The organism is Shewanella sp. M16 (assembly GCF_018224605.1).
Lineage (GTDB): Bacteria > Pseudomonadota > Gammaproteobacteria > Enterobacterales > Shewanellaceae > Shewanella > Shewanella oncorhynchi.
In genome coordinates this window covers 57,672-164,005 of the sequence record NZ_JAGTUL010000009.1, presented here as the reverse complement: position 1 = coordinate 164,005, position 106,334 = coordinate 57,672, and the positions used below count along the sequence as shown (strand labels likewise).

General features: G+C 45.5%; 96 protein-coding genes (1 of these 96 only partly in view). 40 read left to right on the top strand and 56 right to left on the bottom strand.

Annotated elements, in window-relative coordinates:
- Positions 1-196: 196 nt before the first annotated feature.
- The 5 genes from KFE26_RS08535 to KFE26_RS08515 all read right to left on the bottom strand — a co-directional run bounded on the left by KFE26_RS08535 (position 197) and on the right by KFE26_RS08515 (position 2,584).
- Entirely contained in the window at positions 197-436 is a 240-nt protein-coding gene (locus tag KFE26_RS08535; protein ID WP_212600156.1) for a hypothetical protein, read from the bottom strand.
- Between the two features lie 285 nt (positions 437-721).
- Positions 722-952: a DUF4926 domain-containing protein gene (locus KFE26_RS08530; RefSeq protein ID WP_212600155.1), complete on the bottom strand. Its 231-nt coding sequence runs from the start codon at positions 950-952 to the stop codon at positions 722-724.
- A 118-nt stretch (positions 953-1,070) separates the two neighbouring features.
- Positions 1,071-1,418, bottom strand: coding sequence for a hypothetical protein (locus KFE26_RS08525; RefSeq protein ID WP_212600154.1), 348 nt, complete (start codon positions 1,416-1,418; stop codon positions 1,071-1,073).
- A gap of 73 nt (positions 1,419-1,491) precedes the next feature.
- Positions 1,492-1,953, bottom strand: a complete 462-nt coding sequence (locus tag KFE26_RS08520; protein ID WP_212600153.1) for a hypothetical protein — start codon at positions 1,951-1,953, stop codon at positions 1,492-1,494.
- A gap of 22 nt (positions 1,954-1,975) precedes the next feature.
- Positions 1,976-2,584 (bottom strand): hypothetical protein, encoded by a 609-nt coding sequence (locus tag KFE26_RS08515; protein WP_212600152.1) that lies wholly within the window; start codon positions 2,582-2,584, stop codon positions 1,976-1,978.
- Between the two features lie 308 nt (positions 2,585-2,892).
- Between KFE26_RS08515 and KFE26_RS08510 the strand changes: the two genes are divergently transcribed.
- Positions 2,893-3,852, top strand: a complete 960-nt coding sequence (locus KFE26_RS08510; RefSeq protein ID WP_212600151.1) for an integron integrase — start codon at positions 2,893-2,895, stop codon at positions 3,850-3,852.
- A gap of 225 nt (positions 3,853-4,077) precedes the next feature.
- Here the strand turns inward: KFE26_RS08510 and KFE26_RS08505 are convergent, their stop codons facing one another.
- Positions 4,078-4,260, bottom strand: a complete 183-nt coding sequence (locus KFE26_RS08505) for a hypothetical protein (RefSeq protein ID WP_212600150.1) — start codon at positions 4,258-4,260, stop codon at positions 4,078-4,080.
- A 748-nt stretch (positions 4,261-5,008) separates the two neighbouring features.
- Here KFE26_RS08505 and KFE26_RS08500 point away from each other — a divergent pair.
- Positions 5,009-5,473, top strand: a complete 465-nt coding sequence (locus KFE26_RS08500; protein ID WP_105251417.1) for a chemotaxis protein CheX — start codon at positions 5,009-5,011, stop codon at positions 5,471-5,473.
- A 424-nt stretch (positions 5,474-5,897) separates the two neighbouring features.
- On the opposite strand, the gene alr is transcribed toward KFE26_RS08500, so the two are convergent.
- A complete protein-coding gene (gene alr / locus KFE26_RS08495; RefSeq protein ID WP_212600149.1) occupies positions 5,898-6,974 on the bottom strand; it encodes an alanine racemase in 1,077 nt (358 codons plus the stop codon).
- 103 nt (positions 6,975-7,077) lie between these two features.
- Positions 7,078-8,484, bottom strand: a complete 1,407-nt coding sequence (dnaB, locus tag KFE26_RS08490) for a replicative DNA helicase (protein ID WP_105251415.1) — start codon at positions 8,482-8,484, stop codon at positions 7,078-7,080.
- A gap of 125 nt (positions 8,485-8,609) precedes the next feature.
- On the opposite strand from dnaB, the gene KFE26_RS08485 reads away from it, so the two are divergent.
- A complete protein-coding gene (locus KFE26_RS08485) occupies positions 8,610-10,808 on the top strand; it encodes a S46 family peptidase (protein ID WP_212600148.1) in 2,199 nt (732 codons plus the stop codon).
- A gap of 533 nt (positions 10,809-11,341) precedes the next feature.
- Here KFE26_RS08485 and rplI read toward each other — a convergent pair.
- From rplI to rpsF, 4 genes are read right to left on the bottom strand one after another with little or no spacing between them, the layout of a single operon-like run.
- Positions 11,342-11,794 (bottom strand): 50S ribosomal protein L9, encoded by a 453-nt coding sequence (gene rplI / locus KFE26_RS08480; RefSeq protein WP_113939970.1) that lies wholly within the window; start codon positions 11,792-11,794, stop codon positions 11,342-11,344.
- A gap of 36 nt (positions 11,795-11,830) precedes the next feature.
- Positions 11,831-12,058: a 30S ribosomal protein S18 gene (rpsR, locus tag KFE26_RS08475; protein WP_006083042.1), complete on the bottom strand. Its 228-nt coding sequence runs from the start codon at positions 12,056-12,058 to the stop codon at positions 11,831-11,833.
- 12 nt (positions 12,059-12,070) lie between these two features.
- Positions 12,071-12,376, bottom strand: coding sequence for a primosomal replication protein N (priB, locus tag KFE26_RS08470; RefSeq protein WP_105251411.1), 306 nt, complete (start codon positions 12,374-12,376; stop codon positions 12,071-12,073).
- A gap of 8 nt (positions 12,377-12,384) precedes the next feature.
- Complete coding sequence (rpsF, locus tag KFE26_RS08465) at positions 12,385-12,780, bottom strand: 30S ribosomal protein S6 (RefSeq protein ID WP_105251410.1); 396 nt, start codon at positions 12,778-12,780, stop codon at positions 12,385-12,387.
- 213 nt (positions 12,781-12,993) lie between these two features.
- On the opposite strand from rpsF, the gene KFE26_RS08460 reads away from it, so the two are divergent.
- Together KFE26_RS08460 and KFE26_RS08455 are read left to right on the top strand one after the other, a co-directional pair.
- The gene (locus KFE26_RS08460; protein ID WP_212600147.1) at positions 12,994-13,737 is read left to right on the top strand and encodes a YdiY family protein; all 744 of its coding nucleotides are present in this window, start codon (positions 12,994-12,996) and stop codon (positions 13,735-13,737) included.
- A gap of 242 nt (positions 13,738-13,979) precedes the next feature.
- Positions 13,980-15,422, top strand: coding sequence for an MFS transporter (locus KFE26_RS08455; protein WP_212600146.1), 1,443 nt, complete (start codon positions 13,980-13,982; stop codon positions 15,420-15,422).
- A gap of 148 nt (positions 15,423-15,570) precedes the next feature.
- Here the strand turns inward: KFE26_RS08455 and rlmB are convergent, their stop codons facing one another.
- From rlmB to zapE, 8 genes are all read right to left on the bottom strand, one after another.
- On the bottom strand, positions 15,571-16,311 hold the full coding sequence (gene rlmB / locus KFE26_RS08450) for a 23S rRNA (guanosine(2251)-2'-O)-methyltransferase RlmB (protein WP_028759536.1): 741 nt from the start codon (positions 16,309-16,311) through the stop codon (positions 15,571-15,573).
- A complete protein-coding gene (gene rnr, locus KFE26_RS08445) occupies positions 16,312-18,735 on the bottom strand; it encodes a ribonuclease R (RefSeq protein WP_212600145.1) in 2,424 nt (807 codons plus the stop codon).
- A gap of 39 nt (positions 18,736-18,774) precedes the next feature.
- Positions 18,775-19,431: a flagellar protein MotX gene (motX, locus tag KFE26_RS08440; protein WP_105251405.1), complete on the bottom strand. Its 657-nt coding sequence runs from the start codon at positions 19,429-19,431 to the stop codon at positions 18,775-18,777.
- Positions 19,432-19,543: 112 nt separating this feature from the next.
- The gene (locus tag KFE26_RS08435) at positions 19,544-20,839 is read right to left on the bottom strand and encodes an adenylosuccinate synthase (protein ID WP_212600144.1); all 1,296 of its coding nucleotides are present in this window, start codon (positions 20,837-20,839) and stop codon (positions 19,544-19,546) included.
- Positions 20,840-20,911: 72 nt separating this feature from the next.
- Positions 20,912-21,100 carry a DUF2065 domain-containing protein gene (locus KFE26_RS08430; protein WP_212600143.1) on the bottom strand — a complete coding sequence of 63 codons (189 nt, stop codon included), beginning with the start codon at positions 21,098-21,100 and terminating at the stop codon, positions 20,912-20,914.
- A 138-nt stretch (positions 21,101-21,238) separates the two neighbouring features.
- Positions 21,239-21,631 (bottom strand): 30S ribosomal protein S9, encoded by a 393-nt coding sequence (gene rpsI / locus KFE26_RS08425; RefSeq protein WP_006083052.1) that lies wholly within the window; start codon positions 21,629-21,631, stop codon positions 21,239-21,241.
- 14 nt (positions 21,632-21,645) lie between these two features.
- Positions 21,646-22,074, bottom strand: a complete 429-nt coding sequence (gene rplM, locus KFE26_RS08420) for a 50S ribosomal protein L13 (RefSeq protein ID WP_105251403.1) — start codon at positions 22,072-22,074, stop codon at positions 21,646-21,648.
- A gap of 290 nt (positions 22,075-22,364) precedes the next feature.
- Positions 22,365-23,477, bottom strand: a complete 1,113-nt coding sequence (zapE, locus tag KFE26_RS08415; protein ID WP_168825494.1) for a cell division protein ZapE — start codon at positions 23,475-23,477, stop codon at positions 22,365-22,367.
- Between the two features lie 412 nt (positions 23,478-23,889).
- On the opposite strand from zapE, the gene degQ reads away from it, so the two are divergent.
- Together degQ and degS are read left to right on the top strand one after the other, a co-directional pair.
- Positions 23,890-25,242, top strand: a complete 1,353-nt coding sequence (gene degQ, locus KFE26_RS08410) for a DegQ family serine endoprotease (RefSeq protein ID WP_212600142.1) — start codon at positions 23,890-23,892, stop codon at positions 25,240-25,242.
- A gap of 115 nt (positions 25,243-25,357) precedes the next feature.
- Positions 25,358-26,440: an outer membrane-stress sensor serine endopeptidase DegS gene (gene degS, locus KFE26_RS08405; RefSeq protein WP_212600141.1), complete on the top strand. Its 1,083-nt coding sequence runs from the start codon at positions 25,358-25,360 to the stop codon at positions 26,438-26,440.
- 97 nt (positions 26,441-26,537) lie between these two features.
- Here the strand turns inward: degS and murA are convergent, their stop codons facing one another.
- The 7 genes from murA to mlaF are packed head-to-tail and all read right to left on the bottom strand — an operon-like array spanning position 26,538 to position 31,169.
- On the bottom strand, positions 26,538-27,797 hold the full coding sequence (gene murA / locus KFE26_RS08400) for a UDP-N-acetylglucosamine 1-carboxyvinyltransferase (RefSeq protein WP_105251399.1): 1,260 nt from the start codon (positions 27,795-27,797) through the stop codon (positions 26,538-26,540).
- A gap of 9 nt (positions 27,798-27,806) precedes the next feature.
- Complete coding sequence (locus KFE26_RS08395; RefSeq protein ID WP_006086065.1) at positions 27,807-28,064, bottom strand: BolA family protein; 258 nt, start codon at positions 28,062-28,064, stop codon at positions 27,807-27,809.
- A gap of 19 nt (positions 28,065-28,083) precedes the next feature.
- Entirely contained in the window at positions 28,084-28,368 is a 285-nt protein-coding gene (locus tag KFE26_RS08390) for a lipid asymmetry maintenance protein MlaB (protein ID WP_105251398.1), read from the bottom strand.
- Positions 28,365-29,027, bottom strand: a complete 663-nt coding sequence (locus KFE26_RS08385) for a phospholipid-binding protein MlaC (protein WP_105251397.1) — start codon at positions 29,025-29,027, stop codon at positions 28,365-28,367. The genes KFE26_RS08390 and KFE26_RS08385 overlap by 4 nt, the downstream gene beginning before the upstream one ends.
- A gap of 11 nt (positions 29,028-29,038) precedes the next feature.
- Positions 29,039-29,512: an outer membrane lipid asymmetry maintenance protein MlaD gene (gene mlaD / locus KFE26_RS08380; protein WP_028759401.1), complete on the bottom strand. Its 474-nt coding sequence runs from the start codon at positions 29,510-29,512 to the stop codon at positions 29,039-29,041.
- Between the two features lie 56 nt (positions 29,513-29,568).
- Positions 29,569-30,354 carry a lipid asymmetry maintenance ABC transporter permease subunit MlaE gene (gene mlaE, locus KFE26_RS08375; protein ID WP_006083062.1) on the bottom strand — a complete coding sequence of 262 codons (786 nt, stop codon included), beginning with the start codon at positions 30,352-30,354 and terminating at the stop codon, positions 29,569-29,571.
- On the bottom strand, positions 30,351-31,169 hold the full coding sequence (mlaF, locus tag KFE26_RS08370) for a phospholipid ABC transporter ATP-binding protein MlaF (RefSeq protein ID WP_063882287.1): 819 nt from the start codon (positions 31,167-31,169) through the stop codon (positions 30,351-30,353). Before mlaF ends, mlaE begins: the two co-directional genes overlap by 4 nt.
- A gap of 643 nt (positions 31,170-31,812) precedes the next feature.
- Between mlaF and KFE26_RS08365 the strand changes: the two genes are divergently transcribed.
- The 11 genes from KFE26_RS08365 (at position 31,813) to mgtE (ending at position 40,249) form a co-directional block, all read left to right on the top strand.
- Entirely contained in the window at positions 31,813-32,790 is a 978-nt protein-coding gene (locus KFE26_RS08365) for a KpsF/GutQ family sugar-phosphate isomerase (protein ID WP_168825500.1), read from the top strand.
- Complete coding sequence (kdsC, locus tag KFE26_RS08360; protein ID WP_028759542.1) at positions 32,790-33,341, top strand: 3-deoxy-manno-octulosonate-8-phosphatase KdsC; 552 nt, start codon at positions 32,790-32,792, stop codon at positions 33,339-33,341. The genes KFE26_RS08365 and kdsC overlap by 1 nt, the downstream gene beginning before the upstream one ends.
- Positions 33,338-33,898: an LPS export ABC transporter periplasmic protein LptC gene (gene lptC, locus KFE26_RS08355; protein ID WP_105251394.1), complete on the top strand. Its 561-nt coding sequence runs from the start codon at positions 33,338-33,340 to the stop codon at positions 33,896-33,898. The genes kdsC and lptC overlap by 4 nt, the downstream gene beginning before the upstream one ends.
- Positions 33,885-34,439: a lipopolysaccharide transport periplasmic protein LptA gene (gene lptA / locus KFE26_RS08350; protein WP_105251393.1), complete on the top strand. Its 555-nt coding sequence runs from the start codon at positions 33,885-33,887 to the stop codon at positions 34,437-34,439. The genes lptC and lptA overlap by 14 nt, the downstream gene beginning before the upstream one ends.
- The gene (lptB, locus tag KFE26_RS08345) at positions 34,436-35,167 is read left to right on the top strand and encodes an LPS export ABC transporter ATP-binding protein (RefSeq protein ID WP_105251392.1); all 732 of its coding nucleotides are present in this window, start codon (positions 34,436-34,438) and stop codon (positions 35,165-35,167) included. Before lptA ends, lptB begins: the two co-directional genes overlap by 4 nt.
- 107 nt (positions 35,168-35,274) lie before the next feature.
- On the top strand, positions 35,275-36,753 hold the full coding sequence (locus KFE26_RS08340) for an RNA polymerase factor sigma-54 (protein WP_212600140.1): 1,479 nt from the start codon (positions 35,275-35,277) through the stop codon (positions 36,751-36,753).
- Between the two features lie 28 nt (positions 36,754-36,781).
- Positions 36,782-37,069 (top strand): ribosome hibernation promoting factor, encoded by a 288-nt coding sequence (hpf, locus tag KFE26_RS08335; RefSeq protein WP_028759468.1) that lies wholly within the window; start codon positions 36,782-36,784, stop codon positions 37,067-37,069.
- A gap of 2 nt (positions 37,070-37,071) precedes the next feature.
- The gene (gene ptsN, locus KFE26_RS08330; RefSeq protein ID WP_006083071.1) at positions 37,072-37,515 is read left to right on the top strand and encodes a PTS IIA-like nitrogen regulatory protein PtsN; all 444 of its coding nucleotides are present in this window, start codon (positions 37,072-37,074) and stop codon (positions 37,513-37,515) included.
- Positions 37,512-38,366 (top strand): RNase adapter RapZ, encoded by an 855-nt coding sequence (gene rapZ / locus KFE26_RS08325; RefSeq protein WP_105251390.1) that lies wholly within the window; start codon positions 37,512-37,514, stop codon positions 38,364-38,366. The genes ptsN and rapZ overlap by 4 nt, the downstream gene beginning before the upstream one ends.
- The gene (locus KFE26_RS08320; RefSeq protein ID WP_006083073.1) at positions 38,353-38,628 is read left to right on the top strand and encodes an HPr family phosphocarrier protein; all 276 of its coding nucleotides are present in this window, start codon (positions 38,353-38,355) and stop codon (positions 38,626-38,628) included. Before rapZ ends, KFE26_RS08320 begins: the two co-directional genes overlap by 14 nt.
- Before the next feature lie 256 nt (positions 38,629-38,884).
- Positions 38,885-40,249, top strand: a complete 1,365-nt coding sequence (gene mgtE, locus KFE26_RS08315; RefSeq protein ID WP_113939980.1) for a magnesium transporter — start codon at positions 38,885-38,887, stop codon at positions 40,247-40,249.
- 79 nt (positions 40,250-40,328) lie between these two features.
- On the opposite strand, the gene KFE26_RS08310 is transcribed toward mgtE, so the two are convergent.
- Both KFE26_RS08310 and KFE26_RS08305 read right to left on the bottom strand, forming a co-directional pair.
- A complete protein-coding gene (locus tag KFE26_RS08310) occupies positions 40,329-41,165 on the bottom strand; it encodes a molybdate ABC transporter substrate-binding protein (RefSeq protein ID WP_212600139.1) in 837 nt (278 codons plus the stop codon).
- Positions 41,166-41,430: 265 nt separating this feature from the next.
- Positions 41,431-42,120 carry an OmpA family protein gene (locus KFE26_RS08305; protein ID WP_212600161.1) on the bottom strand — a complete coding sequence of 230 codons (690 nt, stop codon included), beginning with the start codon at positions 42,118-42,120 and terminating at the stop codon, positions 41,431-41,433.
- 672 nt (positions 42,121-42,792) lie between these two features.
- Between KFE26_RS08305 and KFE26_RS08300 the strand changes: the two genes are divergently transcribed.
- Positions 42,793-43,026: a transposase gene (locus KFE26_RS08300; RefSeq protein ID WP_168825505.1), complete on the top strand. Its 234-nt coding sequence runs from the start codon at positions 42,793-42,795 to the stop codon at positions 43,024-43,026.
- A 738-nt stretch (positions 43,027-43,764) separates the two neighbouring features.
- On the opposite strand, the gene KFE26_RS08295 is transcribed toward KFE26_RS08300, so the two are convergent.
- The gene (locus tag KFE26_RS08295) at positions 43,765-44,625 is read right to left on the bottom strand and encodes a PA4780 family RIO1-like protein kinase (RefSeq protein ID WP_028759534.1); all 861 of its coding nucleotides are present in this window, start codon (positions 44,623-44,625) and stop codon (positions 43,765-43,767) included.
- Between the two features lie 335 nt (positions 44,626-44,960).
- The gene (locus tag KFE26_RS08290; protein WP_212600138.1) at positions 44,961-45,275 is read right to left on the bottom strand and encodes a hypothetical protein; all 315 of its coding nucleotides are present in this window, start codon (positions 45,273-45,275) and stop codon (positions 44,961-44,963) included.
- 180 nt (positions 45,276-45,455) lie between these two features.
- Between KFE26_RS08290 and KFE26_RS08285 the strand changes: the two genes are divergently transcribed.
- The gene (locus tag KFE26_RS08285; protein ID WP_113939984.1) at positions 45,456-46,004 is read left to right on the top strand and encodes a DUF2799 domain-containing protein; all 549 of its coding nucleotides are present in this window, start codon (positions 45,456-45,458) and stop codon (positions 46,002-46,004) included.
- A 55-nt stretch (positions 46,005-46,059) separates the two neighbouring features.
- Here KFE26_RS08285 and KFE26_RS08280 read toward each other — a convergent pair whose 3' ends face one another.
- On the bottom strand, positions 46,060-46,818 hold the full coding sequence (locus KFE26_RS08280; protein ID WP_212600160.1) for a phosphatase PAP2 family protein: 759 nt from the start codon (positions 46,816-46,818) through the stop codon (positions 46,060-46,062).
- Between the two features lie 224 nt (positions 46,819-47,042).
- Here KFE26_RS08280 and KFE26_RS08275 point away from each other — a divergent pair, with 224 nt between their 5' ends.
- Positions 47,043-48,995: a GGDEF domain-containing protein gene (locus tag KFE26_RS08275; protein ID WP_212600137.1), complete on the top strand. Its 1,953-nt coding sequence runs from the start codon at positions 47,043-47,045 to the stop codon at positions 48,993-48,995.
- A 161-nt stretch (positions 48,996-49,156) separates the two neighbouring features.
- Here the strand turns inward: KFE26_RS08275 and KFE26_RS08270 are convergent, their stop codons facing one another.
- The 5 genes from KFE26_RS08270 to KFE26_RS08250 all read right to left on the bottom strand — a co-directional run bounded on the left by KFE26_RS08270 (position 49,157) and on the right by KFE26_RS08250 (position 54,731).
- Complete coding sequence (locus KFE26_RS08270) at positions 49,157-49,678, bottom strand: hypothetical protein (protein WP_212600136.1); 522 nt, start codon at positions 49,676-49,678, stop codon at positions 49,157-49,159.
- 105 nt (positions 49,679-49,783) lie between these two features.
- Complete coding sequence (locus KFE26_RS08265; protein WP_212600135.1) at positions 49,784-50,614, bottom strand: hypothetical protein; 831 nt, start codon at positions 50,612-50,614, stop codon at positions 49,784-49,786.
- 97 nt (positions 50,615-50,711) lie between these two features.
- Positions 50,712-51,425, bottom strand: a complete 714-nt coding sequence (locus tag KFE26_RS08260) for a LysE family translocator (protein ID WP_028759343.1) — start codon at positions 51,423-51,425, stop codon at positions 50,712-50,714.
- A 134-nt stretch (positions 51,426-51,559) separates the two neighbouring features.
- Positions 51,560-52,402: an AraC family transcriptional regulator gene (locus tag KFE26_RS08255; RefSeq protein ID WP_212600134.1), complete on the bottom strand. Its 843-nt coding sequence runs from the start codon at positions 52,400-52,402 to the stop codon at positions 51,560-51,562.
- Between the two features lie 271 nt (positions 52,403-52,673).
- Positions 52,674-54,731, bottom strand: coding sequence for a TonB-dependent receptor (locus tag KFE26_RS08250; RefSeq protein ID WP_409437982.1), 2,058 nt, complete (start codon positions 54,729-54,731; stop codon positions 52,674-52,676).
- A gap of 327 nt (positions 54,732-55,058) precedes the next feature.
- Here KFE26_RS08250 and KFE26_RS08245 point away from each other — a divergent pair, with 327 nt between their 5' ends.
- Positions 55,059-55,874, top strand: coding sequence for a hypothetical protein (locus KFE26_RS08245; RefSeq protein WP_212600132.1), 816 nt, complete (start codon positions 55,059-55,061; stop codon positions 55,872-55,874).
- Positions 55,875-56,021: 147 nt separating this feature from the next.
- Here KFE26_RS08245 and KFE26_RS08240 read toward each other — a convergent pair whose 3' ends face one another.
- Both KFE26_RS08240 and KFE26_RS08235 read right to left on the bottom strand, forming a co-directional pair.
- Entirely contained in the window at positions 56,022-56,984 is a 963-nt protein-coding gene (locus KFE26_RS08240) for a hypothetical protein (RefSeq protein ID WP_212600131.1), read from the bottom strand.
- Between the two features lies 1 nt (position 56,985).
- Positions 56,986-57,372 (bottom strand): PadR family transcriptional regulator, encoded by a 387-nt coding sequence (locus KFE26_RS08235; protein WP_105251375.1) that lies wholly within the window; start codon positions 57,370-57,372, stop codon positions 56,986-56,988.
- 411 nt (positions 57,373-57,783) lie between these two features.
- Between KFE26_RS08235 and KFE26_RS08230 the strand changes: the two genes are divergently transcribed.
- From KFE26_RS08230 to KFE26_RS08220, 3 genes are all read left to right on the top strand, one after another.
- Positions 57,784-58,410, top strand: coding sequence for an excalibur calcium-binding domain-containing protein (locus tag KFE26_RS08230; RefSeq protein ID WP_212600130.1), 627 nt, complete (start codon positions 57,784-57,786; stop codon positions 58,408-58,410).
- A 111-nt stretch (positions 58,411-58,521) separates the two neighbouring features.
- Complete coding sequence (locus tag KFE26_RS08225) at positions 58,522-58,698, top strand: hypothetical protein (protein WP_212600129.1); 177 nt, start codon at positions 58,522-58,524, stop codon at positions 58,696-58,698.
- Positions 58,699-58,732: 34 nt separating this feature from the next.
- Positions 58,733-59,077: a co-chaperone YbbN gene (locus KFE26_RS08220; protein ID WP_212600128.1), complete on the top strand. Its 345-nt coding sequence runs from the start codon at positions 58,733-58,735 to the stop codon at positions 59,075-59,077.
- Positions 59,078-59,096: 19 nt separating this feature from the next.
- On the opposite strand, the gene KFE26_RS08215 is transcribed toward KFE26_RS08220, so the two are convergent.
- From KFE26_RS08215 to KFE26_RS08205, 3 genes are all read right to left on the bottom strand, one after another.
- Positions 59,097-59,612 (bottom strand): NifB/NifX family molybdenum-iron cluster-binding protein, encoded by a 516-nt coding sequence (locus tag KFE26_RS08215; RefSeq protein ID WP_212600127.1) that lies wholly within the window; start codon positions 59,610-59,612, stop codon positions 59,097-59,099.
- On the bottom strand, positions 59,609-59,905 hold the full coding sequence (locus KFE26_RS08210) for a DUF134 domain-containing protein (RefSeq protein ID WP_212600126.1): 297 nt from the start codon (positions 59,903-59,905) through the stop codon (positions 59,609-59,611). Before KFE26_RS08210 ends, KFE26_RS08215 begins: the two co-directional genes overlap by 4 nt.
- Positions 59,906-60,435: 530 nt before the next feature.
- The gene (locus KFE26_RS08205) at positions 60,436-61,950 is read right to left on the bottom strand and encodes an ATP-binding cassette domain-containing protein (protein WP_212600125.1); all 1,515 of its coding nucleotides are present in this window, start codon (positions 61,948-61,950) and stop codon (positions 60,436-60,438) included.
- A 327-nt stretch (positions 61,951-62,277) separates the two neighbouring features.
- Here KFE26_RS08205 and KFE26_RS08200 point away from each other — a divergent pair, with 327 nt between their 5' ends.
- Entirely contained in the window at positions 62,278-62,529 is a 252-nt protein-coding gene (locus tag KFE26_RS08200) for a DUF2999 family protein (RefSeq protein ID WP_006083102.1), read from the top strand.
- A gap of 159 nt (positions 62,530-62,688) precedes the next feature.
- On the opposite strand, the gene KFE26_RS08195 is transcribed toward KFE26_RS08200, so the two are convergent.
- Together KFE26_RS08195 and KFE26_RS08190 are read right to left on the bottom strand one after the other, a co-directional pair.
- Entirely contained in the window at positions 62,689-63,075 is a 387-nt protein-coding gene (locus KFE26_RS08195) for a carboxymuconolactone decarboxylase family protein (RefSeq protein ID WP_212600124.1), read from the bottom strand.
- 146 nt (positions 63,076-63,221) lie between these two features.
- The gene (locus KFE26_RS08190) at positions 63,222-63,797 is read right to left on the bottom strand and encodes a hypothetical protein (RefSeq protein ID WP_212600123.1); all 576 of its coding nucleotides are present in this window, start codon (positions 63,795-63,797) and stop codon (positions 63,222-63,224) included.
- Positions 63,798-64,719: 922 nt separating this feature from the next.
- On the opposite strand from KFE26_RS08190, the gene KFE26_RS08185 reads away from it, so the two are divergent.
- Entirely contained in the window at positions 64,720-66,324 is a 1,605-nt protein-coding gene (locus tag KFE26_RS08185) for an ATP-dependent endonuclease (protein ID WP_212600122.1), read from the top strand.
- Positions 66,317-67,384 (top strand): UvrD-helicase domain-containing protein, encoded by a 1,068-nt coding sequence (locus KFE26_RS08180; RefSeq protein ID WP_212600121.1) that lies wholly within the window; start codon positions 66,317-66,319, stop codon positions 67,382-67,384. The genes KFE26_RS08185 and KFE26_RS08180 overlap by 8 nt, the downstream gene beginning before the upstream one ends.
- A gap of 592 nt (positions 67,385-67,976) precedes the next feature.
- Here KFE26_RS08180 and groL read toward each other — a convergent pair.
- Together groL and KFE26_RS08170 are read right to left on the bottom strand one after the other, a co-directional pair.
- Positions 67,977-69,614, bottom strand: a complete 1,638-nt coding sequence (gene groL, locus KFE26_RS08175) for a chaperonin GroEL (protein ID WP_011847850.1) — start codon at positions 69,612-69,614, stop codon at positions 67,977-67,979.
- A gap of 57 nt (positions 69,615-69,671) precedes the next feature.
- Positions 69,672-69,962: a co-chaperone GroES gene (locus KFE26_RS08170; RefSeq protein ID WP_006086113.1), complete on the bottom strand. Its 291-nt coding sequence runs from the start codon at positions 69,960-69,962 to the stop codon at positions 69,672-69,674.
- Positions 69,963-70,187: 225 nt separating this feature from the next.
- Here KFE26_RS08170 and KFE26_RS08165 point away from each other — a divergent pair, with 225 nt between their 5' ends.
- On the top strand, positions 70,188-71,555 hold the full coding sequence (locus tag KFE26_RS08165; protein WP_212600120.1) for an MATE family efflux transporter: 1,368 nt from the start codon (positions 70,188-70,190) through the stop codon (positions 71,553-71,555).
- Between the two features lies 1 nt (position 71,556).
- Here the strand turns inward: KFE26_RS08165 and KFE26_RS08160 are convergent, their stop codons facing one another.
- Complete coding sequence (locus KFE26_RS08160; protein WP_113940006.1) at positions 71,557-72,546, bottom strand: LysR family transcriptional regulator; 990 nt, start codon at positions 72,544-72,546, stop codon at positions 71,557-71,559.
- A 128-nt stretch (positions 72,547-72,674) separates the two neighbouring features.
- Between KFE26_RS08160 and KFE26_RS08155 the strand changes: the two genes are divergently transcribed.
- From KFE26_RS08155 to KFE26_RS08145, 3 genes are all read left to right on the top strand, one after another.
- Positions 72,675-73,757: an efflux RND transporter periplasmic adaptor subunit gene (locus KFE26_RS08155; protein WP_113940007.1), complete on the top strand. Its 1,083-nt coding sequence runs from the start codon at positions 72,675-72,677 to the stop codon at positions 73,755-73,757.
- A 3-nt stretch (positions 73,758-73,760) separates the two neighbouring features.
- A complete protein-coding gene (locus tag KFE26_RS08150) occupies positions 73,761-76,847 on the top strand; it encodes an efflux RND transporter permease subunit (protein ID WP_113940008.1) in 3,087 nt (1,028 codons plus the stop codon).
- Positions 76,848-77,543: 696 nt separating this feature from the next.
- On the top strand, positions 77,544-78,530 hold the full coding sequence (locus tag KFE26_RS08145; protein WP_249195623.1) for a DUF3187 family protein: 987 nt from the start codon (positions 77,544-77,546) through the stop codon (positions 78,528-78,530).
- 282 nt (positions 78,531-78,812) lie between these two features.
- On the opposite strand, the gene KFE26_RS08140 is transcribed toward KFE26_RS08145, so the two are convergent.
- The gene (locus KFE26_RS08140) at positions 78,813-79,397 is read right to left on the bottom strand and encodes an FxsA family protein (RefSeq protein WP_113940009.1); all 585 of its coding nucleotides are present in this window, start codon (positions 79,395-79,397) and stop codon (positions 78,813-78,815) included.
- A 225-nt stretch (positions 79,398-79,622) separates the two neighbouring features.
- Here KFE26_RS08140 and cutA point away from each other — a divergent pair, with 225 nt between their 5' ends.
- The 5 genes from cutA to KFE26_RS08115 all read left to right on the top strand — a co-directional run bounded on the left by cutA (position 79,623) and on the right by KFE26_RS08115 (position 86,281).
- Positions 79,623-79,946 (top strand): divalent-cation tolerance protein CutA, encoded by a 324-nt coding sequence (gene cutA, locus KFE26_RS08135; RefSeq protein WP_212600119.1) that lies wholly within the window; start codon positions 79,623-79,625, stop codon positions 79,944-79,946.
- Positions 79,943-81,778, top strand: coding sequence for a protein-disulfide reductase DsbD (locus tag KFE26_RS08130; protein ID WP_212600118.1), 1,836 nt, complete (start codon positions 79,943-79,945; stop codon positions 81,776-81,778). The genes cutA and KFE26_RS08130 overlap by 4 nt, the downstream gene beginning before the upstream one ends.
- A gap of 181 nt (positions 81,779-81,959) precedes the next feature.
- Positions 81,960-83,615, top strand: a complete 1,656-nt coding sequence (locus KFE26_RS08125) for a cation:proton antiporter family protein (RefSeq protein WP_173246987.1) — start codon at positions 81,960-81,962, stop codon at positions 83,613-83,615.
- Positions 83,616-83,910: 295 nt separating this feature from the next.
- Positions 83,911-85,056 (top strand): galactokinase, encoded by a 1,146-nt coding sequence (gene galK, locus KFE26_RS08120; protein WP_028761840.1) that lies wholly within the window; start codon positions 83,911-83,913, stop codon positions 85,054-85,056.
- Between the two features lie 190 nt (positions 85,057-85,246).
- Entirely contained in the window at positions 85,247-86,281 is a 1,035-nt protein-coding gene (locus tag KFE26_RS08115) for an aldose epimerase family protein (protein ID WP_212600117.1), read from the top strand.
- Positions 86,282-86,414: 133 nt separating this feature from the next.
- Here KFE26_RS08115 and KFE26_RS08110 read toward each other — a convergent pair whose 3' ends face one another.
- Both KFE26_RS08110 and KFE26_RS08105 read right to left on the bottom strand, forming a co-directional pair.
- Positions 86,415-86,819 (bottom strand): hypothetical protein, encoded by a 405-nt coding sequence (locus tag KFE26_RS08110; RefSeq protein WP_105251357.1) that lies wholly within the window; start codon positions 86,817-86,819, stop codon positions 86,415-86,417.
- Between the two features lie 490 nt (positions 86,820-87,309).
- The gene (locus tag KFE26_RS08105; protein WP_212600116.1) at positions 87,310-88,311 is read right to left on the bottom strand and encodes an NAD(P)H-quinone oxidoreductase; all 1,002 of its coding nucleotides are present in this window, start codon (positions 88,309-88,311) and stop codon (positions 87,310-87,312) included.
- 409 nt (positions 88,312-88,720) lie between these two features.
- Between KFE26_RS08105 and KFE26_RS08100 the strand changes: the two genes are divergently transcribed.
- Positions 88,721-91,837: a M9 family metallopeptidase gene (locus KFE26_RS08100; protein WP_212600115.1), complete on the top strand. Its 3,117-nt coding sequence runs from the start codon at positions 88,721-88,723 to the stop codon at positions 91,835-91,837.
- Between the two features lie 158 nt (positions 91,838-91,995).
- Here the strand turns inward: KFE26_RS08100 and KFE26_RS08095 are convergent, their stop codons facing one another.
- The 4 genes from KFE26_RS08095 to KFE26_RS08080 form a co-directional block, all read right to left on the bottom strand.
- The gene (locus tag KFE26_RS08095) at positions 91,996-93,813 is read right to left on the bottom strand and encodes a sel1 repeat family protein (RefSeq protein ID WP_212600114.1); all 1,818 of its coding nucleotides are present in this window, start codon (positions 93,811-93,813) and stop codon (positions 91,996-91,998) included.
- A gap of 199 nt (positions 93,814-94,012) precedes the next feature.
- Positions 94,013-97,084: an efflux RND transporter permease subunit gene (locus KFE26_RS08090; protein ID WP_212600113.1), complete on the bottom strand. Its 3,072-nt coding sequence runs from the start codon at positions 97,082-97,084 to the stop codon at positions 94,013-94,015.
- Positions 97,084-98,298: an efflux RND transporter periplasmic adaptor subunit gene (locus tag KFE26_RS08085; RefSeq protein WP_212600112.1), complete on the bottom strand. Its 1,215-nt coding sequence runs from the start codon at positions 98,296-98,298 to the stop codon at positions 97,084-97,086. Before KFE26_RS08085 ends, KFE26_RS08090 begins: the two co-directional genes overlap by 1 nt.
- Before the next feature lie 296 nt (positions 98,299-98,594).
- Positions 98,595-99,950, bottom strand: a complete 1,356-nt coding sequence (locus tag KFE26_RS08080; RefSeq protein ID WP_212600111.1) for a leucine-rich repeat-containing protein kinase family protein — start codon at positions 99,948-99,950, stop codon at positions 98,595-98,597.
- Positions 99,951-100,160: 210 nt separating this feature from the next.
- Between KFE26_RS08080 and KFE26_RS08075 the strand changes: the two genes are divergently transcribed.
- Positions 100,161-101,594, top strand: coding sequence for a LysM peptidoglycan-binding domain-containing protein (locus KFE26_RS08075; protein ID WP_212600110.1), 1,434 nt, complete (start codon positions 100,161-100,163; stop codon positions 101,592-101,594).
- A gap of 176 nt (positions 101,595-101,770) precedes the next feature.
- Here KFE26_RS08075 and KFE26_RS08070 read toward each other — a convergent pair whose 3' ends face one another.
- On the bottom strand, positions 101,771-102,892 hold the full coding sequence (locus KFE26_RS08070) for a sterol desaturase family protein (RefSeq protein ID WP_212600109.1): 1,122 nt from the start codon (positions 102,890-102,892) through the stop codon (positions 101,771-101,773).
- Positions 102,893-103,142: 250 nt separating this feature from the next.
- Positions 103,143-104,513 (bottom strand): DUF4397 domain-containing protein, encoded by a 1,371-nt coding sequence (locus KFE26_RS08065; RefSeq protein ID WP_212600108.1) that lies wholly within the window; start codon positions 104,511-104,513, stop codon positions 103,143-103,145.
- A 372-nt stretch (positions 104,514-104,885) separates the two neighbouring features.
- Between KFE26_RS08065 and KFE26_RS08060 the strand changes: the two genes are divergently transcribed.
- Positions 104,886-106,334, top strand: the 5' portion of a protein-coding gene (locus KFE26_RS08060) for a DEAD/DEAH box helicase (protein ID WP_212600107.1). 1,269 nt of this gene lie beyond the right edge of the window; only the first 1,449 of its 2,718 coding nucleotides appear in the window; the start codon lies at positions 104,886-104,888; its stop codon lies off the right edge, out of view.

The window sequence follows — 106,334 nt, the reverse complement described above, 5'->3', positions numbered from 1 at the left end:
GTCTTGCTCTATAACGTTATAGGCTAACCCTAAAAGCATGATAAAAGCTGCTGCAAAATAATAAAAAATACTTATTTTCATTACACTTCCTTTTAATTTAGATTCGATGATCATTTACTACTAACGCAAAGCTTTGGGGCGGCTAAAGCGAAGCGTAAGCCGTCCCAGCCACGACAGTGGCGACAACAGCGCCTTGTTAGGGGCCACGTTTTTTACCACCAAATTCAAGCTCTTGCTTTACTTCATATAAAAATGCTTCGATCAACTCGTAAGGCAAAGGACTTTTATGAAAGTGAATTTTGGCTTTTTTATCGGTATAACTCACCAATTCAGCTTCCAGTATCAAGCCTTGATCATCCGTGCATTCCAAACTCAGATGTTCAAATTCGTTTGCACTTGTCACCACGAGGTTGTACTCAATTCCGTTGACTCTCATGTGCCCCCTAACGCCGAGCTAAGCGGCAGTTTTTAAGTTGTAGTTTTGTGGAATACTTTTGCGCAGCAAAACCACAAAACTGCGACTTAAAAACTGTCCAGCACACGAAGTGTGCGGTGCTTGAGCGACTTGTTAAAAATTGGCTTTTGGCACCCATTAGAAATTAACCGACCGCACAAAGCGAAGCTGCCACAAAAAACTATTATTAATTTAATAAAAATTGCAAATTTTTGGCATTTTTTGGCAGTGCTTTTTAAGCAGTACCGCTAAGAAATTCAGCACGAATTATAAAAGTAACATATTAATTTCTGATGGTTCGAATGTTACCAGCCATTGAGTGATTCCTTCTTTGTTGGAGCATTCCAGTTCATAACCCAAACAAGGCGTTGAATATACTTCAACAATTGTTGCTATGTCTCCGACTTTAGGTGCACGAAAGTCAAACTCAGCTTTTAAAGCTTTAGCTGGGTTTAATAACTCAACAATTTTCACCACATCGTATTGCTTAAATTGCACGATCCAGTTCCTTTTTAACGCCGCCATAAACGGCACAAAATAGCTGGCTATACTTGGCGACGAAGGAGCACAAGCCAGCTGTTTTGTGTCCGCGTTTTAATGGCCTTGTTAGGTGCCTTTACCCAATTTTTGCTAGTGCTTCTTGAGCTGCTACCATAACAACATTCCATTTAGGGTCTTTTAATAGCTCATCAATAGATTGATTCTCGCTATTAATATTTCGCTCAAAAAGTTTTGTAAACTGCCAGAGGATTAATTTTTCATCCGCAGTGAAGCTTTCAGATATTAAACCAGGCCCTTGAGGTAAGGAGTCCATAACTAAATCATCAAACCACCAACAAACAAATTCGCTTTTATAGTCGATGTATTCAACTTTTGATGCAAATTCTCTCTGTCTCGACGGAGACGATAAAAAGCTCAAAATGTCTAGGCACGAATTTCTGAATTCTGAAGCAATACTATCCATAGTGACCTAACGCCGCAAGCAGCGGCGAGCGTTAGCGAGTCCAGCACCGAAGGTGCGATGCTGACTTGCCTTGTTATGCATATTCATGTTTAGAGCCTATAAATGATTCGGAGTCAGACCAAGCCAAATACTCATGTTCGAGTTTTGCAAACTCCAAGAACAGTTTGCTAAGGCGATTTATTGCAGCAGGCTCTGTTTGAATGCAAAACTCAAAGACTTCTCGGTAAGGTAAATCTCGGTTATTACAAAACCTGATTTGAATTGCAGAGCTACCGCGCGAGTTTGTAGTAAACACCTGTAACCGGAAATAATACGCGAACCTATCTTCTGGCTTCTCGGAGCCAATTTCATACAGAAATATATCACCAATTTGTCGGGGAAACGTTGCTAATCTCTTGCCAATTTCTGTTAGAGCATCGGCATTATCGTAATACTCAAAACGAGATTTTATGTTCCCATTTGAAACATCCCATACCAACTGAACGTGATATGGCTCTTCATAAGGAATTCTCTCAATTCTTAGATAATTACTCATAGCACCCTTGATGCATAACGCTTTACTCAGCGGCTGCGTTAGCAGTCCGATGAAGTAACTTGTTAAGGTCCTGGCTACGCAAATATGCTGCCAGAGTCTTGTAATTATTTAGATGTTCTGCTGAATAGGCTGGTAAAATATACAGCCCTAGACTAGCGATCAACTCGAACATTTCCAAACAATCCTTCTGATTTTTATATTTAAAGTGAATTGTCCAGTTGTCCTCGAACCAAAGTTCAATACCTAAGCGCACAAATACTAAATTGGTTGCATAAACAGCATCAAACAGGTTTGCAACATATAAGCCTAAGTCATCACTGCCAACAAAACGCGAAAACTGCAACTTTTGCTTAGAATTGCGGCCAATGTACTTATATTTAAGCGGTTTTTCCAACTCAACAAGCTGGGTAAAAAACCTTTTAATGATTCCGTTCCAAGCTCTTATCTGATCATCAGTTGCATCAGCAATAATACTTAAAGAGTCAGTTTCATATAGCCAATGATCAAATACAGTTACCGCTGCACAGCTAAAATCCTCTGCGGTACAATCTTCGTTGTACTTCAACAGAAATGAAAACTTTCTAGAAAGTTCTTCATTTTCATTTTTAGACAGATTACGGAAATTTCTCATTAGGCCTTAACATTTTATTAGTGCGCATGCGCGTTTACCTCGTTGGACCAGTGAAAACGCGCACAGTTAACTACTTGTATTGCAAATAACTTATCAGCTTCTCTTCAAATATACTATCTGGAAAAACGCGCATGCGCGTTTTTCCAAACCTATTATCTCAAATCGCAAACACATAACATATTGATATAAATTAATTATATGAATTAGCACACGTACAAACGCGCAAAATTTTTTCACTATTTTCCTTGATATCCGGGAATTTCAAATAATACTGTATAAAATAACAGTATTTAAGAGCGAGGGTTATCATGAGTCTAAAAAGCCCATTTCTAAGCGGTCTTCAAGAAGAAATGCGTATGCGTGGTTACAGTATTAGAACGGAAAAAACGTATTTGTATTGGATCAAAGCATTCATTAACTTTCACGACAAGCGTCACCCAGAAACAATGGGAACGGAAGAAGTCACACAATTTTTAACCTTCCTTGCCAATCAACGAAATGTGGCAATCAACACACAAAAAATTGCACTTAATGCATTAGCCTATTTGTATCAGAAACATTTGCACCATGAGCTTGGGGATTTAGGTTTTTGCTATGCCACTAAACAGAGACATTTACCGACAGTGTTATCCCCATTGGAGATCTCATCGATATTAAATCAACTTCATGGACGAGACAGACTAATCATTGAGCTGCTCTATGGTAGTGGACTGAGAGTGTCAGAATGCCTCCGGTTACGTATCCAAGACATTGATATTGAGAGCGGTTCGCTGACCGTTAGAGACGGTAAAGGACATAAAGATAGGCAAACCATCCTCAGCCATAGATGCGCAGAAAAGCTCACTACATATATTGAAAAGGCTATTAAGACTCAACAGGATGACAACCTTCAAGGTATAGGTCCATCTCTGCCAAATGCATTAGAACGCAAGTATCCCAATGCGTTTAGACAACACGGGTGGATGTTTATTTTCCCTTCTAGCACAACCTGTATCAATCCTTATACAGGAACACTTTGCAGGCATCATTTACATCAAAGTGTTATTCGTAAAGCGCTCGGGAATGCCGTGCGTAGTATTCAAATGAATAAACGCGTCACCTGCCATACGTTTAGGCATAGCTTCGCAACCCATTTGCTTCAAGCTGGTCGTGATATAAGAAGTGTTCAAGAGTTACTGGGCCACAATGACGTTAGTACCACACAAATCTATACACATGTACTTGGCAAACATTTTGCGGGGACAACTAGTCCATTAGACACATTATAAATGTCAGAGTCCTTTCGAAACTCAGTAGCATTACTAAAATTTGGTCTACTTACCGCTTGTAGAGTTAATTGTCAGTAGCCCCGATAACACGGAATGGGGCATTTTCGTGCCAGCGGAGCTCAGACAGACACGTTGATGGACAGAAATGCGCTTGGCTCAGCCTATAATCTAAATTTGTTTAACTACATTTGAAATCTAACTGACCTAAACCTAACGGGGCCCCAATCATTTAACGGTGCCCCATTGATAACAAAACAAATCACTAAGCCCCCACATGGCTCCCATACTCGCTTGCAGCCCGCTGAAAACAATAAAATCAGTCCAATCCAACATGGGCGCAATGGAAAATGTTCTATCAATTGGAATAGTTGATATAACTGGGGTTTTACTCATTTTAGATTGAATCATTACTCTCACATTCTATTAAGCGGTTTTCACACATTTGTGCATTGGTCTAATTGCTAAGTATCCTGTGAGGTATCCCAAATTATAAGATTGAGCGCTCAAGATGGTGTTCCCAGTAATTGACTCGCAAACACGTACTGAACAACACACTACAAATGCGTCGTTAGGGTGAAGCAAAAAGTGAGACAGTTTACAGCGAACATCGTACTTTTACAAAGTCAGCTAAGACACTCAAGGCCAAGACGCCTTTTTGATAGCACTCCACAATGCCGAAAATAGCCATATAAAATGGGATTACGTAAGACGCGATGGGATAGAGAGTTGAGTAGCAACGCCTTCTCACAAGTTCAAGTGCAAATAAAAGTCGAGTTACTCCATAAAAAGGCTAAAAAACTTTGCAGCATCGGCACTCATGAGCCACTATGAATGGGGCTAATGCAGCCGATATATTGCCATTTTTTGTATGTATGAGACGTAAAACAACGCTATTTGACGATAAGCGTCTTCCAAGCAAACTTATGAACCATCATACAAAACGGTCTAAACAATAAAGGACACGGTTATATGGAGCTTTAACTGCCTATAACTCAGATAAATGATAAGAATATCTTTAAATTAGCCTCACATTTATAGCTGTCTCATCTAAGCTGATAGAGTGTGATCAAGATTGCTGTCGATAAGCAACTTTTCTAATAGCCTTAAGCAATGCCATTACTCCATGGTTTAGGCTCAAAAGAGGACAAACTTAGGCATGAACGTTAATTTTATTAATCCTTTCCTCCAATCTTTGCTCAATGTCATATCTACGATGGCGAGCATGGATTTGACGCCGGGCAAACCCCAAATCAAAGTAGATAACTTAGCAAAGGGTGATGTATCCGGCCTAATAGGTCTTGTTGGACCCCAAACAAAAGGATCACTGTCGATTACCTTCGAACAAAAGCTTGTTTTGCAGATAATGCAGAATATGCTGGGCGAAAACCCGGGTAAAATTAACGAGGAAGTGACTGACTTAGTAGGCGAAATTACGAATATGGTGACTGGTGGCGCAAAAAATCTTTTGGGTCAAAAAGGCTATGAATTTGAAATGGCCACTCCTATGGTCGTATCAGGAAAAGGCCATACTATTTCCCATAAAGCTAATGGCACTAAGATTATCATGCCATTTACAAGCCCGCATGGTACTGCTTATATTGAAATATGTTTTGAAAACTAATAGCTAAAATGCACCAAGCCAGTCAGCTCAAAATACATTAACTATCCTGTCGCTCTGGATCTTATGTTTCATTCGCTTATTTAAAGCCAGATAACAAAGATCAGAACGGCTGGTTTACCGTAAACTGAATTGAGGTATTTTTATCGTCTATTTTGCCGCCTAACACCAGTTCAGCACAGCTTCATCCTCAGGTCTAAAATATATTGCGTCGCCAACGGTGAACTGCAAACCACTATTTTGTTTATCTCAGCCCTACAGGTTCGACACTTCTCCCGCTAACAAATAACTATAATTCATAGTGTTATTTGCAGTAACCATTCGTGTAGTGGCAATTATTCATCCTGACACTTTACATAAAAGAAAACGGTGTTTAATCACCATTTTCTTGCTAAAAAGTGTCCCAGAATAATTCCATTTGTCAGAGTTAAGCTAAGCAAACAGCAACCCTTGGCGTAAGCTTAGTGACTAATTCGTAAGCGATAGTGCCGATATGTTCAGCGACTTCCTCCACGGGTAATGCCTTACCCCACAGCAATGCACTATCCCCAACTTTATCTTGCGCACCTTGACCTAAGTCAACAGTCAACATGTCCATAGAAACACGGCCGACTATGGGTACGCGGCGACCATTGACCCACACGGGTGTGCCTTCCGGTGCATTGCGAGGATAACCATCACCATAACCAATCGCCACGACACCTAAACGGGTATCTTGCTTCGCGGTCCAGAAACAACCATAGCCGACTGGCTGATTGGCTTTATGATCCCGTACCGCAATCAACTGTGATACTAATTCCATCGCAGGAACTAGCCCGTGATTCGCACCGCAATCACCAGTAACAGGAGATACGCCATAGAGTGCAATACCAGGACGGATCCAATCGCCTTGGCTCTGAGGCCAATACAAGGCACCAGCAGAGTTTGCTAAGGTTCTAAATCCGGGCAAGCCTGCCGTTAACGTATTAAAAGCCGCCATCTGTACTGAGGTATAAGTGTTATCTGGCTCATCTGCACAGGCAAAATGTGTCATCAAATGGATCGGTTTTGCCACATTGGGACAGGCCATTAACCTTGCGTAAACCGTTGAAAATTGTTCGGGCGTAAAACCTAAACGATGCATGCCTGAATCCACTTTAAGCCAGACAGTGACGGGTTTTGACAACACAGTTTGCTCTAACATCTCAAGCTGAGAACAGTGGTGCACTACAGTGTCAATATCATGCCCGACGAGTAACGGGAGATCGGTGGCGCGGAAAAAACCTTCTAGTAATAACAAACGCGCTGTCACGCCGCCCGCTCGTAATTCTAAGGCCTCATCCAATCGTGCTAGGCCAAAGCCATCGGCACTGACTAAACAATTAGCGACATTCAATAATCCATGACCATAACCGTTCGCTTTAACGACGGCCATCACACGACTCGCTGGTGCCTGTTGACGCAACGCAGCGAGATTGGTTTGCAGTGCACTACTGCTAATTTCTGCACGGGGAAAAGGGTTCAAAATTTACCTTGTTTACTCAGGAAATAAAAAGTCACGGATATAAAAAAATACATCAATACAGCTCATCTTCTGCAAACGCAAACTGACTGTTTTTAAACGTCAATTAATCTTCTTCAAACTGCGGCCCAGCATAATTATCGAAACGCGAAAATTGCCCTTGGAAAGTGAGCCGCACCCGACCAATGGGGCCGTTACGTTGCTTACCAATGATGATTTCTGCCGTGCCTTTATCTTGAGAATCGTTGTTATACACTTCATCGCGATAAATAAACATGATGAGATCCGCATCTTGCTCGATAGCGCCTGATTCACGTAAATCCGAGTTAACAGGACGTTTATCGGCCCTTTGTTCGAGCGAGCGGTTAAGCTGCGACAGAGCAATAATCGGGATTTCCAACTCTTTGGCTAATGCTTTCAGCGAGCGTGAAATTTCAGAAATTTCTAAGGTACGGTTATCTTTTAAGGCGGGCACCTGCATTAACTGCAGATAATCTATCATGATCATAGATAAACCACCGTACTCACGGGCGATACGACGCGCGCGGCTACGGACTTCTGTCGGGGTTAATCCCGAACCATCATCAATATACATTTTGCCTTGCTCAAGCATGATCCCCATGGTCGATGAAACCCGCGCCCAATCTTCATCATCGAGCTGACCAGTACGGATTTTGGTTTGATCAACACGACCCAAGGAGGCCAGCATACGCATCATAATCTGTTCTGACGGCATCTCGAGACTGAAGATAAGTACGGGTTTATCTTCATTCATTGCGGCCTGTTCGCACAAGTTCATCGCAAAGGTGGTTTTACCCATAGAAGGACGCGCCGCAACGATAATCAAGTCGCCAGACTGGAAACCAGCGGTCATCTTATCCAAATCGTTAAAGCCGCTCGAAACTCCAGTCACACCGTTATGGGGGTTGTTATAAAGCTGCTCAATCTTATCGACGGTTTTTTCCAGAATGGTTTTAATGCCTTCGGGACCTTCATTAGCATTGGTTCGCATCTCGGCGATCTTAAATACTTTACTCTCAGCAAGGTCGAGTAATTCACCCGAGTCCCGACCTTCTGGGTTATAGCCAGCATCGGCAATCTCATGTGCGACGCGGATCATGTCACGCACTACGGCGCGTTCACGGACGATTTCGGCGTAGGATAAAATGTTACCCGCACTTGGGGTATTTTTCGCAATCTCACCTAAATAGGCAAAACCGCCGGCATCTTCTAATTGATTCTCAACTTCGAGCTGTTCAGAAACAGTGATCAAATCGATCGGTTGCCCTAAATCGACCAATCTGTGCATGGCAGAAAAGATCATCTTATGTGAGCGAGAGTAAAAATCCTCTTTTACGACAGCCTCAGCTACCCTGTCCCACGCTTCGGCATCTAACATCAAGCCGCCTAATACCGATTGTTCAGCCTCAATTGAATGCGGTGGCAGCTTGAGTCCATCAAGCTGCAAATCTCTTGGCTTACTTTTAGGCTTAAAAGCACCTTGTTGTGACATTAACGCTCCCGATTTCCAACAACTTAACAAAATATGATATAAAACCCGCGTCAAGCAAACAGGATGTTTACACTCGCCTGTTATTTCATTCCAACGGACACTCTAACAATCAATAAGGAAAGAACATGCGTATTGCATTGGTTGCGGCCTTAGTACTGACATCCGGCATAGCAACTGCCGACGAAGGACAATGGCAACCTTATCAAATGCCTTCAATTGCAGACAAACTCAGTGAACGCGGAATCGATATTCCGGCAGAAAAACTGACCGATCTGACAAGTTATCCAATGAACGCCGTGGTTGGGCTGGGCTATTGTACCGCCAGTTTTGTCTCCCCCCAAGGGCTAGTTGTGACAAACCACCATTGTGCCTACAAGGCGATACAATATAACACTAAGCAAGAGCATAACTACCTAGAACAAGGCTTTTTAGCAACATCGATGGACAAGGAACCCTCTGCCGGTCCTAACGAACGTTTATACATCACAGAAGCAGTGACCAATGTCACCGCGCAAATCAATAAAGACCTCAGCCAAGACCCGCTAAGTCGTTACGAAGACATCCAAAATCACAGTAAAGCGCTCATCAAAAGCTGTGAAGCCGATGCTAACTATCGTTGTAATGTGCGCAGTTTCCATAACGGCTTAGAATACTACTTAATCAAGCAATTGATGATCCGCGATGTGCGCTTAGTCTACGCACCACCTGAAAGTGTTGGGGGCTATGGTGGCGATATTGATAACTATGAATATCCACGCCATTCGGGTGATTTTGCCTTCCTACGGGCTTATGTGGGTAAAGATGGCAAACCTGCCGCGTATAGCGACGATAACATTCCTTACCAACCAAAGAGCTACCTTAAGGTCAATGCCGATGGCGTAAAAGCCGGTGATGGCGTGTTTGTGGCGGGTTACCCAGGCACGACTAGCCGTTACAATCTGACCAGTGAACTTAAATTTGCCAGTGATTGGTTGTACCCAACCCAAGCTAAGCGCTATCAATTACAGATTGATACTATCGAGGCTATGGGACAAAAAGATGCCGATATCGCCATTAAGTACGCAGGTAATATGGCCTCAATGGCCAACCGGATGAAGAAACTCAACGGCCTATTAGCGGGTTTTAAAGCAACGGATATCATTGGCATTAAGCAAAGCCGTGAAGATAATTTTTTAGCTTGGCTTAAACAAAACCCTAAGCTAAATCAAAATCTCATTGCTGAGTTAGAAGTGTTACTCGCCGAGCAACAACAAGCATTCCAAAGTAATTACTACTTTACCAATGCTCAATCTAGCACATTGTTAACCGCAGCAAACAGCCTCTACCGTCTTGCTAAAGAAAAACAAAAGCCCGATGCCGAGCGTGAGCAAGGCTACCAAGAACGTGATATTGCTATGCTAAGCTCACGTCTTAAACGTATCGATTCAAGTTTTGATGTCACTGTTGATAAGACTTTGTGGCTACAGGATTTAAATGCTTACCTTAGCCAATCAAATCGCGTAGCAGCACTCGATGAGATGCTAAATGTGAACACGAAAGATGCCGATCTCGCAGCTAAACTCGATGGTTTGTACTCACTCACTACGCTCACAGACCAAGCTAAGCGCCTTGCGTGGATGAATGCCGATGCTAGCGCTTTCGAAACCAGTGCAGATCCCTTTATTCGTTTAGCCGTAGCACTTTACGACACGAATATGGCACAGGAAAAATCAGAAAAAATCTTAGACGGCAAGCTATCTAGTGCTCGCCCTGATTATATGGCGGCTGTGATCGAATACTACAAAGCAAACAACTGGCCAGTCTACCCTGACGCCAACGGTACGCTACGGATCAGCTATGGCATGGTTGATGGTTATCAATCACGTGATGCGCTCTATAAACAGCCGTTTACTCGTCTTGATGGCATAGTCGCAAAACACACAGGCGTTGAGCCCTATAATGCGCCGAAAAAACTCCTCGATGCGATTAGCGAACAACGTTTTGGCGATCATCTGGTGAAGTCGGTTTATCAAGATCCCCGAAGCTGGATTTGCAGACTCTTCTCTTGTTTAGATAAACCAGAGGAATTTAACTCAGTACCGGTTAATTTCTTATCCAGCGTGGACACCACAGGTGGTAACTCTGGTTCACCAGTCTTCAACGGAAAAGGTGAGTTAGTGGGCCTTAACTTCGACTCAACCTATGAAGCTATCACTAAAGATTGGTTCTTCAACCCAACCATCACCCGTGCAGTGCACGTGGATATTCGCTATATCCTGTGGATGATGGATGAAGTGGACCATGCCGATAACTTAATCCAAGAATTGGATTTAGTGAGAAATTAATACTCTGAGCCAAACACGGATTTAACCCATCTAGTCAAAAGCCGCTCACTGTCATGACAGTGAGCGGCTTTTATTTGGGCTAGTATTTTAAAGGCGGATACGCTTTGAGACTGAATGAGTAGACATATCACTTGCCGCATTATACCAATCGTATTAAATATCTGTTAATTCAGCGGGAGTTCAAAGCGCTTTAGACAAGGCGAAGGCTTGAAGGCATAGTGGTGCTCTGTCGAAAGCCTTAAACGCAGTATAAAGCGCTTTGCCATGCCGTTAACATCAGCCGCCCTTCGGGAGCCTCACAGGTATCCCACTCCCGTGTTGCATTGACTTAAAAGGGAATAACCATTTCTGCGTCAATGCGCCTTGGATTGAGATGCCTGTGAGGCTCTGAACTGATTAGATATTTAATGTGATTGGTATTAATCCATCGCAAACCAATATCAAACCATATTGACCACAGCTAAATACTGAATTTCAGCCATAAAAAAACACCGCCGAAGCGGTGTTTCTCTTAAGATTAAAGCAAGGAGTAATTAAGCTTCTGCAACGATAGAAACTTTAACAACAGCTTTAACTTCAGTGTGTAACTGAACTTCAACTTCGAAGTCGCCAGTAGTACGCAGAGCGCCTAATGGTAAACGAACTTCTGATTTAGCCAGCTCAACACCAGCAGCAGTCACTGCATCAGCGATGTCACGGTTGCCAACTGAACCAAACAGTTTGCCTTCATCACCCGCTTTAGAAGCAATAACAACAGCTTCCAGTGCAGTGATTTTCTCAGCACGTAGGTTAGCAGCAGCTAATTCAGCAGCTAATTTAGCTTCTAATTCAGCGCGACGAGCTTCAAATACTTTAACGTTGCTTTCGTTAGCAACAACAGCTTTACCTTGTGGCAAAAGGTAGTTACGAGCGTAACCAGCTTTAACAGTAACTTGGTCACCCAAGTTGCCTAGGTTAGCGATTTTATCAAGCAGAATAACGTTCATTATCAAATCCTCTATATTCGATTAGGAATACTGCAATTACTGATGTAAATCAGTGTATGGCAGTAGAGAAAGATAACGAGCACGCTTGATAGCGCGAGCTAGTTGGCGCTGATATTTAGCACTAGTACCAGTGATACGGCTAGGAACAATCTTGCCGCTTTCAGTGATGTAGTTCTTTAAAGTAACGATATCTTTGTAATCAATTTCTGCAACACCTTCAGCGGTGAAACGGCAGAACTTGCGACGACGGAAATAACGTGCCATGTTGACAGTCTCCTAAGTTTTCAATTCGACATTTTCGGCATGGATGACTAAGCGGTTCTGACCATTACGCCCCTGTTGAAGCGTCATAAAGCCTTGCACTTGTACTTCCACACCTGCTTTCAGATCTTCTGCGACGCTTTCAAAGCGTGGGCCACTCAATATCACTTGAATTTGTACGTAGACGTTGCGGAGCATTTCGGCTTCATAACGCTGCGATTTGTGTTCCAACATAATCACACTGTGTGCAATACCTGCTGGGCTTTTAAAGCGTCTTGAACGAGTTATCGTTCCTGACAACACCAAGTTATTGGTGGTCACAGATTACCTTACTCAGCGATTTCTTCAGCGTGAGCTTCATCATATGAGCGTTCGCCAGCTGGGCCACGACGTGAATCGCGCTCATCTCTAGCTCTAGCCATTGGAGATGCTTCAGTAACGGCAACTTTAGTACGCATTACCATGTTACGCAGAACTGCGTCGTTGAAACGGAAAGCTGTTTCTAGCTCTTCGATCGTCTCTGCTTTAGCTTCAACGTTCATCAGAACGTAGTGAGCTTTATGCAGGTCAAGGATTGGGTAAGCCAGTTGACGACGGCCCCAATCTTCTAAACGGTGGATTGTGCCGTTAGCTTCGGTGATAACACCTGTGTAACGCTCAATCATACCTGGTACTTGTTCACTTTGATCTGGGTGAACCATAAATACGATTTCGTAATGACGCATTTATTGCTCCTTACGGTTATGTAGCCTCGGTATTGGCTCAGTCAAACCAAATGGAGGCAAGGAACGAAAAATAGTGACTGATTTGAGCGCGAGATAGTACAGAAAGCAAGCCAGAAACTCAAGCAATAACTTTGCCTCGCCAATCAATACAGGTATGATGGCGGCTCGCCTACATTCGGACGTCTGAAATCAGCTAACCAAGAATAAAACATAATGCTAAAAGTTATTGCGCCAATCAGTTTGTTTTTCCTTTCATTTCCTGCGCTTGCGCTTGTTCCACCTGATTATCAGGAACCGCCCAGCGATTTTACCGCGGAAATCGAAGCTGGCTTGCAACTGAACACAGGCAATACCGAATCCAGCAGTTTTAATGGTCGAACCCAACTGATTTACGATACAAAGCAAACCAAGCAAGAAGCCACACTAAAAGCCTATTTTGCCTCAGAAAAAAGTCAAACAACCTCCGAAAAATATGAGCTACAGTTACAATCGAACTATAAACTGACTAAGGGTTATGTCTTCGGACGTGGTGATTTTACTTGGGATCAATTCGGTAGTTACACACAAATATCAACGCTTTCGAGTGGTTACGGTTTCAATGCTATCAGTAGTTATAAAACAAAACTCAGTCTCGAGTTCGGCCCAGGTTATCGATATAACTTACCTGCAGAATCGATAACCATCCCCAGCCCTGATGCCGAAAAAGATGTCATTCTTCGTACCGCTGCCAAATTCTCTCAAAAACTACAGGAATACAGCAGTCTCAATGCCGATCTCACCGCGGAAGTGGGCGAGAACAACAACACCCTCACCTTAGATATGAACTATAAAAATCTGGTGTTCCAAGATTGGGCATTTAAGATCGGTATGAACATCAAATACACTGAAGTGGTACCAGAAGGAAGCCAGCCCATGGATACCATCACCACCTTCAACTTGCTTTACACTTTTAGATAACTCCTTTTAAAAAATACGAAAAAATACATAGAGTAACATGACGCTCACAGCCTACTCGGCTGGCGTCTATGTGAATGCTTCACAAGCATCCCCTTGAGTTGTTCCGACATAATTCAGTGATTTTTTGAGCAGAAATGCGCAATTAATCAAGATTTACCAACAATTTGCAACACAACATAAACACTAACCCCTGATATACTCACTCCTCATTATCAATCTAGTTTGTGTTTTCGGAGTTGTATATGACTAATCCGCTGCGCACTTTCGCCTCTTTATATAGCACCACGTTATTAATGGTATTAGCCGGCGGCTTGCTTACCACCTATCTTGGGCTCAGGCTCTCAGTGATGAATGTGCCACAAATATGGATTGGCGGCATGATGTCGGCCTACTATGTTGGCCTAGTGGCAGGCTCTAAGATTGGTCATCGACTTATCGCTCAAGTGGGTCATATCCGCGCCTTTGTCGCCAGTGCTGGCATAGTCGCTGCATCGGCATTAGGCCATGCACTCGTGGATGAGCTAGCGGTTTGGCTGCTCCTCAGACTCGTGGTCGGCATGGGGATGATGTGCCAATACATGGTGTTAGAAAGTTGGCTTAACGAACAAGCCGAAAGTAACCAAAGGGGCACAGTGTTCGCGAGTTATATGATCGTATCTTACTTCGGCTTGATCTTAGGCCAAGGTGCAATCAGTATCTTCCCCGAATTAGGTCTAGAGCCACTACTGCTTATCGCAATTTGTTTCTCACTCTGTATCGTACCGATTTCACTCACGCGTCGTCTTCACCCTGCGCCTTTGGTCCCAGCTCCACTCAAAATTGCCCATTACTGGAAAAAAGCGCCGCAGGCACTCACAACCATCGCGATTGGTAGCATGATAGTGGGTTCGTTTTATGGTCTCGCGCCCGCCTATGCTAGTAACTTAGGTTTGCCGCCTGAAAAAGTCGCCACTTATATGACGGCAACGATTTTAGCGGGGTTACTGGCACAATGGCCTATGGGGAAACTGTCCGACATTATGTCCCGCAGCCGCCTTATTCGTATCAACTGCATATTACTCGGCATCTTAGCCTTAGCCATCGCCTTAACGCCCTATCATCCGGTGATTTCGCTGGTGATGACATTCTTCTTTGGTATTTTAGGTTTCACCTTCTATCCACTCGCTACGGCACTGGCTAACTCACGAGTCGAACAGAATGAGCGGGTCGGTTTATCTGCCACCATCTTATTAACCTTCGGCTTAGGGGCTAGTATCGGTCCACTGATCGCCTCAACGTTGATGCAATGGCTTGGCAACAGCATGTTATATGGCTTTATGTCTGCCTGTACCTTGATCCTGTTTGTGCGGCTACGTTACGTGCATTCGCAGCAAAAAGTCGAAACCAATGTCACCCAAGATTACATAATGGCGACGGGCGACCTAGTCTCTTCACCACTGGCGGCGGCGCTTGACCCAAGGGTTGATGTTGAATCGATTCAAGAGCATATGACGCCCAGTGCTAACCTAGATGAATCTGAGCATGATTTAGGGGCTGATGGCGTCGATGACGATATTATCGACGAAAATGACAGTGATGAGGAGCAACTCGCCTTCAGTTTCGATATCGAACAAGCAGAGCCAGAAGCCGTTCTAACGGATGAAGCCGATAGCCATCAGGTTAACCTAGACAAAGCACTGACATAAAAAGGCCAACAAAAAAAGACCGATTAACTGTTTAAAATTAATCGGTCTTTTTATTACTGCAAGTGCTAACTACAACAAATAGTTACTGCAACAAGTCGTTACTGCAAGCCTGATACCGCATGTGCGATATCAGACTTGCATGAGCGTATTAGCTGCGGCGTTGACGCACAGCTTCAAATAAGCAAATACCGGTCGCAACCGATACGTTCAAGCTAGACACACTTCCGGCCATAGGGATAGAGATCAGTGAATCGCAAGACTCACGGCTTAAACGGCGTAAACCTTTATCTTCCGCACCCATGGCAATCGCCAGTGACCCTTTAAGATCGGCTTGATAAAGCTCGCAATCTGCCTCGCCCGCCGTACCCACAATCCATACACCTTTATCCTGCAGGTGACGCATAGTGCGCGCAAGATTAGTCACTTGGAATAAAGGCACTGTTTCCGCAGCGCCACATGCCACTTTACTCACAGTCGCAGTTAAGCCAACTGAATTGTCTTTAGGCACGATAATACCTTGTACGCCAGCCGCATCGGCATTACGTAGGCAAGCGCCTAAGTTATGGGGATCAGTCACACCATCCAAGATCAACAGGAATGCTTGCTCAGTGTTAGCAAGCAGCACATCTAAATCTTGCTCATTCAATACTTTCGCCGCTTTAACGCGCGCGACTATGCCTTGATGTTGGCTGCTTTCCGCTTTGTCATCTAAGGCTTTACGAGAAGCGACTTGAATCGTCGTTCCAAAGGCTTTTGCCTGATCGGCCAGCACAGTTAAGCGCTCATCGTCACGACCTTGTAACAGCCACAACTCAATAATGCGCTCAGGGCTGTGTTTTAACAGGGCTTCAACTGCGTGGATCCCAAAAATAATATCTTGTTTTTTCATTTATTTCTTTCTCGTGCTCCGCTTAGCGGCTTTTGGCTTTTTAGCCGGATCTTTTACTGCTGCTTTTTTAGCTTTAGTGCCAGCTTTGGCCTTAGGTTTGGTTTTGCCTGTTTCAGCCTTGGCGCTAGATGCCGCGGTTTTGCCTGCTTTACCTTGCTTAGCGCCTTCACGATTAACGCGCTCACGGGCTGTCATCGGCTTATCACGGCTGGCAGATGCTTTACGCTTACCACCTTTGCCGTCATCACCCAGCATAACCAAATCAATCTGTCTGTCATCTAAGTTGACTGCAGCAACCTTAACCGTCACAGGATCGCCGACTTGATAAACTTGACCTGTGTGCTCACCGATAAGACGTTGACGCATAGGGTCGAATTGGTAGTAATCGCTACCTAGACTTGAGATATGCACTAAGCCATCGATAAACAGTTCATTTAAGCGCACAAACAAACCAAAACTGGTCACGGAGGCAATCACAGCTTCAAAGGTATCACCGACGTGATCTTGCATAAACTCGCACTTGAGCCAATCGCTAACATCGCGAGTCGCTTCATCGGCACGACGTTCTGTGGTCGAACACTCTTCGCCTAATTTGTCGAGCTCATCGAGCTGATAGTGATAGCCACCATCCTGCGTCCACTTCTCAGTAGCTTCGCCTCTTTCCTTCGCCAGTAAATAACGGATCACACGATGTAACACTAAATCCGGATAGCGGCGAATGGGCGAGGTAAAATGCGCATATTCTTCTAAAGCCAAACCGAAGTGACCTTCATTATCCGGGGTGTAAATTGCCTGACGCATAGAGCGCAGTAACATCACTTGGATAAGTTCAGCATCAGGGCGGTCGGCAATTTGCAGCATTACGTTCTGGTAATCTGACGGCGTTGGCTCAAGTCCGCCAGGCATAGTCAAACCACGCTCAGCAAGGAACTCTTTAAAGTTCGCCAACTTTTGCTCAGATGGCGCTTCATGCACTCGGTACAGCACGTCGCCTTTGTGTTTCTTCACAAATTTAGCCGCAGATACGTTGGCTAAAATCATGCATTCTTCAATGATTTTATGGGCTTGATTACGGCCACGCGGCACGATTTTATCAATCTTGCGCTGCTCATTGAAAATAAACTGCGTTTCCATGGTTTCAAACGCAATCGCACCACGCTCGGCCCTTTGCTCATCGAGCGCTAAATACAATGACTGTAAACACTGCAAATGCGGGAACAAAGCCTCGTGCTCAGGCGCAATGGGGCCGCCTTCTAACATTGCTGCCACTTGGGTATAAGTGAAACGGGCATGGGAATACATCACAGCCGGATAAAACTTATAACCTGATAACTTACCTTTAGCCGATACGGTCATCTCGGCGACCATACATAAACGGTCGACGTGGGGATTAAGCGAACACAGACCGTTGGAGATTTTCTCCGGCAGCATAGGGATCACTTGTGATGGGAAATACACTGAGTTACCACGGGCACGCGCTTCGGTATCTAAGGCAGAATCGGTACGCACATAATAACTGACGTCGGCAATCGCAACCCATAAACGCCAGCCGCCACCGGCTTTTTTCTCCGCATACACGGCATCGTCAAAATCGCGAGCGTCTTCACCGTCGATAGTCACTAATGGCAGATGACGTAAATCCACACGGCCGACTTTATCGGCGTCGGTTACTTCATCGGGAATACGGCGCAGTTTCTTCTCAATCACAGGTGACCAAGTATGGGGTAAATCATAATTACGCAGGGCAATTTCGATTTCCATCCCCGGCGCCATTTGCTTACCGAGCACTTCAGTCACTTTACCCGCAGCCTTAACAAAACGGCCAGGGCGACGCGTTAATTCAACCACCACCACATCGCCTTGGCGGGCGCCGTTGCGATCTTCATTCGCGACTAAAATTTCTTGGGTAATACGCTTATCATCGGCAATGACAAATGCCATACCGCTATCGACATGATAACGGCCAACAATTGCGGCACTTCGCGGCTGGATCAGACGAACCAAACGCGCTTCGCGACGGCCACGACGATCTGTGCCCGCTTTTTGCGCCAGCACTTTATCACCGTGGAAATACATCAGCATGTCGCGGTTCGAAATAAATAAGTCATCACCGCCTTCATCGGGTTTGAAAAAGCCGAAGCCTTCTCTGTGTCCGAGCACAGTGCCGGGGATCAGATCCATTTTCTCGGGTAAGCCATAGCTCTGCCCACGAGTGAACACCAGTTCGCCATCGCGTTCCATCGCACGCAGGCGACGGCGCAAGGCCTCAAGTTGTTCTTCCTCTTGGATGTTTAACGCCGCGGCAATGCTGTCACGAGTGATAGGTGATTTTTGAGAACGTAAGTAATCGAGAATATACTCACGGCTTGGGATAGGGTTTTCGTACTTATCCTGTTCACGCTCAAAATGAGGGTCTTTGATCATTCAATATCCAAATAATGTGTCTCTAGATTAAGAGACCACTTAACGGGTTCGCAACTGTTCTTGCTGGGCCCGCGCCACTGCACTGGGGGGCATTTTAGCTGCTAACACCTGCAGTAAAGACAAGGCTTTTTTCTTAGTCGCCTCATCCGCAAATACATCGTTATATAACCAGTGATAGGCCATCTCGTAATCCCTAGGACTACCATAACCTTCACCAAATAAACGAACTAACATCATACGAGCGGATAAACTGCCACTTGCAGCCGCAGGCAGTAAATAATGCACTGCTCTGTCTTTATTACGGATGACAAATTTCCCACTCTGATAATACTCGGCAAGCTTTAACATCGCTTCTGAGCTACCTTGTTCGGCCGAGTCACGTAACAAAGCAATACCCTTCACAGGGTTAGCCTTCACACACGTTCCATGATTGAGCATTTCGCCCCAAAGAAATTGATATAAAGGCTGTTTTAAGACTTGGGCTCGCGCCTCAATGTCTTGGACTAACTGGCAATCATCACGTTTCACTTTCGCTAAGTATTGATTGCTACGGATCAAATCAAGCAATTGATCTTGACTATAAATATCCACCGCCTGCGTTTCAGCAAAGCACATTGAAGATACTAAAGGCAGTAGCGCAACGAGTGCTGTACGTAGCATAACGACTCTCAATGACAGTAGGATGAATACTTGCATCGGCAGTATAACCTATTTCTTGAGCTTGAGCTGAATTTCTAACCGCAGAATGAAACAGAGAAAGGCATAAAGAAGCAGAGAAAAAGGCCGTGAAACACGGCCTTAACAGATCTTAATTGAACGGATTAACCAAAATCATGGTTTCGTTACGATCAGGACCCGTAGAGATAATGTCGATTGGTGTTTCTAATAACTCTTCAAGACGCTTGATATAATTGATCGCTGCTTGAGGCAGTTGCTCAATTGATGTCGCGCCAAAAGTCGACTCGCTCCAACCCGGCATAGTTTCATAAACCGGCGTAACCAGTTCATAACCTTCAGCGGCCAGCGGAGTGACTTTAGAGATAGTGCCATCAGGATTCTGATAACCGACACAAATCTTCACTTCTTTCAGACCATCAAGTACATCTAACTTAGTCAAGCAGAAGCCGCTAACACTGTTGATTTGAACTGCGCGGCGCATTGCCACAGCATCCAACCAACCTGGACGACGCTTACGACCCGTTGTCGCACCGAACTCATGACCTTTAGTACCTAAATGATCACCGACTTCACATAATAGTTCAGTTGGGAATGGACCTGCACCCACGCGAGTGGTGTAAGCCTTCATGATACCTAAGACATAGTCTAAGTGACGCGGACCAAAACCAGAACCCGTCGCAACACCACCAGCAGTGGTATTTGAAGAGGTTACAAATGGGTATGTTCCGTGGTCAATGTCGAGTAATGTACCTTGAGCGCCTTCGAACAGAATTGGCTCACCGGCTTTACGCGCAGTATCCAATAGTTCAGTCACATCAACACACATGCTCTTCAGATAATCGGCCATACCCAAAGCATCTGCTAGCGTTTGCTCGTAATCAACCGCTTCGACTTGATAGTACTCTGTCAGCATAAAGTTATGGTATTTCATAACTTCTTTCAGCTTTTCAGCAAACAGTTCAGCATTGAACAGGTCGCCTACTCGCAGACCGCGACGAGAGATCTTGTCTTCATACGCAGGTCCAATACCACGGCCAGTTGTACCAATAGCTTTATTACCGCGCGCTTTTTCACGGGCAATATCAAGGGCACAATGGAAGGGAAGGATCAGCGGACACGCTTCAGAGATCAACAGACGTTCCTCAACAGGAACTCCACGATCTTTCAGCATGTTGATCTCTTTCATCAGGGCATCAGGTGCAAGCACCACACCGTTGCCAATAATGCATTTCACATTATCGCGCAAGATACCCGATGGGATCAGATGAAGAACGGTTTTTTCACCGTCGATAACCAAGGTATGACCAGCATTGTGGCCGCCTTGATAGCGAACTACATATTTTGCCTGTTCTGTTAGAAGGTCGACAATCTTACCTTTTCCTTCGTCACCCCATTGGGTGCCGAGAACAACTACGTTTTTGCCCATTATTTGCTGCAAGGTTGCGGTTAAAAAAGAATTTTAACAGATCTTAGTTAATAAGGGCAAGCAGGCTATTTTTCATGCAAAAATAACCCAAAGAACGACTCCAGCCGTGACTAATGCCCCACCAAGTCGCCGGATAACTTGCTGATTTTGATGGGAGAGTTCATTTAAATAACGACGCCATTTATTTGGGAATAATAATGGCCCAAGGCCTTCCAAAACCAACACAAGTGCCACTGCTAGCATAAAAATCTGAAAAGTCATGCTTACCTCAAACTCACTCGCTTAATATAAATTTATTGTATATCAGCATACTCCAACCAAAGAGTTTTCTTATACCGTCAATTTTTAGCCAATAAAAAACCCAGCACAGGCTGGGTTTTTTGATATTCCAAAAACGAATTAACGCTTAGAGAATTGTGGCTTACGACGTGCTTTACGTAGACCCACTTTCTTACGCTCAACTTTACGAGCGTCACGGGTAACGAAACCAGCAGAACGTAGTGATGGACGCAGTGCTTCATCTAATTGCATCAGAGCACGGGTAATACCGTGACGGATTGCGCCTGCTTGGCCAGTGATACCACCGCCTTTAACAGTTACATAGATGTCCAGCTTGTCAGTCATTTCAACTAACTCTAAAGGTTGACGAACAACCATACGAGCAGTTTCACGACCAAAATACTGATCCAAAGGACGTTGATTTACAACGATGTTGCCACTACCTGCTTTAGCGAAAACGCGAGCTGTAGAGGTTTTGCGACGGCCAGTGCCGTAGTACTGAGTTGCAGCCATTTGCTTAATCCCGTTTAGATATCAAGAACTTGAGGTTGTTGTGCAGTGTGGTTATGTTCTGCGCCAGCGTAAACTTTCAGTTTACGGAACATGGCACGGCCCAGAGGACCTTTTGGTAACATACCCTTAACTGCTTTCTCGATGATCATTTCTGGCTTTTGCGCTTGCAGCTTTTCAAAGCTGATTTGCTTAATGCCACCAGGGAAGCCTGAATGCGAGTAGTACGTTTTGCCTTTCGCTTTGTTACCAGTAACAGTCACTTTTTCAGCATTAACAACGATGATGTAATCACCGGTATCAACGTGTGGAGTGTATTCTGGCTTATGCTTACCGCGTAAACGGACAGCGATTTCAGTAGCGATACGACCTAAAGTTTTGCCGTCTGCGTCGACGACGAACCAGTCACGAGTTACAGTTTCTGGTGTAGCAGTAAAAGTCTTCATTATTACAAAAACCCAAAGTTAATTTTCTGTCTCACATGCTGTCTGCATTTGCAAACAACACAAAATTGCCTTTTAGTACCCCTTCGAGCACCGACTTCGGCTTACAACTTCCGCCCAATTGGCGGAGTAACGTGGGCAGGTGGCGGAGTATAGACAAAGCTGAGTTAAAAATCACCTGATATTTTGATAAAAATTATAAAATATCGACCAATCGGACTTGTCATCCTAAGGATTAACAAGCCTCTGGTGATTTAAGGCCGCAGCTAATGCAAAACTCTTACACTACTGGGTTACGGCAGGTGTTCGGTTTTTAAATAATCGTGGGATTGCATCTCAATTAAGCGTGAACGGCAACGCCTAAATTCGAAGTTAAGCAAACCATCGGCATAAATATCTTCGAGTGGCACTTGAGCCGATACAATCAGCTTTACATTGCGCTCGTAAAATTCGTCGACCATAGCTAAAAAACGTCTGGCGATGTCATCGCCAGTCAAAAAGGCGCCCATTTGTTCTATGCCACTCACGAGAACAGTGTGATAAATCCGCGCAAGTTCCATGTAATCACGCTGGCTTCGTGGACCATCACAGAGCGCTCTAAAATCGGCCAACAATACGCCCTGCGCCTGCTGCCGAATACTAATACTGCGGCCTTCTATTTCGATGTCACCAGTAAGCACCTCAGACTCAGGCGCTAACTGACTAAAATAACGTATCAGATTGGCATCAGCTTGTGCATCTAACGGATGATGATAAATCTCTGCTTGCTCAAGGGTACGCAATCGATAGTCAATGCCAGAATCCACATTGAGTACTTCACAATGTTGATTAATTAGGGCTATCGCAGGTAAGAAACGTGCGCGCTGTAAGCCATTTTTATATAAGTCGTCGGGGATAATATTCGAGGTTGCAACCAGCACAACGCCTTCTTTAAATAACGCTTGAAACAGCGTACCTAATAACATGGCATCGGTAATATCAGAGACAAAGAATTCATCGAAACAGATAACGCGATATTTTGCAGCCATCTTTTTCGCAATCACCAACAAAGGATCGCGAACGCCTTTTAACTCGTCCAAATCTAAATGCAATTGATGCATAAAGCGATGGAAGTGAGCCCGCAATTTTTGTTCACCAGGCAAGGCATCAAAAAAAGTATCCATCAGGTAAGTTTTACCGCGTCCAACTCCGCCCCAAAGATACAGGCCTTTAGGTGATGCTGGTGCCGATTTTAAGCCTAATGCGCTAAACAATTTCCCAACAATAGAACTCGGCTCTTCTGCCGTAGTTAAGTCTTCATAGACGCGTTGTAACGCCTTAACGGCAATTTCTTGAGCCGGATCATGGGAAAAACCGTCACGGGTAAGATCTTTTTGATAATGCTGCCAAGGGCTTAACTGAGGCACGTTTAAATTCTCTTATGTCCTTTATTAAAACTGTGACGATATTAGCACGGCCAATATGACGCAGGATATATTAATGCAGAATACGACTTTTACCTTAACGCTAAACTGCATACAAACGTCTAATAAGCATCTATGCTGTAGGTCATTTTAATCGGCAAAATCCACTGATATTAGGGCTTGAAAAATCCTAATCTCGCCCACAGATTTCTGTTCAGCAACAAGTATAAAACAGCCGACAAAATAGGCTAAAAAAATTAACATTTATTAATATAATGAACTTTTTCAATAAGGTGCGAGTCAGAGTGATTACCTAGGCAAATAGCCGGTACCGATACAGATTTGATCTGGCACTCGCACGATTGCTGATGCATTACATCCAGATCTTTCAACCCTTATTTGGAGTTATGAATAGATGAAAACAAAATTATCTGTACTTTCAGCCGCAATGTTAGCCGCGACCCTGACTATAATGCCTGTCGTCTCACAGGCCGCCATTCCACAGACGGTTGAGGGACAATCCATTCCAAGTCTTGCGCCTATGCTTGAGCGTACGACGCCCGCAGTCGTATCAGTAGCGGTAACGGGGACTCATGTTTCTAAGCAAAGAGTACCTGATGTTTTCCGTTACTTTTTCGGCCCTAATGCGCCACAAGAGCAAGTGCAAGAACGTCCTTTTAGAGGCTTAGGCTCAGGCGTGATTATTGACGCAGAAAAAGGCTATATCGTCACGAACAACCATGTGATTGACGGTGCTGATGATATTCAAGTTGGTCTTCATGACGGCCGTGAAGTAAAAGCAAAACTGATTGGTACTGACTCAGAGTCAGATATCGCATTATTGCAAATTGAAGCAAAAAATCTCGTCGCAATCAAAGCCTCTGATTCCGATGATTTACGCGTAGGTGACTTTGCCGTTGCCATTGGTAACCCCTTCGGTTTAGGTCAAACCGTCACCTCGGGCATTGTTAGTGCTTTAGGCCGGAGCGGCTTAGGCATTGAAATGCTGGAAAACTTTATTCAAACCGATGCCGCGATTAACAGTGGTAACTCGGGTGGCGCACTCGTCAATCTTAACGGCGAGTTAATTGGGATTAACACCGCAATCGTAGCACCGGGCGGCGGTAACGTCGGTATTGGCTTTGCCATCCCAGCTAATATGGTGAAAAACCTCGTGGCACAAATTGCCGAACACGGAGAAGTACGCCGCGGTGTATTAGGTATTTCGGGACGTGATCTCGATAGCCAACTCGCCCAAGGTTTCGGTTTAGACACTCAACACGGTGGCTTCGTGAATGAAGTAGCCAAGGGCAGTGCCGCAGAGAAGGCCGGTATAAAAGCAGGTGATATTATCATCAGCGTTGATGGCCGTGGTATTAAGTCATTCCAAGAACTGCGGGCTAAAGTCGCTACTATGGGTGCAGGTGCTAACGTTGAGTTAGGACTCATCCGTGACGGTGATAAGAAAACAGTTAAAGTGACCTTAGGTGAAGCGAGCCAAACCAGTGAAACAGCAGCTGGTGCCGTGCATCCTATGCTGCAAGGTGCGTCCTTAGAAAACTCATCTAAGGGCATTGAAATTACCGATGTCGCACAAGGCTCACCCGCGGCCATGAGTGGCTTATTAAAAGGAGATGTAATTGTCGGTATTAACCGCACTGCGATTAAAGATCTTAAAACACTGAAAACACAACTTAAAGATCAAGAAGGTGCCGTTGCACTGAAGATAATGCGTGATAAGAGCATGTTGTATTTAGTCCTACGTTAATCGACAAAATAGGCCATTTTTTCTGCCACAGATAAGCATAGGGAGCCTAGGTTCCCTATGCTTACATCGATTAAACATGTTAATCTAACTCACCTTTTTCTAGATCCATCCTGCCATGACTATAAAAGACACTCTGTTATATCTCGGTAAAGCCACCCTTTTCGGCCTTATCATGGCGGCCATGTTTTTATTGGTGACACGTTATTTCGATAACCAATCCCTCGGTAGTAGTCTGCTACAAACCCGTGCCAACAACACAGTCGAGCTATCCTTTGCCAAGGCGGTACGCCGTGCAGCTCCTGCTGTTGTCAATATTTATAGCCTCAGCATAGATCAGAATCGGCCGCTTAATTCAGGCTCACTTCAAGGTCTAGGTTCTGGGGTGATAATGAGTAAAGAAGGTTATATTCTCACTAATTATCATGTCATTAAGAAGGCCGATGAGATTGTTGTCGCCCTGCAAGATGGACGCAAATTTACCTCTGAAGTGGTTGGCTTCGATCCTGAAACCGATTTATCGGTACTTAAAATTGAAGGCGATAACTTACCAATTGTCCCCGTTAATCTCGACAGTCCGCCTCAAGTCGGTGATGTCGTACTAGCTATTGGTAATCCCTACAATTTAGGCCAGACCATTACCCAAGGCATCATCAGTGCCACGGGGCGTAACGGCTTAAGTTCAGGTTACTTAGACTTCCTACAAACCGATGCAGCGATTAATGCGGGTAACTCGGGTGGCGCACTCATTGACACTAACGGCAGCCTTATTGGTATCAATACCGCAGCATTCCAAGTGGGTGAAGAAGGCGGCGGCCATGGGATTAACTTCGCTATCCCGATTAAATTAGCCCACAGCATTATGGGTAAGTTGATTAAAAACGGCCGCGTGATCCGTGGTGCTTTGGGTATTTCAGGTGAACCTATCAACCCTGTCATTGCACAAATTCTCAATCTGCCCGATTTAAAAGGTGTAGTCATTATGGGTGTCGATCCAAATGGCCCAGCGGCCCGTGCCCAGCTAATGCCAAGGGATGTGATTATTAAATACGATGGTGAAGATGTGCCAGGCGTTGAAATGCTAATGGACCGCATCGCTGAAACCACACCGGGTAAGAAAGTGATGATGACTGTGATACGCCAAGGTAAACAACAAGAGTTGCCTGTGATTATCGATGAGAAGGTTGTGATCGATAACTAGAGCGTCACTCAACATTGCGAGCTCAACTGCAGAAAACAAAAAACCAGCTTTTAGCTGGTTTTTTAATGATTCAAAATTAGCTTAAGTCAGTAACAGATCACTGAATACGCACAACCTGTGCGCCTAAACCTTGAAACTTATTCTCAATATGCTCATAGCCACGATCTAAGTGATAGATACGATCGACAATCGTCTTACCATCGGCCACTAAGCCTGCAATCACTAGACTCGCTGACGCACGTAAATCCGTCGCCATTACCTGAGCACCACTTAAAGATTCAATCCCTTGAATGATGCAGGTATTACCTTCAAGCTCCATGGTAGCGCCCATACGGATAAGTTCGGGCACATGCATAAAACGATTTTCGAAGATAGTCTCAGTTATGGTTGCCGTGCCTTGCGCTAAGGCATTGAGTACACAAAACTGCGCCTGCATATCGGTTGGGAAACCAGGATAAGGTGCCGTCTTGATATTCACCGCCTTCGGACGTTTACCCTGCATATCGAGCTCAATCCAATCTTCGCCCGTAGTAATCGTCGCGCCTGCATCTTCAAGTTTTGCGATAACCGACTCCAGTGAAGCAGGATCGGCTTTTAAACAACGAATGCGACCACGGGTCACCGCAGCGGCCACCAAAAATGAACCGGTTTCGATACGATCTGGCATGACTCGGTAATTGCAGCCCTGTAAACGCTCAACACCTTGGATACGCAATGTCGCACTGCCTACACCAGTGATTTTTGCACCCATGGCAATTAAGCAATTAGCGAGATCGATCACTTCAGGTTCGCGGGCCGCGTTTTCAATCACGGTTTCGCCATCGGCCAATGCTGCGGCCATCAGTAAGTTTTCGGTGGCACCAACACTCACCATGTCCATAAAGATATGTGCGCCTTTAAGACGACCATCAACACGGGCCTTGATATAACCTTCTTTCACTTCAATCTTGGCGCCCATCATTTCGAGGCCATGTAAGTGCAAGTTCACTGGTCTTGCGCCAATGGCACAGCCGCCAGGCAATGACACGTCAGCAGTACCATAACGAGCCAATAACGGCCCTAAGATCAAGATAGAAGCACGCATGGTTTTCACTAGATCATAGGGAGCGCAAAACTCATTCAGATTAGTGGTAGAAATGCGGATCTGTCCGTCACCGAGTTCAGTAACTTCAGCGCCGAGACAGCGTAATAACTTACAGCTCGTACTCACATCACGCAGATTGGGTACGTTAGAAACCACAAAATCGGTTTCAGCCAATACACCCGCCATCAGAATAGGCAAAGCTGCATTTTTAGCACCCGAAATAATCACATCACCGGCAAGCGGGGGGCTTGCCTGAATTGTTAGTTTATCCACTTTTCCTCACTAGCTAGGCATGTTGAAAACTTTTTCGCGTTTCCATTGAGTCGGCGTGAAAGTTTTGATCGTTAATGCATGTAATTCACCGCTGGCAATGTGTGCCGTCAACGGTGCATAAATGGCTTGTTGCTGTTTGACTCGGCTCATACCATCGAAGCATTCACCTACGGCGATCACTTTATAATGGCTACCATCCGAGCTAGCGTGAACTTCTTCAAGCCCTAACGCATCACGTAAAATCTGTTCGATTAAGCTGCATTCCATGAAATCTATTACCCTATTCTCAATGCGCTTCTTCGGTAAAGAAGGCATCTAAATCATATAAATCAATTAGTTTTTTAAGTTGTGGTGAAGCAGAACTCAATACAAGTTGGCTGCGATGTTCACGCACTAACGCCAGCAAAAATGCCATGCCAGCGCTATCACTGTATTCGAGCCCAGACAGAGACAATATCTGGGTTGACTCATTTAGCAGTTGTTGCCGCTGTGGCCAAAGTGTAATGACATCGGCTTGGGTTATGCGCCCTTTGAGATGACAAACTGTCCCCTGTTGCACAAATTCAATCACGACTGTGACTTCCCTGATTTAGCCTTCATGACCACTTTCTCTTTTGTGCGATCTTCGAGCATCTTAATCACTGGATCGATACCCTGTTGGCGAATTAGATTAGAGATTTCCGACTGCTTAGAAGACAGTAAGCTCACACCTTCGGCAACTAAATCAAATGCCTTCCATGAGTCATCCTTTAAACGGCGCGCCTTAAACAACAGTTTAATCGGTGGGCGACCGGCTTCGATGATCTGCACGTTTACATCGACCATTTTCTCTTTGCTGAAATCAATCCCAGGTGAGAATTCCACTTTTTGATTAGTATATTCAGTAAAGGCTTGAGCATAAGTAGAGATTAAATAACCTTCAAAAGCATTGACGAAACGATTGCGTTGCTCTTCGGTTGAATCCTTAAGATATTGGCCTAATACCTTATAAGAAGCGTATTTATAATCGACATAAGGCATGAGTTCTTCACGCACAATCACCTTTAAATGGTCTGAATTTGCGTCGATTAATGCTTTATCTTTGTGAAAACGATCGAAGGTTTTATTGGCAACGGCTTTCACCATGGCATACGGATCTGTCGTATCGACAACCACATCAGCGGCGACTGCGCTCGTTGCCCCTAAAACCATCACTAACGGCAATAAAAAACGAGATAAGTTTTTAAACATAGCGGTAACCCCTATTTATCCTTCGAACCCATACTATATAAGAACTGACCAATCAGCTCCTCCAACACTAATGCCGAGCGAGTGTCGTCAATCTTATCGCCATCTTTCAGCATACTGACATCATCGTCGACAAAACCCGGTGTTAACCCTAAGAATTGTTCGCCCAACAAACCCGAAGTCAAAATGGCTAAACTACTGGTTTCAGGGAATTTATCGTAACGCTTGTCCATCACTAATGTGACCACAGCCACTAACTTAACTGGGTCTAAATCTATGCTGCTCACTCGGCCAACGACAACACCGCCAACCTTGACTGGCGAACGCACCTTCAAACCACCAATGTTGGTAAAATTGGCTTGTATGGTATAAGTGCTATCGCTGCTTTTCACTTCAATATTGGCGACGTTAAAGACTAAGACCAAAAAAGCGGCCAATCCTGTTAAAAGAAACACACCCACTAATAATTCAATTTTTCGTGTCAACATGTTCAGCTACCACTCTGTTAATCCATCTAACCTGTGTCGAAATCCGCAGTGTTCCGTTAGCGGCCAAACATCAGGGCTGTCAGTAAAAAATCCAATGCCAATACAGCGAGGCTCGACTGAACGACAGTCTGGGTCGTTGCACGGCTGATGCCTTCCGGATTTGGGATCACTTGATAACCGCGATATAACGCAATCCAAGTGACCACTACGGCAAACACACCACTTTTGATCAAGCAGTTAACTATGTCCTGACGCCATTCGACAGACGCCTGCAGAATCGACCAAAACGCACCACTGTCGATCCCTTTCCATTCCACGCCAACAATGTGCCCGCCATAAATACCTACAGCGGTAAACATCAACGCCAGCAATGGCATACTGATCACTCCAGCCCAAAAGCGCGGTGCAATAATCTGCCTTAATGGGTCAATCGCCATCATTTCTAAACTGGAAAGCTGCTCAGTACTTTTCATTAAACCAATTTCAGCGGTTAATGCTGAACCCGCCCGTCCCGCAAACAATAACGCGGTAACAACTGGCCCTAACTCACGCAGTAAACTGAGCGCCACCATAGGACCTAAGCTTTCTTCGGTGCCAAAACCAACTAAGATGTTGTAGCCTTGCAGTGCGAGCACCATGCCGATAAAGAGTCCTGAGACTAAAATAATCACCATGGATTGCACACCGACCACATAAATCTGGCGCACTAATAACGGAAAACCTTTACGCACGCGTGGCCAGCGAAAAATCGCACCCCACAGCATAAGGCCTGCACGGCCAAAACCGAGCACTAGCTCAATCGCGCTGCGGCCTAAGTCGGCAATACTGTCGATTAACTTCACTTGCCAACTCCTTTTGCCATTAATTCTTGCTGGTAATCATTTGCCGGATAATGGAACGGCACAGGGCCGTCCGGAGCACCTTGAATAAACTGTTTCAGCTGCGGATTATCAGCGTACTTTAATTCTTCAGGGGTACCATGGGCGATGACTTTTTTGTCAGCCACCACATATACATAATCGGCAATGCCAAGCACTTCATCCACATCGTGGGACACCACAATTGAAGTCAGATTCAGCGCATCGGATAACTCACGAATAAGCTTTACTAACACGCCCATCGATATTGGGTCTTGCCCTGCAAAAGGCTCATCGTACATCACCATTTCAGGTTCAAGCGCTATGGCTCTAGCTAATGCGGCGCGGCGTTGCATACCACCGGACAATTCGCTTGGCATCATCTGAGCGGCACCACGTAAACCTACGGCTTCAAGCTTCATCAGCACGATAGTGCGAATAATGTCTTCAGGCAGTCCAGAATGTTCACGCAGCGCAAACGCCACGTTATCGAACACATTAATGTCGGTAAACAGCGCACCACTTTGAAACAGCATGCTCATCCGCTTACGCAGACTAAATAATTCATTACGACTCACGCCATGGATATCGTGACCGTCGAATAACACTTGTCCATGATCAGGCGTTAATTGGCCGCCAATCAATTTCAACAGGGTCGTTTTGCCTATGCCGCTCGGCCCCATGATCGCCGTCACCTTGCCCCTTGGAATGGACAGGCTAATATCTTCATATATCACACGCTGACCGCGGCTAAACCCCAAATTACGGATCTCAACCAACGGCGTTTGTTCTTGAGTCATGCTTGATTCCGACATTTGCAAATGAGGTGATCCTAGTCTTCCGAGACTGACCAATCGAAGAGCCGCAAATTGTACGTAATTGCGCTTTAACCTACAACCGAATCGACACTATCGCCCTCCGATACTTTCAATTTGCCTCATTTACAGCGAAAATGCGCCCTAAGTTTTCACTCTGCACAGGTAAAATGTTACTTAATGTTTTCAACCTGGTTGCAGAATTGGCAGTATTGGCTAATTCGTTCGCACTTAGCTCACTCTTTGCCCACTTTTATCGGGGAGAGTCGATACGCAATTGCGCAATAGAGGCATCCCATAGGGTAATACCCGCTGCGATATGGAATAAATCCATTGAAATAAACGACAAAGACGATGATATTGCTCAAGACCTTCTGCCGCTAAACACGTTATTGTGCGTGAATAGCTAACGCAGCTGAACTTGACGAGTCGGATCAATCGCTCTAGCCTGCCGCAATTGTTTTGCTGTTTTCGGTAATAAACCACAGTAAGACATAAGCTAAATTGTCTGAAAACAAACTAATACTTGGCAGAAAGCCTATTACATATCATCTTTATCGCGTACCAAATTGTGCTATTCCAATCCCATCAATGGGGCGACAAAGACAATGCAAAAAGAGAGATAGACATGGTAGACAAATCACAACTGCGCCAATGGGGTTGTAAAGTTATCGACATTGAAAAGTCAGCCCTAGACAATCTTTATCAATATGTTGATTCGGCTGAATTTGCAGAAGCTTGCGAGTTGATCCTCAACTGCACAGGCAAAGTGATTGTCATGGGAATGGGCAAATCGGGCCATATCGGCAATAAGATTTCAGCCACCCTCGCCAGCACAGGAACGCCCGCATTTTTTGTGCATCCGGGTGAAGCCAGCCACGGCGATCTGGGTGTATTGGCCGATAACGATGTGATTTTAGCGATTTCAAATTCTGGTGAGTCGAGCGAAATCCTCACCTTAATGCCGGTCATCCAACGTATGGGCGTGCCTGTTATTGCGGTAACGGGTAAACCCGAATCGAATATGGCGCGATTATCTAAAGTGCATTTATGTATTGAAGTCCCAGAAGAGGCTTGCCCACTTGGACTTGCCCCAACCTCAAGTACCACAGCAACCTTAGTGATGGGCGATGCCATCGCCATTGCGCTACTACAAGCTAAAGGCTTTACCCGTGATGATTTTGCTATGTCCCATCCTGGCGGTGCATTAGGACGTAAGTTGCTGTTAAAAGTCTGCGATGTCATGCATAGCGGTGATGACTTACCGCTCGTTAACCACGATATTTGCATCACAGAAGCTCTGTACGAAATCTCCAAGAAAGGCTTAGGCATGACGGCGATTATTGATGATCAGCGCAAGCTGGTTGGTATCTTCACCGACGGTGATTTACGCCGCGTTATTGATGCCGAAGTGAATTTACGCACGACGCCCATTGCCGATGTGATGACCCGTAACTGCGTCACGATCACAGATAATGTGTTGGCCGCCCAAGCACTGCAAGTGATGGACTCAAAAAATATCAACGGATTAATTGTTATCGATAAAGATCGCCATCCTATTGGCGCTCTTAACATGCTCGATATGGTAAAAGCAGGAGTCATTTAATGCCACAGCAAGGATTTTACGGCCCAATCAGTGATGATGTGTGGCAACGCGCGCAAAAGATTAAACTGTTAATCTGTGACGTCGATGGGGTGTTTTCCGACGGCCGTATTTACTTGAGCAATAGCGGCGAAGAGCTCAAAGCCTTCCATACCCGTGACGGTTATGGCGTGCGCTCACTACTCACCAGTGGTTTCAACCTCGCCGTGATCACAGGACGTCAATCCAAAATCGTTGAAAACCGTATGACAGCCCTTGGTGTTACCCATATTTACCAAGGCGTAGACAATAAGTTCGAGCCCTATGAAGCATTGCTCGCACTTTATGGTGTCACCCCAGAAGAAGTGGCTTATATCGGTGATGATATTGTCGATCTCCCCGTGATGAATGTCGTCGGTTTAGCGGTCAGTGTTGCTGACGGCCACCCCTATGTACGCCAACACGCCCATTTTGTGACTACGCTCAATGGTGGCCACGGTGCACTGCGTGAACTCACAGATCTGTTACTCCTAAGTCAAAATAAATTCACTTCGGCCCATGGAATGAGTATATGAGTCGTGTGACACTCGCAATTATCGCTTTTTTTGGAACTGCACTAGCGCTTTACTGGCAGGTCCAGAACAAACACAGCGGTGATTCCGATAACAGAGTAAAAGATCAAAATACCCCAGATTTCATCGTTGAAGATCTGCGCAGTGTTGAGTTCAATGAGCAAGGACTAGTGAATAGCCGTGTGACGGCGAAACACATGGAACATTATGATTCAACGAATCAAACTTTCTTTACTCAACCTGTTTATCTTGTTTATCCAGACCAAGGTAAAGCACAATGGCAGCTCAGGGCAGATCAGGGCAAGCTAAACAAGGAAACTGGCAAGGTTGTATTAGAAAATAATGTTATTATCGATGCCATTAGCCCAGAAGAACCGATTCAGACCTTGTCCACCAGTTATCTGGAACTCGATCTCAACACTATGATAATGACCTCTGACCGTACCATTTACGTCACAGGGAAAGATTTTAATATTCAAGGCCAAGGCCTTTATGCCGACCTCAACGCGCAAGAAGTGCAATTGACCAGTCAGGTAGTAGGAACATATGAAGCAAAATAACGTATTACTTGCCAGCCTAATGCTAATTATGAGCATGAGTGCTTTCGCGAAAGTCGGCGACTTAAAGCAAGAAGTCAAAATTAAAGCTGTGAGCCAAACTGCGGATATCAAAAACAACCAGATCATCTTCTTTGGTCCGGTGGAAGTTACCCAAGGCTCAATAAAAATCCAAGCAAATGAACTGCGTGCATTTTCCGCTGAAGGTGAAAATAGCAAAACTTTGGTCGCCACAGGCAACCCTGCTACGTATAGCCAGATATTAGACGATGGCCGTCCTGCATCGGCTAGCGCGAAAGAAATTCGTTACGATATGGCAAGCCGCACCTTAACGCTGAAAGGTATGGCGTCATTAGATCAAGCGGGTAGCCAAGTTACAGGCAATTTAATCCGCTATAACATGATTCAACAGAAATTGATGGCCGAGAGTACTGGCAGTGGTGACGATCGCGTGATCACTATTATTCAGCCTGAAAACTATCAAGATGATGCTAAATCAGACGCTCCGGCGGATAAACCTGTAAAAAAGCAGGACTCTAAATGACCCAAATCACCTTAAGAGCACAAAATCTGGCGAAAAGTTACAAGAGTCGCCAAGTGGTTAAAGACGTCAGTCTGACGGTAAAAACCGGTCAAGTCGTTGGCCTACTCGGTCCAAACGGTGCAGGTAAAACCACGACCTTTTACATGGTTGTCGGGCTAGTGAAGAGCGATAAGGGACATATCTTTATCGACGATGATGATTTAACCGCAGATCCTATGCATCTGCGTGCCCGCAAAGGCATAGGTTACTTACCGCAGGAAGCCAGTATCTTTCGTAAGCTAACTGTTCATGACAACATCATGGCCGTACTGCAAACTCGTAAAGAACTTAAAAACGAAGAACGAGAAGAAGAACTAGAACATCTGCTCGAAGAGTTTCATATCACCCACATCCGTGACAGCCAAGGCATGTCATTGTCGGGTGGCGAACGTCGTCGCGTCGAAATTGCGCGGGCTTTAGCCGCTAATCCTAAGTTCATTTTGCTCGATGAACCGTTTGCCGGCGTCGATCCTATTTCGGTTATCGACATCAAGAAGATTATCGAACAACTCAAAAGTCGCGGCCTTGGCGTACTGATCACAGACCATAATGTCCGCGAGACATTAGATGTATGTGAACATGCTTATATTGTGAGTCACGGAAACCTGATTGCCGAAGGAACTCCAGCAGAGATCTTAGACAATCAGCAAGTTAGGGCTGTGTACTTAGGTGAACAATTCAGGCTATAGTTAATCGAGCGAAGCCAATGGAGGCAATTTATACCGCCATTGGGCTTCACTCAAGATAATAATAAGCGACCTCATCCAACAATAATAACGTAGGGATCAGCGGTAACATGAAAGCGTCACTCCAGCTCAAACTGGGTCAACAGTTAACCATGACGCCACAACTACAACAGGCTATACGTCTGTTGCAACTGTCGTCATTAGAACTGCAGCAAGAGATCCAGCAAGCATTAGATTCTAATCCCCTTCTCGAGCTGGAAGAGGATCAATTCGACGCCACTAAAAACCCTGTAAACCAAACGCTATCCGATACGGATTTCAGTGAATCTAGCACTCTGCCACCAGAAAAAGACAGCTCCACCATAGACACGGCAGAGTCGCTAACCAAAGAATCCATGCCCGATGAGCTCCCCATGGACACCACATGGGATGAAGTGTTTACCGCCTCCCCAAACTCAGGCCCCGGCGGCAGTCGTGAAGACGATATGCCCTTCCAAGGCGAGACCAGTGAAGGGTTGTACGAACACTTAGAATGGCAAAAAAACCTCACGCCGTTTTCTGAAACCGATTTAGCCATTGCCACCGCCATTATTGATGCCATCGACGATCAGGGCTATCTCACCCAAAGCACTGAAGAAATTCTCGAAGCCATGGGCAATCCTGAAGTTGAGCTTGACGAAGTCGAAGCCGTACTCAAGCGTATTCAGCATTTTGATCCCATAGGCGTTGCCGCCCGCGATTTAAGTGAATGCCTGCTGATCCAACTGTCGCATTTCGCCGCTGATACTCCCAACCTAGAAAACGCCCGTATGCTGATCAAAGATCATTTAGATCTGATCGCCGCCCGAGACTTTAGGTTATTGATGCGTAAGACTAAATTAAAAGAAGATGAATTAAGGGATGGTATAGCACTTATCCAAACCCTCAATCCTCGCCCAGGTTTGTTGATCACGCCCAATAATGACGAATACGTTATCCCAGATGTGTCTGTGTCGAAGAAAAATGGCCGCTGGGTTGTTGAGCTTAATCCTGACTGCATGCCCAAAATCAATGTAAATCAACATTATGCTTCTATGGCACGCAGTACCAAAAACCAAGCCGATAGCCAATTTATTCGCGGCCATCTGCAAGAGGCTAAATGGTTTATTAAGAGCCTAGAAAGCCGTAACGATACTTTGCTTAAAGTTGCTAATTGCATAGTGCAATATCAGCAAGGTTTCTTTGAGTACGGTGAAGAAGCCATGAAGCCTATGGTGCTTAACGATATTGCCGAAGCGGTAGAAATGCATGAGTCCACCATCTCACGGGTCACAACTCAAAAATACATGCATACCCCTAAGGGACTTTTTGAACTAAAATACTTCTTCTCTAGCCACGTCGGTACTGACGATGGTGGTGAGTGCTCATCCACAGCAATCAGAGCCTTTATAAAGAAACTGGTGGCAGCGGAAAACCAGAAAAAACCATTAAGCGATAGTAAGATGGCACAACTTCTGGCAGAACAAGGGATCAACGTAGCCCGCAGAACCATTGCGAAGTACCGAGAGGCTATGCTTATTCCACCTTCTAATCAGCGTAAAAGTTTATAACCTACAGTGGATATCGGAGGACGTTTCTATGCAAATAAACCTAAGTGGGCACCATATCGAAATTACCGAATCGTTACGTGCATATGTAGAAGAAAAGTTTTCAAAACTTGAACGCCATTTCGAACAGATCAATAATGTGCACGTTGTGCTCAATGTTGAGAAAATGCAACAGATTGCCGAAGCGAGAATAAACCTCATAGGTGGTGAAGTTTTTGCTACTTCAGAGCATGCTGACATGTATGCCGCTATAGACGCCCTGATTGACAAGCTTGACCGTCAGGTTATTAAACACAAAGAGAAGTTAACAAAACACTAATAATGGAACTTTGTACCATACTGCGGCCGGAGTGCACTACCTGCGCCACTCCGGGCAGCAAGAAAAAGGTACTGGAACTCATCAGCGACTTAGTCGCTGCCCAGTACCCGACCCTCTCATCTCAAGAGATATTCGAAAGCCTAGTGGCGCGCGAAAAGATGGGGAGCACAGGTATAGGTAACGGCATCGCCATTCCACATGGTCGACTAGCCGATATAGATCAGCCCATTGCCATACTAATTAAGTGTGAAGAGCCGATAGCATTTGATGCTATCGATAAGCAACCTGTTGATATTTTATTTGCACTACTGGTGCCTGCAGACCAATGTCAGCAGCACTTAAGTACCTTGTCTTGCATGGCCGAAAAGCTGAGCGACAAGCAAATATTAAAGCAATTACGCAAGACGCATGATGAAACGGAACTCTATCAGGTAATCACTGGATGAAACTGGTCATAGTGTCGGGCCGCTCAGGCTCAGGCAAATCTGTCGCCCTTAGGGTACTCGAAGATCTCGGCTATTATTGTGTCGATAACCTTCCCTTGCCATTGATTGGCAGTTTGCTTGAGCAACTCAAAGGCAGTAACGATCTCGTCGCCATCAGTGTCGACGTGCGTAACATGCCTGAGCAGGATAAGGTCTTAGTGAAACAACTCGCTAGCCTACCACCAGATACTGAGTTAACGAGCTTCTTCCTTAACTCCAGCGATAAAATTCTGCTCAAGCGTTACAGCGAAACCCGTCGTTTGCATCCTTTGTCGAAGAGCCGAGTCTCTTTGCAAGAAGCGATAAAGCTGGAGGGAAAACTGCTCGAGCCTATGTCAAAACTGGTCGATCACTACATAGATACGTCGAATTTGAATATCTATGATTTAAGTGACCAAGTCAGACAAATTCTCCTTGGTAGTGTCGATAAAGAACTCGTGATCAACTTCGAGTCCTTTGGCTTTAAGCACGGAATGCCCACCGAAGCCGACTTTATGTTCGATGTGCGCTTTCTGCCCAATCCCCACTGGGAGCTGGCGCTGCGGCCATTGACTGGCTTAGATGAACCCGTAGCTGAGTTCTTAAATCGCCAACCACTGGTCAATAAGTTCATCTGGCAAATCGAAAATTTACTGGAGACTTGGCTGCCGCACCTCGAGCGTAACAATCGCAGTTATTTAACTGTGGCCATTGGCTGCACAGGTGGACAGCACAGATCGGTTTACGTCGCAGAGCAATTGGCAAAACGCTTTAGTAACGGTAAACATAAAGTTTATGCCCGTCATCGAGAGCTCAACAATGCCAAAGCTTGAACGTCAGATAACTATCTGTAATAAGCTCGGTTTACATGCCCGTGCCGCCACTAAGTTGGTGGTACTGGCTTCCGAGTTTGATGCGACCATCACCTTAATCCAAGGCGATAAACAAGCATCGGCCGCCAGTGTACTTGGCTTACTGATGCTTGAAACTGGTATGGGTAAAACCATTAAGCTGATCGCCGAAGGCCCAGATGCAGAGCCGGCTCTCGATGCCATTTGTGCCTTAATCGACGCTAAGTTTGACGAAGCCTGTTAGTTTCACTTCACACTAAGCACTTCATCGTTAGTTTCACTTCATGTCTAGTTTAAAAAACTTGCCATTCACACATGGCAAAACATTTGTCGCTCGACGATACAAGCCACTGGCGATTACACTAGCGGTCATTGCGCTGGCGCTGGCCTTAACCTTACCTTAGCCGTCTTAATCTATGTCATCGACTGACGCTTAGTCACCGCTAAATCCTAGCCCAACACTAAGATCTCAAACCAATTTGCCGCACAATGGAGGACAAATGCCCGTAGATAATGCAGAAAACGATCACACCGGACATAGTCTTGACCAGTTAAACCAAGCGCTTAGCAGCGGCATGTTCGTACACGTGCGTAATATGCTGCAAAAAATGGCCGCCTCAGATATCGCGCTGATCTTAGAATCATCACCGCCAAGTGCCAGACAAGTATTGTGGCAGCTCATCGATCAGGAACAAATAGGCGACATACTCGATGAGTTGAGTGAAGAACTCAAAGACCCACTTATCCGCAGCATGAGCCCTGAGCGAGTCGCGAAAGCGACAGCAAGCATGGACACCGACGATCTCGCCTATATTCTGCGAAGTCTACCCGACGCAGTTTACAAACAAGTGCTGCAGTCGATGACGGAACAAAATCGCCTGAGGGTAGAACAAGCCCTATCTTATCCAGATGAGACCGCCGGCAGCTTGATGAACACAGATACAGTCACCTTAAGACCCGATGTGAATATCGATGTGGTGCTGCGCTATCTTCGGCAAAGGGGCAACCTACCCGATACCACAGATACCTTATATGTGGTCGACAAACAGGACAAAGTCCTTGGCGGTGTTAGGCTGGCAGATCTGCTGACTTGCGCGCCAAGCACCACAATTCGCAATATCATGGATCCCAATATTCAAAGTATTCCTGTGAGCATGTCCGACAGCGAAGTCGCGCAGAAATTCGAACGCAATGACTGGGTATCGGCACCTGTCGTCGACAGTGATGGTAAGCTGCTCGGGCGTATCACAATCGATGACGTAGTCGATGTTATCCGCGAAGATGCTGAACATTCCATGATGGGTATGGCGGGGATGGATGGAGATGAAGATACCTTTGGTCCTGTGCTAAAAAGTACCCTACGTCGCTCGCTCTGGCTCACCATAAACTTATTCGCCGCCCTGCTCGCCTCGTCGGTCAGCAATATGTTTGAAGGCACTATTGAGCAATTTGCCACTATCGCCATCCTAATGACGATTGTCCCTAGCATGGGCGGTGTTGCCGGTAATCAGACCTTAGCGCTCGTGATCCGCGGTATTGCTTTAGGCCATATCGGCCAAAGCAACGCTCGCTGGCTTATCGGTAAAGAGCTATCGATTGGTTTTCTCAATGGTTTGATGTGGTCGATTTTAGTCTTTGTCGCCGTGTGGCTATGGAAGGATGATATGGCACTGGCGGGCTTAATTGGTAGCGCCATGCTGATCAACATGACAGTAGCAGGGCTTGCAGGTGCGAGTATTCCATTGATTTTAAAAAGACTTAAAATCGATCCTGCCCTCGCTGGCGGTATGGTGCTCACTACAGTCACTGACGTGGTTGGCCTGTTCGCCTTCCTCGGGTTAGCGACGCTCTACCTGATGAACTAACGCTTTAACCGTTTGAGCTAATAACAAAAACGGCACCTCAAAGGTGCCGTTTTTTATCCCGCTGGAAAACTAAAGAAGGCTATTTTGCCGGAGGTTGAAAACCATAACTGCTCAGAATCGCTTGGCCTTTTGTCGATAGAATAAAATCAGCTAACGGCGTAGCGGCAGTATTAGCGCCTTGTAAAACCAGTAAACCATAGTCGGCACCCACGGCGAGTTCCTGCGGTAAATCGATGATTTGTAAACTCGGCACTTCTTTTTTAGCCAGCACAGCATTAGTGCAATAGGTTAAAAAGATATCCGCTTGCTTGTTTTCCATCACCCAACCATAGGGGTTGCGATCTTTAGGCGGTTTAACGCTCTCAGGACCGCCCGTCAGTTGTAATGCCTTGGTCTCTAACACGGCTTTCGCATTGGGTTTTACCGCTTCGGCCTTAGCAAAAACGGCCCAGGCATAATCACCCGCGGGGTCGGCTTTCGGGGTTGAGGTACCGACTTTAATCTTAGGATCTAACAAGGTATCGAGTAACGTCGCACTCGTCACCTGAACTGTGTCTTGAGCAATGGCGCAGAGTTGATTACGGGCAAACATTTGCACCGCTTCGCCCTGACCTGAATCCACTAATGCCTGTGGATGTTTCATATTCGCCGAGGCAAAGATATCGACTTTCTCGCCCTCTTGAATGCGTTTTAACAATAAACCTGAGGGCGCATATTGCGCTACAACACTTATTTGCGACTGTGCTTGATAAGCAGCAATAATATCACTCATCGCAGCCTTTAAACTGCCTGCGGCGCGCAGTTCTATCGGCGCGGCTCCTGTGGTCACTTCGGCTTTCATCGGCACTCCTTGTACAGCCGTCACCATGATGACAGGACTTAAACTCAAGGCTACTAACACATTTTTGCTTATCATAGTCATATTCTCCTTTAGGCACTAAAAGTCATTCTTGTGACTTATTCCCATACAGAACGTGAAATCGATAAAGGGATCAAGCTGAAGTCATCCCAAGGTAATTAGCAGTGATATGTTTGTGGTGCAGGTCACTCAAGGTGCGCTTCATAAAGGACAAATTGTCTAATTGAAGCACGGCAAGCTAATCACTCAATTAGCCCACCACTGAAAACAAAAAAGTCGCCCCAGGCGACTTTTTCAGCGAGAATTTTGTGCTTAGACCAGACTATTTACCCGTTGGTATTAGTACGATCTCAACGCGGCGGTTTTGTGCTCGGCCATTTGCATTGGCATTTGATGCAATAGGACTCGCTTCACCCATACCTTTTGATTTTACACGGGCAGAGGCAACGCCTTTACTCATCAAGTAATTACCCACTTCGCTAGCCCGGACCTGTGACAGACGTAAATTATAAGAGTCTGAACCACTGCTGTCGGTATAACCTAATATGTTGAGCTGCGTTTTGCTGTATTCCTTGGCCACAACCGCCACTGAATTCAGCACGCGTTTAGCACCGTCGCTTAACTCGGTTTGATCTACGCCGAAGGTCACTTCATTAGGCATATTCAAAATGATGTTATCGCCGTTACGGGTCACACTCACGCCCGTTGAGGCTAATTGTTGGCGTAATTTAGTCTCTTGCACATCCATGTAATAACCAATACCACCACCGACTGCAGCGCCCGATGCAGCACCAATTAAGGCACCTTTACCGCGGTCGCTCTTGCTCGAAGATACCACTCCAATTGCGGCACCCGCGACGGCACCAATCAATGCGCCACTGGTCGCTTTAGCGGTTTGTTCTTCGTTTGAATAGGGATTGATTGTTGTACAACCCGATGCAACTAGCGCGGTCGTCAATACCACTATGGCTAACAGGGATGGTTTAGATTGCACTGCCTGAAAACACTTCATCATTTATAACCTCTTTATATGATTGATGACTGTGAATACCGCTCAAAAGGGCAAGAAATATCACGTCCATTAGGTAATACGAATGACCTAGGGATTGCCACAAAGCAGGCAGTATATAAGCAATTGCGCTGGAGACAATCCTTTATCCATCTTCAATTATGCTAATCCAGATTTTAGTCAGCAAAGATACAGATTTCGGGCTTCAATCATGGCTTGTACCGCCCAATTTCATATCAAGTCTATGGCACCGAAATAGTGCACCTTGCACCTTTATTGGCAGCACTAAAAAATCACGTCGTTTTAATCGAAGTCGCAATGCAATGATTTTAAAGGTTAAAATAAAAACTAGAATATTGGCACGAATTTTACATACTACTAAGTGAGTAGACAGTCAGACGCGGTAAACATCGCCGAAAACTAGAGTCAACTTCAACAGGATTAATCCAAATTAAATGGACCTATCGAGACAGAAAATGGGCTCGAGTATTTAGGGTCATAAAGGAGGAAGTATGAAAACGGTCATGAACTTTATCGCACTATGTCGCCACGAATGGATTTGTCTGCGCCATCTAGGTCTGAGCCAGTGGGATTTAGAACAGCTTCACTATTATCAATAAAAGGCAACGCAAACGGTCATATTTTGGTTCTAAGGCAGTAAAAGAGGGAACGCTCATGGGAATCGCAGAAAATAGTCTCAAGCTACATGTTATCACCGAGGTTAAAGTACAAGGTCGCTTACTGTCGGATGTTGCACGTCAATACGGTTTATCTGCCAAGGCAGTCTACCAATGGGTGCGAGAAAGCGATCTGCAACCCCAGCAAAGAGAATGCGCATTAATGAGTGAGATTGCCCAGCTACAGAAAAGAATTAAACAGCTCAATCATGAGCTACGCACGATAGGTTAAGTGCTACATGGCAATTGAGTGCCTGTACAACAAGCTAAACGTGCCCGAATAGACAAGGCCGGACAAGATTGCATATCGCCCTGCTGATAACGCTAACGATGTAAAAGATGTGCTAACAACAATAATAACAGCGCCCTTTTTAGTCCGGCCTTGTCGTCCAAATTGATGAACCCAGCGAAGATTGGGAAATAGTATTAACAGCAATAAACGGATAGGGACAATGCAAAAGTTTCGGCAAGACTAGGGAGGGAGTTATCTCCCCCAAGATCAAATATGTGAATTGTGCTCCCCCAAGTCATGAACATATTTCTCTCTCTGGCCTTGTCATTTTATTCACAGGATCAATGATGATCCAGCACTGCAATGAGTGTAGTGCGCCAAGGAAGGCCTTGATTGGTATTACATAGATTGACTGAAGAGTGACCAAGGTTTCGGCAAGGATTGAGGGAGTTATCTTCCCCAAAGATTAAATATGTGAATTGTGCTCCCCCAAGTCATGAACATATTTCTCTCTCAACTCTTGTCCTTTTATCACACTGTTCGATGATTGCTAGCTTGTTTGTAGCAACAAGGATGGCCCCAGCTTCCATCGGGGATTAAGCCAAGGATTGGCTAACGCCAAAAATTAAATAACAATAATAAAATCAACAATAAAAATAATAATTTCACTTAATTTTTAGCATAAAAAAGACGCTACTTTGAGCGTCTTTTTTATGGGTGAAAAACAACGACTGACGATTAATAGTCTTCTTCGTTTGCCTCTTGGATCCGCTGCTTACGCTCTTGTGCCTCTTCAAAGGCTGCTTGGATTTCTTCCAAGACCGCACTAACATCGGCTTCGACCAGCACTTCGGTAAACTCACCCGTTAATGGTGTTTCAGGCTTCAATTCACCGGCTTCAAACAGGGCCCAAATTTCTTTGGCGTATTGTGTTTTTAACAGCTCAGGAGCATACAAACCATAGTATTGAGTCATGTTATTCACATCACGCGCTAACATCCATTTAGCATGGTTATTTGCAGCGGCATCGACGGCCTGAGGTAAGTCGATAATCACTGGCCCTTCACTATCAACTAACACGTTAAACTCAGACAAGTCACCGTGCACTAACCCCGCACAGAGCATACGTTTAACATAGGTCATCACCAACGCATGATCCTTCAAGGCTTTTTCTGCCGACATACTGACATCGTTTAATCTCGGCGCGACATTGCCCTCGGCATCCGTCACTAACTCCATCAGCAACACGCCATCGAAACAGCCGTAAGGCGTTGGCACACGTACACCCGCATTCGCTAAACGGTAAAGTGCTTCAACTTCAGCATTTTGCCAAGCTTCTTCCTGCTGATCGCGGCCAAATTTAGACCCTTTTTCCATCGCGCGCGCGCGACGACTGTTACGGACTTTTCGGCCTTCTTGATATAACACAGCTTGCTTAAAACTGCGCTTGTCCGCTTCTTTATAGACTTTGGCACAGCGGATATCATCACCACTGCGTACAACGTACACAGTCGCTTCTTTACCGCTCATTAACTGGCTAATGACCTCATCGACCAGTCCTTCATCAACCAGGGGTTGGATTCGTTTCGGAGTTTTCATAGCGCCCTTATACCTTACTTAGGCATGATATGGAATACTGCGGGCAAATCTTCATACAAAAGCGGTCTCCAGCGGAAGTTTGATGAATATAGTTTAGGATTGTTAAACGAATTTTAAGTAAAAACTAATGCACTTGCGTGTTAAACACAATACCAGATTTACTCAGCGCTTTGGCAAAGAAAGAGACTGAAAATACCACTTTAACTAAAAGAATATTCTTTTATGCTCACCCCAATAAAACCAGACTCAAAACGACAAGCCATATTCCACGGCGAATATGCCAATCCAAGCCAGTTGAAATAATACCCAGAGCTAAATTGGTGCAGGAACTTAACTCAAACAAACAAGGCAATCACACTGCCCACAGTCGCCGCCGCTTTCAATATTTGGCCTGCACTGTAATAAGTGTCGTTTGAACTCTTAACGTCATCTACATCATCCGCACTAGGCTCAGATATTTTACTCCTTGCATTGCCATCAAAACTGACCTCAGCTTTAGGAGCCGCCAGCCCTAATGCACCATAGGTAAAGGATTTAAGTCCGCTTGGCTCGGCGGTATCAATGGATTGATGAGCCGACTTAACTGCTGGTAATGAAGCTGAATACGCAGATGAAATAAGTGAAATCATAGCGAGCACCAAAGCAGACATTTAAAGTGTTAACCACAAACTAACACAATATCAGCTGGTTATCATGCATTCATCCGCTAAACTGTGATGGATTCTGCCCAACAAAGCTCATCTATGACCGTATAAATGGCGGTATATATAGCTAGATCTCCCCCATAAGAGCCTTTATCCTAAACACCACAACATATAGAGAACTTATCCATGCACTATCCCAGCATTTTCCTCGCACTTTCAGTCCTATCCCTGACTCAATGCAGCAGCTTATCTATTGAAGAATGCGCCAATAGTGATTGGTTTGCCCTTGGGCTTGCCGATGGCAACCGTGGGACAAGTTCTGGACAATTAAATCAATATCAAAAAGATTGTCGTGAATTTAATCTCAGTGTCGATACCGCGCAGTGGAAACAAGGATACCAGCAAGGGTTAGCCAGTTACTGCGTGCCAGAAAATGGCTACCGCGTAGGCTTAGCGGGAGAAAGTTATTATGGGGTTTGCAGTAATAACCAGTTTGTTGAGCGCTATAACCAAGGCCATCAACAATACCTGACCAACAAACGTTTAACTGAGATTGCCGATCGCTTAAATACCATAGAGAGGGAAATAAGCAGTCTTGATGGCAAGATCAATAATCTCACCGACAAGGCTGACTTATTGAAACAGAAAAACAGTCTACTCAACGAAAAAAACCAACTGTTAGATGAAAGATCTCGCCTACGCAGACCTGATATGCGCTTCGAATTTAGATTTTAAGCCATAAAAAAATACTGAACCCAATAAGGACTCAGGGCGTTAGCTTCACAGCTCGTTATTTTTGCGATATTCCACTACTTGCAACCTTGAACATTTGACCCAAAGCGACCAATTTAGACTTTCTAAACGCAGGCGAGCGCAGAAAAAACACATAGTAGAGTAGGCTAGCGGACGTCCATGCTATGGCTAAACTCCATAAATCATGACTCAAGAAGTGGGCGCCGCGTAACTCTTGGCCAATGCCAAATACTAGGCCTAAACTCAAACCAAAGATTAATCCAAACTTAGCTAAATGCGGGCGATACTCACGCAGCACGTAATACAAGGCAACCCAAGCAAATCCCCCACTGGCATGGCCACCAGGGAAACATTGACCAAACTCAGCACTTTTAGGTAAACGAGAAAACAAGGATGAATGTATCATCTGGCCGCCAAACTCAATCACATCCCACGGGCAGGTCATGTGAGTAACGCTCTTGCCGATTCGGACCAACAACACACTCGCCAATACGCTACTAAATAGGTAAATCAGGCCCTTGCGGTACGGTTTTACCCTGTCACTTCGAAAACTAAAGGCAATGCCGACTACGACACTCACCGCCAGCAAGATGACAAAGTTACGCCCAGTGACATGCAGTAAATCTTCGGTCAACCAATATCCTCTCAATGGCCAAGAGTCGATGCCCCCTTGCCAATGAAATAACAAAGTCGCGACTTTCATATCAGCGTGAGTCCATTCAAGCCCCACTATGATCACTGCAAACACTAAAAGCGGCGTAATTAAATGCCCCTTAGCAAAATCCATAAATGTCATCATAACTTTATCTTTCAGATAGTTACTCACTAATAAATCCAAAAATCAGAACATTTAGTGTTAGAGTACCGCTGAATTCTTACCTAACACTTAAGAGATCTAACAGCGCAGCATTTAAGATAGAACCGAGATTTTGCAGTAACTAAATTTACCGAAAAGACTCACATCATGAGTAAAAAGACTATAGTTTATGAATAGTATCGCGCCTCTAGGACTGAGCATTCATGCCATACAACCTCGCCATTAACCAGTCTCAAAAAGATCGTTTATTTGCCGACATTACGATCGACACAGACAAAATCGTTGTTCCCCAAGAAATGGTTGATAACTGGCAACAAACCTTAGATTTGCTCTCTGAATTAGTCGACACCCCCGCCGCTTTGATCATGCGTGTCCATCAAACAGATATTGAGGTCTTTACCTCGAGCCGCACTCAAGGTAATCCCTATAAAAAACATGATAAAGACAGTTTAGGCCACGGGCTTTACTGCGAAACAGTGATCAAAGAAGGTAAGGAACTCCACATTCCTAACGCCCTAAAGGATAAAAACTGGGACACAAATCCTGACATTAAACTCGGCATGATCGCATACTGTGGTTTACCTTTACGTTGGCCAGATGGCAGTGCCTTTGGCACTATCTGCATGCTCGATAGCCAAGAGCATAATTACCGCCAATCTTTTCGCAGCTTACTCGCTCGGTTTCAAAATGGTATCGAAGCTAACCTAGTCACCCTTTATCAACAGGCTAAGCTACAACTGCACAATCAGGAGCTAGAGCAAAAAGTACAACAGCGCACCCATGAACTCGCCGAACTTAGCGGCAAGCTCATCAAAGAAATCGAAAACCGCACCTCCACCGAAACCTCACTGGAATACCATAAAAGCTACGATCCGCTCACGGGATTACCTAACCGCATCAATTTGATTAATAGTCTGTCGATCATGCTCGAAAAAGTGAATCGCAAAGAAAAGATTTCAGTACTCTATCTTGGGCTGCGTAATTTCAAATCCATCAACGACAGTTATGGTTACCTGATTGGCGATAAAATTCTCACTATTCTCAGCCAACGTTTACAGCACTATACCGATGAAAACACCTTTATCGCCCGCATCGCTGGCGCCGAATTTGTGATTATTCAAGCCCACAAACCTTCGAATAACGAAACCAATAAACTCATCAATAAAGTGCTTAACTGCTGTAATACCCCCTTTGGTGTGGCTGATTTTGTAATCACGATTCCCTCGAGCATGGGCATAGCACAAGCGCCTATGGATGGTATCGATGCCGCCATTCTGCTGCAAAAAGCCGGAGCGGCCATGACGATAAGCAAGGCTGATGGCTCAACTCACAGCTTCTTTAATCAAGATACGCAAGCCGCTTTAAACCTACGTTATCAACTGGAATCCCACTTGGTCGATGCGCTGAAAAAGAACGAATTAAGCCTGCATTACCAACCCTTTATTAACTTAAAGACGAAGCAAGTGATTGGTGCTGAAGCCCTGCTGCGCTGGCATAATCCCATCCTTGGCAATGTCGCCCCAGACAGATTCATCGCCTTAGCTGAACGTAATGGCCAGATTATCGATATTGGCAATTTTGTATTGCATACCGCGCTGTCTCAGGCAGCAAAATGGTGTCGCGAGGTAGGCCAAGAGTTTAAAATCGCCATCAATATTTCCCCTTTGCAAATGCGCAATCCCCGCTTTAGCGAACACATAGCCGACTTACTCACCCTCTATCAATTGCCACCGACCGCCTTAGAACTTGAAATTACCGAAGGCATGCTGATGCAAGATGAACACATTGCCCACAATGCCATCCAAAAACTACAAGAACTCGGTATCCGCATCTCCCTAGATGATTTTGGCACAGGCTACTCATCCTTAAGTTATCTACAAAAATACTCTTTCGACACCTTAAAAATCGATCGCTGCTTTATTAGTAAACTCGAAGAAAACGAACAAAATAGAGAGTTAACCAAGGCAATTATTGCCATTGGTAAGAAACTGGACTTGGAAGTGATCGCCGAAGGCGTAGAAACCCTAGAACAAGATGCCTTTATTCGTCACGAAGAATGCGACTTAGGCCAAGGCTACCTCTACGGTAAACCCATTACCGCAACACAGTTTGAGCAGGCATTTATCCATAAAAAAGAGCATGAAGTTCATCCTTAATGCTCTTTTTTATTTCGCGAATTAAAACCGACTGAATAATGCTGCGTGAATAGTCATTTCCACAGAATTATACATCAAGCCACAGAAACAAATAATACGCAAAAAATTAACACGATAAAAAATAAGAGTAAAATAAATTAACAAAGTACATTTAAAATTTCCTATTGTTTACAGGAATCAACGAAAGCCTCTAACTTTTCGAGATGGATCTTACAAATATCCCATATAGCATTTTGTTTAACATCGTTAGTAAAGTAAAAGTAACCTCTAGGAAATTCTAAGGTTATAGGTCTCACTCTATTCTTATCGGAAAGTTTGTCTGACGGTCTAAAGCGAAGAATAATTTTACCCTCTGGAGGAGGACAGTATCCATCATGCGCTGGTATAACAGGTTTATAATGCACCGCTGTTGTACGCAAAGCACCTATTGGGCCACTCTTATAAAAATCAGGGTGTTGATTTCTAAACTCTTGAACTCTCTGTACCAAACATTGCTCTCGCTTCAAATGCTCACCACAACTATAACAAGCATTAAGATATGCACTTAAAAGATAGGTAAACTCTTGAATAGGCTCACGCTCTCCATTAATAGATACACGATTAGACTCAACTTTATCCATTAAAGTTAAGAAAAATAAAGCTTCATCTATTTTTTGTCTCGCATTGGAAATAGCATCTTCCATGATTTTTCCTTTCGTTATCGCTCTAACGTGTTACGTGATACTTAATCACCATCGATACTTTGTAACTTGGATCAACCAGCCTGAGAGCAAACTTACTGCATTAGACTAGTCTGCTTTAATAACGACTTGTGTCAGTATTTCTTGGTCATTCTTAAACACCACTAGCTCGCCTAGAGGACTATCGCTGCCGCCTAAGATGGTGACATAACAATAATACTGGTATGGGCCGCTGCGAAATTGGTATGAATGGTTCCCCCCACTGCCATCAAACACGAGTTTGCCTTTATTCAGCACTAAATCTGGCTTGTCGCTCAATGACTTACCCTTTGCCCATGCGGCATAGCGGTATTGGCTGTTCCCCATATCATCGACACGAATGGTAAACTTAGCGGTCTCCCAAGATAACGCTGGGCTGACAAACTCACTCACACTCGGATGTAATGCCGTTTGTTGCTTAGCAATAAGCTCAGCTTTCAGTTTTGCCTCTACCGGTGTTTGATAGTTAATGGCGATGATCTTGCCATCAAAATCCAGCCACACAACACCACTACCGAGCATAATGCCGCGCCAGCCCATCGTCTGCCAATCAGCTTCAATCTTAGAATGGGCGATCTGCTCAAGCAGCTTAGGATCAAAAACCTGATCGAAACGTGCGATCATTTCCTGCGTATTTTGAATCGCTGGGATCGGATATTCACGTTTAAGCGGGTAAGCCACACGCTTAGCAATCGCCTCAAGATCATTGGCCTTGGCGGCGTCGATAAGCCCCTGTACCAGAGGGATGTATTCCTGTGGCATGGCTTCATCAGCGGCGTTTGCATTGATGCTTAAACCCATAACGCTGAATATTAACGCCGCAGAAAACGCGATATTCATCAGTGTAACTTGGCTGAAAACAGCTAATTTGCTTCCCTTGAGTCGTGAGGCGAATGGCATCTTTATCCCTTACTCCAAATGTCTCTGCTGAGACTAAAAGCCAAGAATACCATAAGTGCCTCAGACTAAAACCTAAGGTGATTTACACTGCGCCTGACTAAGCGGTTAATAATAGGTTTGAGTAAATCGCCAAGGCTACCGACATAAAGATAACACCAATAACCGCATCGATAACCGGTGTTAGTCGCTGCAATTTAAGTTGCACCTGCGCCTTTGACAACATTACCGCTAAAAAACCAAACCATGCCAATGACAAAGACAACAACAAAATAGCGGAAGCGATTTTAGTACTCGTTGTAACACTTGGGGTAATCAAGGCCGAAAACAAGGTTAAGAAAAACACTAATGCTTTCGGATTCAATAGATTGGTATAAAGCCCAGTCAAAAAACCTTGCCTGCGCGACATAGCGCCACCTAAGCCACCAGCAACAGACGCCACGCCTTCAACGTCACCAGCGCTAATAACAGCATCATCATTTGTTCCTGCATGGACTCTGGCACTCATTTTACGTTTAGCGAGTATCGCAAGACCGGCACGCAGGGCACCAAACCCCATCCAAGCGAGGTAAGAAGCGCCCACAATTTGCACTAAGAGATACAGAGTGTGCGAACTCTTAATGAGTAGACTCACACCGGTCAGACTCAAAATCGTATGAGCTAAAATGGCTATTGAAATCCCCACAGCGGCGGCAACCGCAGTGCTTCTGGACTGCTGAGTCGCAATCTTCACCATAATGGCAAAATCGGGTCCGGGACTGATTAAAGCAACGGCATGGATTACAGCCAAGGTGAGTAATAAAGATAAATCCATAGATATGCGGCTCCGCAAAAAAGGTTAATAACGATAACTGAGGCAGCCAGTATGGCAATTTGTCGCAGCGCTGAATTGTAATAAATTGCACTATTCAGTGTTTTTAAAACCAGCGGCGTCGAAAGACGGGGAAATTAGAGCATACGCCGCTGAAATTGCACTGGCGATAATAGGAATGCCTGCTTAAAAGCTTTGTTTAAATGACTTTGATCGAAAAATCCGAACTGCTGCGCCACATCTGCCACTAAAGCGCCATGACTTAAGGACTTTTTCGCCAGCTCTAAACGCACACGCTTGAGATAAGCATGGGGAGTCATCCCTGTCGCCTGTTTAAATTGCCGTAAAAACTGAAACTTACTTAAATTCACTTCATTGGCTAAGGTTTCAAGTTGAGTATTATGCCAAGGCTCATCGTGAATTCGCTGTTTCACTAAGCTCACCTGCAACTTAGATAACCCCTGCGGTTGATTTGGTTTAGATAGGCAAGATGAAGCGCCGCTGGGGTAACGCTCCAGCAGCAGATGAATAAAATTCAGTAAGTGGGACTCACCCGCAAGCGCACTGCATTGGCCTTGAATTAATAGCTCGTGTAGTTGAATAAAATATTGATAAAGCGTCGGGTCATCCACCATAGGCGCGCTGAAAAAGTGCTCCTTCAAACCCAGTTCTTGGCTGACTTCATTCATGTATTCCACGGGGATCGACATCACTTTCACCCGATAACCGTCGGCATCGCGGCTCTGACCATCGTGGGTTTCGTCGGGATTTAAAGTCGATAAACTATGCTGACCAAGCTGATAACTGCTGCCCTTATTCACAAACTGCTGCGCGCCTTGAGTGACTACGCCTAAGTGGTAATCCAGATGCACATGTTTATCAAAACTGAAATGCGTAAATTCCGCCTGACTCAGTTCTATGCCTGATAAGCTAGGATGACGCCAATAATTAATGTTTTCAATGGGTGTTGCAGTACTCATAACTCGCGGCGATTACCTATAGCATCAGCTGTAAAACAGGGGGAAACTCAGATCGACTCGCCCTCATTCTAGCCTCCATTGTCAGCGCGGGAATAGTAAATTATTGCAGCCACATCGTTTGAAGCGATTTGGGCTTAGATTAGTGCTTAAATTAGCGCTTAAATGAGTGCAGCAGAAAAAAGCGCCCAACTATCTGGACGCTTAATGAGATACATTTTTGCTCGGCGACATACGTAATAACCTTCGATATCGCCTTAACAGATGAATATCACTAGAAATGATAACTCACGCTGACTCTCACCATTCGTGGCTCAACAGGATGATAATGCTGATCTTCAACGCCTTCGGCAGCTTCGCCGGGCAAACGAGAGGCATAAAAGTAATCTATGTCGTGATCTTTACTATCAAACACATTGAGCAGCTCAAGCTTAGTATCGAAGCGGCGGAACTCGTATCCTAATGCGAGGTTAACTAATGTGGTCGCATCAGCCTTGTGGTCATTAAAGCTGTCGAGCACCCGCTCACCAAGGTGCCGCACGCGTACACTCGAATACAGGCCATCGCCGTCGGGTCGATAGGTGATGCCCGCACTGGCAACAAAGGGAACCGCGCCATCGATATACTTGCCCTCTTCAAATTCATGTTCAGTAAATCTGGCGTTAGTCCACGCTAATTCCATATCGATACTGATTGCCTCATTCAACCAATAATAAGCCGTTAATTCAGCACCATAACGTTCAGATGCACGACTCGGCTCAGTGTTACCGGCATCGCCCACAAATACTAATTCTGAATCTAGTTGCAGATACCAGATCGCAGCAGAGAAATTAATAAAGTCCCTGTCATAGTATTTCACCCCAAATTCGCCGCCATTTGAGCGCACAAGTAGATCGACTTTTTCGACCTCATCGCCACTCACGGGATCAACCTTAATCGTCGCACCGCGGGCATCGTTCGAATGTAGCCCTTGGCCTGCATTAACATATAACTCAAGATTATCGCTCCACAAATAAGAAGCACTGGCTTTGAGGCTGAACATACCATCGGACGCATCGCCACTGTTAAGCGGATTATCACTGTCGACCTGCACATCAAAATAATCGTAACGCAGCCCAAGATTAAAACGCCATTGATCAGCTGGCAGCCACTCAACTTTGCCAAAGATGCCACTCGACAACTCTTGCACTTCATCGAGCCTTACCGTATTCAGCCGTTGTCGCGACTGAGTGTTATACAAACCCACTGCGCCAATATCGTCATAACGCACATCGCCGCCCACACTGTAATTCAGTTGAGTGCCACCAAGTAAAGTCTGCCAATCACGCTTAAGATCGCCGCCCCAAATCATGCGTTCATCGACTTGTTCAAACTCATCACCATTGATGGGATCGTTTAAGAAATAGGTAAAATTAGAGAATAAATTCATAGTCGAGCGAATAGCGTAGACATTTCCCTGCCAATCACCTGCATCGTAATTAGCTGAAACGCTATAACGGTTAGATTCACCGCCGACGTCTTTATCTAAAGATCCATAAAAATCAATTAATCCAGAATCCACCGCACGGGCGGGGATCTGATCCGCCGAATTCCAGCTGTTGTCGTAGGCCATCATAGTGACGCTCAAGTCACCCTCGCCGAGCCGAGTTAAATAACGCCCGACGACACTGATCTTACTCACATCCTCATCAATATCCGTCCACGGGCCATCATAGGTTTGTGCCTCACCACCCCAAATAAAACGACCCATGTCAGTGTTTAGCTCCTGAGTCGCCACGAGTCGCTGGTAGCCATATTCACCCAACGTCACCCCAACTTGGTTATGGGGGAGTTGATCAGCCAGCAGTAATTGTGCAGCACCCGCGCCAGAAAAATCGGCCACCTCAGGATAATAAGCGCCTTTGGCATACCGGATCTCGCCTATAAGTTCAGGGATCAAAAAGTTAAGATCCGTATAACCCTGACCATGCCCATGGGTTCGCATATTCACAGGCATACCATCGACTCGAGTATTAAAGTCTGTGCCATGATCCAAATTAAAGCCGCGTAAGAAATACTGATTCGCTTTACCCGAACCACTGTGCTGAGTGACTATCATCCCAGGAACAAATTCGAGGATTTCGCCGGTTCGTAATAGGGGTCGACTCTCGATTTCTGCCGCGCCGACTATTCCCTCAGATGCCGAAGTACTATGGCCTAAGGTATTAATTTGCCTACCGCGCACCTCTAGGCGTTCAATATTGTCCGTTGCCGCCTCTGCCACTACGGTACTCGATAAACAACAAAGAGGTAATAACCACGTCATTGATAACCAAAGCTTTGATAACCGCATTCCTGATAATCCCAGTCCCGATTTCATCCTTTCTTTCCTACTACAGGTGATAGACGGCAGGGATTTAACGCCATATTTACAAGCAAAAAACCGATCAAGCTCAAACTCTGATGAATAAAAAACCAGCAAAATACAGGCAAATATCATTTCTATGTGCCGTATCGCACATTTTTAAACCCAAAAGGACAAAATGTCCGCCAGCAGATCACATTTCAACCGTGTGTTAGTGCGAAATCATGGAAATAAAATAATCTTGCTTGAATAAAAATGAACCCATTTATCAGGCTAGCTATACTCTAAATAACTCAACACTTTGAGAGACACGCTATGCAACGATGGAGCAATATGCACATTTGGAGTGTGTGGGTAGGCCTTTTCTTTTGTGTCTCGGTTCATGCAACCAGCAAATCAACAACAGAAACCACAGTAATGATTGCTGATAAACCTATCATTACGATGGCGTTTTATGAGGACCCCAAACATAACTTCTACTTTAAATGGGCTGAACTGATTTACGCCCAAGCCTTTGAACGCTTAGGATATGACTTCTCCTATCAAGTGGTTCCCGCAGCCCGCGCCAGTATGATGGCGGACTCAGGTAAAGTGGATGGTGAGCCGGGGCGTGTATCTCGTTATGGCGAAAAGTTTACTAACCTCATTCGAATTGAAGAACCCGTTATCGATACCCATTTAATTGCCTTCGCGCACAATCCCGAAATCAAAATACCTAACTGGCAAGCACTACAAAAGAGTCGATACAAGATCGAATACTATCGAGGCGTGTTCCTCGCAGAACAAAAGCTAAAGGGACTCATTCCTAAGGAGCGTCTGACTGAATCTTCGTCCCCTGCGAGCTCCTTTCGTAAAATGCTCCGCGACCGAATCGATATCTATATTGATACGGAGGCAAGCTCATTGGATCTATTACAAACGCCTGAGTTTCAAGGCAGCAAAATAATCGCGATTGCCACCCTAGAAGAACTCACCAGCTATGGTTACTTAAATAAACGTCACGCGGCACTCGCCGTTAATCTTGCTCGGGAGCTAAAACAGATGAAGCAAGAAGGTATATTTGACACCTACAAACAACAGGCCCAAAAATCGCTTAATAATGAAATGAATCATGGCGATACCCCAGAATAAATCAGCATCGAATGTAAAAGTCGTGGCTTACTTTTCCCCACAGAAGATGGCACTAATGTAAAAAGCCTGTTCAATCATACTGAACAGGCCATGTATTCGATGAAAAAGTGAATAAAACTCACCTACAAAACCTAGGTTAAACCTTACTTATTTGCTTGCGAGTTTACGCCAACGCAACCCATCGCGGATCACCTCATAGCCAGGGAACATAGCGGCAATCACTAGAGTATAACTTAGCCAATGTTCTAACTGTAATAACGTAAATTCCCCATTTAATTCAGCTCCTTGGTTTTGTACTTGGCTTTGTAATAGTGGCGAACTAAAGGCCAGAAAGACTAAGAACGAGGCATAAGCAAGATTGATCCCCATATTCGCCAGTAACAATTCAGTAGTCCACACTCGGCGGCGTAGTTGCCAGAGACTATTCGCCATAGACAGCAAAATAATAGGGCTAAACCATTGCAGTAATTGCTGAGCATTGACGCTGAAAATCACAGTCCGCGCGGCTAATTGCTCGCTACTCATCCACACAGAACACCAGATCACAAGTAAGAGAAAAAGATATGTCGCCAGATCGGTAAACACATCGCTTAAACTAATATGCTGCCAACCGGGCCCAACCTTAGGCAAATTCTGCGGCTGCCATTTTTGGCAATTGCTGCCAGATAGGGGTTTCCCCTGAGCCGAGAAACTCCAAAAGGCCAACAGGATAGCGGTAAAGGCAAGACAGGCATCGCCAATAAAACCTTTAGCAATATGGTGGATAAATCCTAATAGATCCCCCCCTGCCGAGCCCAACCATTGAGTCGTGCCGCCCACAACCTGCAGCACAAACAAGACCCCAAGCACAGTGAAAAGTGTATGTTTAAAAAGCGGAATATCCTCAGAGGCAATAATAGGAACTGCCGGAACAAATTGCTGCGCGACCTTACATGGATGCCCCATTTGCTTTAATACCGCGACAATTTGCGCTTCAGTCAATTCACCTTGTTCAGATAGGGCATCCAATTGGTCGCAGATATTGGCTTTTAATTCACGGCCAATTTCCTGACGTTTGTTCTCGGGCAATTCTCGCTGCACCGCGGCGATATAGCGATCGACTAATTCCATATCAAATCTCCTCTGCACTCTCGTCTGAGCTTTTCATATCTGAGCCATTAGTGTCAGCGCTTTGCTCCAGTAAAAAAGCCAAGGCGCCATTAAGTTGCTGCCATTCATCGGTCAGTTGACTGAGCAACTCAGCCCCCAATGATGACAATTGGTAATAACGACGCTCACGCCCTTCGGCCTGTCGCCACTCACTATCCAACAATCCTTGATCGGCTAGGCGGCGCACTAAGGGATACAGAGTCCCTTCGTCAATATCGATACCGCCTTCCTGCAACTGTTTGCGGAGCGAATAACCGTAGTGGGCTTGTTTTAATAATCCCAGTACCGCCAACACTAATACCCCACGGCGCAACTCGAGTCGCATTTTGACTAGCTGTGAACTTGTCATTGTCGAATTCCTATCCTTAACACTGTGTCACACACACTGTGCGCCACACAGCAAATACTATGTAGCACACAGTAAAATTGCAAGTTTTCATGCACATTTTTTGATCACTTTGTTTATTATTAATGCAATCTATTGTTTGTATTGAATTTACAAAAATGCCAACCGTTTCTGCTAAGTGCTCACATTTCCCCACCGCCATACACTCAAAGCGAATGAGTCACACATAAGCAAATTCAAGATAAAAAATTGCAAAACTTCCTATGCTTGAGTAACTTAGCTGCCAACATTGAATCGCTGACTCGTCAACCTAAGTACGGTTTGCTCCTTAAAAGAGATAAATAGGCACGACTCAAGTAAGTATTGATATTCAATAACTAAAAATATTAAGCCGTTAAATTAAGGACATAGAAAATGCTCATGGATAGAGGCGTACTGGTACGCTGGAACGATGAAAAGGGATTTGGCTTTATTCAGCCTGAAAAAAACGCAGCCCAAGATGTGTTTATTCACATTTCAGTGCTGAAAAAGATGGCGAGAAAACCCATAGTGGGCGACAGCATTCTGTTTCAAACGGAAGTGCAAAATGACGGCAAAAGAAAAGCGGTTATCGCCTCGATTGAAGGCGTCGCAGTCGTTGCAGCGAGTGCAACAACACGCTCCCACTCTCATATCCAATCACGCAATGAAAACTTCAATAACAAAAACAAAGCGCATTACCATAGCCCACGAAAATCCTCTTTTAATACGATAATCCCGCTGCTAATAATCGTGGCCATAGTTATCTTTGGCTTTAAACAATACCAAGAATTCAATGAAGCTCCAGCAATCGATGAAGTACCAGTCCTCACGAATGAAGACACTCAGCCAATGCCCATGTATGAAACTGCAACACCAAGATTCCAATGTGAAGCGGGTAAAACCCATTGCAGCCATATGAGTTCCTGTGCTGAGGCGACTTTCTATATCCAAAATTGCCCCAATACTCAAATGGATGGTAACGGTGATGGCATTCCCTGCGAGCGCCAGTGGTGCAGTTAGCGATGCGACATATGTAAAGTCACGCGGGTAACCTTAAGCCTGAGCAGGTAGCAGGTAGCAGGTAGCAGGTAGCAGGTAGCAGGTAGCAGGTAGCAGGTCACTAGTAGTGAAATGATAAATAATCTAAAACAATGGCGAGATAGCCTGACAGGCATACAGCAAATCGGAGTGATTGCTGCCAGTATCGGGCTTCTCATGCTTGGCTTATTCTACCTTGGTCAATTTATCGGTAGTAGCGTGGTAAAAATGGCTGGCTTTAACCCTAGAAATACGCAAACTAGCCCATGAATTCATACCTATCACAACTTCCAAATGGTAACGCATGCACACTGATATCATCGAAATGGATTCACCTGAGATGCTGGAGTCCTTGTTAACCGAGCATGCTGCGGTGCTGTTGTTATTTGGCGCGCCGGACTGCGGTGTGTGCCAAACGCTCAAACCGAGAATTGCTGAGATGTTGGCGCAAGAGTTCCCGCAGATACGGATGGCCTATATTGATTGCCAAGCCCAAGGTGAGATAGCGGCGAGCCGCAATGTATTTGCCTTACCTGTAGTGGAATGTGTGTTTTATGGCAAAACCTTTGGACGGTTTTCCAAGGTATTTTCGTTAGCGGATATTCGAGGGGCGCTTGCCCGCCCCTATGGTTTAATCGTGACGGAATAATCCAAATTAGACAGTGAGATTATTTGTTTACCAAGGGTCTAAACCCAGCGTAATGCACTGACTGATCAAGCTTAACCTGTGCTGCGGGCATGCCCATAAGACGTGTTGATCTAGGTGCTGCTTTAGCTTTACCACTGCAACCGCAGCCGTCACCTGTAGAGTGGCAACATCCGCCCTTGGCTGCATGTTTGAGTGAAGCGCGGCCTTGGGATGCATCCGTCAATCTAAGATTAAGATCAGCCGTTTGTGCAAGTAAAGTCACCACTGTTTGACTCGCACTGCCTTTGCTCACACTAATCCCCGCATCTAGCAACTTTCCTAACATGCGCTCACCGATATTCTGCACAAGTACAATGTCGGTACCTTGTTGAATAATCAGCTCTAATAAGGCTTTTTTAGCACTACAGTCACCCTCAATTGCCGGGTTATCGACCAGCTTAATCAGCTGAAACTGTTCATTATAAAAGCCAATTTGTAGGGCTTTAGTAAAGTGACTGGCGAGGCGTTCGCGGCTCATCGGCATGGCAATAATCATGATAAATCCTTGTCTGTTTGGGTTGGCAACCTCAAGGCTTGACCTTGAGTGATAGCCGTCGCCACCTTTTTACGGGCATTGGCGAGAAGGTATCCAAAGGTTTGCCGAGAGATCCCCATCAAGGCAGCGGCATCGATCTGGCTTAATCTTTTAACGTCACCCAGTTCGAGGGCCTCAAACTCATCGGCCTCTAATTGAATATGAGTTAATTTAACCGCAGGGATCCCATTAGGCTTAAATAGGCTACAGGGCACACAGCTCGATAATTGACGGCATTTTTTAGGTCTTGGCATATATGTATTTATCTTTAAGTCGTCTTATATGTCTTGAAATCGTGTTTTAGGTCTTGGTGCACATCTTGTTTACAGCGCACGACACTCGGCTCATCTAGCTAGGGGAATCCATAGCTCTGGATTCTCAAGCGTGATAACTGACTCAATGAATAAGTTCAGTAGATGAACCATAAAACTGTCACGAGTTTCTGGCCTAGGCCAGAAACTATTATTCGCGCCAACGACATTCAAAACTGTAAGACGGCTCACAGTTACCTATATCAAGCATGACTAATTAACAGAACTGCTGTCTGGCGAATGGGGGATTAAACACTAGGGCGATACCCTCATTATCGATATGTGGTACATCTCAGTTTTCACTGGAATACGAAAATCTTTCGCGCCACAGGTATATTGCCATTAAGCGTGACTAACACACTCAATGGCTAGCGCCCAGTAAGGTCAATCTTAACCTGCATTAGGGTGCCGAGAGATAATGACAAACTCTGCAAACAAATAAGCAGCCGTTAAGCTGTTGCGATAGGTGGCATTTACTGATTTAAACGGGTTAAATCCTCAGACTCACAGTAGTTCACCTGTACCGAATAGCCGTCATCTTGCTTGATAAAATCGACAAAGTTTTTAATCGCAGGTAAGGCATCTTCCCTATGGTGCGACACGTACAGCAATTGGCTCAGATGATGCTCGGCTATCATCTCCAGCGCCCGCATCACTAAGGTGCGATTGATAAAATCTAAGCCCTGATACGGCTCATCTAAAATCAGTAACAGTGGCTGTTTAATCAAGGCACGACCTATCAGCAATAACCGCTGCTGACCATAATCGAGCTTCTTAAAGCTCGTGCTCGCCAGCCCTGTCATGTGCAAAATAGCCAACCATTCCTTCGCCAAATCCAGCTGAGGTTTAGTGGGTTTATGGTACAGGCCAATAGAGTCAAAAAAGCCCGAAAGCAGCACATCTAATGCCGAGCAACTGACGCGATATTGCAAGTGTAGCGCCGACGATACTATGCCAATCCGTTGTTTAATCTGCCATATACTCTCGCCGCTTCCGCGAGGTCGGCCAAAGAGCGTGATGTCATTGCTATAGCATTGGGGATGGTCGCCTAAAATCAGCCCCAGCAAAGTGCTTTTACCACAGCCATTTGGGCCGCGAACTTGCCAATGTTGCCCCGCCTCGATGCGCCAATTCACGCCGCTAAAAATCAGCCCACTGACATATTCCACTTTGCCATTTTTAATCTCGACCAGAGGATCAAACGCCTCGGCGTTGTGCCTTTGCCGCTCCATCAAGGCCAAGAGTTCATCGCTACGTTGCGCCGATAACGCATTCAACTGTGCCATCACAGGATGATTGTGCCATTGCTCAATCGACATCGACGGGCTGAGTTTGTGCACACTCTGCCCCGATTTGAGCATCTCGCCATTAAACAGCGCTACATGACTGATGCACGGCGGCAATTCTTCTTGGCGTGAGGTAATGATCAGCAACTGGCTATGCTCGGCCACTTCACTCAGCAGCTCAGATAAACTCGCCTGATGTTCAGCATCGAGCCCAGCGTAAGGGTCATCTAAAATCAGCAATTGCGGTAACATTGCCAGTGCACGTGCCAGCATGACTCTGCGCGTTTCGCCCGTGGATAATTGCCGAAAACCGCGCCGACGCAGAGGCTCAAGCCCAACCTTTTGTAATAATGCTGGGAGTTGCTTGGCATCTTGGCAGCATTCCAACACTAAGGATTCGACACTCGAACCGTAATCCAGTTCGTCTTTTTCTAACTCGCGCTCCAGCAATGCTTGTTGCAACCCAAGTGACACCCAACCGATACGTTGCGGCAAGCCAGCAATCGTCCCTTCATCGGGCAGAATATCACCCGTTAATATTCGCCCAAGCAAGGAACCACAATAGCTGTCGGTCGCGAAAATCGCCCAATGTTCAGTAGGGTTCAGTTGCCACTCATCGACGACTAACACCTCATTATCACGCCCGTATCGCAACTGTTTAACCACAATACTTTTGTCTTGGTTCGCGACAACATCAAGCATAACCACAGTTCCTTTCTATTTTTAAGGGATGATAAAAGCCAGCGATTACCCAATCGCATTGCTACATGATATCTAAGGCCATAATATCTTAGAGCCATAATATCCAATGCAACGGCTCACGATGCACGACTGTCGCTCAGGTTTTATCGGCAGATTTTGGGGAATACGTCACCAGAGTAAAGCTTATTGGGAATAAAATCTAATGCGCTTAATGGCATAGGCAAAGCGTGGCAACATCCAACGGGTACGCATGTGTGAGGCAACCACTCTGGCAGAACTGTGATAAAATCGGCACCTGTTTAACTTTCATATCAACAAGGTAATGCAATGAATCCCATTATTGCCATCTTAAAAGAACACAACGTCAGTGACGCTAAAATTCAAGAACTGTTTCAAACATTAACCGAAAATCCATTAATGGCGATGGGCACGCTCGGTCAATTAGGCATCCCAGCCGAAAAATTACAACAACTGCTGGGGCTAGTGATGCAGAAACCAGCCTTGATCAAAGAAGCCGTGCTTGAACTCGGTTTGGATTTCTCAAAAGTAGAAGCCGCAAAAGCCCAGCTACAAAAATAAGCGCAGACTGTTCAAGTTTGTAGCCATCATGCGCTAGGGGAATGCGCGTAAATCAGCTCCCCTAGCGAATGTTAAAAACACTAAACCTCAAAGTAACTAAATCTCACAGCAACTAAACCTCAAAGCCATTGACGCTCAAAATGATCAGTACCAAGTGAACTAACTGTTTTGCGCCTGCCACTCATCAATCGCCTCTTTCGCCGCTCGAAAAGCTTCAATCCCTGCAGGCATACCGCAGTAAACGGTGCAATGCAGTAAGACTTCTTGGATCTCTTCAACTGAGCAGCCATTGTTTAGCGCGCCCCGCACATGGCCCTTTAACTCAGTCGGCGCCTTTAATGCCGCCAGCGTCGCTATGGTAATCAAACTGCGCGTTTGCCTTGAAATGGCATCACGCACCCAAACCTCACCCCAGCAATTGGCCGTAACTAAATCTTGCAGCGGCTGGGTAAAATCTGTCGCACTATTGAGCGCCTTATCCACATAGCTATCGCCCATCACAGCACGACGCACCTCAAGCCCCTTCTCGTATTGCTCTTCGTTCATCGATACATCCTTTTTTTCTTATGTGATTAAGCTATGTGATTAAGCTCTGTAATTAAGCTATGTGATTAAGCTCTGTAATTAGGCTTATTGAACCGCCGCCAACCAATCTGCCCTATATCCTTACCACCTATAACTGATAACTAACGTTAGATTGAGCGCACCCAAGAAACGAACTCTTCGGCGAGTCTGGGAGGGTTACAGGCCTCTGTCTGATCTGCGATCTCGTTATAGTACTCGAGCTCGTGAACTATGATGGGTACCGAACGACCGAAAACGCGACTAACGGTTAAGTTGGAATGGAGTGTAGAAGCGACAACGCATACTGCGGCAACAAATTGCTCGGTTATCTCCTGACCGAGCTCAAGGCAGCGATCAAAATCGACATCTTCCTCCGCATCACTGTACCCGAGACCGAGATCGGCCACCCAGCGAGCTAAGATATCCGCAGTCTGAGAGTCAGAATCCCCAAAGACGAGGAGTTCGTTTTGAAGCCAGAAGGCATAGTTCCATTTTGCTTCGTCAGAGCTAGAAGCCTTTGGAATCGAAGCATGCCACTCGTCGACTGTGTTATAGCCGACTGTCAGCGTAGGTAGACGGGGATCGTCATATTCGTTGTTGATATAGAAAGACAATGCATAAATCTGCTCCGCCTCAGCGGTTGGTATACTCTCTAGCGCTTCGGTAATAGCACTCTGAAGCGCGGTAATCATTGGGATATTCATACTGGGTTTCCTGCTCGTTTAATGCCGCATTTGGCGAATGAAAATAGTGCATTGTAATTGAGAAAAAGAGCTTAACCCACTATTTTTGTTCAGCTTAAATGTCTGCCAATATATTAGTATTCAACCAATTTATCATTAGGATAGTCTCCAATCTATCACACGTAAGACTGCCATTTTTATATAACCCTACGGCCAAGTGATAGAAGCTTGGAATACTCAAAGATACCTATATTTTTCTTGTAAATAACTCAGAAAGAAATGTGTCTGTCCTCGCTTTCGATCTTTCAAAGGTTGGCAGACTATTTTACTGCTCGTTTGCGGCTTAACAGCGGAAGCTGATGATTAAGCACTGTCATTCCAGTGACACGCCACCCTTTTATTTCACAAGAAGTATCCATGAGGGCTCGACGACGGCATCTGCTACATACAGAAGTGCAAATGCCGCGATCACATGGATGTGAAAGAGCGGCCATGCCGTCAACGGTCACTTACATGTCAATGCTTAATCCAACCAACTCTCCAGTTATCGGTATGCCTTTTTTACAAGCATACGCTCTGCAAATTTAACAATGGATGGCTCGTTAAATTCTTTTGCTGCTCGTTTGCTGCTTAACAGCGGAAGCTGATTATTAAGCACTGTCATTCCAGTGACACGCCATAAACTCATCCATGAGGGCTCGACGACGGCATCCATGCCGTCAACGGTCACTTACATGCCAATGCTTAATCCAACCAACTATCCAGTTATCTGTATGCCTTTTTGCAAGCATACACTCTGCAAATTTAACAATGGATGGCTCGTTAAATTATTTAGAAATTTAGCAATGGAGGGCTTGTTAAACTTAAATTCTACTCTACCTACGCATGATAAAAACCTGTAACTTATCTCAATCAAACTCAAATAAAATCAGGGGCTTTAATCATGATCACAAAAATACGTATTCGTGGTTATAGGGTATACAAGGACTTCATTATCAAGCCACACCAAGGGAAGAACATCCTGATCGGTGACAACGATGCTGGTAAATCAACACTGATGGAAGCGATTTCATTAGCACTTAACGGCCGAATAAGCGGCCGAGCTGTACTTGAAGAACTAAATCCACATTGGTTCAACACTGACTTAGTGGACGAATTTCTCAACGCACTGAGTTTTGGCAAAAAGCCCTCCTTCCCCGAAATACTAATTGAGCTGTACTTACGTAATGATGCCGAACTTCAGATGTTGTGTGGAGCGGTAAACACCAGTGTACCTACGGATGTCTGTCCAGGAGTATTTCTAAGGATTTTCCCAAATGATGAATATCAAGACATGCTGGACGAATGGTTGAAGAGCCCCAACGAACTAATGCCAGTGGAATACTACACATGCGAGTGGCGATCGTTTGCTGACCAAGAATTGGTGAAGCGCCCAAGAGTACTTTCTGTAGCGATAATTGATTCCAAAACCGTTAGGTCTGCTTCTGGCGTGGACTACCATTTGAGGCAAATTCTAAGTGATCACCTCGAAGCCCCAGAAAAAGCAGTGATAGCGCAAGAATTCCGCAAAATCAAAGCATCAATGACCGAGGGGGCTCTTGCTCCAATCAACAAACGCATAGCCGAGCTAGGGGCAGCATTACAAGCCGAACCAATGGCCTTAGCAATGGATCAAACCTCAAGAACATCTTGGGAAAGTACTATCACTCCTCATGTGGATCGCGTGCCATTTGCAATGGCAGGGCTAGGTCAGCAAGCCGCGATTAAAATCTCTCTAGCTATGAAGCAGCATGCATCCAAAGCAAAGATCATCATGATCGAAGAACCCGAAAATCATCTTTCCCATACAAGTTTAAGGATTTTATTAGACCGTATTGAATCGCTAGCAACAAAAGAACAGCAGCTATTTATCTCTACTCACAGCACCTACGTGCTGAACCGACTTGGTCTAGACTCCTTGCACCTACTTAGCCGCAATCATGCGTCAAGGATTACAGACCTGTCATCTGAAACTGTCCGTTATTTTCAAAGGTTACCGGGATACGACACCTTACGCCTAGTTCTCGCCAAGAAAGTGGTGCTAGTAGAGGGGCCTTCCGATGAGATAATTTTTGAACGAGTGTTTAGAGATCGCTTCGGAAAAGATCCAATGGAGTCAGGAATTGATGTCGTCAGTATGCGAGGACTAGCACTCGCAAGATGTTTGGAACTATGCCAAACAATCAACAAGCCAGTCGCTGTGATGCGAGATAACGATGGAATTGAGCCAAAAGATCTAAAAGAGCCACTTAAACAATGGCTAGACGACAAGACAAGAGCACTTTTTATTGGTGCAGTTGTTGATGGACATACTCTAGAACCTCAATTGATCAAGGCAAATGGAGAGGAACACTTAAGGAAGATATTAGAAATCACCCCGAGAGCTGATTTAGAAACTTGGATGACCAGAGAAAAAACTGAAGGAGCAATAAGGCTAGCTGAATCAAAGAAGCCTTTGACTCCACCACCGTATATGCTTGCTGCCGCGGAGTTTATACAGAATGCCTAACATTCTAACTTTAGCAGTCGCTGGAGGCCGAAAAACTCAAGGGTTAGTTGATCACTGCAACGCCTTGTCTTCAAATAGAAAAGTTGCATTGCTAACATTCACTCAAACGAACCAACAAGAAGTGAAAGCAAGATTAGCCCTTCAGGCTGGACACGCCTCTGGAATAGAAGTAATGGGGTGGTACACATTTCTACTCAGGCATTTTGCCAAGCCATTTCTAAATATGAAGTTCCCCGGAGAAAGAGTTAAAGGTTTCGATTTTGACGGGCGCCCTAGCAGGTACGCCAAAGGCAAAAGTAGATTCATGACTGCCGATAATAAAATTTTCGGCTGTGAACTAGGCAGATTGGCTTTTGAGTTGATGCAAGCCACTCCAGCATTAGTGCACAGGCTTGAATGCATCTACGATGAAATATTAATCGATGAAGTTCAGGATCTTGCAAGCTATGACTGGGAGATCCTAGAAATGCTTCTGCATTCAAAAATTGAAGTGCATTTGGTTGGTGATGTACGTCAATCCGTCTTATCCACGAATCCTCGTGGACAAAAAAACAAGAAGTTTAGTTACGCCGCATCTTTAGAGTGGTTCCTTAAGCGAGAAGCTGAAAAATGTTTGAATATATTCTACGCAACAACTACATACCGATGCAGGCAAGAAATTGCTTCATTTTCGGACAGTATTTTTGATGCAAGCTGGCGATTTCCCGAGACCATTTCAGAAAACCGCAACGAAACTGGACATGACGGCGTGTTTTTAGTGCGCTCGGAGCATGTTAACGAGTATATGTCTCAATACAGCCCGCAATGTTTGAGAAATAGTAAAAGTTCGGCCAAAGATTTGCAGCTTCCATTCCTGAATTTCAAATTAGTTAAAGGGGCTACTTTTGAGAGGGTACTAGTTGCTCCCACTAAAAATATAGAAAATTTCATTAAGAGCGGGGCGCCTTTGGAATCAACGGCAGCATCAACTTTCTATGTTGCAGTAACTCGAGCAAAGCAAAGTGTTGCAATCATTTTAGACCAACCTGGACAGTCTACACTTCAATATTGGACTCCTTGAATTCACAAAAATATGGCCGGCATAACTCTTTTGGGTGTAACAGCAGGCACTCAAATCACAGAAGTTCACCCTCCCCTAGGAGTTGCCGTAGGGCATTTGCGTTCGTTGCGTGAGCGAGGCATGGATGCCGAGATAGCGTCAGTCGAATCAGGGACGAGCGTCTGACGCGATAGCATAAGGACGCTAAATGCCCAAGGGGCTTTCAACTCCGTTAGGGCGTCATGGAGCATCCAAGGAGGATAGGACGAGCAGTCCTCCTTGGTCGGGTGTGGGGTGAAGCCCCACGACTTTGATTTAACTCTTATTTCTGCTTGGATTAGCCAATCCAAAATCAATCTAAACCGCAGTACAAAATTCAAAAGAGATAACCAATCACTCTGGCGCGACAGCGCCAAAAAACAAACCCCGACTCAGTTACCCGAGTCGGGGTTTTCATTTTTTACAAAAATTTAGGTTTAAGCGATTAAGCTAAAGACCGCAGATGTTTTTGCGCAGGATAAAACGTTCAGTACAAGGCGCTGTGAGCGTAGCATACGTTGTGTGTATGTGAGCGAGCAGCAACGCCGTAATCAACGTTTTAGACCAGCAAAAATTACATCATGCCGCCCATTCCGCCCATCCCACCCATACCGCCCATATCTTGGCTAGCATTTTGTGGGATCTCAGCAACCATAGCTTCTGTAGTGATCATCAGACCTGCGATTGACGCAGCGAATTGCAATGCACAACGGGTCACTTTAGTTGGGTCAAGGATACCCATTTCTAACATATCACCGTAAGTGTCATTACCGGCGTTATAACCGAAGTTACCGCTGCCGTTCTTCACTGTGTTAGCAACAACTGACGCTTCTTCACCCGCGTTAGTGGCGATTTGACGTAGTGGCGCTTCCATTGCACGCAGTGCGATAACCACACCGTGTTTTTGGTCTTCGTTTAATACTTCAACTTCAGCGATCTTAGAAGCTACGCGAACCAGAGCAACACCGCCGCCAGGAACCACGCCTTCTTCTACCGCAGCGCGAGTTGCATGCAGTGCATCTTCAACGCGGGCTTTTTTCTCTTTCATTTCAACTTCAGTCGCTGCGCCAACTTTAATCACTGCTACGCCGCCAGCTAGTTTAGCCATACGCTCTTGCAGTTTTTCTTTGTCGTAGTCTGAGGTTGACTCTTCAACTTGTTGTTTGATTTGGCTTACACGAGCAGCAATTTGTGTTTGCTCGCCGTTACCATCGATGATGGTGGTGTTGTCTTTAGTGATCACAACACGCTTAGCTGTACCTAAATCTTCCAACGTTGCTTTTTCAAGCTCTAGGCCGATTTCTTCAGCAATAACAGTACCGCCAGTCAGGATTGCTACGTCTTGCAGCATTGCCTTACGACGATCGCCAAAGCCAGGTGCTTTAACGGCAGCCACTTTCACAATACCGCGCATATTGTTCACAACTAGCGTTGCTAATGCTTCGCCTTCAACGTCTTCAGCAACGATAAGCAATGGCTTACCGGTTTTTGCCAGACCTTCAAGGATAGGTAACAGTTCGCGAATGTTAGAGATTTTCTTATCTACTAACAGTACGAATGGGTGATCTAATTCAACGCTGCCAGTTTCTGGCTTGTTGATGAAGTATGGAGATAGGTAGCCACGGTCAAACTGCATACCTTCTACTACGTCCAATTCGTTTTCTAACGCTTGGCCTTCTTCAACTGTGATCACGCCTTCTTTGCCGACTTTTTCCATCGCAGTTGCGATAATTTCGCCGATAGATTCGTCAGAGTTTGCAGAGATAGTCGCAACTTGTGCAATCGCTTTTGAATCTGCACAAGGTTGTGATAAGGCTTTTAATTCAGCAACTGCAGCGATAACGGCTTTGTCGATACCGCGCTTCAGATCCATTGGGTTCATACCGGCTGCAACGGCTTTTAAGCCTTCAACTACAATGGCTTGAGCCAGTACAGTTGCAGTAGTAGTACCATCACCGGCGGCGTCGTTGGCTTTAGAAGCAACTTCTTTCACCATTTGCGCGCCCATGTTTTCGAATTTGTCTTCTAACTCGATTTCTTTGGCAACAGAAACACCGTCTTTAGTGATCAGTGGTGAGCCGAAGCTCTTGTCTAATACCACGTTACGGCCTTTAGGGCCTAAGGTCACTTTAACTGCGTTTGCGAGAATGTTTACGCCAGCCAGCATTCTTACGCGAGCGTCATTACCAAATACAACTTCTTTAGCTGCCATCTTGATTATCCTTTAAATTTTTAATGATTAATTGGAATGTCGAATTGATGCTGAGGATTAACCCACTACTGCCATCAGGTCAGCTTCCGACAGGATCAAGACTTCTTGACCGTCGATTTTTTCTTTCTTAACGCCGTAACCTTCGTTGAAGATCACCACGTCACCCACTTTGACATCCAGTGGCTTAACTGTGCCATTTTCTAAAATACGGCCATTGCCCACAGCAAGGATTTCACCGCGAGTTGATTTTTCAGCGGCGCTACCGGTCAGTACTATGCCACCCGCTGATGTAGATTCAACTTCTAGACGCTTAACGATTACGCGGTCATGTAATGGACGAATATTCATCTATGAACTCTCCTAATGATTTGATGCCCTACAATCGAGCCTATTTGTGATTAAAAAAACAGACACCTTAGTCTGCTCTTTTGCTGTCTGAGATATGGGGCTGACAGTGTCGAGATCCAAGGGCATTTACAAAAAAAAACTTCAATTTTTTGATGTCGGTTTTTTCAAGTCCGCACAATCCTGCTAGAATCTCGCCTCCGCTCGCTAACAAGGCACTATTTTTCCATGAAAGACAGACACGGGCTGCTCACCGCGCCAATTGGTCGTGTACTGCTCAACATGAGCCTCCCCAACTTAATTGGCATTATGACCATTCTAGGTTTCAGCCTCGCTGACACTTTTTTTATCAGCCAATTGGGCACCGAAGCCTTAGCCGCCATCAGTTTTACCTTCCCGGTGACCTTAGTGATCTCTAGCATCGCCATTGGTATTGGCGCTGGTGTCTCGACTAATTTAGGCCGACTGTTCGGTTCGGGTAATGCCCATAAGGCCAAAGTGTTCTTGCATGATGCCTTATTGCTCACCTTTGTCTTGATCGCCAGTTTAGCCGCACTGGGTAGCATTTTTATTACGCCACTGTTTCGCTTACTCGGGGCAAACAATGACAGCTTGCCGCTGATCCACGACTATATGATTTACTGGTATGTCAGCGCACCGCTGCTGGTATTGTTGATGGTAGGCAATCAAGGCTTACGTTCCACTGGCGACACCCGCTCGCCGGCGATGATCATGGCGCTGGCGGCGCTCATCAATCTTATCCTCGATCCGTTATTGATTTTTGGTATTGGGCCATTTCCACGTTTAGAAATCCAAGGCGCCGCGATTGCAACCCTGTTCGCTTGGTTGATTGCCTTATCTTTGTCGGGATATTTGTTGATTGTCAGGCGCAAAATGCTCGAATGGACCGCCTTTGACATAGACAGAATGCGCGCGAACTGGAGCAAATTAGCCCATATCGCACAACCCGCCGCCTTGATGAATTTAATCAATCCACTAGCCAATGCCATTATTATGGCCATGTTGGCGCATATCGATCACAGCGCCGTGGCAGCCTTTGGTGCCGGTACTCGATTAGAGTCAGTACTATTAATAGTGGTGATGGCACTGTCGTCGAGTTTAATGCCCTTTATTGCGCAAAACTTAGGGGCAGGACAGCCACACAGAGCAAAAGAAGCCCTGCTATTATCGATAAAATTTATCTTTATTTTCCAGACTTTACTCTATATCCCACTGATCTTTTTAGCCGAGCCTATCGCGCATTTATTCAGTACCGATCCGCAGGTTATCGAATGGCTGAGTTTTTATATCTTAGTGCTGCCCTGTGCCTACGGACCTTTGGGTATAGTGATTATTGTCGCGACCTCCCTCAATGCCTACCACAGGCCTATGAGTTCATTAGTCATCAATCTGTGCCGCTTAGTACTGCTCATGCTGCCGCTAGCAGCCTTGGGATCGTATATAGGTGACGTTAAAGGCCTGCTGCTCGCGCTACCTGTGACCAATATTTTGATGGGAATTGCCTGTTACTGGCTGGCGCAGCGGATCTGTGAGCCCACAAAGATCACGACCGCAAACGCCATTAGCGAGGGGTAAACTAGCTTGATTTTTTAACGGGAAAGCGCAACACGTCGTCTGAAAACGCTCCCGTAGAGGCTTTGCAGGATCGACGTGGGCCTTGCTCGCTCATGTTGATCGGCACGCCATTTGGCACTAGCTCTTGCATGATATAGTCGATAAAGCGTCGACAGGCTAAACTCACGTAACGTCTTGATGGATAAGCTAAGAAACACTCGCCTTGGTGGGGTTGGATTTCAGGTAACAAAGTCACTAACTCACCGCTTTGTACATATTCATCCACGACTTCAGCAGGCGCATACACTATGCCGCGTCCTTGCAATCCAAACTCAACCGCCACTTCAATACTGTTGGAGCAGAAATTACCTCTGACTCTCACCTCTTGTTCTGAACCGATAAATAACTCATTAAAGATTTTGCCGTTGGATAAACGGAACATAGACACATTATGTGCTTCAATCTCTTTCGGTGTTTTAGGTGTACCGTGTGCAGCTAAATATTGAGGACTCGCGTAAAAACGTAAGTCAGTAGTAAAAATCGGCCGCACTACTAAATCTAAGGTATCCAACGCAGGCTCGACCACAAAGGCCACATCGAGATTATGTTTCACCATATCAACGGATTCTGAACTGCTGATGACTTCTAAGGTGAGTTTAGGATGCATATCCATAAAGCGGAAAATGGCTTGCATCAAGATTTTCATGCTGTGGATAGGGAACATTTGAATGCGCAAATGCCCGCTGATCTCAGCATCGTCATTGGTCATTTCGAAGAGGGTTTCGTCGAGCTGAGCCAAAATATTCTGCGAACGCTGGTAAAAATGGCTGCCCGCAGAAGTGAGCGTCATAGAGCGGCTCTGACGGTGGAACAATTTAATGTTCAGCTCATCTTCCAAGGCTTGCAAACGCCGACTCACAGTCGATTTAGGTAAGTTAAGTAAATCCGCCGCTTCAATCAAACTACCGGTTTCAGCAATTCGGTGGAATAACGCTAAGTCCTCTGTCTTCATTTTGACCTTAAGTTCAATCTCATTATGTGGGACTGATAATCCCAAAGTATCCCGTTTATTGCAACTAATTTAGCTGGTATCTTCGCGCCCAGAAATGCTGACAATTTGTTAACTAGGAAATCTCCACCATGAAATCATATCGACTCTTGCCGCTGACAATGCTGCTTCCAGCCCTGATCAGTGGTTGTTCGCCTGCGGAAAGTTCAGTGCAAGTGGCAACAATTCGTCCGGTTAAACTGTTTGAAGTACTCAATGTAGAAGACGGAGATTTCAGAACATTTCCAGCCCGCGTTGCCGCCAATAGTCGCGCAGAATTATCGTTCCGCATTTCAGGACAATTAACAGAATTGGCATTAGTTGAAGGGCAAAGAGTCACTCAAGGTAGCTTACTCGCAAAACTTGATGACAGGGACGCCCACAATAATTTAATGACCCGTGAGGCGGAGCATGAACTGTTAGCCGCTGACTTTAAACGTAAAGTCGAGCTACTCAATCGCAAGCTGATTTCACAATCTGAGTTTGATAGCACTCAAGCGCAACTCAAATCGGCCACCGCCGCCTTAGCCGCTGCACGCGATCAACTGAGTTACACCCGTTTAACGGCACCTTTTAGCGGTACGGTCGCCAAACGTTTGGTGGATAACCACCAAATAGTGCAAGCAAACCAAGGGGTATTAACATTACAGAACAATAACTTGCTCGATATTAGCATTCAAGTTCCCGAGTCGATGGCGGCGGGTTTGAAGCAATATACCGATCAAGCTCATTTTACAGCTAAGGTGCGTTTTAGTGCCTTCCCCGAGCAAAGTTTCGATGCCAAATTTAAAGAATACTCGACTCAAGTCACGCCGGGTACCCAAGCCTATGAAGTGGTGTTTTCGTTACCTCAACCTCAAGATATTCAGTTACTTCCAGGAATGAGTGCCGAGTTGACCTTAGCCTTAGTCAAAAATCCTAGTGCCCTCGCGTCAACGGTAGTGCCAGTGACCGCTATCGATAAGCGCGACCAAGATGGCCAAGTGCAAGTGTGGATTTATCAAGCGCAATCGGGTGAAGTAAAACCGACGATGGTGACGCTAGGACGCGTGAGTAATCAAGGTGTTGAGATTTTAACGGGCGTCAACAAGGGCGATCTCATCGTCAGCGCTGGAGTGTCTCAATTATCCGATGGCATGAAAGTCAAACCACTACGCTGGCAGCGTGGGGTGTAATTGATGAACATTGCAGAGTATTCGATACGCCACAAAGTCATCAGTTGGATGTTTGTGTTGCTACTACTCGTGGGTGGTGGCGTCAGTTTTACTGGTTTGGGGCAACTAGAATTCCCCGAATTTACCATTAAAGAAGCTTTAGTGATCACGGCTTATCCCGGTGCATCGCCTGAGCAAGTTGAAGAAGAAGTGACATTACCGCTCGAAGATGCCCTGCAGCAACTCGACGCCATTAAGCATGTGACTTCAATTAATAGTGCGGGTTTGTCACAAATCCAAATCGAGATTAAAGAAAGCTACGATAAAACCAGCCTGCCGCAGGTGTGGGATGAAGTGCGTCGTAAAGTTAATGATGCTGCGGGAAACTTGCCGCCAGGCACAGCAACGCCACAGGTGATGGACGACTTTGGCGATGTGTATGGCATTTTATTTAACCTTTCGGGACCTGATTACAGCAACCGCGAGTTGAGCAATTACGCCGACTATCTGCGCCGCGAGCTAGTGCTAGTACCTGGAGTGAAAAAGGTTTCTGTTGCTGGCAACGTCACCGAGCAAGTCGTGATTGAAATCTCCCAGCAAAAGCTGTCGGCACTGGGGTTAGATCAGAGCTATATCTATGGCTTAGTGAACAATCAAAACGTCGTCTCTAACGCGGGCAGCTTAGTGATTGGCGATAACCGTATCCGCATTCATCCCACGGGCGAATTTAGCAATGTGCAGGATCTCGCGCGTTTGATCGTCAGCCCTCCGGGTAGCTCTGAGCTGATTTACCTTGGCGACATTGCCAATATTGAAAGGGATTATGACGAAACCCCTAACGTGCTTTATCACAATAAAGGTGAAGCAGCGTTATCGCTGGGGATTTCTTTCTCTAGCGGTGTGAATGTAGTCGAAATCGGGCAAAAGGTCAGTGACCGTTTAGCCGAGCTTGAATCACAACGCCCAATCGGCATGAATTTAGCGACGGTTTATAATCAGAGTCAGGCGGTAGATGAGACAGTTAACGGCTTCTTAATCAACCTAATGGAATCCATTGCCATAGTGATCGCCGTGCTTCTGCTGTTTATGGGATTGCGCTCAGGTCTATTGATGGGCCTGATCTTACTGCTGACGATTCTAGGCACTTTTATCGTGATGAAAGTGCTCGGGATTGATCTACAGCTCATCTCCCTCGGCGCACTCATTATTGCCCTTGGTATGTTGGTCGATAACGCCATTGTCGTTACTGAAGGCATTTTAATTGGTATCCGTCGCGGTAAGACCCGTTTGGAAGCGGCCAAACAGATAGTGTCCCAAACCCAGTGGCCGCTATTGGGCGCGACTGTAATTGCCATTATTGCCTTTGCGCCCATTGGCTTATCGCAAAATGCCGCCGGTGAATTCTGCCGTTCTTTATTCCAAGTGTTGATGATTTCGCTGTTTATCAGCTGGATCACCGCCATCACACTCACGCCGTTTTTCTGTCATCTGTTATTTAAAGATGCGCCGAGCGATGAAGAAGCCCAAGACCCCTACAAGGGCTGGTTCTTCAGCTTATATCGCACAAGCTTAATTGTGGCACTGCGCTTTAGGCTGGTGAGCATACTGCTGGTTATCGCTATGCTTTTCAGCGCTGTGGTGGGCTTTGGTCATATCAAGAATGTGTTCTTTCCTGCTTCTAACACGCCGATTTTCTTTGTGGATATCTGGATGCCAGAGGGGACTGACATCAAGGCGACCGAGCGTTTTACCGCTGATATCGAGAAGTTAATGCTTGCGCTGGACGAGCAAAAAGACGTTGGGCTAAAACACTTAACAACCGTTATTGGCCAAGGTTCGCAGCGCTTCGTACTGCCCTATCAGCCAGAAAAAGGCTATCCCGCCTTTGCCCAGTTGATTGTAGAAATGCAGGATTTAGACGCAGTTAAAGCCTATATGCCTGAATTAGAAACCTTGTTAAATCAACGTTTCCCACAGGCACAATATCGTTTAAAAAACATGGAGAACGGCCCTTCGCCCGCCGCCAAAATTGAGGCACGCTTTTACGGTGATAACCCAGAAGTGCTGCGCGCTTTAGGTGCTCAAGCCGAGGCGATTTTCCACGCCGAACCGAGCATGGATGGCATACGTCACAACTGGCGTAATCAAGTGCCGTTGATCCGTCCGCAACTGGAAAATGCCCAAGCGCGGGAAACAGGGATCAGTAAGCAAGACCTCGACAATGCCCTATTGGTTAACTTTAGCGGTAAGCAAATAGGTTTATACCGAGAAACCAGCCACTTGTTGCCGATAGTCGCCAGAGCGCCCGCCGAAGAACGTTTGCAAGCGGACAGCCTGTGGAAGCTGCAAATTTGGAGCAACGAACACAATACCTTTGTGCCCGCCACCCAAGTAGTCAGTAGCTTCAACACTGAGTGGGAAAATCCACTGGTGATGCGCCGCGATCGCATGCGCATGCTCGCAGTAATGGCTGATCCTAAGCTTGGTAGCAATGAAACCGCCGATTCTGTACTGCGCAAAATCAAAGACCAGGTCGAAGCGATCAGCTTGCCCGCGGGTTACCGCTTGGAATGGGGCGGTGAATTTGAAACCGCAGGTGAAGCACAAGCGTCGGTATTTAGCTCAATTCCCTTAGGTTATCTGGCGATGTTTTTGATTACCGTATTCTTGTTCAACTCAGTGCGTCAGCCCTTAGTGATCTGGTTTACTGTGCCACTGGCATTGATTGGGGTTTCAGCGGGACTCTTGTTGTTCGATGCGCCCTTCAGCTTTATGGCACTACTCGGATTACTGAGTTTGTCGGGCATGGTGATTAAAAACGGTATTGTCTTGGTCGATCAGATCAACCTCGAGCTCAGTGAAGGTAAACCAGCCTATTTTGCCTTAATCGACTCCTGTGTCAGCCGTGTTCGTCCAGTGATGATGGCCGCGATAACCACTATGCTCGGGATGATACCGCTGATCCCCGACGCGTTTTTCGGTTCTATGGCGATTACAATTATTTTCGGTCTAGGCTTCGCTTCTCTGCTGACGCTCATCGTACTGCCAGTGATGTACAGCCTAGTATTCAATATCAAAGCGACGGCAACAGGAGGTCAATCACCCAGCTAACCTGCTCCGCATTTTATCCAAAAACGCTTCCCGGCGCGGCCGGTCAGTCATTCGTGGCTGGCTGGCCATTTCATTTTTGATCTATTGCGGTTTGAGGGGCAATTTAAACAAGCACATCCATTAGATAAACAAGTTTGGCAAACTGAGATTGGTCTTTAATTACGATAACTAATATGACTGATAAATAAATATATTAATTAAAAAACATGAACTATCAGTTCCATATTTTCACCGCTAATACGGGACAATTACCTGTTACACACATTTACACGAGTAAATAGCAGCGGTATATTTAGTGCTGATTATTCATTTACAATGCCATCTGAAATACCACTACCTATAACTAACAACATAAATAATGTTATTGCTTTGTTAGCATAATAATTTATGTTTGAGAAACATCATGAAATTACGCTTTGATAGCGTCCAGACAATGAGTAAACAGACAATATTACTGGCAGTTATTAGCACTTTACTAATACTCACTACAATCCCGTTTATCTGTAGGTCATTCTGGCTCGCACTTGTACTATTATGGTATGTTTTTTGTAGTTTTTAATTCTAAAATCAATTAGAAATCTGTCTAATCAAAAACCTTATTGCTTCAAACAGACAAAATTTAAGTCATTTATACATAATATCAGCCTCACTACAAAACATTGCTTTTAATAGAGATTAGCTAAAAAAGAGTTTTCGATGAAATATGCAAAGAAAATTTTATTTGTGACTATTAGAGCACATCTAGTTTATACGGTAATATTTTTACCGAATACTTTCGCAGAAAATATCAATTATAGTCATTATGGGCCACTTCGTGTGCATGCCCAATCACCTACACATGCGGGTAGCTTAACGCCTCTGCTTCGTTCAGGATTTGCACTGCCTGAAGGGAAAAAAGAGGTATACGGATCTGCAACAGTAGCAAGTGTATGGGCTGAAACTGACGATTACTATGCTGACTATTATCATAATTCTCTTAATGGCGGAATAAAGTGGCAACTCACTAAAAAATGGATGTTTGATACTAATTATAAGTGGAGTTTTAGTGGGGATAACCATCTTGACTCAGTCACTATCTGGTTTCATGATGCATTTGGTGTGGGTCAAAATGGCCGCGACAATACAATCAAAGACAAAAACCAAATATTTTCAAAGAATGGTATAAATCAACCTGATCTTTCTGGCGATACGCTAACGAATGCCCTAAATTTCTATTTAGAATATCAATTGCTTAGTGAGGATAATTATGGTCTATCAATAGGTGGCAGCTTATATTACAACCATGTTAACTCTGGCCCATTTGTAGATAACCGTTTTGAACAAGCATTACAGCTGAATTATAGCTATACATCTGGAATGCATCATTTTTACTCCACTACAGGTATAAGCTTTAGACAAAATGATGAAAGTCTATCTGGATTAGACTATAAAGATCATGCAGTAATGTTATCTTTAGGTTATGAGTATTTAATGGGACGCCATGGTTGGCTTATTGAATTACATCACTATGAAGGTTTACTCAAAACAGATAATGACTTTTCAAAACCTTCTCACGAAGTATTTCTAGGCTATAGGTATTATCTGAATAACAGTGCAATTGAATTTACTATCGTCGAAAACCTACTCAACATGGACAACAGCACTGATATTGCTTTTTCTCTTGGGTACAGAGTCATGATTTAAAAATACCTTACTTTATCGCATGAATGCGATAAAAAAGCTTTTCTCTAATATCATGTTAACTCTTATGCTGAGTGAGCGGGTTATTAGTATTGGAGTTTTTTTAAGAGTGAAATGGCTATTACGGGGGAAGTGAACCAGCGGCACAGGTCAGATTGATTCAGTGGGCCACTGGTATCTAAGGGATATTAGGGAGCAAACTCAAGCGAATAAACACGATAATCAAATGAGTTAATCCAATAACAAACTAACGCAACAAGCGACTAAGACAATACGAGACTCATACTAAGACTTAGGGTCTTTGTCCTGCGCTTTATCAGAGAGTTGATGGCTAGCGGGTTTGATATCACTTGGATCGACTTTATGTTCAAAGTCTCCCTCAAACACATTACCGTCCTTTTTCACACTATCATCAAATGGCGCTTGGCCAAATGGGTCCTGTGGCTTAGGCCCAAAGGGGCCTTGGCCCGCTTGAAAGCCACCGTGCATTGTGCCCTGTAAACCGGCAACAACCCGTAACTGCATGCGTTTGAACAACAAGGCAGCAATGGGACGACGGGTTAATGGCGTCAAGAATAATAGGCCAATGGCATCGGTTACAAAACCGGGGATCACGAGCAAGATGCCCGCCATAGCTAACATCATGCCCTCGACAATTTCTTGCCCCGGTGCTTCACCGCGGGCGAGTTTTTGTTGTACTTGCATTAAGGTGTTTAAGCCTTGGCTGCGAACCAGAGAGACCCCGAGCACGGCGGTAAAGAGCACTAAACCTATGGTAGTCCAAGTGCCAAGCACTTCACCCACACGGATCAGCACCGACAGCTCTATTACTGGGATCAGCACAAAGAGTAAAAAAATAATGAAAAACATACCGACCTCAGGTTTATCTGACTATCTCTGTAAACTAAATGGGGGTTATCCGGTCTTAATTCAAGTCAGGATAACCATTAGGACGAAGTAAGGGAGCAAAACACTGATATTTAGCTCACCCTTTTGTTAACCCGCTAATGTATGAGACCATTAAAACACGTAAAGTAGCCTAACGAAGTTGGCTTAAGCGAACTTTAAAATTCTTAAGAGACGATACCTAACACTATGCAGCATCAGTATTTAGTGGTTAGCACTACCTGCCCCAATGAAGTACAAGCCAATACTTTGGCCCGAGCTTTAATTGAGTCGCGTATTGCCGCTTGTGTTCAGATTTCCGCCCCGATACGTTCAATTTATGCTTGGGAAGGAAAAATCTGTGAAGAGCAAGAATTTAGCTTACAGATTAAATGTTTACAAAGTCGATATACAGAGTTAGAACAACTTGTGCTTAGGCTTCACCCTTATCAAGTACCCGAAATTATTGCCGTGCCTGTGACCCACGGGCTACCAGCCTACTTAGATTGGATAAAAGACAACACTCAGCCATGAAAAAACTACTCAGCCTTATTTTCACTTCTTTATTGCTTCTTGCGCCCTTAGCTCATAGTGAAGGGGTTTTCGATAACAAATTCGACTTCATGAAGGGTGAGCCTGAATTGATGCCTGTCGATCAAGCATTTGTCTTCGATTCCAAGCAGGAAGGTAATCAGGTCAAACTCAATTGGGTGATTGCCGACGGTTACTATATGTACCGCGACAAGCTTAAATTTAGCGTCAATGGTGCCGAGTTAGGCACGGTCGCTCTACCAAAGGGAAAGCCCCATGAAGATGAGTATTTTGGTAAGCAAGAAGTCTATTATACCTATGTCGATATTCCCGTTGGTTTAAAACAGGCCGATGAAAATGCCACACTCACAGTGACCTTTATGGGTTGTGCCGAAGGTAAATTGTGTTATCCACCGACCAAGCATGAAGTCGTTTTAAAGGCGATTGCAGCCAACGATGGCTTAATTGCAGGCGCCGAATCAACCACGACGACTGAGCAAACCAGCACTGAGCCAAGCACTGCCAATAAAACCAATACGCAACCCATTACTCAGCAAGATACCCTGAGCCAAATGCTGTCGAACGACAGTTTAATTTGGACTTTAGTGATTTTCTTTGGTCTAGGTGTCGGTCTGGCATTAACGCCCTGCGTATTCCCTATGTATCCGATTTTGTCGGGTATTATTGTCGGCCAAGGGCAAAAGCTCTCAACCGCAAAAGCCTTTACCTTGTCCATGGCTTATGTCCAAGGCATGGCAATCACTTACTCTATCTTAGGGTTAGTGGTTGCATCGGCGGGACTAAAATACCAAGCGGCATTACAACATCCTGCCGTATTAGTCGTACTCGCGATTTTGTTCTTTGTGCTCAGCTTATCTATGTTTGGCCTATACGATTTGAAACTGCCATCGAGCTGGCAGGAGAAGATGAACTCAGTCTCGAATAATCAAAAAGGCGGCAACTTAGTTGGCGTGTTCTTAATGGGCGTGATTTCTGGCCTTGTCGCATCACCTTGTACTACCGCGCCGCTGTCGGGTGCACTCGTTTATGTGGCGCAAACCGGCGACCTACTCCAAGGTTTCTTAGCCCTGTATGTACTCAGCATGGGTATGGGATTACCTCTACTGATTATCGGCACCTCAGGCGGTAAATTATTACCGAGAGCCGGCGCTTGGATGGATATCATCAAGACTATCTTCGGATTCCTGCTGATCGCTGTATCTATCGTGATGTTTGGCCGTATTTGGACAGGCGTAGTATCCGATGTGCTTTGGTCACTGTGGGGCGTAAGCTTCACCGGCTACTTGATGCATCAGAACAAACTCAGTGAATTTAACTGGAAACAGACTGTCCGTTCAGTGCTATTAACGCTGGCGCTACTGGCGAGCTTCTCCTACGGATTCCAAGCTGTGATGGGACACTTTGGTTTTAATAACAATTCCGTAGGCACTGCGGCGACGACCGAAGAAGTCCATGGCTTTAAACGCATTAAATCCATTGAAGATCTTGAGCAAGAAATTGCAGCCGCTACCGCCCAAGGTAAGCCTGTGATGCTCGATCTGTACGCCGATTGGTGTGTTGCCTGTAAAGAGTTCGAAGCCATCACCTTTAAAGATGCCGACGTGTTAGCCCGCATGAATAAAATCGTGCTGCTACAAGCGGATGTGACTAAGAGTGACAAGGTCGATGTGGCCTTACTCGAAAAATACAATGTGCTCGGTTTGCCTACGCTGTTGATGTTTAACGAACAAGGTGAGCAAAGGGAAGATTTACGCGTGACTGGTTTTATGGGCCCCAAAGATTTTGCAACCCATTTAGATCATCTCGTGAAATAGTGACGATTTAGGCTTAGACCAGCGGAGTGATTTAGTTCGCGCGTGTTTTAACAGCCAAGTGTATTTACCGCAACACCAATAAAAAGCGGACTTTTTTCATTAAAAGTCCGCTTTTTTATCCAAGTGTCATAGATTTCTTATACAATCACTTACAATTTTAGACTTTTTAGATTGGAGCATCATGGAACCAGGCATCCTCATTATTACACTCATCTGCGGCATGCTCGTCAGCCGTATAGGACTCCCTCCGCTCATCGGCTACTTAGTGGCAGGCTTTGTACTGTTCATCTTAGGAATAGATAAAGAAAGCCTGCCATTACTGCAAGAACTCGCCAGCCTAGGCGTCACTTTACTGTTGTTCGCCATAGGGTTAAAACTCGATATTCGTAGCCTGTTCAAGGCCGAAGTGTGGGCGGGTTCGAGTGTGCACTTAGTACTATCAATCGTGATTTTTGTGCCGATTCTAAAACTCTTCGGCTTACTGGGCTTAAGCCAACTCACGAGTCTGAACCTAGAACAACTGACGTTAATTGCCTTCGCGTTAAGCTTCTCCAGCACCGTATTTGCGGTCAAAGTGTTAGAAGATAAAGGCGACGTGCAATCCCTCTACGGCCGGGTCGCTATTGGTATCTTGATTATGCAGGATATCTTCGCCGTACTGTTTTTAACCATTTCTAAAGGCGATGTACCTTCGGTATGGGCCTTTGCATTACTCTTACTGCCACTGGCTAAACCACTCATCTATAAAGCGTTCGACCGTGTCGGCCACGGTGAACTCTTAGTGCTCTTCGGCCTAGTCATGGCACTCGTGGTTGGCGCTTGGTTATTTGAATCTGTTGGCTTAAAACCCGATCTCGGCGCACTGATTATCGGTATCTTGTTGGCGGGCCACAAAAAATCCTCCGAGCTGGCAAAATCCCTATTCTATTTTAAAGAACTCTTCCTCGTTGCCTTCTTCTTAACCATAGGGCTCAATGGCTTACCTACGGTATCGGATATCGTACTCGCGGCGCTATTGGTGTTGTTAGTGCCACTCAAAATTCTGCTGTTTGTTTACATTCTTACCCGCTTTAAGCTGCGTTCACGTACCTCTATGTTGGGCTCATTTAACCTAGGTAACTTCAGTGAATTCGGTTTGATCGTCGCCGCAGTAGCCACCTATAAAGGTTGGTTACCTCCCGAGTGGCTAGTGATCATCGCAGTGGCATTAAGCTTTAGTTTTTTACTCGCCGCGCCACTTAACGCCACCGTCGGTAATATCTACCAGCGATTCCAACAGCGTTTAATCAAGCTTGAAAAACGCCCATTGCATCCAGAAGATAGGCCCATAGCCATTGGCAATCCACGCTTTTTAATCTTAGGCATGGGCCGTATTGGTAGCGGTGCCTATGATGAACTCAGGGAACAATTTGACGGCGAAATTCTCGGTATTGAACACAAGCAAGACTTAGTCGACTTACATAAAACAAAGGGTCGCAATGTAGTGCAAGGTGACGCCTCAGATACCGACTTTTGGGAGAAACTCGACAGAGCACCTAATCTTGAACTGGTACTGCTAGCCATGCCGCACCACGCGGGAAATATGTTTGCAGTTGAGCAACTAAAAAAACTGAATTATCAAGGCAAAATCAGTGCAATTGTGCAGTACAGTGACGATGCAGCGGCGCTTCGAGAATCGGGGGTACACAGTGTGTACAACCTGTACGAAGCCGCGGGTGCCGGTTTTGTGGATCATGTTATTTACGAGCTATTGCAAAACTCGGAGAAAAACACAGTTCCAGCGGAAGATACAGTACAAGTGCCTGATCCTAAACTTAATGTGGAGCCACGTAGTTAAGTGCATGCTAATGCTGCATTAAATTAAAATCACGCCATAACAGGTCGCACAAACGAGCAGTAACATCCTCTGCCAGTTTGTGCGGCATCCAACTAAATGCTGACTAATCTTTACAAATCAATTAACTAGATAAAACACTCAATACGCTATTTTGCCTCCTCATCCCAGTATCGATTTACTCATTGCAGCCTATCGCCATTTCAGCAAAAAATCTCAGTTACATCACTGACTCAGTCGTGATATAAATCGATGACGGTAACGAAATTAGCTCAGCTTTTTTGGAATTTTTTACAGCATGTCAAACCCTGCGCAACGCGCCACGAAGTTATTTGTCCAAACCTTTGGCACTAAAGCCGACGATTTATATCAAGCCCCGGGGCGAGTCAATCTGATCGGTGAATACACGGATTACAACGACGGTTTTGTACTCCCGGCAGCCATTAATTTTCATACAGTGATTGCGGTAAAACGCCGTGACGATACTAAGTTTCGAGCCGTCGCCGATGCGTTTCCCGGACAAATTAAAGAGTGGGTTTTCGGCCAAGAAAACGACATGGACCCGCAAGATGGCTGGGTGAATTACCTCAAAGGTTTTACTGCGGCTATGGCGCAAACTGGCTTATTAGCCAAGGGCTTAGACTTAGCCATTGTGGGCGATGTGCCACTTGCCGCAGGTCTTTCATCTTCAGGTGCACTCGTTGTCGCCTTCGGTACAGCCATTAGTGATACCAGCCAACTGCATTTATCCCCAATGGCGGTGGCGCAACTCGCACAGCGCGGCGAGCACAGGTATGTTGAGTCGGCCTGTGGCATCATGGATCAAATGTGCAGCGCCATGGGTGAACAAGACCATGCACTCCTGATTGACTGCTTAGATCTCGATAGCGAAGCCATTCCCATTCCAGAAAACCTAAGCCTTATCATCATAGATGCCCATATCGAGAAACAACGCTTAGCCGCGACCAATGAGCAACGTCGCACTGAGTGTGCACAAGCGGCAGAGTACTTTGGCTTAGATGCACTGCGTCACCTCGATTTACGCCAACTAGAAAGCGCAAAGGCCGATTTAGATGAAGTGCTATACCGCCGAGCGAAACACGTAGTCACTGAAAACCAAAGAACTCAAAATGCTGCTCGCGCCTTAGAGCAAAATAACATCCAAAAATTCAGTCGTTTAATGGCTGAATCCCATGCTTCACTGCGTGATGATTTTGAAGTCACACTACCCGAATTTGATACTTTAGTTGAAATTGTCAGCCAAGTGATTGGCGAGCGTGGTGGCATCCGCATGACCGACGGCTGCGTGGTCGCCTTGGTCGACCATGAACTGACTGACGCTGTTGTTGCCGCCGTTGAACATGAATTCTTCGAAAAAACCGCCATCGATGCCACAGTGTATTTATGTTCCGCCAGCGCTGGCGCGGGTCGCATCGATAACTAGCCAGAACAGGCAATTTGCTAGAACAAGCACTTAGCCGCACTTAAACCAAAGACAACCGAATAGAGTGACTACGCCGTCGATAACATACGAATTCATCACTGAACTTTATGCTGTTGATGGCAAATAATAGGGTTAACATACTCATTTAACACAATAAGCAGTGAGCATATTCAACACAGAGGGAAGCTAAATGGTACGTTTCAGTGTTTTGGATCCTTGGACAGATCCCCGCGGCGGTGAAATCGAACGGGTTCGGATCGACAATGGCATACTCGCATTAGAAGTCATCAGCTTAGGCGGTATTATCCGCGCTCTGTGGACTCCAGATAAACACGGCGAACGTGCCAATATCGTTTTAGGTTGTGAGAGCGCTGAAGATTACTTGACCCAATCGGCTCATTTAGGTGCCATTGCAGGCCGCTTTGCAAATCGCATCGCTAACGGCAAAATGCACTATCAAGGTCATGATTATCAATTAGATGTAAACCAAGCGACTAACTGTTTACACGGCGGCCGTGAAGGGTTTAATCGTAAAAACTGGCAACTAGGTCAACTCCCCGATGGTGTGCGTTTGACCTTAATGAGCCCAGATGGCGACATGGGCTTCCCAGGTAATTGCACGGTTCAGCTGGATTACCGTCTCGCAGGCAATAATTTGTACGTAGAAATCTTAGCCTCGGTCGATAAAGCCTGTCCCGTAAGCCTCACCCAGCACAGTTATTTCAACCTCGATGGCTCAGAGACCAATCACGAGCATCTGATGCAAATCGATGCCAAGCGCTATCTGACCATGAACGATGTCAGTGTTCCCACAGGTATTGCCCAGACGACAGGGTCGATTTTCGATTTAAGTCAACCAATACGCTTAGGTGACAAGCTGCATGCCGCTGAACTCACAAGCACTCGCGGTTATGATCACTGTTATATGATGAATAACCCCGATGGCTCACTCGCCCGTTTTGGCTGTTTAAGCAGTCCCATCAGCGGTCGCGCTATGACCGTTTATACTAATCAACCGAGTGTGCAGCTGTACTGTGCTAATTTTTTAAATGGCACAGTAGGTCGCAATCAACAGGTATTAAATCAACATCATGCTGTGTGTTTAGAGCCGCAGATGCTGCCAGACTCACCGAATCAAGGCGAACGCTTTGGTGATGATGTTTGGTTAATGCCAGGCAAGGTTTATCACCACATTAGCCGTTATCAGTTCGATGCCGATGCGTAGCCATTCGCAATAAAAATTGAGAAAACGAGGAAAGCGCGGTTTAGCAGAAGGGAATAAATAAAGCGATAAGGAATAAAATAAACACTACTTTATTCCTTACACTCACAGTGTTAGCCCTTAGGCCGACACTGTGTTAATCATCAAAATCATCGCCCCAATCATCGTCAAAATCCACGCCAACGGCATCAGATTCGACTTCTGGTTCAACTTCAGGCTTCGCCTTACGTACAGGCGCAGTTTCCTTCACGTTGTTCAAGTCAATGCGAGCTTGATGTTTACTCATAAATTGAGATCTTGCCGCCTTCCATGCACCACCAAACTTAGCCTCAGCAGCTTTTAACGCAGCCTCATCTAAGTCGTATAGGTTCACTTTGACTATATCTTCCACATACTCAATGATCGCATCGCGATCGGTATTGTATAGGTAGATACGTCCTGGGGAGGCATCGGGCAGCTGGTTGTCATGGACGACAATCGCGTTGCCTTTCGATGTTCTCAGCTCACCATACCAAACCTGTTTCTTTGCTGTGTTATACATATATGCTAATACCCTTAAATCAACACATACACCATGAGTTTTTTAGCCTGAATAAGCGAAGCATCGCTTGCTTTGATCCACGAATAGCGCCTGAAAGTCTCTGACGTTTTCAACTGGGTATTTTTACAGAATATTTCCGATAATCAATGCCTCATACCATGAAATTTTCACTAATTACGTATTAATTTCTGCCAAAGTACCCAAAAAGTTTAATCATTAACGACTTTAGTCTAAAAAATCGACGCGGCAAGTTTTATTCCCAAGAAAAAGCAATCATATCTATGGTGTTTGATGAGTCATCAACGTTAACAATTGGAGGTTGCTGTAAAGTTAACCATCAAGGTTATCCATGAAGATTTAATTACAACGCTACAAACTCATATTTACCGAACAATGACTAAGCCACTACAATGTCAGAATGTCTTCTAGATTGACTCGAATGGCAGCGACTTAAAGCAAATATGTCGCTGCAAAATCCAGTATGCCTAGCTCAAATGACAGTCAGTATTACTTTGCCCCTGTGCTCACCCGACTCCATCAAAGCATGGGCTTTAGCAGCCTGTGCTAATGGAAAGGTTGCAAAAATATTGGGGACAATTTTATGGGCGTTTAACAACGGCCAAACTTTCTCAAATAATTCAGCGGCAATGGCTGCTTTGGCCTCCACGCTCTGCGGTCTTAGGGTCGACCCTGTCCACATGATACGTTTTGCCATCAGGCGGAAAATCTCGACCTCGGCTTTAGGCCCCCGTTGCATGGCTACCGACACCATACGTCCGTCCATCGCTAAGGCTTGTAAGTCGAGATTGATAAAATCGCCACCCGCAATATCAAATACCACGTTTACGCCCTTATCTTGAGTGAGTGCCATCACAGGTTCAACAAAGTTTTGAGTACGATAGTTGATGACTTCAGCGGCACCAAGGCTCAAGCAATAATCGCGCTTCTCATCCTGTCCCGTCGTCGCTATCACTTTTGAACCCAGCGCACTGGCTAACTGAATAGCCGTACTACCAATGCCACCTGAGCCACCGTGGATCAGTACCGTCTCGCCCGCTTTGAGTCCCGCACGCATAAACAGGTTACCCCATACGGTGAAGAAGGTTTCTGGCAGCGCTGCTGCCTGCACATAACTAAAACCCGTCGGGATCGGCAAACAATGGGCAGCATAGGTGAGCACATACTCGCCATAACCGCCGCCCGGCACTAAGGCACATACCTTATCGCCAACTTGCCATTGGCTCACGCCGTCACCGAGGACACAAATATCCCCAGCAACCTCAAGACCAATAATCGGTGATGCACCCGGTGGCGGTGGATACGCGCCCACCCTTTGTTTAACATCGGGGCCATTCACTCCTGCTGCATGCACGCGGAGCAACACTTGCCCCGCCGCAGGGACAGGCAAAGGTGAGCGCGATAGCCGCATCACCTCGGGCGCTCCAGGTTGCTCAACATGAATATGGGTGTACTCGCTTGGTAAAGCTGACATAAAAGCTCCTGTGAGAATGGCACCAACCTAATAGCAGATTGCTATGCTTAAACGGTTCGTTTGCTAAACCTTAATGCGGCTAAGCTAGCGCAATTTCAAGCCAAATAGCCACAGTTATTCCATTCTATATTCCATCGCACTAAATCAAGCGGCTGACGTTAACCATTTGAACTGAAAGCTGAACCTAAGCTGAACAGAAAAGATGTATCAAAAACATATTATGACAAATACTAGATATATTAAAAACTTACAGCCATTATTCTGAGGCATTATTTGCTGGCTGCGATGTTTGTCGCGCTATTGTTATCACGCAAATAATCCAATGAGGTTTGATGCAAGTCTGTGTTAAATGCATCAAATAACGCCCAAGGAAGATCTGCTTTGCAGACTAGATAACTACGGATACACAATGAAAAACACACTACTCTTCGCAGCAATTAGCTTAGCGATTGCAACTCCCGTTCTTGCCCATAACACTCATGCAAGCCCCCCATTAGGCAACAACACACCAAACAGTTCACCAGCTCAACCCGTCCCGCCACCGCCCTCTGCACCGATTAGCTTAATTGAATCACATAGACCACTGCTACGGGAGACGCCATTGATGGCATCCCCTAATGATCCGACGATGACAGAGCAGCCTAAGATTCATTCACGCCAAAAACGTCAGATAGAGGTCTCGGAACAACCCCCACTTAAGTTGCAGAATCGTAGCGCCGCGATGCAAGTCAGCGACTGCAGTGACTTTGTTGGGAAATCAGGTCAGGCACTAGTCAATGAACTGAGCCAATCGACACCCGAATGCGTCGGTAAGCTCTATAGCCTCAAAGGCAGTGCTGCGACCGCGCTATTTAGCGAGGCCAATGTGATCAGTGTGGCTAATGCCATTGCCGCTAAAGCCAAGGACTACACTGGGGTCGATGTTCAGCATCTTGAGTCCCATATTTACTTTGTCCGCGCCGCCCTCTATGTGCAGTTTTACAGCCCAAATGATGTGCCCGCTTACAGCAGCGCCGCTAAGGCCAGCTTAAAATCAGCCCTCAACGCTTTATTTGCGAACGCTGCGATTTGGACAGTCTCCGATGCTAATGCTGGCGTGTTGAAAGAAGCCTTAATCCTGATTGACTCAGCCGAGCTCGGAGCCGATTTCAATCATGTCACTATCAAAGTGCTTACGGACTATGATGCTAATTGGCAAGCCAGCTTCGCCATGAACGCCGCAGCCAACTCAGTGTTTACCACCTTATTCCGCGCTCAATGGAATGATGACATGCAGGCGCTGTTCGCGCGTGACCAAAGCATTTTAGATGCGCTGAATAACTTCCAACTCGAACATCGCGACTTGTTAGGCACCAATGCAGAGTACCTTTTGGTCAATTCAGTTAAAGAGTTGTCTAGGCTGTATTACATTGATGCCATGCGCCCGCGAGTGACCCAGCTGGTCAAAAACATCCTCAGTAGCACCAGCAAAACCGAACCGAGCAAAGTGCTTTGGTACGCGGCGGCAGAAATGGCCGACTATTACGATCGCAGCCATTGTAACGATTACAATATCTGTGGTTTTAAGGCGCAGTTAGAAGCCGATGCTTTACCTTTTAATTGGAAATGCTCCGACAGCCTCAAGATCCGCGCCCAAGATCTCTATCAAGATCAAGCCAAATGGGCCTGTGATGTGCTGACCAGCCAAGAAAGTTATTTCCACAGTAAACTCGAAACGGGCATGCAACCCGTGGCGCAGGATAACAACGATGACTTAGAGCTAGTGATCTTCGGCAGTTCGTCTGAGTATAAATCCTTAGCCAACAGTATCTTTGGTATCAGTACCGACAATGGCGGCATGTATTTAGAAGGTTCGCCCGCCGGACTCAAAAATCAGGCACGTTTCATCGCCTATGAAGCCGAATGGCGCACGCCGGATTTCCACGTCTGGAACCTGCAACACGAATACGTACACTACCTCGATGGACGCTATAACCTGTTTGGTGACTTTAGTCGTGGTACTTCGGCCAATACTATCTGGTGGATTGAAGGCCTCGCGGAATACATCTCTTACCGTGACGCAAACCCTGCGGCAATTGCCATGGGCGAAACAGGTGAGTATATGTTATCGACCATATTCAAAAACAACTATGAATCTGGCCAAGACCGCATCTATCGCTGGGGCTATCTAGCGGTGCGTTTCATGTTTGAACACCACAGGGACGATGTGAGACAGATTCTGGCCTACCTACGCAACGATCAATATGCAAAATATCAAGCCTTTATGGATAATATCGGCACACGTTACGATAACGAATGGCAGGGTTGGCTCGCCAGTGGTTTAAGCACGGCTGACGATGGCATAGTCGATAAGGGCCCGAGTGATGTCGACGCTGAGCCCAGTGGCCGCGAAGGCAACTGGACAGGACCAGCAGGCACTATCAGTAAGGATTACTCACCTTGCCAAGTGACGAACGAAGCCTACCGTTACACTGAATCGGCCAGCCTGAAAATTGATGTGCCGATGGAATGTATCGATTCAAAACTCGGCCGCGCCAGTTTCAGCTTCACCAATACCGATCGCACAGCCCAAGAGCTTTGGATCAAGATTGGCGGTGGTTGGGGAGATGCCGACATTTATTTCGATTCTAGAGGCTGGGCAAGCCCTGAGCAAAACCAAGGGGCTGGTATCGGTAATGGTAATTATCAAGTGATTAAGGTGCAGTTAAACCCTAACGAGTATTGGCACTACATTACCTTATCGGGGGACTTTGGCGGCGTCGATATGCAAGTCAGCACCACTGAGCTATTTGCTGATATCGACCCCGATCTGGGGGATGGCGGCGTGGATCCTGAGCCACCAGCCAATTGCGGCGCAGTGACCTTAGATTACGGTAAGCTCACCCTAGGCAAAAATGAGTGCATCAGTGGCGGGCGTAACAGCTTCTACTTCTGGGTTGAGGAAGATAATACCCAGTTCACTGTCACCACTAAGGGCGGCTCTGGGGATGCCAATATTTACTTCAATGCCAGTCAGTGGGCCGACGCAGATAATGCCGATGCAAAGAGCGCTAAAGCAGGAAATCAAGAATCGCTTAGCTTCAGCGCCAATCGTGGCTGGCGTTATATCACGATTGATACTGCCACTGAGTTTAGCGGCGTAACACTGACCTTAAGCACAGGCACGAGTAACACACCCGATCCAGTGCTCATTGCCAACGCCTGCGCGACGCAATCACCCTTAAGTTATGGTGAGCTCAGTGCTGGCAAAGCCATTTGCACCGCCGATGGGCGCAACGATTATTACCTTTGGGTACCAGAGGGAACGAATCAGCTAAGCATCAACTCCGCCCACGGCAGTGGTGATGTTAGCCTGTTTTCGGGGACGACTTGGGCGAATGCTCAACACTTCGATGCAGCCTCTGTGACACCCGCCAACACGCGGGAAAGCATCACAGTCAATGCACCAAACGTGGGTTGGTATTACATCACAGTGCAAAGTGAGCCCCAGAGTTCAGGTGTCGCACTGCAGGTTGATTTACGCTAGTTTGATGACTCGCATTGCTTAAATAAGCAGCTTTAGCCATTACGCATAAATCAAGCATTTGAGTAAATAGCAAAATCCCTGCTTCGGCAGGGATTTTTATTGAAGATAAGCTGAATAAGCGACACTGACGTCATAGAGTCTTTAGCGACAATACGTTATTAGCGCATCCCTTCGAGCACTTGCACTCTCTCCTTGGCCCTTGCTGCATAGTCGTTTGAAAACCGCTCTGCCATTTCAATGCTCTGCTGATAAAGCGTTAGCGCTGCTTTAGCATCGGTCGGTCCACCCTCGCCTTTATCTAACAGGGTTGCGAACTGGAAGTAAGCATTGCCTAGAATATCCGCCTGCAAGCCTTGTTTGGCACCCAAAGTTGTTACTTTTTCTAACCAGTATCTCGCGTTAACCGTATCTCGATAGGGCTCCAATAACAGGATATTGGCAAGTTCAGCGGCGGCGTAAAGATCTCGCTCGGCGGCAATTATCCAAAACTCCTCGCTCTGCTCAAAATCCTCTTTAAAGTAGTAATAGGTTTCGGCGGCATCTCGCGCTAAATCAGGTTGAGCTTTAACGCTTTGGCGATAATTTTCCAATGCCGTTGTAGCATTAAAATAGGGCGAACAAGATAAGACTTGATAAAACGCCATCAGACTTCTTGCCTCAGGCAACCCTTGGTCAACTAGCTGATTTAACTGCTGCCATGCTTGCGTTTCACGGACCTTATCCGCACCTGTATTAACCAAGCCTCGCTCGATAACCGATAAAGGTAAACGGATTAACTCAAGCTTTGCCGCGTTATCGCCAAAGCTCGCGGCGCGCTCCAGCCAATAGATCTTTTCATCGGCACGCCCCGCGTAACCCGCTTGATCTCGCATCCAATGCAGCGCCTCAATATCACCAGCTTCAGCGGCTTCACGGTAATATTTCCGTGCCTTAATTTTATCCTTGGGTAAGGCGTGCCCAAGCTCATAGATACGTGCCAAGAAGCGCTTATCTTCGGCCTTGGCACTTTGAGCTAAGGTATTGATTTGTGATTCAGGTTTACCATAGGCATACAATTTCACATCACCGTTAGCATAAGTATATTGAGTACCATCGGGATAATTCACCTCAACCGTATCAGGCTGATACCAAACATTGACCTCATACTGTTCGGCAATCTGTGGATTAAAATTCACCCGCATCACAGCCTCATCACCGCGACGAACCGCTTGAGTATAAGGACTAGCCCATAGGCTAGAAATTTGCTGCAAACTGCTTTTCAGCCTAGCCTCGAAAGGTTTGTCTTCCTTAGGAGAATGAATAAATACTGGATAGTAAACTGGCGCTAAAGATAATGGCGTAGTCGCAAGCAACGAATTATCCGCCTCGCTACCCGCATAAATAGGATCGATATTAAGTTCATGACTTAAATAAAAATCATCGTGGGGTGACACTTGAGTCGGCAACGTCGTTTGGCTAGCAACTTGTGCCTCATCCACAACAGAAGTGCGCTGCAACTTAGCAAGGTATTGTTGTTTAAGTGCTTTAGCCCTTTGCCACAACGGATGGTTCGGCAGTATTGTCACATCGAGCATTAAATCCTCAAGCCGCCACTGACAATCGCCGCCACCATTCAGAGCTAAGGGCAGCGAAAACTCACTCGCTTTGCTACCACTGCTAATCACTTGTCGCAGCACTGAGGTTTCTTCGAATGTCGCGCGGTAGGGATTAGCAATATCACCACTGGGAAAACGGATTTCCTTTCGGGTACAAACAGATGAGACGTAATAACCGACAAGTTCTAATTGCGTATTAGCAGGTAAGACGCCGACGAACTCGAAACGCGGACTATCTACAGGTGCAGTCACTTGATCGACGGGCAACTCACTACGAAATAAGGAATCCCAAAAAGAGGCCATGGCGGGAGAGGCAAACATCAATCCAACCGAGCAAGCCAAATATAAAAAAGCCCTATGAAAGCAATGTAACAAACTCATAATGCCAGCTCTCCGTCGCTGATGAGGCAAATCCACTCGCACTTAAACACTCGCTTAAATACAACAAAGATCATTAAGTTATCGACAAAAAATTAAGCCAACGCGTTTAGCCGTTGGCTTAAATCATAACGTATTTACAGGCAAGTTGAACCCATGCCTCTCAGTCTAGGCTCGATAAACCCAGCGCATAAAACTCAACTTAAGCACTTCGCAGTCTAGCAAGCACATCCTTGGCCTTCAATTCCGCCATAGCGACATAGGCCACTGGCACTACAAATAACGAGAAGAAAGTGCCCGCTAACAGACCTCCAACTAAGACTAAACCTATGTTAGCTAACCCTAACGAGCCCGGTCCCGATGCCAAGGCTAAAGGAATCGCACTTAAAATCATGGTTAAAGACGTCATTAGAATCGGTCTTAAACGAGATTTGGCACTGCTTCGCGCCGCCTCAATCGCACTCAAACCTTGGTCTTGTTGCTTATTGGCAAACTCCACCAGCAAGATACCGTGCTTAGTCACTAGCCCCACTAAGGTTAATAAACCAATCTGCGAATAGATATTCACACTCTGGCCAAACAAGGCTAAGGTCAATAACGCACCGACAATACACAAGGGCACAGTCAGTAAGATAATTAAGGGATCGACAAAACTTTCGAACTGCGCAGCCAAAATCAAATAGATAAACACCAATGCCAGCAAGAATAGCGACTGAGTGCCCGCCTGCGAATCCATAAGATCCTTCACCACACCATTGTATTTAAAGCCTTGGGCATCATTAAGCAATGTCGGTAATTGTTCATCTAAGTAGGTTTTGATTTCATCAGTTGAATAGCCGGGCATAATATCTGCCGTCAATTCAGCGCTATCAAGACCCATAAACGTCTTAATGTTAGATTCTGCCGTAGTCTGTTTAATCGACACAAATTGCGATAATGGCAGTGCTTGCCCAGATTCAGAAGTGACATACAGCTTATTCAACACTTTAAAATCACTCAGTTTGTCTAAGTTTACTTGCACTTGAATAGGATAAGTAAAACCATCGGTAGCATGTAAGTCCGCCGCCTTCACTGAGCCAAGAAAAGTAGAAAGTGCATTAGTGACATCACCATAACTCACACCTGAGAGGATAATGGCGTTGCGATCGATAGACAGATCGTAGCGTAGTTGATCCCTCAGCACTGAGTTGCCTACGTTATTCAGGCCAGGATAATCCTCGAGTAACTTTTGCACTTTGGCGGCGGTTTCGCTGAGTTCGTCCTTATTCCGATCTAAGGTCGTCAGCTCTAAACGCAAATTATTGGCAATATTGAGATTATTTGCTGAGCGAATGCTAAACGACATGTTATAGGCAGAAACGTTTTCCTTTGATGTTGTAATCAAGTCGCTGATCACATCATCTATACCCTCACTGCGCTCACCCCAAGGTTTGAGTAGCACATGGTTCACAGGCTCTCCCTCGATATAGGACAAGTTAGCCCCAACCGCGGGATGCTCGTCCATCACGCCATTAAGCTCAGCATTGTGATTGAGATGATACTGCCGACCGACACCGGTAGGGCCATTAGACGCAACATCGATAAAGCCGGAGTCCTCCGCAGGCAAGAGTATTTTGGGTAATTGCCAGTAAGCAATACCCGCAAGACCCACCAAAACCACAGCCGCGCCAAACATCAAACGCTTGCGGACAAACCACTTATTCAGCTCATTGATATACAAATGATTTAACTGCTGCAGCGCATTCTCGACTCGGCTAAACCATTTAGGGTGTTGCTCAGTGGTATTGATAAGATAGGCGCTCATCATAGGCGACAAAGTCAACGCCACCACGCCAGAGATCATCACGGCCGCTGCTAAGGTAAAGGAGAATTGCCGAAACAGATCGGCGGTTAAGCCCGACATTAATCCGATCGGCAGATACACGGCGGCGAGCGTTAACGTCATGGCAATGATAGGGAAAATGATCTCCTGACAGCCTTTAATCGCCGCATTGAAAGGCGTTTCACCGTTTTCAATATGGCGATAACAGTTCTCGACCACCACAATGGCATCGTCCACCACCAGGCCAATGGCCAAAATAATCGCCAGAATAGTCAACACATTGATACTAAATCCGAGCGCCGACATCACAGCAAACACCCCAATCACGCACACGGGAATGGTAATAATGGGGATCGATGCCGCCCGCAGGCTACCCAAAAATAACACCACAATCAGCGAAACTAAGATCACTGCTTCAATCAACGCAGAAAAACCTTCGTCGATGGAGGCTTCAATAAAATCAGCTTGGTTATAAGCCAAGTTCATTTCTAAGCCTTGGGGTAAATGTTTTTGCATGCGTGCAATTTCGGCTTTAATATTCGAAGCCACTGTCACTGGGTTAGCGTTGCTCAGCGGTAAAATCTGCAATGACATTGCACTATGTCCACCGATAGACAACATACTCGGCGACAGACTTTCCTCGCCCATCACCACATCGGCGACATCGGACACGCGGATGATCTTACCCTCGCTGACCTTAATCACCAGATCCTTCACGTCTTCAAGCGTTTCAACTTGATTCAAAGGGTTAATCGAGAAATCCCGCGACTTACCTTTGATCGCGCCCGAGGTAAAACTGGCATTGTAGGAGCCTAACGTGCCCACCACATCGGCAGCTTTAATATTCAGCGCTTTCATTTGTTCAGGATTGAGCCAGACTCTGACCGCCTTTTGTGAGCCACCATAGGGCCCCCAAACAGCACCAACGCCTTGAACTTGTTTGAGTTGCGGTACTAACTGCTGGCTAATGTAGTCGTACATAGCCTGCTTTTCCATGCCACCCGCGTTCACAAAGGTGATGATATTACTGGCCGAATCCGTGGCCGAGGTATCGTCGGTAACTGTGGGCTTATCTATCATGCTCTGGGGGAAATCGTTAATCCCTTCGACGCTGCTACGCAACTTGTTCATTAAGTTGGTGTATTCAATATCGCTGGTGTCATCATTGAATTTAATCGTTAATGAGCAACGCCCCTCGCTACAATCGGTCGACATGGTATCGACTTTATCTATGCCCGAAGCCGCAGCAATCAACTTATCGGCCACGTTGCTCGACATAAAATCGGCGCTCGCCCCTGCAATCGACGCATTCACAGATGCCGAGTGGGTGGTATGCTCAGGGAAGTATTGGATATCGAGTTTTTGAAAGGCAATCAAGCCCAGTAACACAGCCATAATACTGAGTACGGAGGCGAAGATAGGATGACGAATACAGACTTCGGGTAAACGCATTATTCAGCCACCTCAATATTTGGAGTAGAGCCTGAATCAGCACCTTTGTCAGCACTTGATGTTGCCGCTTTATCTGCAGTGTTTCTATCCTGCACGACTTTGATCTTGCTATCGGACTTGAGGTTTTGCATACCCGTTTTAACGACTAAATCGCCTTCGGCTAAACCTTCAGTCACGACGGCATAACCGTCATTCGTATTTTGAGCGAGTTTAACTACTTGTTTTACTACGCTATCGCCCTGCACTAGCCAGACAAAACGTTCATCGTTATTGGCAATAATCGAATTTTGCGGCACTAATAGACGTTTAATCCCTAGACTATAGAACTGCTTGATGTTGGCGAACATGCCAGGAGCAAGCTTAAACTCAGGGTTTTCAAGGGCGGCATGCACTTCAACCCGTCCTGAGCTTTCATCTACCGCAGGGGCAACATAGTTAACTAACCCTTTGAATACCTTATTACCATAGGCCTCAACAGTCACATTCACCTTTTGGCCCTTTTGCGCCTTGCCTAAATCCTTCTGACTAATGGCGTAACGCACTTCGACCGGATTTAAACTATAGAGGGTGACTAAGGCCGTACCAGCACCAATTTGACTGCCGATAGACTGACTAAAGCTGGTCAACTGACCATCAAAGGGAGCCTTGATCAGGTAATCGTTCATGGTTGCTTGTTTCTGGCGAAAATCCGCATCGGCCAGATTCACATTTTCCCGTAGCTCATCCACATCTTGCTTAGCAAGCGCAAAGGGTTCTTTAATCAGTAAATCTTCGATACGCTCCAGCTTAGTTTTAGCCAGTGCTAAGGTGCTCTTGGCTTTGTCTAAATCAGCCTTGGCTTTAATGTTGTCCTGCTCGGCAATCACTTGGCCTTTAGTCACTTTGTCGCCGTTACTAAAATGAATCGCGCTAATTTTTTCGCTAGCATTAAAGTTCAGCGTGGCTGAATCGATAGCGTTGATTTTACCGACTTCATTCACTACATCGGCAAAGGACGTTTCTTTAACGGCCTCGACCGTCACAGGGATGATGTCGACCTTGTCCGCCGACATCACGGCCATAGGGGCTAAAGCGAAAACACTCGCCAGTAGAAACGGCAAAGGCGCGAATAAGGGCGCCTTTGGGAGATGATGGGGATGGCTTTTAAATGAAATATCGCATGCACTGCGTGCTCGTTCAGTTACTCTTTGTATAAACAGCGTTCGTGTAAACATAGTATGCAAACCTATCGTTCTTACTATTCAACGGACATCCTATCCGACAACAGCAAACCGGATTGAACCCAAAACTAATACCAAGTCCCCCCAAAGTGCCTGTTTAAGCAATTTGAGGTTATTTGGGTATACAGCCTATAGGCTTAATCCCAGTCAGTGCCAGTAAAAACTCGGTTACACAACCAAACAAAACAATAACTTAACGATAAACTCAATAGTGAGCACTTAAATCACACAAACAACCATAAAATACAGCAAACTTGAAACAAGTGTAGAGCCAGCCTATTAGCAAGCCACTATTTACCTTTTAACAGGGCTCCGATGGCCTTTTTCACATCTGCAAAACAGGGGCGCTGAGCCACATCTAACTGCATGCACTCGTCTTTAATCGCACTCAACTGTGTGTAGTACAGAGGGCCAATCGAGGCACTCACATAGGCAGATGCATCCACATAGGCCAATAGATCTTCAATCAAGCAACCAAGCGCCCGCACTTCAATAGCTTCTATCGCTAAGCGTTCTGCTGTCGATAGATTGCGTAAGTTTGATGCCGCACCAAAATCCCCAAACAATAAGATCATCTGTTGATTAACCATAATATTATGGGCGTAGACATCACCATGGCTTACTTGTTTAGCATGCATGTGCGCCATCGCATCGGCCAACTGGTGTGTGATTTTGGCGACTTCATCAAGGCGAAATTCGCTACCGTCTTTAAAGGTATCGCGAGTACAGGTGACAAGACTTGGTGGTAGCCCTAAGTTACTAAACCCTGGCGGAATAAGTTCCATCACTAAACCCAATTGATCTTGCTGGCTAATGTGCGCCACGACCTTAATAAGGTTGGGATGATCACCCGTTGTGAGACAGCAATCTAACTCGTCAGCGGGATAACCATCGCTCGTCACTTCACCCTTAAAGAGTTTTACCGCAATCTGCGCCGACCCCGTCGCGGCTATCATGGCTTGATTCAACCAATCGCCTCGATAAATGACCCCAGAAGCCCCTTCGCCAAGCTTCTCAGCCAACTTGATATCACCCAGAGTCACATTCGCCACTGTGGCCACATCGGCATGGGGATCGACTAAGGTATGGCTGAATGGATTTCCCGCAAAGGCGAGCCAAGTCAGTTTAGGCAAACTGAGTAACCAAGCTGGCAGTGCGTGGAGTTGATTGGCCGATAAACGCACTAACTCTAAGTTGCGGCAATTGGCCATCGACTCGGGCAAGGTTGTTAAACGGTTACCCGCTAAAGCTAATTTTTGCAGACGATGTAAATCGCCCATGGCCGCAGGCAATGTCTCAATGAGGTTATCGGTTAGGATGAGCCAGCGGGTTTGCAGCGGTAATGCCGCAGCAGTCACTGTTTTGATTTGATTGGCCTTAAAGCCAATCATCTCTAAATTTGTGCAGCGCCCTAATGCCTCAGGCAAATGTTCAAAGCGATTATTCGAGGCGAAAATTATCTTTAAATGCGATAAGCGGTGTAAATCCTCGGGCAAAGTGCTCAGTTGATTATTCGATAAATCGAGGATTTCGAGGGTATCGGCTAAATCAAAAATCTCCCGCGGGAACTCGGTTAAATCCTCAACCAATTGTAAACGTGTGATCCCTTGTAACTGCCCTGCCCTTAACTGCGCTAACGTCTGCACTTTGCTACCCAAATTAATGAAAAATCGCGGCTATGGTAGCGTATAAATCGATAAAGCTAAACGCAGGATCTGCAATCAAAGGGCGGCACAATCGGCCTTAAGACAACTTTGATACGATAGGTAAAACTTGGGGGAGCTATCCAGAAACTCGAAAACAGATTAGCATGTGCACCAATATGGAATGCCCAGTCAACTCATCACAGGACAATCATGCGGACACATTTTCGCCAAACGCACTCTTTTACAGTGCTTATGCTTGCTATGCTAATGGCCCTACTGAGCGGTTGCGCTACAACATCAGCAAGCCCATCAACCACTGAATTCAATGCCGCAGCAAGTGATGTCAGTAACGATAACGACCACTCGCCACAACAACATCAAACGCCACACGCAGTGGTTGAGCAGTACAGCGATGTATGGGAAAAGATCCAACACGCCAATACCATTGATGTCCATGATGATGCCGAAGTACGTAAACAGCGTAACTTTTTCGATGATAAACAGAAATTTATGAACCAAGTCGGCGATCGCGCCGAGCCATTTTTATATTACATCGTCAGCCAGCTCGAAGCGCGTAACATGCCATTAGAATTGGCGTTATTGCCCATAGTCGAAAGTGGCTATAACCCTTTAGCACAAGCTAACGGCCCCGCAGGACTGTGGCAAATGATCCCTGCTACTGGACGTAATTTTGGCTTAACGGTGAACTCAGCCTACGATGGCCGTAAAGATGCGCTGGCCTCAACCGATGCAGTGCTCGACTATCTACAGCACCTATACGACACCTTAGACAAAGACTGGATCAACGCCGTCGCCGCCTACAATACCGGTGAGCTAGTGATCAAAGCCGCCATTGATAAAAACAAAGCCAAGGGCAAACCTACGGACTTTTGGTCACTGGGTATCCCCGCTAAGCGAGTACAAACAGTTCCTAAGTGGCTGGCATTTATTCAGATTATTCGAAATCCCAACCACTACGGTTTAAAAGTCCCCCCTATTGCTAACCGCCCTTTCTTGGAAAGAGTGCCAGCACCTAATGGCGTAGATATCGGCCAGATTGCTAATGCAGCAGGGCTCAGCAAAGCAGAATTTAAAACCTATAACCCAGGCTTTCGCCAAGGTGTAATCCCCAGCAAAGGTAAATATCAAATCGCCTTACCACTGGAAAACATAGGTCATTATCAGGAAAATCAAGACAAGCTCTACGCTCAAAAACGCTATGACAGCCAAAGCTATATCGTCAAATCTGGCGACAGCCTAGGCACAATCGCAGCCAAGTTTGATATGTCAGTGAAAGCATTAAAACAGGCCAACAATCTGACATCTGACCGCCTAAAAATCGGCCAAGAGCTCACACTGTTAACGCCAATGGCGGGCAATGATAATGAGCCTGAACCCACTAAAACCAAGGCGAAGACAGATAAAAAAGTGAGCAATAAGTCGTCGACCAAAGCTAAAGCAACTACCTCAACATCGGCCGATAAATCTGCAATAAAAGCGACCACTTACAAGGTGAAATCAGGTGATTCGCTGGATAAAATCGCCCGTAAGAATAAGGTTAAGCTGGCTGACTTAATGAAGTGGAACCAGCTCAATGGCAAAAGCATTATTAAGCCAGGCCAAGAACTGAAAATTTCCGAATAACGATTGTAGTTTGAACGGCAAAAAGCCCAACAAAGCGCGGTTCCCAAGCGCTGTGTTGGGCTTGTTTCTATCCCAGTATCAGAGTTAACCGCCACAGCTCAGCGTTACTACTCAGTTGACCTAACCAATACTCCCGGACAATCATTCCAAAACAAACCACTCCAATTGCAGCGCCATTATTTTGTGTCTTTCTTCGCTAAACCAAGGGGATACAATTGCTGCTTAAACATGCCAACAGGCATGTAATCGCCCACGACACCATATTGCTCTGGCCACTCTTTCTGACCTCGAACTGCAGTCCCAAATAGGTAATCTAAAAAAGAAAAATGAGCAGCATAGTTACGGTCGATTGCCGCCTTATCGGAAGCATGGTGCCAATGGTGGAATTGCGGACTGACAATTAAGTAACGTAGCCAGCCAAAGTTAACCTGCACATTGGCATGGTTAAATACCGCCTGCACGCCAACGATAATCACATAAATACTGATGATGTCTTTGGAGAATCCCAAGATAAAAATCGGCGTGAGCACTAAACAACGGGTAGCAATCAACTCAAACATATGTTGCCTTGAACCAGCCAACCAATCTAAATGTTTCGCGCTATGGTGCACCGAATGGAAGCGCCACAGGAAAGGAATTTCATGGTAGGCACGGTGCGCCGCATATTGCATTAAATCGGCGACCAATAAAATCAACAACAGTTGCAACACAAAGGGAAGACCCGCGATAAAGCTTTGCACTGTGCTGGAAATAGCCCAAGAAAAGGTCGACTGCACAAATTGGTTTGCCACCAATAATACAAATCCAATCGCTAAGTGATTCACCAAAAAATGGTTTAAATCCCCTTGCCACTCGGGTCTCAATATTGCTTGTTCTGGTTTATGGGGTAGCCATTTCTCGATAAAAATGAAAATTAAGGTTGAGCCTAATAAGTCTAAAATAAACCAATCTAAACCCAGTGAGACCTTATGATTAGCAAAAGGCTCGACCTCAACTTGATGACCACCAAAGGCAATCGCTAAACTCACAAATACCCAAGCCACAAAGCCGAAACGCTTATTTTTATTTCGAATATAATTCAATAAACCTAAACTGCCCGATACCACTAAGGCGACAAATATTAAGCTGCGAATAACATCGACATTATAGCTTTGGCGTAATTCGGGAGTGGTGAGATATTCGGGAAAATGAAACGCCAATACACCTAGAAACGATAATATCGCTAACATACACGCTATAGTGCCGCTAATACTGCCCTCACCAATTTGGAAATGGCCGTCTTTAAATCCTTTACTCATCACAGTGAACTCCTTTTCCTATATTGCTCGCGTTATTCATACCACAGCTTATTCACACCACAGCAATGCTCGGCTTAATTTTTTGCCGTTCAGCCTACATTAACCCCGCAGCCACAATCAATAAAAAGTGAATGCTAAGACAATAATGCTCAATCTACTAAGCCCACTAAAACGAGCACACAAAAAACAGCCAAAAAAAGCGCTACCTAAGTAGCGCTGTTTTATTAGAGCCGTTCACTCACGTTAGCGGTTAGATCTTAATCAAGTTATAACCAAAGCTAGTAGAAGGATCTTTATTCAGCACCATAGTCACATTGTCTTCATTGCTGAAATCCATTAAATCGGATGCATAGACAACGGTTTTAGTACCGTTTTCCACAGCGATAACCTTAATAGAATATTCGCCAGCTGGCACAGTCACTGACTGAGGGCTCGCAGGATTGACTGCGGTGATCTTATTTACAGCCGTTTCAATCGTGTCATTTGCCTTTAAGAAATACACAGTTAGATTGCTTTTATCGGCAAAACTCACAATGTCGAACTTAAAGCTATAGGGACTTGGAGTCTGAGTTTGCTTCATCTCCATCGCCTTCACTTGGCTGCCCTGCTCGGTCGTTTGCTCATAGATGAAGATGGTTTTAATGTCATCTTGGTTCAGGGTGATCAACACGTTATCGAGCAATTTATTTTGCGTACCGTGGTCGAACACACTCACACCAAAATCATTAAACTCAGCACCTTGATAGCTAGTCACCCCAAAAGATGGCACTTCGCTAAACAGAGTATCTTGCTTACTGCTGGCCACTTTCACATCGATAATGTGCGAACCTAAACCGTTAAAGACGCGATAATCGACACTCGCTTCTAATGCTACATGATTGCGAACATTGGTAGTTGAATCGACACTGTCCAAGGTGATTTTTGAATCCGAAGCACCAAAACCTTCACGGATGATCAGCTTATAAGGCACCTTAGAACTGAATTTAATGTTCGCAGTTGTATAAGAAACATTGGTTGTTCCCGCTGGTGCGAGGTAAACCTTATATTCACCCGTATCCATCACTTGCGGCTGCGACACTTCACCGTAGGCCACACTGCCTAACATAACAGCATCGGCAAAGGTTTGGGTCGACTTAGAAACATAAGCGTCAAAGGCTTGGGCATGTACAGCAGTATTGGCAATCAAGAGCTGCATTTTACTGTTTTCAGCCACTTCGTTGAGCTTATCGAGTTCAGTGCGAGAATAGTTGATATTAAGTAATTTAGGTTCGGTAAAATCACCATGTAATACAAAGAAATGGTCCGTTGCAACTTTCAAATCGATATCTTCTTTATAAATAGAGATATCTTTATCAGAGGCATCCTTAGCCATCACTTCAATCGCAGTTACGCCAGCCGTCGACGTAAATCGCGGCATAGTGTCCCCATAGATCACACTTTCATAGGTTTTATCGGCAACTTTGAGTGCAGTAGCAGTGCTTCCAGCTGAAGCATTATAGAATTGCACATAGGTGGCATTTTGATCTGTGCCCTCTTCATTATTATCATCTGAGCCACATGCCGTTACCGCTAAACAGGCAACAGCCACCGCAGCGAATCCCTTTAGCTTACTTTTTATCATTGTTTCCCTCATTAGCAGACAAAAATTCAGTTCAATCTACGCAGTTATACAATGACAACAATGGCAATTTCCACTAAAAACAAAAACAAATATTTTACAAACTCAAACGCTTAACAAACATTTCAATAACACACCAAAAAGTGATACAAACCACACTTTTCAGGCCCTTAATTGATACAAATGCGGCTGCTGATACTTTTGCTCGCCTCTCAAAAATTCTGCTCCAGTGGAAAATGGCTGATCTATCGAACACCTCTCTTTTAGGCTTAAAGCGACTATGGATAAACTATCCTCAGACGGTACAAACCTTGTTCGACTAATGCGATTAGGTTACTCTCGCATCGCCAATTAAGCCTTTGGGATGGATAGGATTTGCAAGGGATTCTCAACTACTACAAACAATGTTTTCAACACGATAGTGCTGAAATCAATCTCTGGTCTAGCCACAAGCTTGCCGAGCAAGATCAGCTATTACTCCAACATGAAGACGAGTTAAGCAGTGGCTTCCTACCCCGCTTGCCAGTGCCATTTGCTCCCGCCAGTGCATTACTAGCACGTAGCGCTTTGTATTTACGTGAAAAGGTATTATTGCACTGCTGTCTGTTTTTCTGCGGCACAGTCGACCTTAATGGCGAAAAACGTAAAGTCGTGACGCCACTGCTGTACCGCGAATGCCAATTACAGGCTGACGGCGATAATCTCTACCTAGAGAGCAATAACACTCTAGCTGGCCAAGGGCCATTCACTATCAATGAAGCTCTATTAGAAAAATTAGTCGTTGAAGGACATAGCCTAAGCCAAGATTTACGCGATAATCCAACGGATGTCAGTGGCTGGATATCTTGGCTGCGGGCGGGCCAAGCCGATGTTGATACCAGTCATTTATTGCATTTTCCCAAGCTGATCGATGAGGCTGAATTCACTAGCGTATGCCGTAAACGTGGGCAGTTTCTTGTCAGTCGAAGCCAAATCATTTTGGCAGAACGTTCGATCGCAAGTCGCGGCATTTTGCACGAACTCGACAAACTAATGACAGCGCCAGAACCATCAGCACCGCTTAAAGCGCTATTCGCAGAAACACAACAAACAACATCAATCAGCGCCAGTGAAGACACACAAGAGGCTTACCTTCCAGGGTTATTAAGCCGCGCGCAAATTCAGGCCTTAAAGGTGGCGGCCAATCAAACTTTGGGGCAAATATCGGGCCCACCGGGAACGGGTAAAAGTTACACCATAGCCACTGTGGCAGCAGAGCAGGTATTAAGAGGTAAATCGGTACTTATCGTCGCCCACACCGATGTCGCTGTTGATGTGATTGCCGATAAGTTACAGCAACAATTCCAGCTAGGGAGCAGCCTTATCCGAGCAGGCTCGCCGCAGTTTATAAAAGTTCTGAAAAACCAGATTGATGAAATGCTCCATGGTCAGCACCCTGCATCTGATGAAGCCATCTCGGATAGATTGCTACTCAATGCAAAACAACAACTTAATACTGTGACTCGTCAGCAAACCAAAATGGAAGCGGGCTTTATACATCATTGCCGCCACGCCATACGTCGCGGCCAAAAACTGGCGACCTTACAACAAGGACAATCCCGTTGGCGCTTAGGATTTTACAACTGGGCTTACCGTGCAGGTATCAAAAGGTTTGCCCAGCAATGGAATGAACTCGATAAATTAACGGCCCTCATCGCGCAAAAAGAAGACTTAAGCCTCAAATACTTACAATTGGCAACTCACTATCGATTAAACCAATTACTCAAACATAAGCGCAGTACGCTGGTGAGTTTTGCCAGTGCGTTACGCGCCCGCCAGTCCGCT

What these genes read in the sequence shown, in the direction of transcription:
- KFE26_RS08535 (WP_212600156.1), bottom strand. Translation starts at nt 436, where the DNA reads ATGAGAGTCAACGGAATTGAGTACAACCTCGTGGTGACAAGTGCAAAC.
- KFE26_RS08525 (WP_212600154.1), bottom strand. Translation starts at nt 1,418, where the DNA reads ATGGATAGTATTGCTTCAGAATTCAGAAATTCGTGCCTAGACATTTTG.
- KFE26_RS08520 (WP_212600153.1), bottom strand. Translation starts at nt 1,953, where the DNA reads ATGAGTAATTATCTAAGAATTGAGAGAATTCCTTATGAAGAGCCATAT.
- KFE26_RS08515 (WP_212600152.1), bottom strand. Translation starts at nt 2,584, where the DNA reads ATGAGAAATTTCCGTAATCTGTCTAAAAATGAAAATGAAGAACTTTCT.
- KFE26_RS08510 (WP_212600151.1), top strand. Translation starts at nt 2,893, where the DNA reads ATGAGTCTAAAAAGCCCATTTCTAAGCGGTCTTCAAGAAGAAATGCGT.
- KFE26_RS08505 (WP_212600150.1), bottom strand. Translation starts at nt 4,260, where the DNA reads ATGATTCAATCTAAAATGAGTAAAACCCCAGTTATATCAACTATTCCA.
- KFE26_RS08500 (WP_105251417.1), top strand. Translation starts at nt 5,009, where the DNA reads ATGAACGTTAATTTTATTAATCCTTTCCTCCAATCTTTGCTCAATGTC.
- dnaB (WP_105251415.1), bottom strand. Translation starts at nt 8,484, where the DNA reads ATGTCACAACAAGGTGCTTTTAAGCCTAAAAGTAAGCCAAGAGATTTG.
- KFE26_RS08485 (WP_212600148.1), top strand. Translation starts at nt 8,610, where the DNA reads ATGCGTATTGCATTGGTTGCGGCCTTAGTACTGACATCCGGCATAGCA.
- rplI (WP_113939970.1), bottom strand. Translation starts at nt 11,794, where the DNA reads ATGAACGTTATTCTGCTTGATAAAATCGCTAACCTAGGCAACTTGGGT.
- rpsR (WP_006083042.1), bottom strand. Translation starts at nt 12,058, where the DNA reads ATGGCACGTTATTTCCGTCGTCGCAAGTTCTGCCGTTTCACCGCTGAA.
- rpsF (WP_105251410.1), bottom strand. Translation starts at nt 12,780, where the DNA reads ATGCGTCATTACGAAATCGTATTTATGGTTCACCCAGATCAAAGTGAA.
- KFE26_RS08460 (WP_212600147.1), top strand. Translation starts at nt 12,994, where the DNA reads ATGCTAAAAGTTATTGCGCCAATCAGTTTGTTTTTCCTTTCATTTCCT.
- KFE26_RS08455 (WP_212600146.1), top strand. Translation starts at nt 13,980, where the DNA reads ATGACTAATCCGCTGCGCACTTTCGCCTCTTTATATAGCACCACGTTA.
- rlmB (WP_028759536.1), bottom strand. Translation starts at nt 16,311, where the DNA reads ATGAAAAAACAAGATATTATTTTTGGGATCCACGCAGTTGAAGCCCTG.
- rnr (WP_212600145.1), bottom strand. Translation starts at nt 18,735, where the DNA reads ATGATCAAAGACCCTCATTTTGAGCGTGAACAGGATAAGTACGAAAAC.
- motX (WP_105251405.1), bottom strand. Translation starts at nt 19,431, where the DNA reads ATGCAAGTATTCATCCTACTGTCATTGAGAGTCGTTATGCTACGTACA.
- KFE26_RS08435 (WP_212600144.1), bottom strand. Translation starts at nt 20,839, where the DNA reads ATGGGCAAAAACGTAGTTGTTCTCGGCACCCAATGGGGTGACGAAGGA.
- KFE26_RS08430 (WP_212600143.1), bottom strand. Translation starts at nt 21,100, where the DNA reads ATGACTTTTCAGATTTTTATGCTAGCAGTGGCACTTGTGTTGGTTTTG.
- rpsI (WP_006083052.1), bottom strand. Translation starts at nt 21,631, where the DNA reads ATGGCTGCAACTCAGTACTACGGCACTGGCCGTCGCAAAACCTCTACA.
- rplM (WP_105251403.1), bottom strand. Translation starts at nt 22,074, where the DNA reads ATGAAGACTTTTACTGCTACACCAGAAACTGTAACTCGTGACTGGTTC.
- degQ (WP_212600142.1), top strand. Translation starts at nt 23,890, where the DNA reads ATGAAAACAAAATTATCTGTACTTTCAGCCGCAATGTTAGCCGCGACC.
- degS (WP_212600141.1), top strand. Translation starts at nt 25,358, where the DNA reads ATGACTATAAAAGACACTCTGTTATATCTCGGTAAAGCCACCCTTTTC.
- KFE26_RS08395 (WP_006086065.1), bottom strand. Translation starts at nt 28,064, where the DNA reads ATGGAATGCAGCTTAATCGAACAGATTTTACGTGATGCGTTAGGGCTT.
- KFE26_RS08385 (WP_105251397.1), bottom strand. Translation starts at nt 29,027, where the DNA reads ATGTTTAAAAACTTATCTCGTTTTTTATTGCCGTTAGTGATGGTTTTA.
- mlaD (WP_028759401.1), bottom strand. Translation starts at nt 29,512, where the DNA reads ATGTTGACACGAAAAATTGAATTATTAGTGGGTGTGTTTCTTTTAACA.
- mlaF (WP_063882287.1), bottom strand. Translation starts at nt 31,169, where the DNA reads ATGACTCAAGAACAAACGCCGTTGGTTGAGATCCGTAATTTGGGGTTT.
- KFE26_RS08365 (WP_168825500.1), top strand. Translation starts at nt 31,813, where the DNA reads ATGGTAGACAAATCACAACTGCGCCAATGGGGTTGTAAAGTTATCGAC.
- kdsC (WP_028759542.1), top strand. Translation starts at nt 32,790, where the DNA reads ATGCCACAGCAAGGATTTTACGGCCCAATCAGTGATGATGTGTGGCAA.
- lptC (WP_105251394.1), top strand. Translation starts at nt 33,338, where the DNA reads ATGAGTCGTGTGACACTCGCAATTATCGCTTTTTTTGGAACTGCACTA.
- lptA (WP_105251393.1), top strand. Translation starts at nt 33,885, where the DNA reads ATGAAGCAAAATAACGTATTACTTGCCAGCCTAATGCTAATTATGAGC.
- lptB (WP_105251392.1), top strand. Translation starts at nt 34,436, where the DNA reads ATGACCCAAATCACCTTAAGAGCACAAAATCTGGCGAAAAGTTACAAG.
- KFE26_RS08340 (WP_212600140.1), top strand. Translation starts at nt 35,275, where the DNA reads ATGAAAGCGTCACTCCAGCTCAAACTGGGTCAACAGTTAACCATGACG.
- hpf (WP_028759468.1), top strand. Translation starts at nt 36,782, where the DNA reads ATGCAAATAAACCTAAGTGGGCACCATATCGAAATTACCGAATCGTTA.
- ptsN (WP_006083071.1), top strand. Translation starts at nt 37,072, where the DNA reads ATGGAACTTTGTACCATACTGCGGCCGGAGTGCACTACCTGCGCCACT.
- rapZ (WP_105251390.1), top strand. Translation starts at nt 37,512, where the DNA reads ATGAAACTGGTCATAGTGTCGGGCCGCTCAGGCTCAGGCAAATCTGTC.
- KFE26_RS08320 (WP_006083073.1), top strand. Translation starts at nt 38,353, where the DNA reads ATGCCAAAGCTTGAACGTCAGATAACTATCTGTAATAAGCTCGGTTTA.
- mgtE (WP_113939980.1), top strand. Translation starts at nt 38,885, where the DNA reads ATGCCCGTAGATAATGCAGAAAACGATCACACCGGACATAGTCTTGAC.
- KFE26_RS08310 (WP_212600139.1), bottom strand. Translation starts at nt 41,165, where the DNA reads ATGATAAGCAAAAATGTGTTAGTAGCCTTGAGTTTAAGTCCTGTCATC.
- KFE26_RS08305 (WP_212600161.1), bottom strand. Translation starts at nt 42,120, where the DNA reads ATGAAGTGTTTTCAGGCAGTGCAATCTAAACCATCCCTGTTAGCCATA.
- KFE26_RS08300 (WP_168825505.1), top strand. Translation starts at nt 42,793, where the DNA reads ATGGGAATCGCAGAAAATAGTCTCAAGCTACATGTTATCACCGAGGTT.
- KFE26_RS08295 (WP_028759534.1), bottom strand. Translation starts at nt 44,625, where the DNA reads ATGAAAACTCCGAAACGAATCCAACCCCTGGTTGATGAAGGACTGGTC.
- KFE26_RS08290 (WP_212600138.1), bottom strand. Translation starts at nt 45,275, where the DNA reads ATGTCTGCTTTGGTGCTCGCTATGATTTCACTTATTTCATCTGCGTAT.
- KFE26_RS08285 (WP_113939984.1), top strand. Translation starts at nt 45,456, where the DNA reads ATGCACTATCCCAGCATTTTCCTCGCACTTTCAGTCCTATCCCTGACT.
- KFE26_RS08280 (WP_212600160.1), bottom strand. Translation starts at nt 46,818, where the DNA reads ATGACATTTATGGATTTTGCTAAGGGGCATTTAATTACGCCGCTTTTA.
- KFE26_RS08275 (WP_212600137.1), top strand. Translation starts at nt 47,043, where the DNA reads ATGCCATACAACCTCGCCATTAACCAGTCTCAAAAAGATCGTTTATTT.
- KFE26_RS08270 (WP_212600136.1), bottom strand. Translation starts at nt 49,678, where the DNA reads ATGGAAGATGCTATTTCCAATGCGAGACAAAAAATAGATGAAGCTTTA.
- KFE26_RS08265 (WP_212600135.1), bottom strand. Translation starts at nt 50,614, where the DNA reads ATGCCATTCGCCTCACGACTCAAGGGAAGCAAATTAGCTGTTTTCAGC.
- KFE26_RS08260 (WP_028759343.1), bottom strand. Translation starts at nt 51,425, where the DNA reads ATGGATTTATCTTTATTACTCACCTTGGCTGTAATCCATGCCGTTGCT.
- KFE26_RS08255 (WP_212600134.1), bottom strand. Translation starts at nt 52,402, where the DNA reads ATGAGTACTGCAACACCCATTGAAAACATTAATTATTGGCGTCATCCT.
- KFE26_RS08250 (WP_409437982.1), bottom strand. Translation starts at nt 54,731, where the DNA reads ATGCGGTTATCAAAGCTTTGGTTATCAATGACGTGGTTATTACCTCTT.
- KFE26_RS08245 (WP_212600132.1), top strand. Translation starts at nt 55,059, where the DNA reads ATGCAACGATGGAGCAATATGCACATTTGGAGTGTGTGGGTAGGCCTT.
- KFE26_RS08240 (WP_212600131.1), bottom strand. Translation starts at nt 56,984, where the DNA reads ATGGAATTAGTCGATCGCTATATCGCCGCGGTGCAGCGAGAATTGCCC.
- KFE26_RS08235 (WP_105251375.1), bottom strand. Translation starts at nt 57,372, where the DNA reads ATGACAAGTTCACAGCTAGTCAAAATGCGACTCGAGTTGCGCCGTGGG.
- KFE26_RS08230 (WP_212600130.1), top strand. Translation starts at nt 57,784, where the DNA reads ATGCTCATGGATAGAGGCGTACTGGTACGCTGGAACGATGAAAAGGGA.
- KFE26_RS08225 (WP_212600129.1), top strand. Translation starts at nt 58,522, where the DNA reads ATGATAAATAATCTAAAACAATGGCGAGATAGCCTGACAGGCATACAG.
- KFE26_RS08220 (WP_212600128.1), top strand. Translation starts at nt 58,733, where the DNA reads ATGCACACTGATATCATCGAAATGGATTCACCTGAGATGCTGGAGTCC.
- KFE26_RS08215 (WP_212600127.1), bottom strand. Translation starts at nt 59,612, where the DNA reads ATGATTATTGCCATGCCGATGAGCCGCGAACGCCTCGCCAGTCACTTT.
- KFE26_RS08210 (WP_212600126.1), bottom strand. Translation starts at nt 59,905, where the DNA reads ATGCCAAGACCTAAAAAATGCCGTCAATTATCGAGCTGTGTGCCCTGT.
- KFE26_RS08205 (WP_212600125.1), bottom strand. Translation starts at nt 61,950, where the DNA reads ATGCTTGATGTTGTCGCGAACCAAGACAAAAGTATTGTGGTTAAACAG.
- KFE26_RS08200 (WP_006083102.1), top strand. Translation starts at nt 62,278, where the DNA reads ATGAATCCCATTATTGCCATCTTAAAAGAACACAACGTCAGTGACGCT.
- KFE26_RS08195 (WP_212600124.1), bottom strand. Translation starts at nt 63,075, where the DNA reads ATGAACGAAGAGCAATACGAGAAGGGGCTTGAGGTGCGTCGTGCTGTG.
- KFE26_RS08190 (WP_212600123.1), bottom strand. Translation starts at nt 63,797, where the DNA reads ATGAATATCCCAATGATTACCGCGCTTCAGAGTGCTATTACCGAAGCG.
- KFE26_RS08185 (WP_212600122.1), top strand. Translation starts at nt 64,720, where the DNA reads ATGATCACAAAAATACGTATTCGTGGTTATAGGGTATACAAGGACTTC.
- KFE26_RS08180 (WP_212600121.1), top strand. Translation starts at nt 66,317, where the DNA reads ATGCCTAACATTCTAACTTTAGCAGTCGCTGGAGGCCGAAAAACTCAA.
- groL (WP_011847850.1), bottom strand. Translation starts at nt 69,614, where the DNA reads ATGGCAGCTAAAGAAGTTGTATTTGGTAATGACGCTCGCGTAAGAATG.
- KFE26_RS08170 (WP_006086113.1), bottom strand. Translation starts at nt 69,962, where the DNA reads ATGAATATTCGTCCATTACATGACCGCGTAATCGTTAAGCGTCTAGAA.
- KFE26_RS08165 (WP_212600120.1), top strand. Translation starts at nt 70,188, where the DNA reads ATGAAAGACAGACACGGGCTGCTCACCGCGCCAATTGGTCGTGTACTG.
- KFE26_RS08160 (WP_113940006.1), bottom strand. Translation starts at nt 72,546, where the DNA reads ATGAAGACAGAGGACTTAGCGTTATTCCACCGAATTGCTGAAACCGGT.
- KFE26_RS08155 (WP_113940007.1), top strand. Translation starts at nt 72,675, where the DNA reads ATGAAATCATATCGACTCTTGCCGCTGACAATGCTGCTTCCAGCCCTG.
- KFE26_RS08150 (WP_113940008.1), top strand. Translation starts at nt 73,761, where the DNA reads ATGAACATTGCAGAGTATTCGATACGCCACAAAGTCATCAGTTGGATG.
- KFE26_RS08145 (WP_249195623.1), top strand. Translation starts at nt 77,544, where the DNA reads ATGAAATATGCAAAGAAAATTTTATTTGTGACTATTAGAGCACATCTA.
- KFE26_RS08140 (WP_113940009.1), bottom strand. Translation starts at nt 79,397, where the DNA reads ATGTTTTTCATTATTTTTTTACTCTTTGTGCTGATCCCAGTAATAGAG.
- cutA (WP_212600119.1), top strand. Translation starts at nt 79,623, where the DNA reads ATGCAGCATCAGTATTTAGTGGTTAGCACTACCTGCCCCAATGAAGTA.
- KFE26_RS08130 (WP_212600118.1), top strand. Translation starts at nt 79,943, where the DNA reads ATGAAAAAACTACTCAGCCTTATTTTCACTTCTTTATTGCTTCTTGCG.
- KFE26_RS08125 (WP_173246987.1), top strand. Translation starts at nt 81,960, where the DNA reads ATGGAACCAGGCATCCTCATTATTACACTCATCTGCGGCATGCTCGTC.
- galK (WP_028761840.1), top strand. Translation starts at nt 83,911, where the DNA reads ATGTCAAACCCTGCGCAACGCGCCACGAAGTTATTTGTCCAAACCTTT.
- KFE26_RS08115 (WP_212600117.1), top strand. Translation starts at nt 85,247, where the DNA reads ATGGTACGTTTCAGTGTTTTGGATCCTTGGACAGATCCCCGCGGCGGT.
- KFE26_RS08110 (WP_105251357.1), bottom strand. Translation starts at nt 86,819, where the DNA reads ATGTATAACACAGCAAAGAAACAGGTTTGGTATGGTGAGCTGAGAACA.
- KFE26_RS08105 (WP_212600116.1), bottom strand. Translation starts at nt 88,311, where the DNA reads ATGTCAGCTTTACCAAGCGAGTACACCCATATTCATGTTGAGCAACCT.
- KFE26_RS08100 (WP_212600115.1), top strand. Translation starts at nt 88,721, where the DNA reads ATGAAAAACACACTACTCTTCGCAGCAATTAGCTTAGCGATTGCAACT.
- KFE26_RS08095 (WP_212600114.1), bottom strand. Translation starts at nt 93,813, where the DNA reads ATGAGTTTGTTACATTGCTTTCATAGGGCTTTTTTATATTTGGCTTGC.
- KFE26_RS08090 (WP_212600113.1), bottom strand. Translation starts at nt 97,084, where the DNA reads ATGCGTTTACCCGAAGTCTGTATTCGTCATCCTATCTTCGCCTCCGTA.
- KFE26_RS08085 (WP_212600112.1), bottom strand. Translation starts at nt 98,298, where the DNA reads ATGTTTACACGAACGCTGTTTATACAAAGAGTAACTGAACGAGCACGC.
- KFE26_RS08075 (WP_212600110.1), top strand. Translation starts at nt 100,161, where the DNA reads ATGCGGACACATTTTCGCCAAACGCACTCTTTTACAGTGCTTATGCTT.
- KFE26_RS08070 (WP_212600109.1), bottom strand. Translation starts at nt 102,892, where the DNA reads ATGAGTAAAGGATTTAAAGACGGCCATTTCCAAATTGGTGAGGGCAGT.
- KFE26_RS08065 (WP_212600108.1), bottom strand. Translation starts at nt 104,513, where the DNA reads ATGATAAAAAGTAAGCTAAAGGGATTCGCTGCGGTGGCTGTTGCCTGT.